Origin of the sequence: Streptomyces sp. NPDC047049 (assembly GCF_040643995.1) — a bacterium.
GTDB lineage: Bacteria > Actinomycetota > Actinomycetes > Streptomycetales > Streptomycetaceae > Streptomyces > Streptomyces mooreae.
Map to the genome: position 1 here is coordinate 114651 of NZ_JBEYVM010000006.1, position 112283 is coordinate 226933.

Consider the following 112283-nt stretch of genomic DNA (forward strand, 5'->3'; position numbering starts at 1 on the left):
TCGGGCAACCCCGACGCGGGCTTCGTGTCGGACGCGGTCATCGACCGCTTCTGCCTGCTCGGCCCGGCCGCCGCGCACATCGAGAAACTGCGGCAGCTCCAGGCCCTGGGCGTCGACCAGTTCGCGCTCTACGCCATGCACGACGCCAAGGAATCCACCATCGACGCCTACGGAGCGGAAATCCTTCCCGCGTTCGCCGACTGAACGGGCGCCGGCGGGGGGCGTGCACTCCGCCTCGGCCGAGGCGGCACCGGAGCGCCCGGCGAACGCTCGGGCCGGCCCCCCGCAGCGGCCGACGGCGGCCCACCCGCCGGCCGGGCGCCACGACCGACGCCATGCCGCGCCGCCCGGCCACCGGGCGGCCCGCACCCGGACGAAAGGCCCCGCATGCCCGCGACCCCCGCACCCCCGCCGCCGGACCTCCCCATAGCGCCCCAGGGCCAACTCACCGACCGGGGCGGCCGCGTCGAACCCGCCCCGGGAGCCATCCCCGCACACGGCCGGTACGTCAACGCCGACCTGCGCCCCGTCCCGCTCTCCGAACGCCGCTGGACCACCTACAACTTCACCGCCCTCTGGGTCGGCATGGCCCACAACATCCCCTCCTGGACCCTCGCCTCCGGCCTGGTCGCGCTCGGCATGGACTGGAAGCAGGCGGTCCTGACCATCGCGCTGGCGAACCTCGTCGTCCTCGCCCCGATGCTGCTCACCGGGCATGCGGGCCCGAAGTACGGCATCCCCTTCCCCGTCCTGGCGCGGGCGTCGTTCGGGCTGCGCGGCGCCAATCTGCCCGCGCTGGTGCGGGCCGCCGTGGCCTGCTGCTGGTTCGGCATCCAGACCTGGATCGGCGGCCAGGGCATCTACGTCCTGCTGGGCAAGATCTTCGGCGGTGACTGGGCCGGGGCGACGTCCGTCGGCGGCTACCCCTGGACCCTCTGGCTCTGCTTCCTGGTGTTCTGGGCCGTCGAACTCGCCATCATCCACCGCGGCATGGAGACCCTGCGCCGCTTCGAGAACTGGGCCGCACCCTTCGTCCTGGTCGGCGCCCTGGCACTGCTCGGATGGATGGCGGCCAAGGCGGGCGGCTTTGGCCCGCTCCTGGACCAGCCGAGCGCGCTGGGCTGGGGCGAGCACTTCTGGCCGGTCTTCTTCCCGTCCCTCATGGGAATGATCGGCTTCTGGGCGACCCTGTCCCTCAACATCCCCGACTTCACCCGCTTCGGAGCCGGACAGCGGGCCCAGGTCTGGGGCCAGTCCCTCGGGCTGCCGACCACGATGACGGCGTTCGCCCTGCTCTCCGTACTGGTCACCTCCGGCTCACAGGCGGTGTACGGGGCGCCGATCTGGGACCCGGTCGCGCTGGCCGGGAAGTCCGACAACGTCTTCGGCCTGCTCTTCGCCCTGGTCACGGTGCTGATCGCGACGATCTCCGTGAACATCGCCGCCAATGTCGTCTCTCCCGCCTACGACCTGGCCCACCTGGCGCCGAAGCTCATCACCTTCCGCACGGGCGCGCTGATCACCGGCGTGGTCGGCGTGATCATCCTGCCGTGGAAGCTCACCGCCACCCCCGAGCTGTACATCTTCACCTGGCTCGGTGTGGTCGGCGGGCTGCTCGGCACCGTCGCCGGCATCCTCATCGCCGACTACTGGATCATCCGCCGTACCGTCCTCGACCTCGCCGACCTCTACCGGCCCGGCGGCCGCTACTGGTACACCGCCGGCTGGAACTGGCGCGCCGTCCTCGCCTTCGCCGTCGGCGGCCTGCTGGCGGTGGGCGGCTCCTACTCCCAGCCCGGCAAGGGCCCGTTCCCCGCCCACGGTCTCCTCCCGTTCCTCAAACCCCTGGCCGACTACGGCTGGGCGGTGGGCCTGGCGAGTGCGCTGACGCTCTACACGTTGCTGATGGCCACGGCATCGGGATGGGCCACGCGGGCATCCGGAGGAGGCCCCCGGCCGGTCTGACGGCGGCCGCACGACGGCGCGGTCAGCCGCACCGCCATGAGGGCGCGGGCGGAGCGCGGACGGAGTTCCGCGTCAGCCCCGGCCGAGGACGCAGAATTCGTTCCCCGCCGGATCGGCCAGGACGACCCAGGAGACGTCACCCTGACCCACGTCGGCCCGTGTCGCGCCCAGGCCTTCGAGCCGGGCGACCTCCTTCGCCTGATCATCGACGGGGTCGGACATCACGTCGAGATGGATACGGGTCCATGCGACCTCGTCGTCGGGCGTGCGGCGGAACTCCAGGTACGGCCCGACGCCCTTGACGGAGCGCAGCAGGGCGCGGTCGTCGGTCAGCTCGTGGACGGTCCAGTCGATCGCCTCGCCCCAGAACCGGACCATGGCCCGCGGGTCGGCGCAGCCGACGACCACGGCGGCTACCGGCCCGGTGTCCCGGTAGAGCTCCCGGGGCTCCAGGACGCTGAACACGTTGCCTTCCGGGTCGGCCATCACCGTCCACGGCACGTCACCCTGCCCCATATCGGCGGGCGTGGCCCCGAGCTCCTTCAGACGTGCGACCAACTCCGCCTGATGGGCGTCTGAGGCGGAGGCGAGTTCGAGGTGCACGCGGCACTTCACCGTCTCCGGGTCCGGAACGCGGACGAGATCGATGCAGACGGCGGACGGGTCCGGCCAGTCGAAGCCCACCGGTACCAGGTTGGTGACGCCGGGCCCTTCGCTGGAAACCTCCCAGCCGAGCACCTCCGCCCAGAACCGGCCGAGCGCCGAGTCGTCCCGGGCCTTGAAGTTCACCTGAACAAGTTGCAGCGTCATGCCGCACACCCTAGGCGCCCCCCATCGGGCAGGCATGCGAATTCCAGAAGGAGATCATCCGCGACGCGTAGGCCACTTCGTGGCGAACGAGGGCGCACAGAGGCCCCCTCCTGGGAGTCCGGGAGGGGGCCTTCCGTGCTTCGGCGTACGCGCCTACACGGTGAAGTCCCCTGCCTGTATGCCTGTGACGAACGCTGACCATGCTGCCGGCTCGAACGTCAGGGCCGGGCCGTTGGGGTCCTTGCTGTCCCGGACGGGAACGGTGCCGTGGGCGCTCGCGTGCGTCGGGGACCACTCCACGCAGTCGCCACCGTCTTGGCTGCTGTAGCTGGACTTGACCCAGGGGTGAGTCAGGGGGGTCACTATGCCTCCAAAAGCTTGCGGATCATGCTGGCGGACGCGTCACGTGAGAGAGCTGAAGCGGTGAGTACATCGTAAGACCGTGCGAGGAGCCGCACCGTGGAGGGATCTTCGATGATCGTTCCCGATCTGATGCCCTCCGTGTAGATCACGGGCGGGCCTTCCGGGGTGGTCAGAACAGACATGGAGCCGTCCATGAGCCCGTGAGTCTCCGCACTTAACGGCATCACCTGCAGCACAGTGGTTCGCCGGGAACCGTGGACGAGTAATGCGGAGAGCTGTTCCCGCATCACGTCGGGGCCCCCGACGTTGCGCCGAAGCACGGACTCACAGATGACCACGGAGAAGTCCGGCGGGGAAGTGCCCTTCAGTACCTCCTGTCGCGCCATTCGCGCCCGGACCAGTGTGGCCACTTCATTGTCACTGGCCCGTGGGTCACCCTCCCGGAGAAGGGCCCGCGCGTACGACGCTGTCTGCAGGAGTCCAGGTACCACCGTGGGCGACCACGCCGAGATGCTGATCGCCTTTGGCTCCAGTTCAATACGTCGGCGGGAGTGCACCGGGAACGACTGGGCGGTGATCTCCTCATAGAGCCGCTTGAACAGGCCGTCTGTGGCAAAGATCTGGTCCAGCCGTGCAGGGAGGTCCGGCGGGATGGGGCCCAGGCACGTCTCCACCCGACTGATGGTGCTCTTTGATGTGCTAGCCAGCTTGGCCAGTTGAGTCTGATTCAGGGGCCCTTGCGGGTGCAGCTCCCGGTGGCTCCGACACTCTTCCGCGAACTGCCGGCGTGGGTCGTATGCGCCCTCGGCGGTCCCTGCGCTTCCTGTTTCGTCTCCGTTGGAGTCCATAAATCCCCCTGACCATTGACCTGGTCGCTGACGGTCCTGGCGGCGTTGAGGCCGGTCAACGGCATACGCATATGCCAGCGCGACCAACGCCCAGATCGGGCGCTGAATGGCTCCTCACAGTACCGATTTCTCCGCCACTCTTGTCACCAACTAGCCGCGGAGAGTGAGGGGTTCGGATGTCTGAGCGAACAGCTTCAGCGTCCAGCGGTGTGGCGGGCACGGGGACGGCCGCGGCACATGGCGGGACTGGAGCGGATGCGCGATGAATCGGAGTGAGAACGGCCCGGCGTTTGCCGGCTCGAAGCTGGAACCCGTCCCGGTCCCGGGATGCGACGTGTGCGAATCCTGCGGCCGGGGGCGGGAGGTGGCCCGCCGGGCGGGCCGGTCACTGGAGGTCCGGAGCCTGAACGGCGTGATCGCGGGCCACCCCCACGGAAGGGAGGCACGGGCGTGACCAGGACGGAGGAGCCGCCCGAGCGCCACGCGGCGCCCCAGCAGATCACGATGCGGGCACGGCTGCGAGGCATGTCGTGAGCTGCGCGAAGTGCGCCGATCTGGAGCGGGAGTTGAGGGCGGCCGAAAGGATCGGTGACCGGACCCGGGCCGTGGACTGCCGGGTCCTGCTCCGGCGCCATCCGCAACACGACGACGTGCCCGTGGAGGCCGGCACGCCTGCCCGGAAGGGAGGTGGCGGGAAATGAGCAGGCCGCTCGGTGCCCGTAAGCCGCGGGGCGACTTGAAGCCGACCAGCGCCGTGACGAAGGACAACCGGAACGCGGGCAAGCAACACGCGGAAAGGGCCGACCTGTTGGACCGGATGCGGGAGCGCATCCACGGCAAGCCGGACGCCGGGTAGTTCAGGAGATCCCGGACTCCACCCCCTTGTCGGATGCCCATTTCGGCGTCCCCCGCGTTGTTGAGTGATCCCGGCAGGGGGGCAAGGCCCCGGGCGACCGCCCACGGACGGCGGCAGTCGGCCGGTTGAACAATCACCGAGAGAGCACATGGAGGAGCAGTGATCGTGATCCTTGCGAATGACGGTGGCGACAAGGTCCCGGGGGAGCCGTGGCCCGGTCCGCAGACGCCCCCGACCCCGGATGGTGGTCCCGGTGTCCCCAACCCGCCCAAGGTGGCCTGACCCCGTGACCACCGACGCACCACAGGAGCGCCCCGGCCTTGACGGGCTGGGGCGTGCCCTCATGGCTTCAGGGGCCCTTTCCGCCGACTGGGCACCCTCGTACGCGGCCGTTCCCCGCTCCATCGTGCTGCCGGATCTCATGTGGCCGTTCGACATGGAAGTCGGCCGGAGCGTGGCCGTCTCCAAGGCGGACGACCCCGCAAGGTGGCAGGAGTTCGCGGACTCCGACGTGCCCATCGTGACGCAATGGGACGACGGGAAGCACACCGGCACCGAACCGGGTCACGTCCCGACCAGTTCCGCGTCCATGCCTTCGGTCGTCTTCCGGATGCTCCAGGACCTGGACCTCCGGCCCGGTCACAAGGCCCTGGAGATCGGCACCGCCACAGCCTGGAATGCCTTGCTCATGGCCCACCGTGCGGGGCCCGGGTACGTGACCACGGTGGAGGTGGACCGGGCGGTGGCCACGGCCGCCATGGCCACGGTGGAGCGCCTGGGAATCCCCCTCCACGTTGTCCACGGCGACGGGTTCCAGGGATACCCGGACGGCGCGCCGTATGACCGGGTCATCGCCACGTGTGGCCTGCGGTCCATCCCGCCCGCGTGGCTGGAGCAGTGCCGGCCGGGTGGCGTCATCGTGGCCCCATGGGGGACGGACTTCTCCCACGGCGACGCGGTGGCCCGCTTGGTGGTCGCGCCGGACGGGAAGTCCGCGGCCGGGAACTTCACGGGCCCCGTGGAGTTCATGAAGCTCCGTTCCCAGCGGCTCTCGCCGGTGGTCCACAAGGAGTACGTCCCGGGCAGCGTGGCGGATGGCGACGAGTCGTCCACGACGGTCACCGAAGCGGAGTTCGTCGGGGGCCAATTCGGCCCCGAGGGGTTCGCCCTGGGCCTCCGGGTCCCGCGGTGCCGGCAAGTCCTGGCGGCCAAGGACGACGGCGCGCGGCCGGTCTGGTTCTACGGCCTCGGTGACCGGTCCTGGGCCTGTTGCCTGTTCCGCGACGGGAAGTCGGCGCGCGTCTGGCAATCCGGCCCCCGCCGGTTGTGGGACGAAGCGGAGGCCGCGTTCGGGTGGTGGGAGGGCCATGGTCGCCCGGCACCCTCGCGGTTCGGTCTGACCGTGACCGCCGAGGGCGAAAGGGTGTGGCTGGACGATCCGGCCGACTCCTGGACGCTCTGAGAGAGACCGGCCCCGCCCGTGCGTGACCCTCGTTGCGCCGGGGCGGGGCCCTTGCCGCGACGGCCGGTCAGGGGACGCGTGCGGTCCACGCGGCGTCCTCGAATTTGGTGCGGACGAGCTCACGGGCGCGGGCCAGCTCGCCCTCGGTGATCTGCCCGCGGGTGAGGCCGTAGTGGGAGCGGAAGGAGTCGATCATCTTCTCGATGACGGCTTCGCGGGGCAGGCCGGTCTGCCGGCGCAGCGGGTCGACGCGTTTCCTGGCGCTCCTGGTGCCCTTGTCGGACAGCTTCTCCCTACCGATGCGCAGCACGTCGAGCATCTTGTCGGCGTCGATGTCGTAGGACATGGTCACGTGGTGCAGGACCGCACCGGGCCCGCCGCCCGGCCCGACCATGCGCTTCTGCGCGGCGCCCGCGACCTTGCCGATCTCGGTGGCGATGTCGTTGAGCGGCTGGTACCACGCCTTGATGCCCATATCGCCGAGTGCGGTGAGGACCCAGTCGTCGAGGTAGGCGTAGCTGTCGGCGAAGGACAGGCCGGACACCAGCGCCTCGGGGACGGCGAGGGAGTAGGTGATGGTGCTCTGCGGCTCCGCGAACATCGCGCCGCCACCGGAGATCCGGCGGACGACCGTGACGCCGTGGCGGGCGACGCCGTCGGGATCGACTTCATTGCGCAGGGACTGGAAGCTGCCGATGATGACGGCGGGGGAGTCCCACTCCCAGACCCGGAGGGTGGCCGGGCGCCGCCCGGCAGCCACCTCGGCCGTGATGACCTCGTCGAGCGCCATGTGGAGGGCCGGTGGCTGGGGCGCTTCGTGGATGAGCTGCCAGTCGTAGTCGCTCCAGCCCGTGGCCTGGGCCAGGGCACGGCGTACCGCGATGGCCACGCTTTCGCCGGTGAAGCCGAAGAGCACGGCCGTCGGCGGCAGCGCGGCGTTGATCCGGGCGGTGAGGCCGGCGGTGTCCGTGTCGGCCGGGGCGCCTTCCAGCGCGTCGTCGATCAGCAGGATGGCCTCGTCCGGTTCGAGGAAGAAGTCACCCGCGACCCGTACGTTCTTGAGCCGCCCCTCCTCGACGCAGAGGTCCACGACCACGAGCTTGCCCCCGGGGACCTTGTACTCACCGTGCACTGTGCTACCTCCGGGACCGGCAGACGGCTGAGGGTGCTCAGGATATGTTCAGGCTGTGGGGGGCACGGTCGGGCACCATGACAGCTGATATTCCTTGGGCCGTTGAGGCGCACGCGGCGTCCGGCCCCCTTTCCGCCCCCCTCGGCCGACGCCTCCGCTGGAACAAGGTTCCCGAAGTCACGGCGTACTTCTGGATCATCAAAGTCCTGTGCACCACGGTGGGCGAGACCGCGGCCGACCTGCTGAACGAGAAGCTCGGCCTGGGCCTGACCGGTGTGTCGCTGCTGATGAGCGTCCTGCTCGTCGCCGTCCTGGTGGCACAGTTCCGCACCCGCGCCTACCGGCCCGGTGTCTACTGGCCGGCCGTGGCGCTGATCAGCGTCGTGGGCACGCTGATCAGCGATAACCTCACCGACAACCTCGGGGTACCGCTGGAGACCAGCACCGTGGCTTTCGCGGCGGCCCTCGTCGTGGTGTTCGTGGCCTGGTACCGCAGCGAAAGGACGCTGTCCATCCACCATGTCGACACCACCCGACGCGAGGCTTTCTACTGGCTCGCCGTGCTGTTCACCTTCGCCCTGGGCACCGCGGCCGGTGACCTGGTCGCCGAACGCATGGACCTCGGGTACTGGGTCTCCGCCGGCCTGTTCGCCCTGGCGATCGCCGCCGTCGCGGTGGCGCACTTCGCCCTCGGTCTGGACGCAGTGTGGAGCTTCTGGATCGCCTACATCCTGACCCGGCCGCTGGGCGCGTCGATCGGCGACTACCTGTCACAGCCCACCTCGGGCGGCGGACTCGGGCTGGGCACAGTGATCACCAGCGTGCTGTTCCTGACCGTCATCCTCGTCCTGGTGGTGTTCTTGACCGTCACCCGGCGAGACGTTTCCGAGCCGGAACGGCTCACCTCCCGGGCGGGCTGAGCGCGGGCTCGTCCCGGACGGGTGAAACGGGCTCCCGGACTTCGGGCGCCCGCTTCACCCGGACGGGGCTGCTTCGCGGGTGCGGCCGGTGGCGTTCAGGATGCGTTCAGGTTGCGGCTGGGAGCGTGGGGCGGCGTGCGACGTCATCGCTGAGCGCGGTGTGCCTCGTACCCGCCAACAGCCGCCACTGTGCGCACTTCGCAAGACCCCACGGCACGAGGTGAGGCGATGCGCAGGCGCCACCCCAGGAGGGATCGACATTGCCTGAGGCCGAAGTCCTGACCGATATGGACGTCGCCGGCACCGACAGGTACGTGATGCGGAAGCTCCCGGAGGTCACCCTGGCGTTCTGGGTCATGAAGACCGCCGCGACGACCCTCGGCGAGACCGCCGGTGACCTCTTCGCCCAGACCCTCAAGCTCGGCTACTTCCTGACCACCATCGCGCTGTTCCTGATCTTCGTGGTCACGCTGGTCGTGCAGCTGAGGTCCCGGCGCTACAACCCCTTCTTCTACTGGACCGTCATCCTGTCCACGAGCATGGCGGGCACCACGATGTCCGACTTCATGAACCGGGACGCCAGCGCCAAGTTCCTCACCGGCGGCGCGACCTCGCTCGGCTGGGGGCCGCAAGGACTGGGGCTGGGATACCCCACCGGGGCCGCCATCCTGATCTCGCTGCTGCTCGTCATCTTCGCCGTCTGGAAGGCCACCGGGCTGACGTTCGCCATCCGGGACATCGTCACCTTCCGTGCGGAAGCCCTCTTCTGGGCGGCGATCCTGGTGTCGAACACGCTCGGCACGTCCATGGGGGACTTCCTCTCCGACAGCTCCGGACTCGGTTACGCGGGCGGTGCCCTGCTCGTCACCGGTGTACTCGCCGTACTCGTCGCCCTGATGCGGGTGCCGGCCGTGCCGAACGTGGTGCTGTTCTGGATCGCGTTCGTGCTCACCCGGCCCCTCGGGGCGACCGCCGGGGACTTCCTCACCAAGCCGGTCGCCAAGGGCGGCCTCGACCTCGGCACGGCGGGCTCGTCGGCGGTGCTCCTCGCGCTGCTGCTCGGCCTCATGGGCTACGCCCACGTGCAGGAGCGCAGGACCGCGGTCCCCCAGGACACGACTCTCACAGGCGTCTCTTGAGTACCACCGGCCTGTGCACCACCGGCACGGCGTCGGCCGCCGCCGTCCGGCCCGGGAGCGTCGGGCGGGGCCGGGTCACCCGGCGGGCAGGCTGACCACGAAGCGCGTGCCCGGGGTGTGCCCGGCGTCATGGGTCACCTCGCCGTCGGCGGAACGGGCCAGGCGTCGCGCGAGCGGCAGTCCCAGGCCCGCTCCGCCGTGTCCGTCCTCGGGATCGGCGCGCCGGCCCGGCTGGAAGAGGTGCGCGGCGAAGGCGGCGGGGACCCCGGGACCGTCGTCGACGACCGCTACGCGCATGCCGTCGGGCTCCGGCGCGACCCGCAGGGCGACCCGGGTGCGGGCGTAGCGCAGGGCATTGTCGAGGAGCGGGGCGACGATGCGCTCCAGCAGTGCGGCGGGCACCCCGGCGACCAGGGTGTCCGGGCCGGATACCGTGAGCGTGATCCTCCCCGGGGCATCGAGCCGGGCGGCGAGCCGGCGCAGCACGGCCATGGCGTCCGCCGTGCCGGGAACGGTGCGGGCGCCGGCCCGGGCGTCGTCGAGGACGGTCTCGCAGATGGTGCGCATCGAGGTGGCGGCATCGGCGATGGCGGTGTGGGTGGCGCGGGTTTCGGCTGCGGAGCGGGGGCGGGCCTGCCACCAGTCGAGTTCGGCGGTGATCCGCGCCAGGGGGTTGCGCAGCTCGTGGGAGAGCTCCCCGGTGAGCTGCTGTTCGTGGCGCAGCACGGCACGGATGCGGTCCAGGAGTTCGTCCAGCGAGACCCCGAGCCGGGCGAGTTCGACGGGGCGGTCCCCGGCGCCGAAGCGCTGTGCGGAGGCGACCACGCTCCACCGGGTGGCCTGCTCCGTCATCGCCCGCACGGGTCGCAGGGCGCGCCCCACCGCCAGCCGGGTCACGACATACGTGCAGGCCAGGACGCCGGCGTCCAGGGCGAGGGAGGCGATGAGCAGGGTGTCGGCCGAGGCGTGGTACGGCGTGAGGTCCATGGCGGTGACGACGACGGCGGCGGGCCCGGCACCCGGCCGGACCCCGGCCACGGGCTCGGCACACAGGCGTATCCGGTCGCCGGCCGTCATGGCGGCGCAGCGTTGGTCCCCGTGTGCGGCGAGACGGGCCGCGGTGGCGGTGACCGTATCGCCGGGCGGGGCGGAGGAGGGGTGCTCCAGCAGCCGGGTGCCCGCGTAGATCCACACGTTGGTGTCGAGGGCGGCGTCGCCCTGTGTCTCCAGGACACGTACCGGGTGGTGGCGGGTGTCGACGGTCGCGGCCACGGCGTCGGCCCGGGTGCGCAGTTCGTCGTCCGCCTGCTGCTGGAGGCGCTGGCGGACGATCGTATTGAACACGACGGTGAGCACCACCATCACCAGTGCGGCGGTGGTCAGCGCGATCAGGGACAGCCTGCCTCGCAGTGTGCGGGGGCGGCAACGGCGGGCCGACGTGGCGAGGAGGCCGGGGACGGCGCTCATGACAGCCGGTGTCCGATCCCCCGGAGGGTGCTGATGGTCAGTTCGCTGCCCGCCTCCCGGATCTTGCGGCGCAGCCGGCTCAGATACTGGTCGAGGGTGTTGTCACTGACCTGCGCGCCCTCCGGCCAGCCGGCCCGGACCAGATCCCTTCTGCTCACCACCGCCCCCAGGCCGGACATCAGCGCGGCCAGCAGGCGGAACTCCGTGGGCGTCAGGGCCACTTCGACGCCCCGTACGCACAGGCGGTGCTGCACGGGATCCAGGACCAGGTCCCCGGTGGCCGCGGGCGCGACGGGGCCGGACCGTTTGAGGGCGGCGCGCAACCTGGCGGCCAGCTCGGCGAGGTGGAACGGCTTGGGGAGGTAGTCGTCACCCCCGGCGGAGAACCCGCTGAGGCGGTCGTGGAGTTGGTGGTGCGCGGTCAGGAAGACGACCGGGGCGTAGAACCCCTGCGCCCGCATCGCCTGGCACACGTCCCGCCCGTCCGCGTCCGGCAGCCCGACGTCCAGTACCACCGCGTCCACGCCGTCGCCGGCCAGCCGCAGGGCAGTAGCGCCGTCCTGGGCGGCCAGCGTGCCGAAGCCCTCGTCACGCAGTCCGCGCACCAGCACGTCCCGCAGGGCGTGGTCGTCCTCGACGACCAGGATGGTGACAGGCAACGATGATCCTCACAGGCCGACGTCGTTGACTCGGGTACGACCGGGCTGCGGCGACCCGGAGTGTCTACAGACGGGTAGACGGTCTACTGCACTGTAGACGATGGCGGCGGGAGAGGATGTGGCCCAGGGCACAGCGCCTGCCCGGCGCCTCACGTGCCGGTCAGGGCGGATCGGCGCCGCCGGGTCCGCCGGCCGGTGCCGGGTCCCGGCCCGGCGGAAAGAACGGCACCGCGGCCGGCAGCCCGCCGCCTCAGGCGCACTCCTCCAGCCCCGCGAGGAGCCTCGGCAGTGCGCTGCCGATCGGTTCGCGGATCACCTCGGCGGCGAGGTCGTCGTACGGCGTCGGCTCGGCATTGACGATGATCAGACGCGCGCCGTGCTCCGCGGCCACCCCGGCGAGCGAGGCCGCCGGCTGTACCTGGAGCGTCGTCCCGACCGCGAAGAAGATCTGCGCCGCCTTCGCCACGCCCAGCGCCGTACCGAGCACCTGCGGGTCCAGCCGCTCCCCGAACATCACCGTCGCCGACTTCAGGATCCCGCCGCACACCAGACACGGCGGATCGGGCTCGCCCGCGGCCACCCGCGCCAGGGCTTCCCGCATCGGCGACCGGGCGTGACAGCGGGTGCAGGTCACGGTCCGTACGGTGCCGTGCAGTTCGAGCACCTTGCGCTCGGGCATCCCGGCGAGCTGATGCAGCCCGTCCACGTTCTGCGTGATCACACGTACCGGCGTCCCGGAGCGTTCCAGCCGGGTCACCGCCTCGTGCGCGGCATTCGGTTCGGCCCGGAACGCCGGGCTCTCCTGACGCATCCGCCACGACCGCCGCCGGATCTCCGGATCGGCCATGTACGTGTCGTACGTGACGAGCTTCTCCGCCTCCGGGTCCCGCCGCCACAGCCCGTTCGGCCCGCGGTAGTCGGGGATCCCGGAGTCGGTGGAGACGCCCGCCCCGGTGAGGATCGCGACGAGCGGGCGGCCGGTCGGCCGGTCGGGGGACACATCGGTGCCGGTCATGACGCGAGGGTACGCAGCGGGGGCGAGGAGAGCGAAGGAAATTCGGCGGTGCGATGCGGCGGCGCATACGCAGCGGCGCGGATGCGGGGGCCTCTTCCAGGGCAGCACCTTCCGGACAAGCTCCTTCCAGGGGGCACCTTCCGGGTGGCGCCTTCGAGGGCGGTGCCCGGCCGCTTCGTGAGCCGTCCGCAGGCCCCATGGAAACGCCCCCATGGACACGCCCCCGTGACACGCCCCATAGACACACGCACAGACACGCGCCCACAGAGGAGTCCCCGTGTTCACCACCCGCCCGACCCTCCAAGGCACCTTCGGCATGGCCTCCACCACGCACTGGCTGGCGTCCCAGTCCGCGATGGCCGTCCTGGAGGACGGGGGCAACGCCTATGACGCGGCGGTGGCCGCCGGGTTCGTGCTGCATGTGGTGGAGCCCCATCTGAACGGTCCGGCGGGCGAGGTGCCGGTCATCGTGGCGCCTGCCGGCGGGCCCGTGCGGGTGCTGTGCGGACAGGGGCCGGCGCCGGCCGGTGCGAGCGTGGCGCACTACACCTCGCTGGGCCTCGATCTGGTGCCGGGTACCGGGCCGCTGGCGGCCGCGGTCCCCGGGGCGTTCGACGCCTGGATGCTGCTGCTGCGCGATCACGGCAGCAAGCCCCTGGCCGAGGTGCTGCGGTACGCCATCGGCTACGCCGAGCACGGCCATCCTGCCGTCGAGCGGATCGGTGAGACCGTCGAGACGGTCCGGGCGCTCTTCGAGGCGGAGTGGACCTCGTCCGCGGAGATCTACCTCCCGGGCGGCCGGTCCGTCGCTCCCGGCGGGCTGCTCAGGAACCGGCCGTTGGCGGCCACCTGGCGCCGGCTGCTCGCGGAGGCGCAGGCCGCGTCGGCGCGCCGTGAGGCGCAGATCGAGGCCGCCCGCCGCATCTGGCGCGAGGGCTTCATCGGCGAGGCGCTGGCCGACTACGCGGCCCGTCCGGCCCTGGACACCTCCGGCGAACGCCACGCGGGCACCCTCAGCGGCGACGACCTGGCCGCTTTCTCCGCCACCTACGAGGAGCCCGTCACCCACGACTGGAACGGCTGGACCGTCGCCAAGGCGGGCGGCTGGTCCCAGGGCCCCGCCTTTCTCCAGCAACTCGCCCTGCTGCCGGACGAGTTGCCTGCGTACGGCAGCGCCGAGTACGTGCATCTGCTCGTCGAGGGCGGCAAACTGGCGATGGCGGACCGCGAGGCCTGGTACGGCGACGCCGACGAGGTGCCGCTCGACGCCCTGCTGGGCAACGGGTACAACGCCGCCCGCCGGGCCCTCGTCGGCGACCGCGCCTCGTACGAGCTGCGGCCCGGCAGCCCGGACGGCCGCACCCCGCGGCTGAGCAAGCACGCGGTGGCGGCAGCGGCGGGCATCGGCGATTTCGACGCGAAGGGTATCTCCGGCAGCGGTGCCGGCGAGCCCACCGTCGCGCGCGGCGCGGCGGCCCCGGCCGGCGGGGTACCGGCGGAGGTCGCCCCCGAGATCGGACGGAACGGCGCCACCCGGGGCGACACCTGCCATATCGATGTCGTCGACCGCTGGGGAAACCTGGTCTCCGCCACCCCGTCCGGCGGCTGGCTGCAGTCCAGCCCCGTCGTCCCGGCGCTGGGCTTCCCGCTCGGCACCCGGCTGCAGATGGCCTGGCTGGAGGAGGGGCTGCCCAACTCGCTCACCCCGGGGCGCCGCCCCCGCACCACCCTCTCCCCGTCCCTCGCGCTGCGTGACGGGGTGCCGGTGATGGCCTTCGGCACGCCGGGCGGCGATCAGCAGGACCAGTGGCAGGTCCACTTCTTCCTGGCCGTGGCGCTGCGCGGGGCGGTACGCGGCGGCCTCGATCTGCAGGGTGCGGTGGACGCCCCGAACTGGCACCACGACTCCTTCCCCGGCTCCTTCTACCCGCGCACGATGCGGCCGGGGAGCGTGACCGTGGAGTCCCGCATCGGCGACGGGGTCATCGACGGGCTGCGCCGGCGTGGGCATCTGGTCACGGTGGGTGAGGCCTGGTCCGAGGGGCGGCTGTGCGCGGTGGCGCGGGACCCGGGGACCGGGGTGCTGTCCGCGGCGGCGAATCCGCGGGGGATGCAGGGGTACGCGGTCGGGCGCTGAGGCGCTGAGGCGCTGAGGCGCTACGGGCTGAGGCGCTGCGGGGCGGAGGCACCCGGCCCGGCCCCCGGCCCCCGGCCGTGCCCGCCGTGGGCATCCGGAATTCACCTGGATTCCAGCCGTCGTGTCAGTGGCTCGTGGTTCGATGGACACATGATCGAAGCACTTCGTACCCACCATTCGGGAGATACCGCGATTACCCCGACCGACACCACCCCGCCCGCCGCGCCCCCGGCCACTGCCGAGGGCGAGCCGTCGCTCGACCTGTCGGCGCTGGACCTGGCCGCCGTCGAGGCCGCCATCCGCTGTGCCGCGGCCGACGAGATCATGCCCCGCTTCCGGCAGCTCGCCGCCGAGGACATCGTCGAGAAGAACGGCCCGCACGACCTCGTCACGGTCGCCGACCGGCTCGCCGAGGAGCACCTCACCGCCTCCCTCACGGCTCTGCTGCCCGGCTCCCTGGTGGTCGGCGAGGAGGCGGTGCACGCCGACCCGGGCGTGCTCGACGCGCTGCACGGCGACGCCCCCGTATGGATCGTCGACCCGGTCGACGGCACCCGCCAGTTCGTCCACGGCGACCCCGGCTTCGCCACACTCGTCGCGCTCGCCCACCGGGGCGAGGTGCTGGCCTCGTGGACGTACGCCCCCGCGCTCGGCCTGATGGCCGTCGCCCGCCGCGGCGCCGGCGCCCGGCTGAACGGCGTTCCGCTCCGGGCCGGCAGCCCCTCGTCCGGCGCCGTCCTCGATGTCGCCACGTCTCACTTCGACTTCACCACCGACGAGCAGAAGCGGGTGCTCGCCACCCTGGAGACCGGCGGTATCGCCCCGCGCCCCTGTGGCTCGGCGGGCCTGGAGTATCTGCACATAGCCCGTGGCGAGATCGACGCCACGGCCTTCAGCTGGGAAAATGCCTGGGACCACGCGGCCGGGCTGCTGCTGGTCCATGAGGCGGGCGGCGCGAGCGGCACGGTCGCCGGGCAGCCGTTCCGTATCGAAGGAGGCAATGCGCTGCCCTTCACCGCGGCGCGGGACACCGCAACGGCGCGGCGTATCCTCGGACTGCTGGCAGCCGCCAACTGACCCTCACCGACGAGGGTCGGACTTGAGGGGAGTGGCGCAGGTGCCGAGGATGCTCGATGCCGTGGTGATCGGGGCGGGGCCCAACGGCCTGACGGCGGCGGTCGAACTCGCCCGCCGCGGTATGTCCGTGGAGGTCTTCGAAGCCCGCGACACCATCGGCGGCGGCGCCCGCACCGAGGAGCTGACCCTCCCCGGGTTCCGCCACGACCCCTGCTCGGCGGTGCACCCCACCGGCGCCGGCTCGCCCGCCTTCCGCACCATGCCGCTGGACCGCCACGGCCTCGAATGGCTGCACGCCGACCTCCCCATGGCGCACCCCTTCCCGGACGGCACGGCCGCCGTGCTCGGCCACTCCGTCGGCGAGACCGCGATGTCCTTCGGACCGCGCGACGCCGGCACCTACCGCAGGCTCGTCGAACCCTTCACCGGCAAGTGGGAGTCGATGGCCCATGACTTCCTGCGTACCCAGTGGCTGGGGCTGCCGCAGGACCCGCTGACCTACGCCCGCTTCGGCCTGGTCGCGGCACAGCCGGTCACCCTCCTGACCCGCCGCTTCCGGGACGAGAAGGCCCGCGCCCTGATGGCCGGGCTCGCGGCGCACGCCAACGCCCCGCTCGGCGGCTTCGGGACCTCCGGCATGGCCCTGATGTTCGCGCTCGCCGCGCACGCCAAGGGCTGGCCGGTGGCGCGCGGCGGCTCCCAGGCCATCTCCGACGCGCTCGCCGGTCTGCTGCGCGCCCACGGCGGCGCGGTGCACACCGACTTCGAGGTCAAACGCCTCGACGATCTGCCGCCGGCCCGCGCCTACGTCTTCGACACCGCGCCGACCGCGCTCGCCCGGATCGCGGGCCTGGGCAACGCCTACCGCGACGTGAAGTACGGCCCCAGCGTCTTCAAGGTCGACTACGCCCTCTCGGGCCCGGTGCCGTGGACGGCCGAGGAGGCCCGCCGCGCCGGCACCGTCCACATCGGCCCCACCAGCGGCGAGATCTCCGCCGCGCTGAACGCCGCCACCGAGGGCCGGGCGCCCTCCGTCCCCTTCCTGATCACCGCTCAGCCCAGCCTGATCGACCCCACCCGCGCCCCCGAGGGCAAGCACACCTTCTGGGCGTACGGCCATGTCCCCCACGGCTGGGAGGGCGACGCCACCGACGTCGTCGAGCGGCAGATCGAGCGCTTCGCCCCCGGCTTCCGCGACCTCGTCCTGGCCCGTGCGGTCGCCGGCCCGCCCCAACTCGCCGCCCGCAACGCCAATTACGTCGGCGGCGACACCGCCACCGGCTCCGCGGCCGGCCTGCGGCTGCTGATCCGCCCCAAGCTCGCCCGCGTCCCCTACGAAACCGCCCACCCCGCCGTCTTCCTCTGCTCCCAGGCCACCCCGCCCGGCCCCGGCGTCCACGGCATGTCCGGCCACTACGCCGCCAAGGCGGTCTGGCGCCGCCTGCGCGCGCACCGCCGCTGAATCCAGGTGGCCATGGTGTCCGACCCTCCCTACGCTCGGACAGCATGAGCACTTCCCTCACCTTCGTCCAGGGCGACATCACCGAACAGACCGTGGACGCCGTGGTCAACGCCGCCAACTCCTCGCTGCTCGGCGGCGGGGGCGTGGACGGCGCGATCCACCGGCGCGGCGGCCCGGAGATCCTGGCCGAGTGCCGCGCGTTGCGCGACTCCCGCTACGGCCGTGGCCTGCCCACCGGCCAGGCCGTCGCCACCACCGCCGGCCGGCTGCCCGCCCGCTGGGTGATTCACACCGTCGGCCCCGTCCACTCCGACAGCGAGGACCGCAGCGATCTGCTCGCCTCCTGCTACCGCGAGGCGCTGCGGGTGGCCGACGAACTGGGCGCACGGACCGTCGCCCTCCCGGCCATCTCCACCGGCGTCTACCGCTGGCCCGTGGACGACGCCGCCCGGATCGCCGTCGAGACGGTGCGCGACGCGGACACCGCCGTCGAAGAGGTGCGCTTCGTCCTCTTCGACGACCGTGCGTATGCGGCCTTCGCCGCGCAGGGCGACTGACCGCGGACCGTACGGGCCAATGGCCATACGGGCCGACGACCGTACGGGCTGACCGGCGGCATACGTGCAAAGGGAGGTGCGAGGTCATGGACGGACGCTGGCTCGCCCGCCTGTCACTGGCGGCGGGGACGGTGGCGGTGCTGGTGCTGCTGCTGTTCGCCGGGCTGCGGAGCGTCGTCCTGGTGGGCGCGGGCGCGGCCGGTCTGGCCGTCACCGCGGCCGGCCTGTGGTGGGTGCTCGCGCACCGGGGCGTGGTGCGGGCGCTCGCTCTCGTATTGGTCGTGGCGGCGCCGCTCGCCGTCCTCGTGCTCTATGTCGCCGCCGGGCTGCTCTGGGTGGTGCTGGTCTCGCTCGGGCTGTGGGCGCTGGCCGTCTCCGCGGGCCGGGCCGCGCTGGTGGGGGAGACCGGCCCGGCGGCCCCGCGGGAGGCGCCGGCCGATCGCCCCGCCCGCCCCTTCCTGATCATGAATCCGCGCTCGGGCGGCGGGAAGGTCGGGAAGTTCCAGCTGGTGCACAAGGCCGAGGAACTGGGCGCCGAGGTCGTGGTGCTGGACCCCGCGCACCCGCAGGACGTGGCAGCCCTGGCCCGCCGCGCCGTCGACGAGGGCGCGGACCTGCTCGGCGTGGCCGGCGGTGACGGCACCCAGGCGCTGGTCGCGGGCGTGGCGGCGGAGCGCGGTCTCCCGTTCCTGGTGATCTCCGCGGGGACCCGCAACCACTTCGCCCTGGACCTCGGCCTCGACCGCGAGGACCCCTCGACCTGCCTGGAGGCCCTGACCGACGGCGTCGAGCTGCGGGTCGACCTCGGCTACGTCGGCGACCGCGTCTTCGTCAACAACGCCTCCTTCGGGGCCTATGCCGCGGTGGTGCAGAGCCCGGCGTACCGCGACGACAAGGCCCGTACGATCCTCGACCTGCTGCCGGACCTGCTGACCCGGCACAGCGGCCCGCGGCTGGCCGTCCGGGCCGGCACCACGGCCCTCGACGGGCCGCAGGCCGTACTGGTGAGCAACAACCCGTACCGCATGGGGGATCCGGCGGGCCTGGGACGCCGGGAGCGGCTGGACTCCGGCCTCCTGGGCGTACTGGGCGTGCATGTCGACAACGCGGCGCAGGCCGCCTGGATGCTGCGCGGCCGCCGCGGCTCCGGGCTGACCTCGCTCACCGCCACGGAAGTGGTCATCGACGCCGACGCGCCCGCCGTCCAGGCGGGCGTCGACGGCGAGGCCCTGACCCTGCCCACGCCGGTCCGCTGCCGGATCGCACCCGGCACCCTGCGCGTACGGGTGCCCCGCCACCGCCCCGGCGTGCCGCACAGCGCACCCACGATGAACTGGCGCCGGGTCCGCCGGCTGGCCGCGCGGATGGGGCGGACGGCACGGGGGCGCGCCGCCGGCTGAGCGCGGCCCGCCCGGTCCTGCCGAAGCTCCTCCGGCAGAGCGAAGCACGTCGGCCGGTGCGGCGGGTGCGCTCAGGCGGCGTGGCGGGTCTGGCGGCGGCGTATGGCGAGGGCGGTGCCGCCACTGGCGGCGATCAGCGTGGCGGCCACGCCGGCGATCACCGCGGTGCTGTCGTTCGTGCCGGTCTCGGCGAGGTCGGAGCCTTTGACCGCAGTCGACGGAGCGCTGTCGCTCTTCATCGTCTTGTCGATCCAGCCCGCGTAGGCGGGCGCGCTGGTGTAGAGGCCGGGGCCCTGCGAGCACGGCACTTTCGGGGCGCCGGGTCCCGAGGTGACGCCGATCAGCTCCCAGCGGCCGTTTCGGCCCTTTTGGACCTGCGGTCCGCCGGAGTCCCCGAAGCAGGCCATGGCCTTGGGCACGGTCGTGATCGTGCACAGCCGGGTCCGTTCCGCGTAGCCGGGCGCGCACTCGGACGCGGCGCCCCTGCGGGTGTTCAGCTCCTGCAGCCGGTCCGGGAAGGTGAACTCGGTGTCGACGGTGGTGCCGAAGCCCAGGAGCCGGGTCGGCGTGCCGGGCCGCCCCGCCTGCTCGGCGATCTTGATGGGTTGCTGGGCGACCGGGCGGTCCAGGCGTATCAGCGCGATGTCGTTCTTGTTGGCGGCCTTGTTGTCGCCGTTTGTATAGCCGGGGTGGACGAAGGTCCGGTCGATCTTCCGGACGGTGCCGCCGGACTTGCGGCGGTCGCTGCCGACCCGCACGATGCCGTCCAGCTCGAGCCCCTCGCCCTTTATGCAGTGAGCCGCCGTCAGCACCCACTGCTGATCGATCAGCGACGCCCCACAGTTCCCATCGATCAGACCCGGGGCGGACTCCGGGATGACCGCCATGAACGGGTACCTCTCGGTGGAGTCCGACCCGTTGACGATGGCTCCTGCGCTGCCGGCCATGACGGTGACGCAGGCCGCAGCGGCGAGAACGCCGACGGCAACGGTGCGGGCGGTACGGCGACGCAGCGGCGTGAAGCTGAACACAGAGGGTTCCCTTTTTGCTTGGTGGATCCGTATGCATTCAGCCTCGTTGTCCGATGCCTGCCGGACCACCCGGGCAGCGGGCCGGTCGATGGTAGGGCCAGCCCCCCTCCGCACTGGGGAAAACCCGGCGCCCGGAGGGCGGCTCGCCCGGCCCCTTTCGCCAGGAGCATCCCGAAGCTGTCCCAGCAAGAACCGCAGTGCTGTCCAAATCCGTGAACATCACCCGGCCGTGGATCGGGGTGCCTCCCGATCCCGTGAAAAACCGCTGTCACGACTGGTGTACTGAGCCACCCTCGGCTGAAACTCGGGAAGGGGAACCGAAGATGACGGAGCTCTATCCGGCCATCGAGCCGTACGCCACCGGGCTGCTGGACGTCGGCGACGCCAACCACGTGTACTGGGAGGTCTGCGGCAACCCCGAAGGGAAGCCCGCGCTGGTCGTCCACGGCGGGCCGGGGTCGGGATGCAGCACGCGCGCGCGGCGGTCCTTCGACCCGGACCGCTACCGCATCGTCCTCTTCGACCAGCGCGGCTGTGGACGCAGCACCCCGCACGCCAGTGACCCGGCCACCGACATGCGGTACAACACCACCGGCCATCTGCTCGCCGACATGGAGCAGTTGCGGGAGCACCTGGGCATCGACCGCTGGCTGCTGTGCGGTGGGTCGTGGGGCTCGACACTGATCCTGGCGTACGCGCAGCGGCACCCGGAGCGGGTGTCGGAGATCGTCATTCCCTGCGTCACCATGACCCGGCGTTCGGAGATCGAGTGGCTCTACCGGGGCGCCGGCCGGTTCTTCCCGGAGGCGTGGGAACGCTTCCTCGCCGGTGCTCCGGGAGTGGGGCCCGACGACGACATCGTCGGGGCGTACGCCCGCCTGATGGCGGACCCCGACCCCGCGGTGCGCGAGCGGGCCACCGCCGACTGGTGCGATTGGGAGGACGCGGTGCTCTCCCTGGAGTCGTACGGCGCTCCACGCCCTTACGGGGGCCGCCCCTCGGACGCCCGGGTGGCCCTGGTCCGGATCTGCTCGCACTACTTCTCGCACGGCGCCTGGCTGGAGGAGGGCGCCCTGCTGCGGGACGCCGGACGGCTGGCGGACATCCCGGGGGTGCTCATCCAGGGCCGCCAGGACATGGGAGGACCGCCGCACACCGCCTGGGAGCTGGCCCGCGCCTGGCCCGCCGCCCGGCTGACCCTCATCCCCGACGCGGGGCACAAGGGGAGCGAGGCGATGCGTGAGGCGGTGATCGGCGCGCTCGACCGGTTCGCCGGGAAGTGACTGCCGAAGGGGCGGGACGGGGGCTACGGGACGGCGGCCCGGTGACTTGCGCCGTCCCTGGTAGCCCGACGTTGATGTCGGATTCTCGCCAGCCGGACGGCGCCGACTGAGCAATCCTGAAGGCATGCACACCGACACCGAGCGCTGTCTGCGCGCCGTGCAGTCCAAGGATGCCCGCTTCGACGGCTGGTTCTACACCGCCGTGCTCACGACCCGTATCTACTGTCGCCCCAGCTGCCCCGTGGTGCCGCCCAAGCCGGAGAACATGCGGTTCTACCCGAGCGCGGCCGCCGCCCAGCAGGCCGGGTTCCGGGCCTGTAAACGGTGCCGCCCCGACGCCAGCCCGGGCTCTCCCGAGTGGAACGCGCGCGCCGACCTCGTCGCCCGCGCCATGCGGCTGATCGCCGACGGCATCGTCGACCGTGAGGGCGTCCCCGGCCTCGCGGCCCGGCTCGGCTACAGCACCCGGCAGACGGAGCGCCAGCTGCTTGCCGAGCTGGGCGCCGGGCCGCTCGCCCTGGCCCGCGCCCAGCGTGCCCAGACCGCCCGCCTCCTGGTGGAGACCACGGCGCTGCCGATGGCCGAGATCGCCTTCGCCGCCGGTTTCGCCAGCATCCGCACCTTCAACGAGACGGTACGGGAGGTCTTCGCGCTGTCCCCGACGGAGCTGCGGCGGCGCGCCAGGCCGGGGCCCCGTGCGGCGGTGCCCGGCGCGCTCGCGCTGCGGCTGCCCTTCCGGCAGCCGCTGAACCCCGACAACCTCTTCGGGCACCTCGCCGCCACCGCGGTCCCCGGCGTCGAGGAGTGGCGGGACGGCGCCTACCGCCGGACCCTGAACCTCCCCTACGGGCACGGCATCGTCGCCCTCGCACCCCGCCCCGACCACATCGACTGCCGCCTCTCCCTCACCGATCTGCGCGATCTGGCGGGCGCCATCGCCCGCTGCCGCCGGATGCTCGACCTCGACGCGGACCCGGAGGCCGTCGACGGGCTGCTCCGCGAGGACCCGCTGCTGGCGCCGCTCGTCGACAAGGCACCGGGACGACGGGTCCCGCGGACGGTCGACGCCGAGGAATTCGCGGTACGCGCCGTCCTCGGCCAGCAGGTGTCCACCGCGGCGGCCCGCACCCACGCCGGGCGGCTGGTCCGTGTGCACGGCGAACCCGTCGACGACCCGGACGGCGGCCTCAGCCACCTCTTCCCCACGTCCGCCGCGCTCGCCGAGCTGGACCCGGACGCGCTGGCGATGCCCCGCACCCGCCGCGCCACCCTCACCGGCGTCATCGCCGCCCTCGGCTCCGGCACGCTGCAACTGGGCGTCGGCAGCGACCGCGACGAGGCCCGCGAACGGCTCGCGGCGCTGCCGGGCATCGGCCCCTGGACCGTCGAATGCATCGCCATGCGCGCACTCGGCGACCCGGACGCCTTCACCCCGACCGACCTCGGGCTGCGCCGTGCGGCCGCCGGGCTCGGCCTGCCGCACACCCCGGCCGCCCTCACCCGGCACTCCGCGCACTGGCGCCCCTGGCGCGCCTACGCCGTCCAGTACCTCTGGGCGACCGACGACCACCCCATCAACCACCTCCCGACGAACTGAGGCCGCAGCCATGACGGTTCACCCACCCGCACCCGACGCGCCCCGCACCCACACCGTCCTGGACGGCACCCCGGTGGGGCCGCTCACCCTGGTCGCCGCCGGCCGGGCCCTCACCGGCCTGTACATGACCGACCAGCGCCACCGCCCGCCCCAGGAGACCTTCGGCGCTCCGGGGGACCCCGGCGAGCCGCCGTTCGCCGCGGCCATCGCCCAGCTCCGGGCCTATTTCCGTGGTGAGCTGACCACCTTCGACCTGCCGCTCGCGCTGCACGGCACGCCCTTCCAGCGCCGGGTCTGGGCGGCGCTGGGCACCATCCCGTACGGCGAGACCCTGTCGTACGGGCAGCTCGCCGAACGGCTCGGCGTCCCGACGGCGGCCCGCGCGGTCGGCCTGGCCAACGGGCGCAACCCGGTCGGCATCATCGTCCCCTGCCATCGCGTCGTCGGCGCCAACGGCAGTCTCACCGGCTACGGGGGCGGGCTCGACCGCAAGCGCCGCCTGCTCGCCTTCGAGCGGACGGCGGACGGGCTGTTCCCGGCGGAGGCGTGCGGGTGAGGAGCACGCGGGGTGCCCGCTCGCCGCTCATGGGTGGCGAGCGGGCACCGGTGTCATGCGCTGCGGTCCTTGAGGCTGCTGTGGTCCTTGAGACCGCGGTCCGTGAAGGGACGGTCCGTGAAGGGGCGCTCCGTGAAGGGGCCTTCGGCCCGGAAGGCCAGCTGGGTGAAGCGTTCGCCGATGCGGCGGTGGGTGGCGGCATCCGGGTGGAGCCCGTCGGGCAGCGGCAGTTCGGCGGCGTCGGCCTCGCCGTAGAGGTCACGGCCGTCGAGGTAGTGCAGGTTCGGGTCCTCGGCCGCTCGCTGCCGTACGATCCGGGCCAGCTCGTCCCGGATGACGCGCAGGGTCAGTTTGCCGTGGGCGCGCTCCGCGGGGTCGCCGGTGGCCAGGAACCGCAGTTGCCCGCTGCTGAGGGCACTGACGTCAGGCGCGCTGGGGCCGGGCGTGTCCTCGTGGATGGGGCACAGGAGGGGCGAGACGACCAGCAGCGGGGCGGCGGGGTGGCCTTCGCGGATGGTGTCGAGGAAGCCGTGGACGGCAGGGATGAAGGCGCGCAGGCGCATCAGATCGGCGTTCACCACATTGATGCCGATCTTGAGGCTGATGAGATCGGCGGGGGTGTCCCGCAGGGCGCGGGCGGTGAACGGGTCGAGCAGGGCGCCGCCGCCCATGCCCAGGTTGATCAGTTCCACACCGGCGCGGGTGGCGGCGAGTGCGGGCCACGTGGTGGTGGGACTGGCGGCGTTGGAGCCGTGGCTGATCGAACTGCCGTGATGCAGCCAGATTTTGCGGCCCCGGTCCGGCACGGGCTCGACGGGGGCGTCGGTGCGCAGGGCGACGAGTTCGGTGGTCTCGTCGTGCGGCAGCCAGATCTCTATGGTCTTGACGCCCTCGGGCAGGCCGGAGAACCGGAGGGTACCGGCCGGTCCCGGCTGCTGCTCGGCGGTTCCGGCGGCCATGTCGATGGTCAGGGTGTTGCCGCCGCTCACGCTTGCCCGGCCGGCCGGCCGGCCGTCGACCAGCAGGTCGTACACACCGTCCGGGCGGGCCGGGACACCCACGTAGACCCGCTTGGTGGGCAGCGCGTCCAGTTCGATGGCGGTGGCCCGCGTCCGGAAGACCAGCCGCACGCCGGAGGGCTGGGATTCCGCCATGGCGAGCTGCCCGTCCGTGTACTGGGCGCGGGCCCGGGCGGGCAGCCGGTGCGGCAGCACCCCGTGTGGGGTGTGCTCCAGGTCGAGGGCGCCGCGCAGGAGGTCCGCCGTGAGGGGCGTGGTGATCCAGTGGTGTTCGGTGTGCATCGTCCCAGCCTGGTGATCGAGATGCCGACGTGTGCGTTCAGATGTGGTGATGCGCTGACTGGCCTGTGGGCCTACGGTCCTACGGGCTGATCCGTGACGGCCGTGACAGCAGGTCTCAGGGCCCGGGCCAGTTCCGCAGGAGGGCGTCGAGGCGGTCCAGGATCCACGACCAGGTCTCCTGCGAGTCGGGAGCGCTGTGGCTGAAGCCGCCGGCCGACTCCAGGCTGATGTAGCCGTGGAAGACGCTGCCCAGCAGCCGGACGGCGTGTGTCTGGTCCGGCTCCGTCAGGTCGTAGCCGCGCAGGATCGCCCGCGTCATCTCTGCGTGTCTGGGCCCCGCGCTCGCCGCCGCCGTCTCCGGATCGAGCCGGAGACGTGCCGCGGTGTAGCGGCCGGGGTGCTCCCGGGCGTAGTCGCGGTAGACGTTGGCGAAGGCGGCCAGGGCGTCCTTGCCGGCCCGGCCGGCCAGGGCGGTGGCGACCCGGTCGGCAAGCTCCTCCAGCGCGAGCAGGGCGATCCCGGTCTTGAGGTCCTGGGAATTCTTGAGGTGCGAGTACAGACTCGCGGCCTTGACGTCGAACTGTCGCGCCAGCGCCGAGACGGTCACCTGATCGAAGCCGACCGTATCCGCCAGCTCCGCCCCCGCCTGGACCAGGCGTTCCGTGGTCAGTCCCGCGCGTGCCATGGCCTCCCCTTCAGTTGGCTATAGCGATTATGCATTTGCCTATAGGTTGTAGGCAACGCCAACTGGACGCCCGCACGTTTCGCACGTATCACCTGCCGTACGCCTCGCGCTCCGCACGCCTCGTGCCTCCACACACCGGACCGCCCCCCGGACTAGCGCTTGAGGAACTCCTCCATGTAGCGGCCGAATTCCTCGCTGCCCACGGATGACGCCTGCGCCCACGACTCGAAGTCGAGCGAGGTGGGGAAGTCGGACGTCGCAGCGATCCGCACCGACCGCTTGATGTCGGCATTGAGACTCTTGCTGCGCTGCGCGTACCGAGCGGCCAACTCCCTCGCCTTCGCCTCGGGATCCTCGGCCGGCAGATTGGCCAGGCCCCGTCGCACGGCCTCCTCGGCCTTGATGATGTCGCCCGACAGCAGCGCCGCGGTGGCATGGGCGGGACCCATGCGTTCGGTCAGCAGGAAGGAGCAACCACCCCCGGGGTGCAGGCCGATGTCGGCGAACGTCGGCCCGAAAGCGGCGCGCGGACCGGCGATGACGAGGTCGCAGGCCAGGGCGATATTGAGTCCGGCGCCCACGGCCGCGCCCTGGACGGCAGCGATCGTGGGGATGGTGAGTTCACGCAGGCCGAGGAAGGAGGCGTAGACCGATTTCAGATGCGCCCGGAGTTCGTGCACCGGCCTGGTGATGTCGCCGAACATGCTCTCCAGGTTCGCTCCGGCGCAGAAGGCCGGGCCGGCCCCGGCGACGATCAGGGCGCGAGCGTCCGCGTCGGCTGCGACGGCGGCGATGGCGGCCGCGAGTTCACCGAGCAGGTCGAGATCGAGGGCGTTGCGGCGTTCGGGCGCGTTGAGGCGGATGGTGCGGAGCGGGCCGTCACTTTCGAGCAGGACAAGGTCTGAGTTCATGGGACTCAGACTAAAACGGTGCCTTAAGGTCCTCGTCATGGTGCACAGAATCGAGCCCGCGGCAGAACCCCCGGTGACGCTCACCAGCCCGTACGAGCTGCTGACCGGCTACCTCGACTTCTACCGGGACGCCGTGCTGCGCAAGTTGCAGGGCATGTCCGACGAAGAGCTGAGAAACAGCCGTCTGCCCTCCGGCTGGGCCCCGTTGGGCTTGCTCAAGCACCTGGCGTGCGTGGAACTGCGCTGGCTGCAATGGGGGTTCAGCGGTGAGGATGTCGAAAATCCCTGGGGGGAATTTCGCGAGAGACCCGGACCGTGGCACGTGGACTCCGGCGAATCCTTCGCGGACGTCAAGGAGTTCTTCCAGGAACAGTGCGCCCGGTCCCGCGCCGTGGTTGCTGAAGCACGGCTGGAGGACCGGGCCGCCACCCTCGGCGGACACGTTCCGGCAGAGGAAGACCGGCCCACCCTGATCTGGATCCTCTTCCACCTGCTGCAGGAGTACGCCCGACACGCAGGGCACCTCGACGTCGCACGGGAATTGGCGGACGGAGCCATCGGCGAATAGACCGGCGGAAGTGCTCCCGCGAACTCCGCACCGGCCCGGAACGTCCGCTGCCCGATAGGGAGTTCGCGGGGCCGGGTCAGCCCATATTGGCCAGCGTCAGGTCGGCCACCACACACAGGCCGCCGACCTGAGCCACCAGCACACCGGCGGACACCGCCAGCGCCACGCCTGTGGTCAACCAGCGTCGTGCCACGACGTACGCAAGGCCGGTGACGACGAGAAGGAGAACGCAGAGCATCACTGCGAGGGTCATGCTGCTCCCAGGGGTCGGGGCCGGCGGGGAGCCGGCGCGAGAAGGTCTACCCGGTCCATGCCACACCTCCGGGTCGAGTGCCGCTCTCGAAGAGGCAGCGCGACGGCCTCCGGTTGCCTTGGCGCGTCCATGCCCGTTGCCCGTGTCCGCCCGGCCGCGCACGGACGCGCCGGCGGCCTCAGCCCTCGGCCACGCCGCCCCCGGACACGCCGACCACGCCCCGCACCTCGTCCACCAGCTCCGCCGCGGCCTCCAGCGAGCGCTTCAACTCCGTTCCCCCGTGCCCGATGCCGCCGAGCAGGGCGGAGGCCCGGTCACCGAAGCCGGGCGGTGTCTCCGGCATCGCCGAGGCCGCCGCGAGCGCGCCCTTCTCATTGAGACACCAGCGGCGGTGATGGGCGTGCAGCGCCTGGACGAGGTGACCGACGGCCCGGGACAGACACAGGGCCGCATGCAGCACGTCCCCGGCCGGGGACGACTTGCCCGCCATCGCCACCGAGAACCCTGCGTCCCAGACCCCGTCACGCGTCAGGGCCTTGCGCAGGGCCTCGGGGTAGGTCCGGGTCTCCTGGCGGAGGCGGTCCAGCTCCCCGCCGGTATCGGCGAGCACCCGGCCCAGCGCCACCTCGCCCGGGTAGGCGGGGGACCAGAAGCCGAGGGGGTGACCGGCCTGGACCCCGATCTCGAAGCGGCCCTCGCGGCACTCCTCCCACACCCGCCGCACCCGGTCGACATCCCGCAGTATCCAGTCCACCTTCCTCCCGTCGGGCAGCACCAGCCAGGCCCCGCCGTTGACCCATGCGCCCCAGGCACCCGGTCCGTACACCTCGACGGGGCCGCCGGTCACCTCCGCGGCCAGCGCCTGCAGCGCCGCCAGATCCGGCGCGCCGCGGTAGTAGACGCCCAGATCCCAGTCGGAGTCCGGCCGGTGGGTGCCCCGTGCCCGGCTTCCCCCGAGCATCACCCCGACAACTCCCGGCACCTGCGCGACCTTCGTGGCAATGTCATCCATCCCGCCACGCTAAAGGAGGCACCACAGCCACCGCCCGCCTTTATCCGGGCGTACCGTCAGCCCCGGCCGGCAGCACGCCGTCCTCCAGTTCCGCCGGGCCGCCGTCGTCCGCGAGGGTTTTCAGGGCGGCGCCGAGGCGCAGGGCCATCCCGCGGCTGACCAGGGTCTGGGCCTCGTCCCAGTGGACCATGCGCCAGGACAGCAGCTCGTCCTCCTGGACACGGATCGCGGACAGCTGCGCGGCGTCCAGCACGCCGCCATCGTAGAGGTAGAACACCAGCGGAGGCCGGTCCGTGCTGCGTACCCAGTCGACGGCGAGCAGCGGGCCCGGCTTGACGTCCAGGCCGATCTCCTCGGCGGTCTCACGGCGGGCCGCCTGCCGGGGCGACTCGCCGTGGTCCGACTCGACGGTGCCGCCCGGCAGGATCCAGGTGTCGCGGTAGTTGGGCTCCACGAGCAGAATGCGGCCCTCCGCGTCGCGGAAGAGGACGCCCGCGCCCGCGAGCACGCGGGGCAGACCGGCGAGGTAGGTGGCGTAGTCCATGGTGGTCACGGCGCGAGCCTAGACGGAACGGGTCCGGGGCCGGGCCGCTCTTGGAGATCTTCGCGGCGCACCCCGGGGGCGCTCGGCTGCACCGCGGAGCGAAGTGCCCTGGTCGCCGGACCCCTCGCCGGATAAGGTCACAGCGGCGCGACTGCCCGTACGGAAAGCAAGGGGAAACACGGTGGCGGACGCAGCAAGGACTTCTTCGGCGCAGGTGCTGATCGCCGCGGACAAATTCAAGGGCTCGCTCACGGCCGTCGAGGTCGCCGAGCATGTCACGGCCGGTCTGCGACGGGTGGTTCCCGGGCTGGACGTGGCGGCCGTGCCGGTCGCGGACGGCGGCGACGGAACGGTCGCGGCGGCACTCGCGGCCGGCTTCACCCGCCACGAGGCACGGGTCACCGGCCCGACCGGTGCGCCCGTGACGGCCACCTTCGCGCTGCGCGTGGGGGCATCCCCAGCGGGCGCCGGGGGAGGCACCGCGGTGGTGGAGATGGCGGAGGCCTCCGGGCTCCAGCACCTCCCCGCGGGTGTCTTCGCGCCCCTGACGGCGACCACGTACGGCACCGGCGAACTGCTGCGCGCGGCCCTCGACGCGGGCGCGACCTCGATCGTCTTCGGCGTCGGCGGCAGCGCCACGACCGACGGCGGTGCCGGCATGCTCGCGGCGCTGGGCGCCCGGTTCCTGGATGCGGACGGCGAGCCGGTCGCCCCCGGCGGCGGCCCGCTGCGCGACCTGGCCACGGCCGACCTGTCGGGGCTGGACCCCCGGCTGGCGGAGACCGGCATCGTGCTGGCCAGCGACGTCGACAACCCGCTCACGGGCCCCAAGGGCGCCCCGGCGGTCTACGGCCCGCAGAAGGGCGCGAGCGAGGAGGACGTGGCCACGCTGGACGCCGCGCTGGCGCACTACGCCGAGGTGCTGGGGCGTGCGGTGGGGCCGAAGGCCGCCAAAGCCGCGGCGGCACCCGGCGCGGGCGCCGCGGGCGGGATCGGCTACGGCGCGCTGGTCGGCCTGGGCGCGGAGTTCCGGCCCGGGATCGAGGTGATGCTCGACGTCCTGGGCTTCGCCCCGGCGCTGGCGAAGGCCACCTTCGTCATCACCGGTGAGGGCTCGCTCGACACCCAGACGCTGCACGGCAAGGCGCCGGCCGGGGTCGCCGCCGCGGCCCGCGCGGCCGGCGTGGACGTGGTCGCGGTCTGCGGCCGGCTCCAGCTGCCGCGGGAAGCGCTCGGCGCGGCCGGCATCCGGCGGGCCTACGCCCTGACGGATCTGGAGCCCGATCCGGCCCGCTGTATGGCCGAGGCGGGCCCGCTGCTGGAGCGGGCGGCGGAGCAGCTGGCGCGGGACTTTCTGGTCTGAGGCGCGGCGCGGGCCGCACCCACCACAACGCCGCGGGCCCCGGGCGAAAGAATTCGCTCGGGGCCCGCGGCGTTGTCCGCTTCGTGCGTCCGGGGGTACTAGGGGAGCTGTGCGGCGCGGGACTCGGCCCGCGACTCGCGGCGGTTGTCGCGGAAGGTGTTCACCCTCCGGGCCGTCGCGAACAGCGGGATCATCGCGCCCAGGACCACCTGCAGGGCGCAGCCGGTCTGCAGCAGCAGCTGGCCGCCGGGGGCGTCCAGCGCCCAGGCCGTCAGCATGCCCATGCTGAGCACGATCCAGCTGAGCATCGCCACCGCGAGCCGCCCCCGCGGCTTGGGGTACTCGACCCGGCTCACCATCAGCCAGGCCACCCCGACGATCGCCAGCAGCGTCGGCACGAACGGCAGCTCCAGCAGCACGATGGCGACGACGGTCAGGGCGCCGAACGGGCCGGGCATGCCCTGGAACATTCCGTCGCGCATCGGCACGCAGGAGAACCGCGCAAGCCGGAGCACCACCGCCAGCAGCACCACGACGGCCGCGACCACGGACACCCGCTGGTTCGCGTCGTGGGTGACCATGCCCCAGGTCACGACGAAGTACGCGGGCGCCAGGCCGAAGCTGATCAGGTCGGAGAGGTTGTCGAGCTCGGCCCCCATCGCCGAGGCCCGCAGCTTGCGCGCCACCATCCCGTCGAACAGGTCGAAGACCGACGCCAGCAGCATGAGGATCACGGCCATCGCCGCGCTGTGCCGGGCCATCCCGCCGTCATCCGTGCCCGTCAGATGCGGGATCAGCACGCCGGTGGTGGTGAAGTACACGGCCATGAAGCCGCAGATGGCGTTGCCGAGGGTGAGGGTGTCCGCTATCGACAGCCGCGTGGACAGCGGCATGTCGTCCTCGTCCTCGTCGGCCTCGGGCACCCAGCCCGCCTGTGTCTCCGGATCAATCACGGTCAAGACGAGTCACCCCCGCGGTGGTCGCCTGGCCGACCTCGACCGCCGCCTCGACGCCCTCCGGGAGGTAGACGTCGACGCGCGAGCCGAAGCGGATCAGTCCGATCCGCTCACCCTGCTCGACCTTGGTGCCCTGGGGCACGTAAGGAACGATGCGGCGGGCCACCGCGCCGGCGATCTGCACCATCTCGATGTCGCCGAGCTCGGTGTCGAAGTGCCAGACGACCCGCTCGTTGTTCTCGCTCTCCTTGTTGAACGCCGGGACGAACCCGCCGGGGATGTGCTCCACGGACGTCACCGTGCCGACCAGGGGCGCACGGTTGACGTGGACGTTCAGCGGGCTCATGAAGATCGCGACGCGGGTGCGCCCGTCCTTCCACGGCATGATGCTCTGCACCACGCCGTCAGCCGGAGAGATGACACGGCCCTGAGCGATCTCCCGCTCGGGGTCGCGGAAAAACCACAGCATGCCCGCCGCCAGCGCGGTGGTGGGCACGGCAACGGCGGCCCAGCGACCCGACCGGCGGGACCGGGCGAGGCTGACCGCTGCCGTGGCAACGGTCGGCAGGAGCCACGGCGACGCTCCGCGCGCGAGGCGGACGCTACCGCGTGGTGCAGAGGATTGGCTGTGGGGCATGGATGACCTTCGTAGCGGAGGATGCCGCGTATGGATACGGGGGACGGCGGCTTTCCGGGGATGCTATCGGTTACGAGCGGCAACTGGCCAAGAGCCAGAGCCAATCCGTGGCCGAAGAACGATGACGGGGTGTGATCTTCGTCTAGGACAAAGTGCCCCAAACGGGATGTTCACCCCTGGATCCGGTACTCCTCCAGTAGCCGTCGCCCAATGATCATTTTCTGGATCTCGGCGGTTCCTTCGCCGATCAGGAGCATCGGGGCCTCGCGGTAGAGCCGCTCGATCTCGTACTCCTTGGAGAAGCCGTAACCGCCGTGGATGCGGAAAGCGTCTTCCACGACCTCCTTGCAGTACTCGGAGGCCAGGTACTTCGCCATGCCCGCTTCGAGGTCGTTTCGCTGGCCCGAGTCCTTTTTGCGAGCGGCATTAACCATCATCGCATGCGCGGCTTCGACCTTTGTCGCCATTTCCGCCAGTTTGAACTGGATGGCCTGGTGCTGCGCGATCGGCTTGCCGAAGGTGTGCCGCTGCTGGGCGTACGAAACACCCAGCTCGAAGGCGCGCTGGGCGACACCGCAGCCGCGGGCGGCCACATTGACCCGGCCGACCTCGACGCCGTCCATCATGTGATAGAAGCCACGTCCGGTCTCGCCGCCGAGCACCCGATCGGCCGGGATCCGCAGCCCGTCCATGATCAGCTCGGTGGTGTCGACGCCCTTGTAGCCCATCTTGTCGATCTTGCCCGGAATGGTCAGGCCGGGGCGCACCTCGCCGAAGCCGGCCTCCTTCTCCACGAGGAAGGTCGTCATCGACTTGTGCGGGGCAGTGCCCTCCGGATGGCCCTCGTCCGTCCGGCACAGCACCGCGACGAGCGTCGACGAACCACCGTTGGTGAGCCACATCTTCTGCCCGTTGAGGACGTATTCGTCGCCCTCCCGCACGCCCTTGGACGAGATCGCCGAGACGTCCGAACCCAGCGCCGGTTCCGACATCGAGAAGGCGCCGCGGATCTCACCGGCCGCCATCTTCGGCAGGAAGTAGTCCTTCTGCTCCTGCGTGCCGTGCTGCTTGAGCATGTAGGCCACGATGAAGTGGGTGTTGATGATGCCCGACACGCTCATCCAGCCGCGGGCGATCTCCTCGACGGTCAGCGCGTAGGTGAGCAGGGACTCGCCCAGGCCGCCGTACTCCTCGGGAATCATCAGGCCGAACACGCCGAGTTCCTTCAGGCCCTCGACGATCTGCGACGGGTACTCGTCGCGGTGCTCCAGTCCGGTGGCGACCGGAATGATCTCCTTGTCCACGAAATCGCGGACGGTGGAGAGGATTTCCTGCTGGATGTCGGTCAGGCCCTCGGTCTGCGCGAGACGGGTCATGGCTACTTCTCCTTCTTGGCCGGAGGGGCCTGCAGCTCCGGGCGGCCGGGCTGCTCGCCGCCGCGCTCCTTGATGTAGGTGGCCGTGGGGACCATGACCTTGCGCCGGAAGACGCAGACCAGGGTGCCGTCCTGCTTGTAGCCCTTGGTCTCGACGTACACGATGCCGCGGTCCGTCTTGGAGCGCGAGGGCGTCTTGTCCAGCACGGTGGTCTCGCCGTAGATCGTGTCGCCGTGGAAGGTCGGCGCCACATGCTTCAGCGACTCGATCTCCAGGTTGGCGATGGCCTTTCCGGAGACGTCGGGCACCGACATGCCCAGCAGCAGCGAGTAGATGTAGTTGCCGACGACGACGTTCTTGCCGAAATCGGTGGTCTGCTCCGCGTAGTTGCTGTCCATGTGCAGCGGGTGATGGTTCATCGTGAGCAGACAGAAGAGGTGGTCGTCGTACTCGGTGACGGTCTTTCCAGGCCAGTGCTTGTACACATCGCCGACGGTGAACTCTTCATAGGTACGGCCGAACTGCATGGTGCTTATGCCTCCGGGGCCTCGAACTTGGATGTGCGGGTCATGCCGGCGGCCCGGCCCTTGCCGGCGACGACCAGTGCCATCTTCCGGCTCGCCTCGTCGATCATCTCGTCGCCGAGCATCGCGGAACCCTTGGCGCCGCCCGCCTCCGAGGTGTGCCACTCGTAGGCGTCCAGGATCAGCTCGGCGTGGTCGTAGTCCTCCTGGGAGGGGGAGAACACCTCGTTGGCGGCCTCGACCTGACCGGGGTGCAGTACCCACTTGCCGTCGAAGCCGAGGGCGGCGGCGCGGCCGGCGACCTCGCGGTAACCGTCAACGTTCTTGATCTGAAGGTACGGACCGTCGATCGCCTGCAGATCGTAGGTGCGGGCCGCCATCAGAATGCGCATCAGAATGTAGTGATAGGCATCCGCCCCATAGCCGGGCGGCTGCTCGCCGACCACCAGGGACTTCATGTTGATGGACGCCATGAAGTCGGCCGGGCCGAAGATGATGGTCTCCAGGCGCGGTGAGGCGCCGGCGATCGCATCGACGTTCACCAGGCCCTTGGCGTTCTCGATCTGCGCCTCGATGCCGATCCGGCCCACGTCGAAGCCCATGGTCTTCTCGATCTGCGTCAGCAGCAGGTCCAGCGCCACGACCTGCTGGGCGTCCTGGACCTTCGGCAGCATGATGCAGTCGAGGTTCTGCCCCGCGCCCTCGACGACCGTGATGACGTCCCGGTACGTCCAGTGCGTCGTCCAGTCGTTGACCCGTACGACCCGGGTCTTGCCCGTCCAGTCGCCCTGGTTCAGCGCCTCGACGATGTGGTGGCGGGCGCCCTCCTTGGCGAGCGGCGCGCAGGCGTCCTCCAGGTCCAGGAAGACCTGGTCGGCCGGGAGGCCCTGGGCCTTCTCCAGGAAGCGCGGGTTGCTGCCGGGGACCGCGAGACAGGAGCGGCGCGGGCGCAGCCGGGAGACCGGCGGTGCGGCCTGGGTCATGCGGGGACCTCCAGGGGGTCGAGCTGGTTCGCTTTCCGGATCTCGTCGACGATACGGCCGATGATCTCCGTAATACCGAAGTCCTTGGGGGTGAACACGGCCGCCACTCCGGCTTCCCGGAGCGCCGCCGCATCGGCGGAGGGAATGATGCCGCCGACGATGACGGGTATAGGAGGGCCGCCAGGCCCGGGAGTGGTGTCGACGCCGGTGCGCCGCAGGCGGGCCAGGACGTCCGGGACCAGCTCGGCGTGCGAGCCGGACAGGATCGACAGGCCCACGCAGTGCACGTCCTCGGCGACCGCGGCCGAGACGATCTGTTCCGGGGTCAGCCGGATGCCCTGGTAGATGACCTCGAAGCCGGCGTCACGGGCCCGTACGGCGATCTGCTCGGCGCCGTTGCTGTGCCCGTCCAGGCCGGGCTTGCCGACCAGCAGCCGCAGCTTTCCGCTGCCGAGTTCGGCGGCCGTCCTGTCGACCTTCTCGCGGACCGCGGCCAGCGGGCTGCCCTCCTCGGCGGCGACCGCCAGGGGAGCGCTGGAGACGCCCGTGGGGGCCCGGAACTCGCCGAAGACGTCCCGCAGCGCCCAGGCCCACTCGCCGGTCGTCACACCGGCGCGGGCGCACTCCAGGGTGGCCGCGAAGAGGTTGCCGTCACCGGCCGCCGTCTTCTTCAGCACCGACAGCGCGTCCTGCGCCCGGACCTCGTCGCGGTTGTCCCGCCACTCGTGCAGGGCCTGGACGACGCGTGCCTCGTTGGCCGGGTCGACGGTCATGATGGCGGTGTCGAGGTCCGCGGTGAGCGGGTTGGGCTCGGTGCCCTCGAAGCAGTTGACGCCGACGATCTTCTCCTCGCCGGCCTCGATCCGGGCCCGCCGCTCGGCGTGCGCGGTGACCAGCTGCGACTTGAGGTAGCCGGACTCCACCGCGGCCATCGCGCCGCCCATCTCCTGGATCCGCCCGATCTCCGCCAGGCAGTCCTCGACCAGGGCGTCCACCTTGGCCTCGATGACGTGCGAGCCGGCGAAGATGTCCTCGTATTCGAGCAGGTCGCTCTCGTGGGCGAGGACCTGCTGGATGCGCAGCGACCACTGCTGGTCCCAGGGCCGCGGCAGTCCCAGGGCCTCGTTCCAGGCCGGGAGCTGGACGGCGCGGGCGCGGGCGTCCTTGGAGAGCGTGACGGCCAGCATCTCCAGGACGATCCGCTGGACGTTGTTCTCCGGCTGCGCCTCGGTCAGGCCGAGCGAATTGACCTGGACGCCGTAGCGGAACCGGCGCTGCTTCTCGTTCTCGATGCCGTAGCGCTCGCGGGTGATCTTGTCCCAGATGCGCCCGAAGGCGCGCATCTTGCACATCTCCTCGACGAAGCGGACGCCGGCGTTCACGAAGAACGAGATACGGGCCACGACATCGCCGAACTTCTCCGGCGGTACCTGCCCGGAGTCCCGCACCGCGTCCAGCACCGCGATCGCGGTGGACATCGCGTACGCGATCTCCTGGACCGGCGTGGCGCCCGCCTCCTGCAGGTGGTAGCTGCAGATGTTGATCGGGTTCCACTTGGGGATGTGCGCCACCGTGTACGTGATCATGTCGGTGGTCAGCCGGAGCGAGGGTCCCGGCGGGAAGACGTGCGTCCCGCGCGAGAGGTACTCCTTGACGATGTCGTTCTGCGTCGTCCCCGACAGCTTGGAGATGTCGGCGCCCTGCTCCTCGGCGACCACCTCGTACAGCGCCAGCAGCCACATGGCCGTCGCGTTGATGGTCATCGAGGTGTTCATCTGGTCCAGGGGTATGTCCTGGAACAGCCGTCGCATGTCGCCGAGGTGGGACACCGGGACCCCGACCCGGCCGACCTCGCCGCGGGCGAGGATGTGGTCGGGGTCGTAACCGGTCTGCGTCGGGAGGTCGAACGCGACCGACAGACCCGTCTGGCCCTTGGCGAGATTACGCCGGTACAGCTCGTTGGACGCCTCGGCGGTGGAGTGGCCGGCGTAGGTCCGCATCAGCCACGGACGATCCTTCTGACGCTCAGTCATATCAGGCCCGTATCTTCGTGGTCCGGAGTCCGAGTTGCCTCAGACGTTCCGGAACCGGTTGATGGCGTCGAGGTGCTTGGCGCGCATTTCTTCGTCACGCACGCCCATCCCCTCCTCGGGGGCCAGTGCCAGCACGCCGACCTTGCCCTGGTGGAGGTTGCGGTGCACGTCGTACGCCGCCTGTCCGGTCTCCTCGAGGCTGTATGTCTTCGACAGCGTCGGGTGGATCTTGCCCTTGGCGATCAGGCGGTTGGCCTCCCACGCCTCGCGGTAGTTGGCGAAGTGCGAGCCGATGATCCGCTTCAGCGACATCCACAGGTAGCGGTTGTCGTACTCGTGCATGTAGCCCGAGGTCGAGGCGCAGGTGGTGATGGTGCCGCCCTTGCGGGTGACGAAGACGGACGCGCCGAAGGTCTCGCGGCCGGGGTGTTCGAAGACGATGTCGATGTCCTCGCCGCCGGTGAACTCGCGGATGCGCTTGCCGAAGCGCTTCCACTCCTTCGGGTCCTGGGTCCGCTCGTCCTTCCAGAACTTGTAGCCCTCGGCGTTGCGGTCGATGATCGCCTCGGCGCCCATCTTCCGGCAGATTTCCGCCTTCTGGTCGGAGGAGACCACACAGATCGGGTTGGCGCCGCCGGCCAGCGCGAACTGGGTGGCGTAGCTGCCGAGTCCGCCGCTGGCGCCCCAGATCAGGACGTTGTCGCCCTGCTTCATCGCCGCGCCGTTCTTGGAGACGAGCTGGCGGTAGGCGGTCGAGTTGACCAGACCGGGCGACGCCGCCTCCTCCCAGCTCAGGTGCTTCGGCTTCGGCATCAGCTGGTTGGACTTGACCAGCGCGATCTCGGCCAGGCCGCCGAAGTTGGTCTCGAAGCCCCAGATCCGCTGCTCGGGGTCGAGCATGGTGTCGTTGTGGCCGTCGGAGGACTCCAGCTCGACGGACAGGCAGTGCGCGACGACCTCGTCGCCGGGGCCCCAGGAGTTGACGCCCGGCCCGGTGCGCAGGACCACGCCCGCGAGGTCGGAGCCGATGACGTGGTACGGCAGGTCGTGCCGCTTGGTGAGCGGGGAGAGCTTGCCGTAGCGCTCCAGGAACCCGAACGTCGACATCGGCTCGAAGATCGAGGTCCAGACGGAGTTGTAGTTCACGGAGGAGGCCATCACGGCCACCAGCGCCTCGCCCGGGCCCAGCTCCGGCACCGGCACGTCGTCGACGTGCAGCGACTTGCGGGGGTCCTTCTCCTTGGTCTCCAGGCCGGTGAACATGTCGGCCTCGTCCTTGTGCACGGTCACCGCGCGGTAGGACTCGGGGATGGTCAGGCCGGCGAAGTCGGCGCTGGTGGTGTCAGGCGCGAGGATTGCGTCCAGGATTTCGTTCACGGGGTGCCTCCGGCGAAGCGCGTTGCGGAAACGGCTTGAGGGAACGTCGGGGTGGTGCGGGAGGTGGTGCCGTCGGTTCGGCCGGGGTCGGCGCCGTTGCCGTCGTCTCTGCGGGGGTCGCAGAACCGTCGGCCGCGGTGCCTGGCAGCGCTGGGTGAGCGCGTGCCCAGCGGCAGCTGGGAAGTGCCTGTGACGCAGGCATCCGGGCGGACAGCCCATAGGGCTGGTGGGACAGCCGGCGTGCGTGGATTCGCAGCACGCCGGCCGCCCGGACACCCTCAACGTATGACACCGCGTGCCAGTCGACAAGACACTGAGTGCCAAGAATTTCTCTCAGATGTCATCTGGTCGGCACGCATGAGCAAAAAAGGCCCGCTGAGGGGCCTGTCGATTACGCAAAGAAATGGAATATGTGCGCAGAGTGTGCAGGGGCGGCGTTACGCCATCCGTGTCGCGGCCCGGTCGGTCCAAGGGCACCGGGCCGCGTTCCCGTCGGGTTCCGGCGGAAGGCTGTTACTTGTGATCTTTTACTTGTGTTCTTTGATCGCCTTGCGGATGGTGCGCATGACCTCGTCCAGCGGGGCGTCCGTGCGGGCCACCGCGACCAGCACCTCGCCCTCCCGCGAGACGGCCGCCGGTGGGGTCTCCCCGCTGCCGGTGCGGCCCGCGCCGATGCCGGCGCCGAAGGTCTCCCGGACGATCTCGAAGGCGTGGTCGAGCTGGGCCTCGACATCGCCCTGGGCGTCGGCCCGCAGCCAGCGCCGCAGCACGTGATTGTGCGCGGTGACCACGGCGGACGCCGCGACCTCGGCGAGCAGCGGATCGTCGTCGCCCTCGCGGTGGGCGCCCTCGTCGAAGTGGCCCAGGAGATAGCGGGTGAACAGCCGCTCGTAGCGGGCCACCGAAGCGATCTCGGCCTCCCGCAGGGTGGGGACCTCGCGGGTCAGGCGGTAGCGGGCCACCGACACGGCCGGGGAGGCCGCGTACATCCGCATGACCTCCTTGATGCCGCGGCAGACCGTGTCCAGGGGGTTCTCGTGCGGCGGAGCGGCGTCCAGGACGGCCTCCGCGCGGACGAGGGTGTCGTCGTGGTCGGGGAAGATCGCCTCTTCCTTGGAACGGAAGTGGCGGAAGAAGGTACGCCGGGCGACGCCCGCGGCGGCCGCGATCTCATCGACCGTCGTCGCCTCGTAGCCCTTGGTCGCAAACAGCTCCATCGCCGCCGACGACAATTCACGGCGCATTTTGAGCCGTTGCGCGGCCGCCCGGCGGGTACCGGGAGTGGCGTTGTCGGGGGTGTCGGAGGGGTGCGTACGAGCGGGCTGGGACATGTGGGGACGGTACTGCATATTTACGCGACCTGCGGCATGAGGTACAGCCTGTGCCCCCGTGAGCGGGGGTGGACCGCCGTCGGGTTCCAGCAGTCCACCCCACCCTCCCCCGGCCGGGCCGGGGTGCCGCCACGCGTCAGCGCCGGGCGTACTCACGGAAGCCGCGGCCGGTCTTGCGGCCGAGGCAGCCCGCGGCGACGAGGTGCTCCAGCAGCGGCGACGGGGCCAGCCCGGGGTCGCGGAACTCCGCGTGCAGCACCTTCTCGATGGCCAGCGACACGTCCAGGCCGACCACGTCGAGGAGTTCGAACGGGCCCATCGGGTACCCGCCGCCGAGCTTCATGGCGGCGTCGATGTCGTCCAGCGTCGCGTAGTGCTCCTCGACCATCTTGATCGCGTTGTTCAGGTACGGGAACAGCAGCGCGTTCACGATGAACCCGGCCCGGTCGCCGCAGTCCACGGGGTGCTTGCGGACCTTGGCGCAGACCGCCCGCACGGTGGCGTGGACGTCGTCGGCCGTCAGGACCGTACGGACCACCTCGACCAGCTTCATGGCGGGCGCCGGGTTGAAGAAGTGCATCCCGATGACGTCCTGCGGGCGCGTGGTGGCGCGGGCGCAGGCCACGACCGGCAGCGAGGAGGTGGTGGTGGCCAGAACGGCGCCCGGCTTGCAGACCTTGTCCAGGGTCGTGAACAGCTCCTGCTTGACCGCCAGGTCCTCGGCCACCGCCTCGACCGCGAGGTCCACCTCCGCGAACGCGTCCAGCGACCCGGCCGGGGTGATCGCCGCCAGCGCGGCGTCCCGGGCCTCGGCGCTCATCCGGCCCTTGTCCACGGAGCGGCCCAGCGACTTGGCGATCCGGGCCTTGGCCTTCTCGGCCTTCTCCAGGCTGCGGGCGGCCAGCACGACCTTGTAGCCCGCCTTGGCGAAGACCTCGGCGATCCCGCTGGCCATCGTCCCGGAGCCGGCCACGCCGACGCCGGTGACGGTCCGCCCGCCGGCCGGCTCGTCGCCGTCCGCGGGGCTCTCCGCGTCCGGCACGACCGTGGCTCCCCCAGCTACCGCTGGGAGGTGCCCCCAGCCCGGCGCTTCGTACGTGTAGAAGCCGCGGCCCGCCTTGCGGCCGGTCAGCCCCGCCTCGGCGAGCTGGCCCAGGATCGGCGCGGGGGCGTGCAGCCGGTCCTGGGACTCGGCGTACATCGCCTCCAGGACGGTCCGCGCGGTGTCCACGCCGATCAGGTCGAGCAGCGCCAGCGGGCCCATGGGCAGGCCGCAGCCCAGCCGCATCGCGGCGTCGATGTCCTCGCGGGTGGCGTACTTGGACTCGTACATCGCCGCGGCCTGGTTCAGGTAGCCGAACAGCAGGCCGTCGGCGACGAAACCGGGGCGGTCACCCACCGCGATCGGGTCCTTGCCCAGGGCGTGCGCCAGCTCCGTGACGGCCGCGACCGCGGCCGGCGCGGTGAGCACGGAGGAGACCACCTCGACCAGCTTCATGGCCGGTGCGGGGTTGAAGAAGTGCACACCGAGCACCCGCTCGGGGCGCTGCGAATCGGCGGCCAGCCGGGTCACGGACAGCGCGTTGGTGCCGGTGGCCAGGATGGTGTCCGGGCGGACCACGGCGTCGAGCCCGGCGAAGACCTGCCGCTTGAGCTCGTAGTCCTCGGGCACGACCTCGATGACGAGATCGGCGTCCGCCGCGGCCTGCAGATCGGTGAAGGTGCGGAACCGGGCCAGGATGTCCTGCCGCTCCCGTTCCGTGATCCGCTCGCGCCGCACCGCGCGGGCGGTGGCGGCTTCCAGGGCCGTGACGGCGTGCCGGGCCGCGGCCTCGTCGGTGTCGATGCCGATGACCTCGCGGCCGGCCCGGGTCAGCACCTCGGCGATACCGGTACCCATGGTGCCCAGGCCGACGACGGCGACGGTGGAAAGGGACAGGGGGGAGGCTTCAGTTGAGAGATCAGGGGTGGACTGAGGGCCCATCGCGAGACTCCTGAGGGTGTTCCCCTGGCAACAGGGGAGAAGTGACGACTGAGGGGTATCCGCGCGGTGCGATACCTGCACTGCGCAGCGGCGGAAGGGCGGCGGTGAGCCGCGGAGCCGCAGCGCTGCGAGAGCACCGGCGGTGCGGGAGGTACGGCGGGCCCTGTCCCGGGGCCGTGCCGTGTTCTCCGTACTGATGTCGTGCTGTGCCGAACCGACTTCACTCTGTGGCGGCTGCGTCACCAGGCCGCCCGAGCAGTGGTGCTGCTCGTTCCAGCAGGTTAACCGGTGAGTAACCAGAGCGCCAGGGGTAGCGGGGGTCATTAGGCTGTGGTGCGGACCACGTCGCGGGAACCGGGGCGGCCCGGCGGGAGGGGATCTTCAAATGGAAGAGGAATTCCACGAGTTGACGGACCGGGTGCGGGCCGAACTCCGCTCCCCGCAGGATCTGGTCGCCTACGAACGGCTGCTGGGGCTGGCCCGCAAGAACACCCCGGCCGGGCGGGAGGAACTGGCCCGGATGCTGGTCGCCGTCGAACGCCCGCTGTGGGCCAGGGAGATCGCCGCCTTCATCCTGGGCTGCGCCGGCGACAAACGGGCCTTCGAGACGCTGGTGCTGCTGCTGAACTACCGCGACCCGGTGCGCTGCGCCACCGCCGCACACGCCCTGGCCCGCCTCGGCGACCCCCGCACCGCCCGCGCCGCCGCCGCGCTGGCCACCAACCCGCTGCGCACCGCCTACGCCCTGCACCCGGTCAGGCTGCTCGCCGAACTCCGCGCACCACAGTCCGTCCCCGCGCTGATCGCGACCCTGGAGCGGCTGCTGACCCCGCACAACCCCTACTGGCGGGTCGCGCTCGCCTGCGTCGAGGGCCTGGGCGCCCTGGGCGACCGCCGCGCGGTCCCCGCCCTCACCACGGCCGTCACCCACCCCCGACTGGCGGCCGCGGCAGCCGCCTCACTGGCGCGCCTGGGGGTACACGAGGACGCGCCGACCCCGGCCGGGCCGGGGGCGGCGGAGGGTCGCGCGGGGGAGGACGTGCCCGGTCAGGGGCCGGGGGAGCGGAGTGAGGGGTCCGCCGGCGGTTCCGCTCCGGACGTCAGCGGGCGCCGGTAGCGCGGCCCGGGGCGCTGTGGTCGCCCCCTCGTACGCCTTCTGTGGCCCGTCCGGCATAAAACCGGCCCATTCAGCGTCCTGGCGGTGGGCCGCCGTCCCGGTCCGCTGGCGGAGACTGCGGAAGGGGTCGCCGCCGGGCACGGTCAGACGTCCCTACGCCACAGACATCACCGCGGACGGCAGGGCGGCGCCATCCATGACACCGGCCCCATCAAGCCCATGCCGACGCCCCGTCCGCCGTGCCGGGACAATCCGTAACCGGCGTCTGCCACACTCGGTACGTCAATAGGAGGCCCCATGGCTGAGTTGATCCATAGCCGATACGCCGCCCTGGTGGCCGCCTACCGTGAGGCTCAGGAAGAGGAGCCGGAGGAGACAGTCCCCGTGCGGGGCTTCGTCTTTCCCGACGACGCCGAGAAGGCAGACGGATAGGCGCACTGAGGCACGAAACGCCCCCGGATCAGATCCGAGGGGCGCTTTTGCCGCGGCGAACGACACGGGACCGGTTCATATCAGGGTCAGCTGGGTCGGTTCCGCCGGTGAGCAGGGCTCGTCCTTCCCGGAGGCGTCGGCCGGACCTGGGGCGGCATCCGGCGAGGGGATCTTGCGGGCTGCGCCGGGACGGGCGGGGCCGATGCCGAACTCCGCGGCGAATTCGTGGACCTGGCGGGTGATCCGGCGCTGGTACCAGGTGGGGGCGTAGGCGCCGTCGCCGTACATCGTCCGGTAGCGGTGCACCAGATGCGGGTGGTGGTGCTCCAGCCACGACAGGAACCATTCACGGGCGCCGGGCCGCAGGTGGAGTACGAGCGGGGTGACCGAGCCGGCGCCGGCTTCTGCGACGGCGCGCACCGTGGCCCGCAGCTGTTCCGGTGCGTCCCCGAGGAACGGGATCACCGGCGCCATCAGGACACCGCACGGGATGCCGTGCGCGGTGAGGGTGCGCACCACGTCCAGCCGCCGTTCCGGGGCGGGGGTGCCGGGCTCGGCCGTGCGCCACAGCTCGCGGTCGAGGAAGCCGACGGAGACGGAGATGCCGACGTCGGTGACCTCGGCGGCCTGCTGCAGCAGTGCCAGATCCCGCAGGATGAGCGTGCCCTTGGTGAGGATCGAGAAGGGGTTGGCGTAATCGCGCAGCGCCGTGATGATGCCGGGCATCAGCTGGTAGCGGCCCTCGGCGCGCTGGTAGCAGTCGACGTTCGTGCCCATGGCGATGTGGTCACCGCGCCAGCGCCGCCCGGCCAGCTCTCGGCGCAGCAGCTCGGGGGCGTTGACCTTCACCACGATCTGCGAGTCGAAGTCCTGCCCGGTGTCCAAGTCGAGATAGCTGTGCGTCTTGCGCGCGAAGCAGTACACACAGGCGTGGCTGCAACCGCGGTACGGGTTCACGGTCCATTCGAACGGCATCCGGGAGGCGCCCGGGACCCGGTTCACGATCGAGCGGGCGCGCACTTCGTGGAAGGTGATCCCGCGGAATTCGGGGGTGTCGACGGTCCGGCTGACGATGTCCGTACCGAACAGCGCGGACGGGCTTTCGCCGAGATCACCGAGATTGTCCCAGCGCATCGGGCCTCCTTCTGGATCCAGTAGAGCCCCCCGCTGACAGAATAGAACACTTGTTCCCTTGCGGGTGGGCGGCCCTGAATTTGGGCGCGCCGCCGCGGGGTGGTTGGCTTGGCGGCGCACCGCAGGACCGGCAGCCGAGTACTGGAGGACACACACATGGGGCAGGTCGAGGCCATCACGCAGCGCGAGATCGCGGCGGACCCGGAGGACGTGTTCGACGCGCTCGCCGACTACGCCGGCACGCGCCGGCAGCTGCTGCCCGAGCACTTCAGCGAGTACGAGGTCCGCGAGGGCGGCGACGGTAAGGGCACCCTCGTCCACTGGAAGCTCCAGGCCACGAGCAAGCGGGTGCGCGACTGCCTGCTGGAGGTCGATGAGCCGACCGAAGGGCAGCTCGTGGAGAAGGACCGCAACTCCTCGATGGTGACCACCTGGGTCGTCACCCCGGCCGGTGAGAAGCGAGCCAAGGTCGTCGTCACCACCACCTGGCAGGGCGCCGGAGGTGTCGGCGGCTTCTTCGAGCGCACCTTTGCCCCCAAGGGGCTCGGCCGGATCTACGACGCCATCCTCGACAACCTCAGCGCTCACGTCACGAAGTGATCGGCCTTTCCCACCCGTCACCCTGAGCGCACGCCGTCACTCTCACCGGTTCGGGTGGTTTCCGGTGAACGGAAGCGGTCCGGCCCGCCGGACCGCTTCCGTACGGAAAGCCCTGATGGGAGCCCAATGAGCGCCCCGGGCAACGTACTTGACGTCCCTTCCCGCCCCGCCCGCACCCTTTCGCCGTGGTGGATCGGTGTTGTCGCCCAATGCGAGAAATTGGGCGGCAACAGGCGTGACGAGGGGAGCAGCACGTGGGCGGGACCACCCTGAGTGAGCGGGCCGGGCGGAGCGGTCCGCCCGTCTTCGGCATGACCACGGCCCCGGCCGCGCACGACAGCGCCACCGAAGAAACCGACCGGCTCGACAGGCCGGAGGAGCCCGCTCCCGGGGCGAGGGCACCGGCCGGCCCCCGCCGCGTCCGCCTGGTCGTCCTCGCCCTGCTGCCGGCGCTGCTGCTCGCGGCCCTCGGCCAGACCATCGTCGCCTCCGCGCTCCCGGAGATCGCCGGTGGTCTCGGGGAACCGCACGGCCCGGACACCATGTCCTGGGCGGTGACGTCCTACCTCCTCGCCGCGGCCCTCGGCCTGCCCCTCCACGGCAAGCTCGGTGACCTCTTCGGCCGCAAGCCCGTCCTCCTCTTCGCCCTCCTCGTCTTCACCGCCGGCTCGGCGCTGTCCGGCTGGTCGCGGACGATGGACGAACTGATCGCCTTCCGCGCTGTCCAGGGTGCCGGCGGCGGCGGGCTGCTCATCGGCGTACCGGCGGTCATCGCCGCTGTCGTACCGCCGCGGGCCCGCGGCCGCGCCATGGGCCTGACCGGTGCCGCCTACGGGCTCGCCTCCGTGGCCGGCCCGCTGATCGGCGGCCTCTGCACCGACCACGCCTCCTGGCGCTGGTGCTTCTTGCTCAACGTCCCCTTCGGTGTGCTGTCGCTCCTCGTCCTCGCCGTCGGCCTGAAGCTGCCGCGGCCGGTGCGCCGCGCCCGGCCGGACATCGCCGGAGCGCTGCTGCTCGCCGCGTTCGCCACCTGCCTGGTCCTGCTGAGCAGTTGGGGCGGTACGGAGTACGCCTGGAACTCGCGGGTCATCCTGGGGCTCGGTGCCGGTGCGCTCGGCTGCGCCGTGCTGTTCCTCGCCGTCGAGCACGTCGTCGCCGAACCGCTGGTCCCGCTGCGGCTGTTCCGCGACGCGGTCTTCCACGTCACCGGCCTGACCGGCGCCGTCATCGGCCTCGCGCTCTTCGGCGCGGTCGGCTATCTGCCGGCCTTCCTGCAGAGGGCCGGCGGGGTCACGTCCACCGAGTCCGGGCTGCTGATGCTGCCCGTGACGGGCGGCCTCGCCCTCAGCTGTCTCGTCTCCGGCCGGCTCATCAGCCGCACCGGCCACTTCAGAACGTTCCCCGTCCTGGGATGTGCGCTGGCCGGAGCGGGGATGTGGTTGCTGTCGCGGATGCCGCAGCACGCTCCGCGCGAGGTCTGCAGCCTCTGGGCGGGCCTCCTCGGACTCGGCATCGGCCTCGTGCTGCCGGTGCTGGCGCTCGCCGTGCGGAACTCCGTACGGGCCGCCGGCCCCGGCACCACGACCGGCGCCCCCCACTACTTCCGGCAACTCGGCGGCAGCATCGGAGCGGCCCTCTTCGGCGCCTTCTTGGCCGACCGGCTGGCCCGCCGGCTCGGCGACCGGCCGCCGACGCCGGCACGGCTGCCCGCCCCGGAGTCGGTCACCCCGCACCTGGTGCGCGCCCTGCCCGCCTCGCTGCGCGACAGCGCCGTCGCCGCGTATGCGCATGCCATGCCGGGGATCTTCTTCTCTCTCGTGCCGGTGCTCGTCCTGGGCCTTGTGCTCGCCTTCTTCCTGAAAGAGAAACCCCTGGTGTCCCACGCCTCTCCTGCCCCGCAGACCTCCCCGACCCCGCACGCCGCCCCGCACGCCCCGCATGCCTCGTACGGCGATCCGGCCGACCCCGCCGCCGTGCCCCCGGCCCGTTCCACGACCGACGCGGCAGCCCCCCACACCCCCGACGGCAGCACGACTTACCCCCGGACGCACGGCTACGGCAGCACCGGAGCGCCCCCCGTCACGGCCGGTGTCCCGGTGTGCGGCACGGTCCAGCACCACGACGGCAGCATCGTGCCGCGTGCCGCGCTCACCCTCATCGATGTCGCCGGCCGCCAGGTCGGCCGCGGTGCGACCGGCGACGACGGGCGGTACGCCCTGAGCACCCCGGGGGCCGGCTCGTATGTGCTGATCGCGGCGGCGGGCGGGCACCAGCCGCAGGCCGTCACCGTCACCGTCGGCGAGCGGCCGGTCGAACTGGACGTCGTGCTCGGCGGCGCGGGGCGCCTCGCGGGCACCGTCACCACCGCCGACGGCACACCCGTACGCGAGGCCATGGTCACCCTCACCGATGTCCGCGGCGAGGTCGTCGCCACCACCCGCAGTGGGCGCGAAGGCGGCTATGTCATCGGCGAGTTGGTGGCCGGCGAGTACACCCTCGCCTCCAGCGCGCCGGCGTTCCGCCCCGCCGCGCTGCCGGTGACCGTGCAGGCGTCGCGGGAGACCCGCCAGGACATCGAGCTGGCCGGCGGCGCGGTGCTGCGCGGGACCGTACGGGCCGGCGGCGGCCGCCCGGTCGAGGACGCCAGGGTCACCCTCCTGGACGCCGCCGGCAATGTCGTCGACACCGCGACCACCGGCTCCGACGGGCTGTTCCGCTTCGTGGATCTCTCGGCCGGCGAGTACACCGTCATCGCCGCCGGATACCCGCCGGTGGCCACCGTCCTGCGGATGGCGGGCGGCGGCCGCACCGAGCGCGACCTCCAACTGGGGCACGAGGACTGAGCGCTGCGCAACGGCCCGGCCCGAGGCGGACGACAAGGGGCGCACGGTCAGCCCGGCGGAGCCGTACGGGGATGGGGCAGCACCGGACGGGAATGCGGCAGCGCCGCAGCGGAACTCGGCAGCGCCGCACCGGAATTCGGCGCTGCCGCACCGGAACCCGGCGGCGCCGCACCGAAACGCAGCCGCGTGATCAGCGGGCGGTCCCCGCGCAGCAGGGGCACGGCCGCGGCGCGCGGCGCGAGATGGCCGAGGAACCCACGGCCGGCGGGCAGCGGGACGTCTGCCACTTCGCCGACGGCCGGGTGGGCGGCGCGCAGTTGGTCCCGTCCGGCCGCGTCCATGCCCCAGGGCATCGAGGGCAGACGATGGCCGCCGGGCCCCTTGGCACCGGCGCGGGTGTGGGCGCTGAAGCGCCGTGAGACGGTGTCGAACACCATCGCGCCACTGGGGAACGCCTCGGCGCAGTCGGCGATCAGCCGGGTCACCTCAGCGGGCCGCAGATACATCAGCACGCCCTGCGCGGTCACCAACACCCCGCGTGCGGCGTCGATCCCCGCCATCCACCGGCGCTCGCGGATGTCGCAGGCGACGAGCCGCTGCCGTGCTCCGTGCGGCAGTACGCTCCTGCGCAGCGCCAGCGGTTCGGGGAGGTCGACGGTCACCCAGCGGGCCCGGCCGTTGTCGACCCGCCAGAACTGGGTCTCCAGCCCCTCGCCGAGTGCGATCACGGTGCCCTCGGGGCGGGCGGCGAGGAAGGCACGCACGACGCCGTCGAATGCGAGGGCCCGGAGGGCGATGGCCTGCGCCAGCCACGGCCGGACGGTGCCCAGCCGCTCCGCGAAGGGGAAGCCGATTTCGGTGCGGAGTCGTACGGCGCGTGGATCGGGCAGCACCGTGTCCGGGCGGGCGGCCTCGGCAGCGCGGTGGTAGAGCGTCCACAACGCCGTTTCGGGAACTCCCCTGAGGTCTGCCGTGACACGGACTGGCACCGAGTTCCTCCCAGCGTGCGGTGTGGCGGCCATCCGGCGGCGCGACACCTCTCGGCCCACCGGACGCACTGCCCCGATGTGGCGTTGATACCGCCGCTGCCGCCCCCCAGGGGGCCGTTCGGGGGACCGGTCACTCCCGGGAGTGCTTAGTCGTACCGCGGAATGCGGCGGTGTTCCCCGGTGCCGGAGAGGAGTTGGCCGCCGGCCCGTGAAGACTCAGTGCGCCAGATCGCGGTGGATGACCCGGGCGGCGCCCTCGACGGTGTCCACCCCGTAGTCCATGGTGCGGCTTCCGGTGGAGAGGACGGCCATGCCGTAGTCGTGGCCGCCGCCGGTGAAGGAGCCGACGCTGTTGACCCGCCAGCCGCCGGTGTCGCGCGGCAGCCAGCCGTTCTTGACGTGGACGGAGGCCGTGGCGGGGGCGCCGGCGGGCACTCCCCAGCGCTGGTCGCGCTCGACCCGGTGCATCAGGTCGAGCGCATAGCCGCGGGAGGGCGGGGTGAGCACCGCGTTGTCCGTGGTGAGCAGCTGCATCAGGGTGAGCTGGTCGGCGGCGGTGACCTGGGTGAGGCCCCAGGCCTTGCCCGCGCCGGGGACGGTGTGCCCCATGCCGGCCAGGGACAGGAAGTGCTTGATACCGGCCGGGCCGATCTGGTGCCAGAGCGCCGAGGTCGCGGCGTTGTCCGACTTGGTGATCATGGCGGTGGTCTGCTTGACCTCGTGCGGGGTCAGCTTGCGGTGCGCCTCCTGGCTCTGTCGCAGCAGGGCACCGAGCACGGTGACCTTCACCACACTCGCCGAGTCGAAGTGGCTGCCGGCCTTGAACTCACAGCGGGTGCGGGTGGGCCGGTCGTAGATCGCCAGCGCCGAGGCGCCCTTGCGCCCGTTGAGGGCGTCGGCGATGTCCTGGGACAGGGCGGGCGCCAGGCCCGGCTTCTTGGAGGTACACACGACCCGGGAGTCGCCCACCGGCGTGCTGGAGGTGCTGGCCGAGGCCGAGGTCGCCGTGGTGAGCGCCGTGAGCAGCGCTCCGGCGGCCACGGCCGCGGCCAGCCCACGGCGCGTGCGGGTCGCTATGCGTGATCCGTGCTTCAAGGTGGTGTCCTGTCCCGCTGTGTATCGGAGGCCCGCTACCGGGTGGCCGGCCTCGGGTGACCGACGGTGCACCGGCCCGCTGCGGCCGCGCTGCGGCCGGGGTCCCGGTGGAGGAGTCACAGTGACGATACGTGGCGGGGGTCTGGACACCCTGGGGAAATGGGGTGGTATGTCCAAATTTGGCTTGCGCGTCGTGGTGTGATTTTCGACAAATCGGGCGGCGGGTCGGGGTGCGTGGGCTTGTGGGGTGGGTACCTCCTGGGTGCGTCCTGGGTGTGCGTCCCGGCCCTGTCCTGGGTTCCGGTGTCGGTGGGCGCGGGCGGGCTTCTAGGGGCGGGGCAGGGCCCTGCGGGGCTTGGCGGCGGCGCGTGGGCGGCGGGTGGCGGCCGCGCGCCGCCGTCGTACGCCGGACATCAGCTGGCGGCTGCGGAGCGCCATCTCGATCTCGAAGCGGGTCCGTGGGTCGCGAAGGCCGGCCCCGAACAGCTTCTCCAGCTGGCGCATCCGGTAGCGCACCGTCTGCGGGTGGATGCTGAGCGCCTTGGCCACCTCGGGAGCCCCCATGCCGCCGAGCCAGGCCAGCAGGGTGGCCTCCAGTCGCTCGCACCGCTCCGGCGTCAGTCCCGCCAGCGGGCTCAGATGGCGGGCGATCAGGGTGCGGGACAACGACTCGTCCTGGAGGAGCAGGAGGGACGAGAGGTGGTCGTCGACGAACACCACGCCGGCCTCGGGGCCGTCGTGCGGGGATGCCAGGTCCAGCAGCCGGGATGCGGAGCGTACGGACGCGGCGGCCTCGTGTGCCGGCACCGCATGGCCGACCACGGCGGCACGGTGCCGCAGTACGCCCTTCAGCCTCGCCCTGCCGCTCCTGCCGTCGGCGAGCTGGGCGGGGATCAGCAGGCCCGGCGCCTCCTTGGGCGCGCTGACCAGACAGTCGCCCAGTGCGGACGCCACGAGATGGATGTCGGTGTCGGTGCGCAGCATGACGGCGCGCACCTTGTCGGGCAGCGGCCGGCCGCGTCGTAGCACCTCCTCGATCAGACGGGTGACCTGCTGGTGACCGCCGCGCTCGATGAGTTCCCGGAAGCCAGGGTTGCGATCGCAAAGTGTTTGCGCGATCAGTTCGGTCAGGATCGCGAGTTGGTCGTCTTCGCTGTCGGCCCGGATGCCGCGTTGCGGTAAGGCGTCGTTGAGGGCTTCGCTCACCATTTTGCCTCTGTTTCATCGCGTTCGAAGCTGGTCCAGCCTGTTCTACCTCACCTGGCACGTGCCGTCGGCAGCTGACAGAACTCGTTCGGATGCCCTTTCGGAATCCGTCGGAAGCCCTTCCACTTTGCGACAGAAACTGCCTGAGATGCGGTGCCACAAGAGCGTACCCCCAGGTTCCGGTTGGAAGGAATCGTGGTGCAGCAGCGAAGAAAACGTGATGCTCACGCCAACGGGGCCGCACCGGCGGCTCCTGGACGGGGCGTCAGCCCGGAGGTCCTGGTTAGGCTGGGGGCGCTGTTCGGGCCCTCCGAACGTGCTGTGAACAAGTGATGTCGGGAATCCTGCGGACCGCCTCCTAGCTGCGATAGGACTGGTGCATGTGAAGATCCTCATCTCCGCGGACATGGAGGGCGCCACGGGCGTGACCTGGCCCGCCGATGTGCTGCCCGGCACTCCTCAATGGGAGCGCTGCCGCCATCTGTTCACGTCCGACGTGAATGCGGCGATCGCCGGATTCTTCGACGGCGGGGCCGATGACGTGCTGGTCAACGAGGCGCACTGGACCATGCGCAATCTGCTGCTGGAACAGCTCGACGAGCGGGCGCAGATGCTCACCGGGCGGCACAAATCGCTCAGCATGGTCGAAGGCGTGCAGCACGGCGACGTCGACGGCATCGCCTTCGTCGGCTACCACACCGGAGCGGGCACCGAAGGCGTCCTCGCGCACACCTACCTCGCCAACACCCTCACCGGCGTCTGGGTCGACGGCACCCGGGCGAGCGAGGGCTACCTGAACTCCCTTGTGGTCGCCGGGTACGGCGTGCCGGTGGTGCTGGTCACCGGCGACGACCGCACCTGCCAGGACGCGCTGGGCTACGCCCCGCAGGCGCCCGCCGTGGCGGTCAAGGACTATGTGTCGCGCTACGCGGCGGTGTGCCGGCCGCCGGCCCGCACGGCGGCCGAGATCCGGGCCGCGGCCCGCAAGGGAGCGGGGCTGGCGGTGCGTCACGAACCCTCCCGCCGCGGGCCGTTCCGGGTCGAGATGGAGTTCGACGCCGAGCATCTGGTGGGCGCGGCGACCTGCGTTCCCGGCGTGGAGCGAACGGGAGAGCGCCGCGTTGCGTATACCAGTGGGGACATGTACGAGGGGATCCGGTGCTTCAAGGCCGTGACCACCGTCGTGTCGTCCGCTGTGGAGGAGCAATATGGCTGAGCGGGAGAGGGCCGGGGAGCCGGCGGCCGGGCGGGCCGGCGGCGTCGGTCAGCAGGCGCTCGACGAGGTGGTGCGGTTCACCTCCGAGCTGATCCGGATCGATACCGGCAACGCCGGCGACGGCGCCTGCCGGGAGCGGCCGGCCGCCGAGTACGTCGCCGAGCGGCTGGCCGGGGCCGGGCTGACGCCGACACTGCTGGAGCGCCGCAAGGGCCGTACGAATGTGGTCGCCCGCATCGAGGGCACCGACCCCGGTGCCGACGCCCTGCTGGTGCACGGCCATCTGGACGTGGTCCCCGCCGAGCCTGCCGACTGGAGCGTGCACCCCTTTTCCGGGGAGGTCCGCGACGGTGTGGTCTGGGGCCGGGGCGCCATCGACATGAAGAACATGGACGCGATGGTGCTCGCCGTCGTACGGGAGTGGGCCCGCGGCGGAGTGCGGCCGCGGCGCGACATCGTGCTGGCCTTCACCGCCGACGAGGAGGCCAGCGCCGAGGACGGCTCCGGCTTCCTGGCCGACCGGCACGCCGGGCTTTTCGAGGGCTGCACCGAGGGCATCAGCGAGTCCGGGGCCTTCACCTTCCACGCGGACCACGGGATGCGGCTGTACCCGGTCGCGGCGGGGGAGCGCGGCACCGCCTGGCTGAAGCTGACCGCCCGGGGCCGGGCGGGGCACGGCTCCAAGGTCAACCGCGACAACGCGGTCAGCAGGCTGGCCGCCGCCGTGGCCCGGATCGGCGCGCACGAGTGGCCGGTCCGGCTCACCCCGACCGTGCGGGCCGCGCTCGGCAGGCTCGCCGAGCTGTACGCCCTCGACGTGGACATCGAAGCGCCGGACTTCGACGTCGATGCGCTGCTCGGCCGGCTCGGCGCGGCCGCCAAGCTGGTCGAGCCGACCGTCCGCAACAGCGCCAATCCGACGATGCTGTCCGCCGGTTACAAGGTCAATGTGATCCCGGGATCGGCCGTCGCCCACGTGGACGGCCGGGTGCTCCCCGGGGGAGAAGCGGAGTTCCAAGCGGCCCTGGACGAGCTCACGGGACCCGGGGTGAGCTGGGACTACGACCATCGCGAGGTCGCCCTGCAGGCCCCGGTCGACTCCCCGGCGTATGCCGCGATGCGGGCCGCGATCGAGCGCTTCGACCCGGGCGGCCATGTCGTGCCGTACTGCATGTCCGGCGGCACGGACGCCAAGCAGTTCTCCCGGCTGGGCATCACCGGCTATGGTTTCTCGCCGCTCAAACTGCCCGAGGGGTTCGACTACCAGGCGCTCTTCCACGGCGTGGACGAGCGGGTGCCGGTCGAGGGGCTGCACTTCGGCGTCCGGGTGCTCGATCACTTCCTGCGCACGGTCTGACCGGCCGGAGCACGCCCGGCCGGTGGAGGAGAGGAACTGCACATGGTGACCACGGCTCCGTACGGCGGCTGGACGTCCCCGATAGACGCCCGGGCGGTCGCCGCGCACGACGGCCGGCCCGCTTTCGTCGGCGTGGTCGGCGACGAGGTGTGGTGGACGGAGCCGCGGCCCGCGGAGGGCGGCCGGCGGGCGCTGGTCCGCCGGCGGCCGGACGGCACCGAGGAGTCGGTGCTGCCCGCGCCCTGGAACGTCCGCAGCCGGGTGCTGGAGTACGGCGGCCAGCCCTGGGCCGGCACGGTCACCGAGCACGGACCGCTCGTCGTCTTCAGCAACTTCGCCGACCAGCGGCTGTACGTCTGCACACCGGACGGCGGCGACGCCCCGCGCCCGCTCACCCCGCTCTCCGGCATCGGTGGCGGACTGCGCTGGGTCGATCCCGTGCTGCGCCCGGAGCTCGGCGAGGTGTGGTGCGTGCTGGAGGAGTTCACGGGCGACCGGCCGACCGAGGTGCGCCGGGTGATCGCGGCCGTGCCGCTCGATGGCTCCGCCGCCGAAAACCGCTCCCGGGTACGGGAGTTGAGCGATGACCGGCACCGCTTCGTGACCGGCCCGCGGATCTCCCCGGACGGGCGGCGGGCCGCATGGATCACCTGGGACCACCCCCTGATGCCCTGGGAGGGCACGCTGGTGAGGGTGGCCCGGGTCACCGGCAAGGGCGAGTTCGAGGACGTCCGGACGCTCGTCGGCGACCTCGGCACCGGCGCGCCGGGCGGCGGCGCGGCCGGGGAGTCCGTCGCGCAGATCGAGTGGGCGGCGGACGGCTCGCTGCTCTTCGTCTCGGACCGCAGCGGCTGGTGGGAGCTGCAGCGCATCGATCCCGGCGGCGGCGCGGAGCCTGGTGTGGGGCAGGAGGCGGGGACCGGGGAGGGCGACGGCGCGGTGGCCCTGTGCCCCTCCCGGCAGGAGGAGTTCGGCGGGCCGCTGTGGAATGTCGGGCAGCGCTGGTTCCTGCCCCTGGAGAACGGCACCGTCGCGGTGATCCACGGCCGCGGCTCCACCACCCTGGGCATCCTCGACCCGGTGACCGGCGAACTCGTCGACTCCGCAGGACCGTGGACGGAGTGGGCGCCCACCCTCGCCGTACAGGGCAGCCGCGTCCTCGGCATCGCCGCGGGCCCGCACAGCTCGTACGAGATCGTCGAGCTGGACACCTGCACCGGACACACCCGGGTGATCGCCTGCCGGCACGCCGACGTCCTGGACCCGGCCTACTACCCGCGGCCACGGAGCCGTACCTTCACCGGACCCGACGGCCGGGACATCCACGCCCACATCTATCCGCCGCACAACCCCGACCACCGGGCGCCCGACGGCGAGTTGCCGCCCTTCGTGGTGTGGGCACACGGCGGCCCCACCGGCCACGCCCCGATGGTGCTCGACCTGGAGATCGCCTACTTCACCTCCCGGGGCATCGGCATCGCCGAGGTCAACTACGGCGGGTCGACCGGCTACGGCCGGGAGTACCGCGAGCGGTTGCGCGGCCAGTGGGGCGTGGTGGACGTGGAGGACTGCGCCGCCGTCGCCCGGGCGCTCGCCGACGAGGGCACCGCCGACCGTGCGCGGCTGGCCATCCGCGGCGGCAGCGCCGGCGGCTGGACCGCCGCCGCCTCCCTGACCGCCACCGACCTCTACGCCTGCGGCACTATTAGCTATCCGATCCTGGACCTGACCGCCTGGGCCACCGACGAGACCCATGACTTCGAATCGCAGTATCTGGAGTCGCTGGTCGGTCCCCTCGCGGAGGTGCCCGACCGCTACCGCGACCGCTCGCCGCTGCACCGCGCGGACCGTATCGCCGCGCCGTTCCTGCTGCTCCAGGGCCTGGACGACGTGATCTGCCCGCCCGTGCAGTGCGAACGGTTCCTCGCCGCGGTCGCCGGGCGCGGTACCCCGCACGCCTATCTGGCCTTTGCCGGGGAGGGGCACGGCTTCCGCCGGGCGGAGACCATCGTGCGCGCGGTGGAGGCCGAACTCTCCCTGTACTCCCAGACCTTCGGCCTCGCCCGGAGCGATGTCCCGGTGCTGGAGCTGCGCGGATGACCGCGGCGGAGCGGGTACGTGCGCCACGGCTGCGGCCCGGCGACCGGGTGGCGGTGGTGGCACCCAGCGGCCCCCTCGCCCCGGAGCGGCTGGACCGCGGGCTGGACGTACTGCGGGGCTGGGACCTCGACCCGGTCGCGGCCCCCCACGCCAGGGACACCCATCCGACCCTGCGCTATCTGGCCGCGGCCGACGAGGAACGGGCCCGCGACCTGCAGGAGGCGTGGTGCGACCCCGGCGTCAAGGCCGTGTTCGCGGCGCGGGGCGGCTACGGCGCCCAGCGGATGGTCGATCTGCTGGACTGGGACGCCGTCCGGGCCGCGGCCCCCAAACCGCTGGTCGGCTTCAGCGATGTGACGGTGCTGCACGAGGCGTTCGCGGTGCGCGCCGGGGTGTCCACCCTGCACGGACCGGCCGTGGCCGGGGAGGTCTTCCTCAAGGACGACGCCACCCGCGAGCATCTGCGGCGCACGCTGTTCGCACCCGAGACCGTGCGGACCCTGGCGTCGCCGACCGCCCGGCCCCTGGTGCCCGGGCGGGCCCGCGGCGTCACCCTCGGCGGCTGCCTGACCATGCTCGCCACCGAGGTGGGCACCCCGTGGGCCAGGCGCGGCGCGGCGGGCGGCCTCCTGCTGCTGGAGGACATCGGGGAGCCGCCGTACCGCCTCGACCGGGCGCTCACCCAACTCCTGCGCGCCGGCTGGCTGGACGGCGTCGCCGGGATCGTGCTCGGGTCCTGGGCCGGCTGCGGTCCCTACGACCGGGTGCGGGAGGTGCTGAGGGACCGGCTGGGCGGCCTCGGGGTGCCGGTGGCCGAGGAGTTCGGCTTCGGGCACGGCGACAGTGCGCTGACCCTGCCCCTGGGTGTCCCCGCGGAGCTGGACGCGACGGCCGGCACGCTGGTCTTCGAGCGGCCGGCGACCGTCTGAACGGGCCTTTTGAGGCTGATGGATCGTCACGGCCGTTCGTTGCAGGGCGCGGGCGGCTGCCTGCCGCGTTGCCTCATATCGCCACCGCGCGGCCCGGCGGGGCGGTGCGACGGGGGCGTCGCAAGAGGTGTGACGTGAACTGACGTCCTAACGACGACGCACGCCAGGGCCGTTGATTCCCCCCTGCCCGTGAATCAGCATGAGCGCCCCACCACCGACTGGTTGGTACGACGTGTGTGGAGGTCCGCGTGCCCAGCGTGTCCCTAGGCAGGTTCCCCGGCATGTCCCGAGGCGTGTCCCGCCGCCCGCTGCTCCGCATGTCCCTCGCCCTGCTGGCCGGTTGCGCCCTCGTCACCCCGCTCGTCCTGACCGCCCCCGCACCCGCGGCGGCCGCCGCTGCCCCGTACACCGTCACCGCGCTGCAGGTCACCGTCCGGGCCGGGGACCGCAACTGCACCCTCGACACGGATGTCTACCGCCCGGCCGGTGCCGTCGCGGCCCGTCCGGTGCCCGCCGTGCTGACCACCAACGGCTTCGGCGGCGACAAGGCGGACGGCCCGACCGACGCCCTGGCCAAGGCCTTCGCCGCCCGCGGCTATGTGGCGCTGGCCTACTCCGGACTCGGCTTCGGCAAGACCGGCTGCCCGATCTCCCTGGACGACCCCCGGATCGACGGCCGGGCGGCAAGCGGGCTGGTCGACCTGCTGACCGGTGCCCGTACGGCCGACGACGGGACACGTATCGACTTTGTCGCCAAGGACGGGCCGGGCGATCCGCGGGTCGGCATGATCGGCGGGTCCTACGGCGGGGCGGTGCAACTGGCCACCGCCGCGGTCGACCACCGGGTCGACGCGCTGGTCCCCCTCATCACCTGGAACGACCTCTCCTACTCCCTCGACCCCAACAATGCCCGCCGTACGCCGGGCGCCGGCGGACCGCTGCCCGGTGCGTACAAGTGGCAGTGGACCAGCGGGTTCTTTCTGATCGGCGAGGCGCAGGGCCTGCTGCACCCGAACCTCGACCCGTCGCGGGCCGGCGGCGCAGGCTGTCTGCACTTCGTCGCCCAGGCCTGCGCGACCAAACGGCTGCTGGATTCCGGCCGCTATCCCGCCGGGCCGGCCCGGGCCGCGCTCGCTTATGCGCGCAGTGTCTCCCCGGTGTCGTATCTCGCCTCGGTCAAGGCGCCGACACTGCTGGTCCAGGGCCAGCGCGACAGCCTGTTCAACCTCAACGAGGCCACCGCCAGCTACCGGACGCTGGCCGCACAGGGCACCCCCGTCAAGATGATCTGGCAGGCCTGGGGTCACAGCGGCGGGATGCGGAAGCCGGCGCGGGGCGAACTCGACCTGGCGCGGGGCAATCTGGACACCAGCTACGCCGGGCGGCGGATCCTTGCGTGGTTCGACCGGTACCTGCGCCATCGGACGGCCACCGCCACCGGCCCGGCCTTCGCCTACCACCGGGACTGGGTGACCGGCGGGTCCGCCTACGCCACCTCGCCCGTCTTCCCGGCGGGCCGCAGCCGGCGGCTGTACCTCTCCGGGGACGGCACGCTCGTCGGGCGCCGCGGCGAGGTCGTGCGCGGCAACCGCGAGTACCGCAACCTGCCGACGGCCACCAGCCACTCGGAGAGTTCACTGGCCGGGCTGCTCGGCCTGCCCGACGTGGCGCCCTACGACGCCAGGGGCACCTACCTGGACTGGACGTCGCGGCCGGTGAGCGGCCGGCCGGTGGAGGTGGTGGGCGCGCCCCGAGTGACGCTGAAGGTCTCCTCGCCGCGGGCCGAGCGGGTGCAGAACTCCCCGGACGCGGCGGACAAGCTGGTGCTCTTCGTCAAGCTCTACGACATCGCGCCGCACGGCGGGAAGACGCTGGTGCACCGGTTGGTGGCCCCGGCCCGGGTGGGCGATGTGACCCGGAGGTTCACCGTGGAACTGCCGGGCATCGTGCACCGTTTCGAGCCGGGGCACCGGCTGCGCCTGGTCCTCGCCGCGAGCGACGACGCCTATGCGGGCAACCGGGGGATCAAGCCGGTGACGGTCAGCTCCGCACCCGAGGACACCGGGGTGCTCGAACTTCCCGTCACTCAAGGGGCCTTGCGGTAGCGGATGGGGTGGATGCCGTAGGGACAAGTTGGAGGGCGGAGGGTGCCGGGCGCGCCTCGGGCCGGGTGTCAGCCGGGAGCCGCGCGCGTCAGCCGGGCCGTCCGCGGGGGTGGTGGCTCAGTCGTCCGTGACCGCGATGGCCTGCACGGGGCAGGCGCGGGCGGCCTCGCGCACCAGCGGGTCGCCCGCGCCGTCCTCACGGCCGGGCAGCAGGGCGCTGAAACCGTCGTCGTCCTGGGTGAAGACTCCCGGAGCGGTCAGGGCGCACTGGCCGGCGCCGATACAGCGGTCGGTGTCGATGGTGATCCGCATTCCGGACCCCTTTCCTTCGTCTGCCGTCATGGCTGCTACCAGGCCAGCGGCAGTTCGATCATTCCTTGCAGGGTGTCGCCCGGCTTGAACGGAATCTCGGCGGCCGGCACGGCGAGGCGCAGGTCCGGGATCCTGGTGAACAGCGAGCGCAGCGCGATGTCCATCTCGGCGCGGGCGAGGTTCTGCCCCAGGCACTGGTGGATGCCGAAGCCGAACGCCACGTGGTGGCGGGCGGAGCGGTCGAGGTCCAGCTCGTCCGGCGACGGATAGGCGGTCTCGTCCCGGTTGATCAGTGAGGTGGGGAACAGGACACCGTCGTCGGCGCGGATGACCTGTCCGCCGATCTCGATGTCCTCCGTGGCCACCCGCAGCATGCCGTCCGCGATGGACAGGAACCGCAGCAGCTCCTCGACGGCCGCGGGCATCAGGCCCTCCTCGGCCTTCAGCTGCGCCAGCTGCTCGGGGTGTTCGAGAAGGGTGAAGGTGCCGAGCGAGATCATGTTGGCGGTGGTCTCATGGCCGGCCACCAGCAGGATCATGGCGAGCCGGACCAGCTCCTCGTGGGCGAGGTCGCCGGACCGCAGCCGTTCCTCGATCAGCTCGTCCAGCAGACCGTCGCCCGGGTTCTTCTCCTTGTGGGCGATCAGCTCGGTGAAGTACTCCTCCAGCTCGGTGCGGGCGGTCTCCGCCTCCTCGGCCGTAGGGCTGCGCAGCAGACGGCTGGACGCGTCCTCGAAGAACTCGTGGTCGGAGTACGGGACGCCGAGCAGCGAGCAGATCACCATCGAGGGGACCGGCAGCGCGAACGCGGAGACCAGCTCGGCGGGCGGGCCCTGGGCCAGCATCCGGTCGAGCAGTCCGTCGACGATCCGGTGGATGTCCGGCCGCAGCGCGGCGACCCGCTTCACGCTGAAGCTGGGGATCAGCATCCGGCGCTGGGTGTTGTGCTCGGGGTCGTCGACGCCGATCAGCGGGGTCCTGACCTGGCGGAGCGCCGCGAAGCGCGCGACCGGCATCGGGAAGGCAGGGTTCTGCCGGTCGGCGGAGAGCCGCTGGTCGGTCAGCAGCGCCCGTGCCTCGCTGTGGCCGGTTACCGCCCATATCGTGCGGCCGTCGTAGAGCGCGACATGCGTCAGCGGTCCACTCTCCCGCAGCGGCTGGTAGCCGGCGGGCGGGTGGTAGGGACAGGTGCGGTCCTGAAAGTAGGAGATGGCTTCGGTCACGGAATTCCTCCCGTACGAGGAGCTCAAGTGCATCGAGCTGCTCGGGTGTGAGATGTCAATGCTGAAGCGCGCCGTGTTGGTCGCGCTGATGTCACCTCATGCCTCGGATACCGGGCACGTCTACGCGCAGTTCGGCCATTTTCGTTCAGGTTCGCTCATTTTCGGAACCTTCACCTCCGTTCAGGGCCGTACGAGGGTTTCGATCACCCCGTCCAGATAGCGGTCGCGGGCGGCACCGTCCGGCAGGCTCTGTGGAACGGCGTGCCCGAGCTGGGTGTGCCCGAGGAAGGCGGTGTAGGCGAGCAGGCCGCGGTGCCGGGCCTCGTCCTCGGGAAAGCCCAGCTCCGTGAAGAGCGCGGCGACATAGCCGAGGCGCCGGGCGGTCACCCGGGCGAGCGCGGCGGCCACCCGCGGATGCGCGGCGCTCGCCAGCAGGGAGACCTCCCGCGGGTCCGCGGCGGACCGGTTCGCGGCCATCAGGAGCAGGCGCCGCAGCCGCCGGCCGGGGTCGGGCTCGGCCGCCACCTCGGTGATCACGGCCTCCGTGCCGATCTCTTCCCAGCGCTCCAGCGCGGCCTCGATCAGCGCGTCCCGGTTGCTGAAGTGCCAGTAGAAGCTGCCCTTGGTGGCCCCCAGCCGGGCGGCCAGCGGCTCCACGGCCACCGCGGCGAGCCCGCCCTCGCCCATGGCCGCGAGGGCGGCATCGGCCCAGTCCGCGGCGGTCAGCCGCTGCCGTGCGCCGCTGTCGCGGGGTGCCTTCGCTCGCTGTGCCGCCATATCCATACGGTACCGTACGGAGAAACATACGCCACCGTATGGAGGTGCCCCTGTGCGTACCGTCCGCAAGGTCCGTGCCCGTACCGCCCCCGCCCCCGCCACGACCGCCGGGACCTCGCCCGGCCGGTCCGCCCGCCTCCGCCCCTTCCACCGGCTGCTCGGCGACCGGCCCCGGGCCGTCCCCCTCCCCGCCACGGCCCGCCTGGCGCACGGCGCCTTCCCGCACCCGGACTTCCAGGACGCCTGGCAGCTGGACTTGCGCCCCGGCATGCCGCGGGAACCGGAGGCCTGGCAGGACATGCTGGGCCGGGCGGGCTTTTGTGTCCTCGGGCGCACGGAGCACGAGATCCTGCTCGGCGAGGACGCCCGCCACCTGGACTTCCGCGCCTCGATCCATCTCGCGGACGGCCACGTCACCCTCGGCACGGTGGTCCGTATCCACCGCCGGGCCGGCCGCCTCTACTTCGCCGTCGTCCGCCGTGTCCACCCGTTCGTGGTCCGCACGGTGCTGCGCCGTTTCCACCGCCGGCTGGCGCTCGCCGCACCGGGCGCGGGGGAGCGGCCGAGGGCGCGGGGGTGATCCGGGGCCCGTGCCAGACTGCCGCCATGGGGCGAGGACATGAGGGTGCGCGGCACAGCGGTACGGACCTGGCCTGGGCGGCCCTGGGCGGCGACCCGGCCCTGACGGAAGGGATCGCGTACGGCGGTCCCCCCGGCCTGCTGCCGGCCCGGCTGCCGGTCATGTCGCTGGCCCGGTCCACGGTCGCGGTCTGCGCGCTGGCCGCGGCCGAACTGGCAGCCCGGCGCAACGGCGGCCCGGTGCCCGCCGTACGGGTCGATGACGGCGCGGTGGCCACCGCCTTCCTCAGCGAACGCCATCTGCGGGTCGACGGCCGCGCCTGCTCGTCCTTCGCGCCGCTCTCCCGCTTCTGGCGCACCGCCGACGGCTGGGTACGCACCCACGCCAACTATCCGCACCACCGCGCCCGGTTGCTCCGCGCGCTGGGCCTCCCCGAGACCGCCGGGGGAGCGGACGTCGAGGCCGGACTGTCCGGCCGCCGGGCCGAGGAGATCGAGGAGACGGTCTGTGCCGCGGGCGGAATTGCCGTGGCCGTCCGCACCCCCGAGGCCTGGCGCGCCCACCCGCAGGGCACCGCCGTGGCCGCCCACCCGCTGCTGGCCCTCGCCCCCCTCGGCGACGCCCCGGCCCGTCCGCTGCCACCGCCCGCCGGCTCCCCGACGCTTCCGGCCGCCGGGATGCGGGTGCTCGATCTGACCCGGGTGATCGCCGGGCCGGTCGCCACCCGCACGCTGGCCCTGCTCGGCGCCGATGTCCTGCGGATCGACGCCCCGCAACTGCCGGAGAGCCAGGACGCCCACAGCGACACCGGCTTCGGCAAACGGTCCACCGCGCTCGACCTCGGTTCAGCCGCCGGCCGCGCCTCCTTCGAGGAACTGCTCTCCCGCGCCGACGTGGTGGTGACCGGCTACCGCCCGGGCGCACTCGACCGTTTCGGCCTCACCCCCGAGGCGCTGGCCGCACGCCGGCCGGGGCTGGTGGTGGCCCGGATCTCCGCCTGGGGCGACGACGGGCCGTGGGGCGGCCGACGCGGCTTCGACAGTGTGGTGCAGGTGGCCACCGGGATCGCCGCCGTCGAAGCGGACGCGGGCCCGGCATCCGCGGACGCAAAAGAGAGCAGCGGCGGAGCGCAGCGCCATGGCACCCCGGGCGCACTCCCCGCCCAGGCACTCGACCACGGAACCGGCTACCTGCTGGCCGCCGCCGTGCTCCGCGCACTGACCGAACAGTCCCGCACCGGAGGCTCGTTCCTCGCCACCCTCGCCCTGGCCCGCACCGCGCGGTGGCTGATGCACGACCTGGCGGACGACGCCGAGCCGCACCCCGGCCCCGGGGCCCCCGGACCGCAACCGGAGACGCCCGACGCCGGTGCCTACGACCCCGCGCACCACCTCCGCGACACCGACAGCCCCCTCGGCCGGCTCCGCCACGCCCTTTCACCCGTCTCCTTCGACGGCTCCCCGGCCACCTGGGCCACCCCGCCCGGCCACTGCGGCAGGGATGCCCCGGTGTGGCAGTAGGAGCGGGTGGCTGCGGAGGCGGGGGCAGCGAGGAGTCCGGATACCGGCCCGGATCCCGTCAAGGAGCGAGTTCGGCTTGGCGAAGGCTGCGGAACACCGCCGGGGTCGTCCATCCGCGCAACGTGGCGTGCATCGCCGATCGGAATGCGGCCTCAGCCGTGACGGCGTCGAGGGCCCCGGCCAGTTCGAGAGTCACGAGCCCGTGCAGGGTGGCCCAGACCGACAGGGCGATCGACGTGGCTTCGCCGTCGAGGACGGATGCCGCCAACGCGCGATCGATCGCCGCGAGGAGCGGACGGACCGGGTCACCGGCACCGACCTCCCCCGACGGATCGAAGGACTGCACACCACCGAACAGCACCGTGTACAGGTGGCTGTGTCCGCGCCCCCAGCGACGGTACGCGACGCCCAGCGCGTAGAGGTCGGTGAGGGGGTCCGCGGAGGTCTGCAGCGCCGACAGCTCCTGGAACAGGCCGGCGACGGCTCTGTCGCGCACCGCACCGATCAGCCTGTCCTTACCGCCGAACAAGGAGTACACCGCCGTCGTCGACGTCTCGGCAGCAGCGGCCACGGCGCGGACCGTGACCGACTCCCGTGGACGGGTGGCGAGCATCTCGGTCGCGCACACCACAAGCCGCTCTTTGACGGCCTCGTCGTTTGTTCTCGGCCTACCCACGACCAGCAGCCTACCCTCTCTGATAACGTCGTTTTGAAACAGCGTTCTGAAACTGGAGGTCCGCCGTGTCCGCATCCGCCATACGTCTCGTCCGCTGCGCCGGACGCTTACTGCCGGCCCTGGCCGCCATCGCGATGCTGGTCGTCGTCTTTCTCGCACTGATCGCCCTCACGGACGGGGCAGGCTCGGGGCTCGCCGCATGGTTGACGACCCTGGGAACCGGGGCTGTCCTCGCCCTGTGGCGGGGCCGGCGCCGCACTTGGCAGGCGCGGCTCGTGCCGTTCCTGCCAGTGGTTGTCGCGGCAGCATTGACGGCGGCGGTCTGCATCCCGACCGTGCCGACGGCCCGGCGGTACCCGCCCGCCCTGCCGTTCGTGACTACGCAGCACTGGAGCCTGACCACAGGCAGCCGGGTCGCGGTGTATCACTACCCGCCCGCGAACCCCGGCACCCGGCATCCCATCCCGTTCGTGTACCTCAATGGCGGACCCGTCCGTGGCATCTCGGTCCACGACCACCGGTTTCTGCAACTCCTGGCACGCCAGGGCTACGACGTCTACACCTACGAGCAGGCGGGTGGCGGACGAAGCGACCTGCTCCCCATGGGCCAGTACACGATCTCCAGGTCGGTCCGCGACCTCGCCGCCTTCATCGACCGCCTGAACAAGGGCAAGGTCGACATGCTCGGATTCTCCTCAGGCGGGGTCGTGCTCACCCGAGCCCTGGCCGACCCGGGCGTCGCCGCACGCTTGCACCGGGCGATCATCGCGGAGCCCGGCCCCATGGACGGTCCCACCGCACACATCACCGGGCACAAGGGCCGACAATCCGCACGGGGCCTCGCGCCGGCCATGACCGGACCGCGATCGACGCACGTCCCCCGGTACGCCGTGGCGTTCGGCCTCATGCGACTCGGACTTCTCAGCCCCGACACCGCACTGATCGGACAGGCCGAAGGCGACAACGCTTTCACCGCCGCAGACCTCGGCAGCGACACCGCATCGGCATACTGCGCGCGCGACGCGCACCGCATCCCGGCCGAGAACACCGCACAGAACTTCTCCTTCAGTCCTGCCGCCAGCCTTCGCGTCGAGCAGACGGTCAAGGACTCGCCCTCTCTTGCACCGCTACTGAGGCAGTCCCGGACCCCTGCGATGCTGATGATCGCCGAGTGCTCTTCCCAGATCCGTCAATGGGAGACCACCATCCTTGCCCATGACCCCGCCATCCAGCGCACGCAGTACATGCCCGGAGTCGGACACCACATGTGGAACGGCCTGGACGACAACAACGACCTAGCCGCCGCCGTCATCACCGGGTTCCTTCAGGGCAAGCCGGCTCCGCTGCCGAACTACCCGACCCGCGACGAGATCCCTGCCTTCCTGCGCGACCACAAATGACGACGTGGCAGACCGTCACCCGCGGCGGCACCACCGCAAACTGCTGGCCCACCGCCCTCCCCCTCCGTACGATCCTCCGGTGACGACCAACGACCGCTACCTCGCGCACGGCCCGCGGGTGGGCATCCGGCACTTCACCGCCGCCGACCGGGAGGAGTTCACCGCGCTGGCCCGGCAGAGCGCGGAACTGCACCGCCCCTGGCTCTTCCCGCCGGCCGAGCACGCCGCCTACGACGCCTATCTGCACCGGCTCCAGGAGCCGGCGCGCGAGGGCTTCTTGATCTGCGAGCTCGCCGACGGGCGGATCGCCGGCTATCTGACGGTCAACAACATCGTGTACGGCGCGTTCCGTTGCGGTGCGATCGGCTATGGCGCCTTTGCGCACGCCGCCGGGCGGGGGCTGATGAGCGAGGGTCTGCGGCTCGTCCTGCACCATGCCTTCGGGGAGATGGGGCTGCACCGGCTGGAGGTCAACGTCCAGCCCGCCAACGAGCGGTCGATCGCCCTGGTCAAGCGGGCCGGATTCCGGCTGGAGGGGTTCTCCCCGGACTTCCTCTTCATCGACGGCGCCTGGCGCGACCACGAGCGCTGGGCGATCACCGCCGAGATGGTCGCCGGGGAAGCCGTGTGATTCCGGACCGGCTGCGCTTCAACGAGCCGGGTCACCGCCGCGCAGCCGTCCGATGAGGCTTCCAGCAGCGGGACGTGCGCCTGATCTCCATGGCCGGCTGCGCACGATCCCACCCGTGCGGCGCTCCTCGCCGAAGCGGGCCTCTTGAGGTCCTTTTTGCGCAACCCTGACCGCACCCGGCCGCAAGGAGCCCTGTGCAGAGGGGCGGTCACGCGGTTCCATGGTCAACAGGAGGCCGCCACAGCCGGGGTGGCCCGGTCCAGCATTGCGAGGCAGCCGTGGCCACGAGAGTGCGACGCACCACCCTGACCCTCCCCGCAGCCCCCCTCGGCCCCGACAACCCCCTTCCCGCGCTGCGCGGCGGCCAGGACCCGCACCGCATCGAGACCCTGGACGCCCGCCTGCCCGCCGACATGGCGCGGCAGATCGACAGTGCGCCGCTGCGCTCGATCCTGCCGACGCGGATGCGTGACGGCTACGGCCGTACCCGCCGTCCCACCGGCCTCGACGCGCTGGTCATCGAGAACGACCGGCTGCGCGCCACCGTCCTGCCCGGCCTCGGCGGCCGGGTGTACTCCCTGCACCACAAGCCCACCGGCCGGGAACTGCTGTACCGCAACCCGGTGTGGCAGCCCGCGGCCTTCGCCCTCAACGGCGCCTGGTTCTCCGGCGGCATCGAATGGAACATCGGGGCCACCGGCCACACCACCCTCTCCTGTGCCCCGCTGCACGCCGCCCGTGTCCCGGCGCCGGACGGCGGGGAGATGCTGCGGCTGTGGGAGTGGGAGCGGCTGCGCGATCTGCCCTTCCAAGTCGACCTGTGGCTGCCCGACGGCTCCGACTTCCTCCACGTGGGCGTCCGGATCCGTAACCCGCACCACCACACGGTCCCCGTCTACTGGTGGTCCAACACCGCCGTCCCCGAAGGCGAGCGCACCCGTGTCCTGGCCCCCGCCGAGGAAGCCTGGCACTTCGGCTACGAGCGGTGCCTGCGCCGCGTTCCGGTCCCCGGCTCCGACGGCATCGACCGGACGTACCCGCTGCGCAGCGAGTTCCCCGCCGACTACTTCTACGAGGTGCCCGACGGCGCCCGCCCCTGGATCACCTCCCTCGACGCCGACGGCCGCGGCCTGGTGCAGACCTCCACCGACACCCTGCGCGGCCGCAAGCTCTTCCTGTGGGGCGCCGGCCGGGCCGGGCGGCGCTGGCAGCAGTGGCTCACCGAGCCGGGCACCGGCGGCTACGCCGAGATCCAGGCAGGCCTGGCCCGTACGCAACTGGAGCAGGTACCGCTCGACGCCGGTGGGGAGTTCGCCTGGCTGGAGGCCTACGGTCCGCTGGCGGCCGACGCCGCGACCGTGCACGGCACGGACTGGGACGCGGCCCGCCACGAGGTCGCGACCCGGCTGGCAGCCGCCCTGCCGCGCGCGGACGTCGATGCCGCCTACGCCGCCTGGCTGCCGTACGCCGACCAGGAACCGAAGGAATCGCTGGCCACCGGCTCCGGCTGGGGCGCACTGGAGGCCGTCCGCGCGGGTCTGGAGCTGCCGGGCACGCCGTTCGACGCGGCCGCGCTGGGCCCGGAGCAGGAGCCCTGGCTGACGCTGCTCAGGACCGGGGACCTGCCGGCCGGCCGCCCGGTGCCCGGACCGGCGCTGGTCGGGCCGGCCTGGCGCGATCTGCTGGAGTCCGCTCCCTCGGGCGCGGCCACCGAATATCACCTGGGGCTCGCCCAGTGGCACGCCGGTGACCGCGCCCAGGCCGTCCGCAGCTGGGAGCGTGCGCTCGGGCACGGCGCCGGCGCCCTGCCGCTGTACTGCCTGGCCGTTGCCGAAGCGGAGGCGGGCGAGACCGGGCGCGCCGCCGACCGCTCTCTGCAGGCCTGCGATGAAGCGGCGCGGGCGGCGGCGGAGCCGGGACCGGGCGCGCGGGACTGGCGGCCGGTGCGGTCGGCCCTCGTCCGGGAGGCGGTGCCCGTGCTGCTCGCGGCCGGCCGTACCGACGAGGCGGCGCGGCTGCTGGCGGACCTGCCGCGGCCCGACCCGGCCGACGGCCGCTTCCGGTTGCTGACCGCACAGGTGCTGCTCGCCCAGGGGCAGCCGGCCGCGGCCCGGGAGATCTTCGACGCCGGCTTCGAGATCGCCGCGCTGCGGGAGGGCGAGGAGGCGCCGGCCGATACCTGGTTCGCCATCGCCGAGCGGCTGGTCGCGGGCGGCGGGCCGGTCACCGAACAGGTCCGCGCCGAGGCCCGCTCCCGGCATCCGCTCCCGGAGCGGTACGAGTACCGGATGCGGCCGGTGGAGGGCGGGTCGTCGGGGTAGCCCCCTCAGTACCCTCAGCCTCTTCGGCCCCTCCGGCCCCTTCAGCTGGTCCAGCCCGGTGGCGGCGGTTCACCCGGGCCGGACGGTGCGCCCGTCCGGACGGTGCGCCCGGCGGGTGGCGGGTGGCGGGTGGCGCCACCGCGGACCGGCCGTCACCCCAGCGGCTTGTCGAGCACCGCCTTGCTGTGGCTGAAGGTGTCGAGGGAGTACTCGCCGTGGTAGCGCCCCATCCCGCTCTCGCCCACCCCGCCGAACGGCAGGTCGGGCGCGGTGAGATGGGCGACCGGCAGCCCGAAGGTGAGCGCGCCCGAGGAGGTCTCGGTCAGCAGCCGCTGCTTGGTGGCGTCGGACGCGGTGAACGCGTAGAGCGCCAGTGGTTTGTCGCGCTCGTTGATGAAGGCGATCGCCGCGTCCAGGTCGGGCACCGGCACGATCGGCAGGACCGGGCCGAAGATCTCCTCCCGCATCACCGGTGCGTCGGGGGCGACATCGGCGAGGACGGTGGGCGCGAGGTAACGCGTGGCGCGGTCGTGCGTGCCGCCGAGGACCGTGCGGCCGCTGTCGAGAAGGGCGGTCAGCCGGTCGAAGTGCCGCTCGTTGACGATCCGTCCGTACTCCTCGGCGCCGGCCGGATCGGCGCCGTAGACCTCGTGCACCGCCTCGGCGAGGTGCGGCTCGATGGCGCGGGCGGTGTCGCCGATCGCCAGGACGTAGTCGGGCGCCACACAGGTCTGGCCGGCGTTGAGGAACTTGCCGGTCACGATCCGCCGGGCCGCGGCGGCCAGATCCGTACCGGGGTCGAGGACGACCGGGCTCTTGCCGCCCAACTCCAGGGTGACCGGCGTCAGGTGCCGCGCCGCGGCCGTCATCACGATCCGGCCGACGGCGCCGTTGCCGGTGTAGAAGATGTGGTCGAAACGCTCGGCCAGCAGCGCGGTGGTCTCCGGCACCGCGCCCTCGACGACGGTCACCGCGTCGGAGTCCAGGTGGCGCGGCAGCAGCCGGGCCAGGGCGGCCGAGGTCGCGGGGGCGAGTTCGCTCGGCTTGACGACGGCGCAGTTGCCCGCGGCCAGCGCGCCGACGAGCGGGGCGAGCGCCAGTTGCAGGGGATAGTTCCAGGGCGCGATCACCAGGACGACGCCGAGCGGTTCGCGGACGACCCGGGCGGTCGCCGGGAGCAGCCGGTCGGGCAGCTCGGCGGGCCGGGGCGCCAGCCAGTCGTCGAGGTGGGCCAGGGTGTGGTCGATCTCGTGGAGGGTGAAGCCGATCTCGGTGCGGTAGGCCTCTTCGGGGCCCTTGCCGAGGTCGGTGGCGAGCGCGGCAAGCAGTTCGTCGCCGTGGTCGGTGAGCAGGGTGCGCAGGGCGGCGAGCTGGCCGCGCCGCCAGTCCGTGGCGACGGTACGGCCGGTGGCGAAGGTGCGGCGGAGCCGGCCGATGACAGCGGCGGCGTCCAGGTCGGTGGAGGGGGACTGCGATGACATGACCGCGAGGTTACAGGAAACGAAAACATTTCGTTTCGTAATGCGGTCGGTAGACTCCCGGTGTGACCGAACGCACCGAGAGCAGCCGGCCCGCATCCGCAGCGCGGCAGCCGTCCCGCGGCCGGCCGCGGGACGCCGGACGTGACCGGGCATTGCTGGAGGCCACCGTCGCGGTCCTCCAGGAAAGCGGCTACGGCCGCCTGACCACCGCGGCGGTCGCCAAGCGCGCCGGGGTGTCCACCGCGACCCTCTACCGCCGCTGGCGCTCCAAGGAGGATCTGGTCGTGGGCACCGCCGTCCGCTGGGCGAGCGACCTCGGACCCCAGCCGGACACCGGCAGCCTCGAAGGCGACCTCACCGCCCTGCTCAAGGACAAGGCGGAAACCCTGGAGGGCCCCGGCGGCCGGCTGCTGCACGTCCTGATCGGCGAGGCCGCGCACAACGAGGCGCTGGCCCGCGTCCTGGACACCGCGATCATCCAGCCGGTCCGCGACCGGGCCGCCGACGTGGTGCGCCGCGCGGTCGCCCGCGGCGACATCCCACCGCTCCAGGACGCGCATGTGCTGGCCGACCTGGTCGTCGGCTCGATGGTCAGCCGTCTCTTCCTGACCCCCGGCGCGGCCCGCCCCGGCACGGCGGACGGCCCTTCGTCCGGCGAGGCCGCGACCCGGGAACTCCTTCCGTTCCTGCTGCGCGCCGTGGGAGCGCAGCCCGGCTGACCCGGCCCCGGGCTGAGGGCCCGTCACCGCCGCCGCACCCCGGTCGCCGCACCCCACTCGCCGCACCCCGGCCGCCGCGCCTCGCCTACGCCGATTCGGTGACTTCCGCGACCCTGGAATGAACCCCGGCCGTCACGCGTTGTGACGGTCATGAAGGCAATCATCGCAAAGAGCTACGGCGGCCCCGAGGTCCTCGAATACACCGACCGTCCCGATCCGAAGGTGGGCCCGGACTCCTTCCTGATCCGGGTCAAGGCGGCCGGGGTCAACCCGGTGGACTGGAAGATCGTCGCCGGCTATCTGGACCCGATGATGGACGCGCACTTCCCGCTCACTCCCGGGTGGGACGTGGCGGGCGTGGTCGAGGCGGTGGGCGCGGACGCCACGGAGTACGCGGTCGGCGACGAGGTCATCGGCTATGTGCGCAAGGACGAGGTGCAGCACGGCACCTACGCCGAGTTGGTCGCCGCGCCGGTCAGGACGCTGGCGCGCAAGCCCGCCTCGCTCAGCTGGCAGCAGGCCGCCGGGCTTCCGCTCGCCGGGCTGACGGCCTATCAGTCGCTCAAGCGGGTCGGTGTGCGGGCGGGCGAGACGGTCCTGGTGCATGCCGCCGCGGGGGGTGTCGGCTCCCTCGCCGTCCAGATCGCGGTGGCGCAGGGCGCCCGTGTCATCGGCACGGCGAGCGAGCGCAACCACGACTTCCTGCGCTCCCTGGGCGCCGAGCCGGTCACCTACGGTGATGGCCTCGCCGACCGGGCGCGGGCCCTGGCGCCCGAAGGCGTCGACGCGGCCGTGGACTTCGTCGGCGGTGGCGTCGTGGAGGTCTCGCAGGAACTCCTCAAGGACCGCGGCCGGGTGGCGTCGATCGCCGACGGCGAGGTCAAGAACAAGGGCGGCCACATGGTGTGGGTGCGCCCGGACACCGCCGATCTGACCGCGCTCGGCGCACTCGCGGACGCGGGGAAGCTGAGCGTGCCGGTCGAGGCGATCCTCCCGCTGTCCGAGGCCGCCGAGGCGTTCCGGCGGAGCATGGCCGGGCGGGCCCGCGGCAAGATCGTCCTTGAGGTGTCCTGACCACGGCCGGTGCAGGCCGCCGACAGGCACAGCGGGGCCGCCGCCCCCGACGGAGGAGGCGGCCCGCACCGCTGTGATGACGGCACCTCAGGGGCGTGAGCGGGGGCGCGGTGGACGCGGTCAGTCGCCGCTGACCTCTCCGACGGCAAAGCGGCGGGCCTCGCGCCGGCCTGCGTAACGCTCCTTGCGGTTGCGCTGCCTGGCCATCTGCTGGCGCTCCTTGACGCAGCCGCGCACACTGCACCCCGAACAGCAGGTGCGGCGGAACAGCAGCGTGCCGGGGTGCTCCCACCGGCAGCGGGTGTCCGAGCCCTCGCGCGTCCCCATCGGGTCCGGCGGCAGGTCACAGGCACCGTAGCGGTGATCGTGGACCGGCCGGGGATCGTGCTCCGCGTAGCGCACCCACACCGGCTTCGTCCTGTCCGTACGGGACATCTCGTTCCTTCCGGAACCGCCGCCCGGGCTCCGGACCTTCCGGGCGGGCGGCTGGGTTCGCCACTTCACGGCGACACGCTCCTTCCTTCGTCTGCGGCACCGATCGGGCGCCTGGGGGCGCCATCCACCGGAGTGGAAAGCCTTCCAGGATATCGGCAACTCAGTTCGATTTCATGGGGTTTCAGGTTTGCCGGTCTTGGTCGTCCGGGGTGGAGGTGTTACGCCGCCAAGGGCGCCGTGCGGTCGAGGAATTCCCTCACCGCCGCGCCCAGTTCCGCCTGGTGCGTGAGGTAGAAGTCGTGATGCCCGTCGATCGTCACGACTTCCGTGCCGGGCCGGCGACGGACCATCTCCTCGGCGTGCCGGCGCGGCACGACCGCACTGCGTTCGCCCCGCACGACCATCAGCGGTTGCCCGACGGCGGTGAAGTCGTCCCACCAGTCGCCCCGGACGGCGACCTTGGCGGCCCGCACTTCCTCCGCCCGCCACAGGAACCGCCACCCCTCCGGTTCCTCCACCGCGCTCTCGGTGAAGTGCCGGGGCTCGTCCACGAACGCGAGTGCGTCCAGCATCGCCCGCATGCTCGGGAAGTGCGTCGGCAGTGCGAGCAGCTGATCGTCGCCGAGCGGCGCCCGGTACTCCGCCGGAAAGTCCACCACGACCACGGCCGAAGTCAATTCCGGTCGGTGTGCGGCCAGTTGATACGCGGTGATGCCGCCGAGCGAGTGTCCGACGACCGCAACGGGGCCGAGTCCGAGGTGTTCGACGAGCGCCGTCGCGTCGCGGATATAGGCCTCCCGCCCGTGGTCCTCGGGGTGGTCGGAGAGGCCGTGGCCGCGCTGGTCGAGCGCGATGAGCCGGTATCCGGGCCCGAGGTGGCCGGCGAGCCCGAGCAGGGAGCGGCCGCGCCCATAGGCGCCGTGCAGTGCGAGGACGGGGCGGCCGGTGCCGCCGAGGTCGAGGTAGGCGAGACGTATGCCGTCCGGGGTGCGGAAGTACTGCGTGGTTGCCGTCGTCATGGCTTGGACTCTAACAGGAGCATGCCTCTATTAGAGTCATCTCGATTCGAGGTATCTCTACTCGGGGTATCTCCCTTCGATGTGCCTCTACTAGAGGCATAGCCCCTGGCGTGGCTACTCTGGACGGCCACGACGACCGCGAAGCACGCACCTCGGAGGCCCGGTGCTCACCCTCTGCATCCTCGGATTCCTCGACGAGGAACCCCTGCACGCCTACGACCTGCGCGCCCGCATCTCCGGCCTCAGCGGCCATGTGCGCCCCGTGAGCGACGGCGCTCTCTACCCCGCCATCAAGCGTCTGGAGGCCGCCGGGCACCTCACCCGCCACACCGAGCCCGGTGAACGCGCCACACCCCGCCAGGTCCTCACCCTCACCGCATCCGGCCGAGCCGAATTCCTGCGCCGGCTGCGCGAACCCGCCGACCTCGAAATCACCGACCGCAACTCCTTCTTCATCCTCCTGGCCTTCCTCGGCCGGCTGCCCGACCCGGCCGACCAGGCCCGCGTACTTCGCCGCCGCCTCGCCTTCATGGACGAGCCCGGCAGCTACTTCTACGAGGACGGCCGGCCGCTGCGCGCCCGCGACATGACCGACCGCTTCCGGCGCGGCATGCTCCAACTCGCCCACGCCACCAGCAAGGCCGACCGCGCCTGGCTGGAACGCACCGTCGGAGAGCTGGCAGGGGGCGTCTCGCCGTGACGGCGGTCGGGGTCGCGGCGGCACTGCAGCAGTGGGATGCGGTGTGCACCGTCGCGACGGGCGGTGTGCTCGTCGCGCTCGGGGTGGGGGCGGCGGCGGAGACGGTCGTGGGGTAGAGGGGCGGGGCCCTCGGGCCCCTATGTGCCCCCAGGTACCTCTATGCCTCCGCCTCCTGCTTCCGGTCGACGTACTCGAAGATCGAACCGTCCGGGTGGCGGGCGACCAGATTGCGGCCGATCGGTGTCGGCAGCGGGCCGGCGACGATGTCCGCGCCGACGGCCGTCAGATCGGCCACCGCATCGTCCACATCCTTGACGGCGATGGTCGCTGTGATCTTCCGCAGCACCGACAACTCCGCTTCGGGGCCGCTCATCAGGAAGAAGCACCCGACGGCCGCGACCGCCACCCCGCCGCGCTGGAAGCGGACCGCTTCGGCGCCGGTCAGCCGTTCGTAGACGCCGACCGCCGCATCGAGATCGCCGACGCACACCCGCAATGAGGTCCCCAGAATGTCCATATGGGCAACCCTAGTTGGGTGGCCCGCGGGTACGCGATCACTTGGTCGTCATCGACCGCTCTCCGTCGGGTCTTGCGGGTCTTGTGACAAGGGTGTGCCCCGGACGACGGAGCCTGACGCCCCTGGCCCCGCCCCCGGGCCACCCGGTCGTCCCCGGTCCTCCCGTTCGTCAGACGCGGCAGAGGATCTCGCCGTGCAGGATGCCGAACCAGCCGTCCTCCTCGGCGCCCCACGCCCGCCAGGCCTGAGCGATCCGGTCCAGCTGCTCCGTGGTGGCGTGCCCGCCGTCCACCGCGATCCGCGCGTAGGAGGAGCCGACCGTACGTTCCGCCCACAGCTCGCTCCACCAGGAGCGCTCCTGTGGGGTGTGGTAGCACCAGGTACCGGTGGTGGCGGTGATCGCGTCCGGGGTGAAACCGGCCTGCCGTGCCCAGGCGTGCAGCCGGCGTCCGGCATCCGGTTCGCCCCCGTTGGCGCGGGCCACCCGCAGATACAGCCGCAGCCAGTCGGCCATCCCGTCGACCTCCGGGTACCAGGTCATGGCCGAGTAGTCCGAATCCCGGACGGCGACGATTCCGCCGGGCTTCGTGACCCGGCGCATCTCGCGCAGCGCCTGGACGGGGTCGCCCACGTGCTGCAGCACCTGATGGGCGTGCACCACACAGAAGGTGTCATCGGGGTAGTCCAGTGCGTGGACATCGCCGACCGCGAAGCGGACGTTCGTCAGGCCCCGGCCGGCGGCGGTGGCGCGTGCCTGGCGCAGGACGTCCGGTGCGTGCTCCAGGCCGGTGACCTGCCCGTCCGGCACCAGGGCCGCCAGGCCGGCGGTGATGGTGCCGGGGCCGCAGCCGACGTCCAGGATCTGCATGTGCGGCTGCAGCGCATCCCGCAGGTATCCGGCCGAATTGTCGACGGTGCGCCAGGTGTGGGAGCGCAGTACGGACTCGTGGTGGCCGTGGGTGTAGACGGCGGATTCCTGCGGCATGGCCGGCTCCTTCGCATACGGGGGAGCGGTGGCCGGGTGCGCACGGCATCCCGGCCACCGCCCGGCGGCCGCACGTAGCCGCGCGGCCGCTCTGCGGCGTGGTGATCACACCGTACGCCGCAATCTCGCATCATGAGAGTGGGGTCTCATTATTCGGGCAGCAGGCGATAGACCGTCAGCGCTTCGTTCTGCTTGTCCAGCGTCAACTCGGACGGGGCGGGGGCCACTTCGCCGTCGAAGGCCAGCGTCGTGCCCTCCGGGAGCCCGCTGATCCGCAGGCGCGACAGACGCGCCTCGCCGAGCACCGGAGAGCTGCGCGGGGTGCCCAGCAGAGCCGCGGTGAGCAGCCGGGTACGGGCCAGCCGGCCACCGTGCACCACCCGCACATCGAGCACCCCGTCCGCCAGGTCGTGGCGGCGCACCGGAGCGAACCCCAGCCCCCGGTACTGAGAGTTGCCGGCGAACAGCAGCCACACGGCCCGCCGCTCGCCATTGATCGTGAGGGTCAGCGGCTCGGCGGTGCGCAGCACCTCCCACGCCGCGAGCACCCCCGCGGGCCAGGCGCCGATCTTCCCGGCCCACCGCTCCCGGATCCGCACCAGCTCCGGATACGCGCCGATCGAGAAGGTGTTGAGGAAGTGCCGCGCCTCCGGATGCGGCCCGGCCCGGAAGCGCGCCACGTCCACCGCGACGGCCTCACCGGTCTCCACGGCGCGGGCCGCCGCCGCATAGGTTTCGATCCCGAGGTCGTACGCGAAGTGGTTCAGGGTGCCGCCGGGCAGCACCGCGAGCGGCAGCCCGTGCCGGAGCGCGACCTCCGCCGCGGCATTGACCGTGCCGTCCCCGCCGAGCACTCCCAGCGCACCGCCCAGCGCCTTGGCCCGCTCCGCGGCATCTTCCAGGGCCTTGTCCAGCGGCTCCCCGTCCGGCCCGCTGCACACCGTCACCTCGGCCTGCGGCAGTACTCCGTGCACCTCCTCGGCGCGGTCCGGTCCGGGGCCCGTGCGCTGCCCCGAGCCCTGGTTCGCCACCACGACCAGACCCCGGCCGCCCGGCAGCGCGGGCGCCTCGGCGCGCGGTCTGGCGGGCGGCGCCAGCTGGGCACGGGTCGGCGCGAAACCCCGGACCGCGAACGCCGCACCGGCCCCCAGCGCGGCGCCCGCCAGCACATCACCCGGATAGTGCACGCCCGTATAGACGCGGGAGAACGCCACCGAAGCGGCGACCGGCGCCAGTGCCAGGCCCCACCACTTGTTCTCGAAGGCGACACCGGTCGTGAAGGCCACCGCCGAGGCCGCGTGCCCGGACGGGAACGAGGAGGTGACGGGCTGACGGTGCAGCTGCCGTATGACCGGCACCGCGTCCAGCAGCGGTCGCTGGCGCCGGACCGAGCGCTTGCCGAGCGTATTCACCGTCGCCGACGCCACGGCCAGCGACGCCACCCCGCGCAGCGCCGCCCGGCGCATCGGCCGGCCGCCCAGTGCGGCCGCGCCGGCCGCGATGCCGAACCACAGCAGTCCGTGGTTGGCGCTGCGGGTCAGCCGGGGCAGGACCCGCTGTGCGCCCGGCCATTCGCGGGAGGCGATGAGGTGGAAGGTCCGCCGGTCGAGTTGGGGAAGTAGCGATCGCATGCGCCCTCTTGTACCCCAGACTCGCCGTAACAGGCAGGAAGGGGCTGCTGGGGGGCGGTGCGCGGCGTTGCGGGGCGGTGCGCGGCGTCGCGTGGGCGGTGCCGCACGCGGACCGGGCTGCCGCGCCCCGGCCGCCCCTGTCCCGGCCATCCATGTTTCGCTGTCGGGATGATCAGGAAACGGCGCGACACCGACCTCGACGCCTGTGTGGCGCTCCTGGCCGCGGTGCACACCCACAGCGGCTATCCACACCGCTGGCCGGACGACCCGGCGCGCTGGCTGGCCCCCGACGGACTGACCGCCGCCTGGGTCGCCGAGTCCGACGGTACGGTCGTCGGCCACGCGGCGCTGTGCGGTCACGAGGTCAGCCGGCTGAGTGTCGCACCCGCCGCCCGCGGCGCGGGCCTCGGCGGACGGCTGCTGCGCACCGCCGAGGCGGCGGCGGCCGCCCGTGGGCTGCGCCCCGTACTGGAGGTGAAGGCCACCGACACCGCGGCCATCGGCCTCTACGAGCGCCTGGGCTGGATTCGCCGCGCCACCGAGCGGCAGGAGTGGGACGGCGGGGAGGTGGTGACGGTGCATCGCTACGAGCCCGCCGCGGCGCGCCCGGCGCGTTGAGCGCGGGTACCACCCGCGCTGACGTGTCGCCCGGCCGCCACCCCCGTGATCTGCCAAGGTGGACGGGGCCGCCTCAGGGGATGTCCTGGGCGTTTCCCCAGGGCGAGGGGCCCACGGTCGACCCGCCGTCGTGGAGTGGAGGTACGGATGCAGCGGACCGCCCCGGATCCGCAGCGGGAGCCGGAGCCGGATCCGCCGGTGGGCCTGCCGGTCCTGCCGGAGCTCGCCGCGTACCTCTCCGCGGCGGCGGACCGCACCGAAGCCGAGCCGCCCGGCGGCAGCGCGCCACTACGCACCGCCGCCTGCGGCTACTGGGAACGCCGCAGCCTGGTCACCACCCCGGACCGGGTCCTCGCCGCCCCCGGGGCACCGGCCCTGCTCCTCGCGCTGTACGCCGCGACGGACGGGGCGGTGGTGCTGCCGCGGCCCTGCTCGGAGTGGTACGCGCCGCCCGCCCGGCAACTCGGGCGCCCGGTGCACCTCGCGCCCGTACCGGCGGAATCGGGCGGCGTGCCCGACCCGTTCGCGCTGCTGGAGACCGTCCGCCGGGCCCGGATGCACGGCGACAGCCCGCGCGTCCTGGTCCTGTCCGTCGCCGACGATCCGACCGGCACCTGCCCCGCGCCCGAGCAACTGCACGAGGTCTGCGAAGCGGCGGCGCAGGAAGGGCTGTGGATCATCAGCGACGAGACGCGCCGCGATCTGCTGCACGATCCGCATGACACCGTGCTGCTCAGCCCCGCCGAGATGCTGCCCGGCGAGGTCGTGGTGCTCACCGACCTGCGGGCCACGCTGGTGCCCGCCTCCTGGCCGGCCGCGCTGGCCCGTTTCCCCGGCACCGAGGGTGGAGCCGTCCTGCGGGCCGCCGCTCTGGACGCGCTCACCGCGGTCCCGGTGCCGATTCCGGGGCCGGTCGGCTGCGCCGTCACCCATGCGCTCGGCGAACCCGACGAGGTGCGCGCCCGTACGGCCACCGCCGCCCGGATGTACGGCATGCTCGCCGCGGCGCTGCACCACACCCTCACCGAGGCCGGCGCCCTCTGCCGCCCGCCGCACTCCGGCAGCCATCTCTACGCCGACCTCGAACCGCTGCGCCGGCCGATGGCGGCCCGCGGAACGGTGGAATCCCACGCACTGGAGCGGAAGTTGGCGCCCTGGGGGGCACGCGGCGGACACCGTTTCGGCGACGCGCCGGGCGCCCTGCGGGTACGCCTCGGCGCCGAGGCGCTGCTCGGCGCCGACCGGGAGCTGCGGCAACGCGTCCTGGCCGCGCCGGACCCGCTGGAACTCCCGCACGTCACCCAGGCGCTGACCGCCCTGTCACGGGCGCTGGCCGGACTCACGACGTCCGCGGACGGATGATCACCACCGCGCCCCGCCCGCCGGTGCCGTCCCCGCCCGCCGGTGCCGTCCCCGCCCGCGGGCCCCACCCCGCCTGCCGGCTCCCGTCCCCGCCCGCCCCGCTCCCGCCGCCGCGCGCGCCGGAGCCCACCAGATGGATGCGCCCCCGGACCCGGCTCGGTCCATAGCGGTCAGGCAGGTACGTTCACGGCACCAGTACGGGCGACCGGATGCAGCGCGGCGTACTCCAGGGGCGCCGACGGATCGACCGCGACATCCAGCGGGGCCGGTGCGGTGCCCGCCCGGACCAGCAGCTCCCCGATGGCGGCGATCATCGCGCCGTTGTCGGTGCACAGCCGCAGCGGCGGCACCCGCAGGGTGATCCCGGCGGCGGCGCAGCGCTCCTCCGCCAGGCTCCGGACCCGGGAGTTGGCGGCAACCCCGCCCACCACGACAAGGGTGCCGACGCCGTGGGCGGTGCAGGCGGCCACCGCCTTGCGGGTCAGGACATCGGCGACTGCCTCCTGCAGCCCGGCCGCGCCGTCCGCCACCGGCAGGGCCCGGCCGCGGTGCCGCTCCGCCCATCGTGCGGCGGCGGTCTTGAGCCCCGAGAACGAGAAGCCGTACGGATCATCACGCGGCCCGGTCAGCGGACGGGGGAACCGCACGGCGCCCGCGTCGCCCTCGCGCGCGGTCCGGTCGATGGCCGGCCCGCCGGGATAAGGGAGCCCGAAGACCCGGGCGACCTTGTCGAAGCACTCGCCGGCGGCGTCGTCCAAGGTGTCGCCGAGGTGCACGATCGGATCGCGGGCCAGGTCGCGGACGAGCAGCAGCGAGGTGTGGCCGCCGGAGACGATCAGCACCACACAGGGGTCGGGCAGCGGACCGTGCTCCAGGGTGTCGGCCGCTACATGGCCGGCCAGGTGGTGCACCCCGTACAGCGGCACGTCCAGCGCGTACGCCAGGCTCTTCGCCCCGGCCAGCCCGACCTGGAGCGCACCGGAAAGCCCCGGCCCGGTGGTCACCGCGACCGCCCCGACATCGGACATCCGCAGCCCGGCCTGCTCCAGCGCCCGGTGCACCACCGGGGCGAAGGAGTGGACATGGGCGCGGGCGGCGATCTCCGGCACCACGCCCCCGAACCGGGCGTGCTCGTCCATGCTCGACGCCACGGCGTGCCCCAGGAGCCGGCCGTCCCGCACCAGCCCGGCGCCCGTCTCGTCACAGGACGATTCGATGCCCAGCACGACGGGTGTCCCACGCATGCCGTTCTCCTCTCGCACACCGCGCCCGGGGTAGTGCCTGATGCCTAATTGCACAGTGTTAGTTATTGCAGATCCTACGCAATAAGTGGGCCTCCCCAGGGAATCCCGTAGTCCCCCCGCGAAACCGCAGATCTTTCACCGACAGGCCCCCGTGGCGGGAGTATTCACGGCGATTTTGAAGCGTGCCGCTGATCCGGTGACCATGTGCACCGGTCCGGCACACCGGACAGCCTGGCACGACGAGAGATGCGCCCCACATGCACCGCAGCCCTGCCGCTCAGACCCCCGAGACCGGCTCTGACCTGCACACGCAAGCCAAGTCACCGTTTCGGATGAGCTTGTTCACCGCCACCTGCCTGGTGATGGGGAACATCATCGGCGGCGGCATCTTTCTGCTGCCGGCTTCGGTCGCCCCGTTCGGTACCGTCAGCCTGGTCGCCTTCGGCGCACTGACCATCGGCGCCCTCGCGCTCGCCCTGGTCTTCGGGCGGCTCGCCGAGCGCCACCCGGACACCGGAGGCCCCTACGTCTACGCGCGCGAGGCGTTCGGCGACTTCGCCGGATTCCTCTCCGCCTGGTCGTACTGGACCATGACCTGGGTCAGCAACGCGGCGCTCGCGGTCGCCATCGTCGGCTACGTCCACGTCCTCCTCCCCGGCCACCCCTCCCGCGGCGCCGACCTCGCGATCGCACTCGGCGCGCTCTGGCTGCCGGCCCTCGCCAACTTCGCCGGCACCCGCTACGTCGGCCTGGTCCAGACGGTCTCCACCGTCCTCAAGTTCATCCCGCTCCTCTTCATCGCCGTCGTCGGCCTGTTCTTCTTCGACCCGGCAAACCTCGGCCCGTTCCACGAAGGCAGCGGCAGCGCGGCCGGCGGAATGTCCGCGGCCGCCGCGATCCTCCTCTACTCCTACGTCGGTGTGGAGTCCGCCGCGATGAGCGCGGGCGAGGTCCGCGACCCGGAGCGCAACGTCGGCCGGGCCACCGTGCTCGGCACCATCGGCTCCGCCGTCGTCTATCTCCTGGGCACCGTCGCCGTCTTCGGCACCGTCGCCCACGACAAGCTGGTGAAGTCCCAGGCGCCGTTCTCCGACGCGGTGAACGCCATGTTCGGCGGACACTGGGGCGGTACGGTCGTCGCGCTCGCCGCCGTCGTCTCGATCATCGGCGCCCTCAACGGCTGGACCCTGATGAGCGCCCAGTCCCCGTACGCCGCCGCCAAGGACGGGCTGTTCCCCGCGCCGTTCCTGACCAAGCGGCGCGGCGTCCCGACCTTCGGCGTCCTGGCCGCCGGTGTGCTGGCCAGCGCCCTCACGGTGATGAACTACCTCATCGGGTCCGGCGGCGTCTTCGAAATCCTCGTCCTGATCACCACCTTTTCGGCGACCGTCCCCTACCTCCTCGCCGCCGGCGCCCAGGTCTACTTCCTGCTCACCGGCCGCCGCGACCAGGTCCGCCCCGCCCGCTTCGCCCGTGATCTGACCCTCGCCCTGACTGCCTTCGGCTTCACCTTCTGGCTCGTCGCCGGCGCCGGCTACGCCGCGATCTACCAGGGTGTGCTCTTCCTGTTCGCCGGCATCCTGGTCTACGTCTTCATGGCGGCCCGGCGTACGGCACGCCAGGCGGAGACCGCGGCCACGACGGCCACGACTGCCACGACGGATGCGCCTACGCCCGCGGACTCCGAAGAGGTTCCCCCGCCCGCCGCAAGTGCCGCAGTGCCTCCGCGTACGACCTGATCAGCCCCGTCTCGTGGTACGGGACACCGATCTCGGCGCAGTAGGCGCGCACGATCTCCTGCGCACGGCGCAGATGCGGCGTCGGCATGCTGGGGAAGAGGTGGTGCTCGATCTGGTGATTGAGCCCGCCGAGAAGGAAGTCGGTCAGAACCCCGCCCCGGATATTGCGCGAGGTCAGCACCTGACGGCGCAGGAAGTCCGGCCGGGCGTCACCCGTCAGCGTCGGCATCCCCTTGTGATTGGGCGCAAAGGTGCACCCCAGATACACACCGAAGAGGGCCTGGTGAACGAGGAGGAAGGCCAGCGCCTTACCGGGTGACAGCACCAGGAACAGCGCGGCGAGATACAGGCCGATATGCGTCAGCAGCAGCGCCGCCTCGCAGCCCCAGTGCTTCATGGTGGGCGACCGCAGCGCGCGGATGCTCGACACCCGCAGATTGAACCCTTCCAGCGTCAGCAACGGGAAGAACAACTGCGCCTGATAACGGCCGATGAAACGGGGCAGCCCCGTGGCGGCCCGCGCCTGGTCCTGCGACCACACCAGGATGTCCGGCGCGACATCCGGGTCCAGCTCCTCATGGTTGGGGTTGGCGTGATGCCGGGTGTGCTTGTCCATCCACCAGCCGTACGACATCCCCACACCCAGGTTGCCGAACAGCCGCCCACCGACCTCACTGGGCCGACGCCGCCGGAACACCTGCATATGCGCCACATCATGGGTGACCAGCGCCATCTGCCCGAAGACGAACGCCAGGAACACGGCCACGGCCAGTTGCCACCAACTGTCGCCCAGTGCGAAGAACACCACCCAGCCCCCGGCGAACGCCGCGCTCACGGCCGACAGCCGCACCGCGTAGTACCCGGGCCGCCGCTTCAGCAGCCCGGCCGCGACGATGCGCCGCGACAGCCGCGCAAAGTCGCTGCCGACGGGCGCTGCCGCATCGGCGGGCCGGGAAGGGTTCTCAAGCCTCGTTGTCATGCGGACGAGTCTTCTGCCGCCGCGCCCGCCCGGACAGCCGGTCGGCCCCCGTCCGGACGGCTGGTTCGCCCCCGTCCGGATAGCTGGTCCGCCCCCGCTTCGACGGATGGTTCACCCCCGGACCGGGTGGGGGGTTACCACTACCGTTCCCGCCCCTCCCGCCTCAAGGCCGGTAGGCAGGAAGACCCTGAACCTACGTGATCGGCTTTCGTCCCACGCCCTGATCGAGTCCCAGTCGCACACTCAACTGACCGCCGATCTCTCTGCGTTGCGGAGCGGTCAGCACACACAGGTGCGCGGTCGACGCCGGCCACCTCCGATATCCCGCAGCAGCCACGACCTGTGGGCCGTCGCGCACCACGAACACCGGGGAGTCGAGCTCGTCGATGCCGCTCTCGGCCGCATCCTCCGGCCCCACCAACTCTGCCAACGAAGGCGAGTTGGAGCAGGGCAGGGTGATGCGTCCGGTGTCTGGTTCTGATCAGGCGGTTGAGCGGGCGTCGTCGAGGCCGGTGCGCAATGATCAGCCCATGACCGAGATCGTTTTGATGTCAGATCCGAAGATTGCAGCCATACCGGTGAAGGACTGCGACGAACCACTCCTTGATGTGCGACGCCAGGAGCCCTTCCCTGTAGACACGCGGGAGCAAGACGATGCCGGGGCCTTCGCGCACCTGCGAGAAGGCGTCTTGAACCGCCTTCTCGATGCCCGGGAGCTGCTGCCGGACGGTATCCGGTTGCTGTTCATCGAGGGGTACCGGCCACCTGCGGTGCAACGGTTCTACTTCGAGCGGTATGCCGAAAGGCTCCGGAACGACAACCCCGGCTGGTCTTCGGAGCAGGTGCGTGCTGCCGCAAGCCGGTTCGTGTCTCCCCCGGAGATCGCCCCGCACAGCGCCGGCGCTGCCGTCGACGTGACTCTCGTCGCCGCCGACGGCCGGGAACTCGACATGGGAACGCCGGTCGATGCCAGTCCGGAAGTGAGTGAGGGCGCCTGCTATACCGCCGCACACAACATCAGTGCGGAGGCGCGCGGCAACCGTCAGATCCTCACCGAGGCCCTGACCGCAGCGGGCATGGTCAACTACCCGACCGAGTGGTGGCACTGGTCCTACGGCGATCGCTACTGGGCACTCGCCACGGGTGCAGGCCACGCCCTCTACGGACCGCGGGAACTGGGCTGACGGGACCGCGGGAACTGGGCTGACGCCCCGGAGACCGGCACGCACGCGGGAGGATCCGTCCCATGCGGGGTTGCTTCGTCCGTGCGGACCTGGCCGGTGCTCAGTGCATCGCGAGGTCGAGGATGCGCTGGACCAGGCCGGGGTAGCTCCAGCCGGCCCCGGTCGCCGCGAGCGGCAGCAGACTCGTTGCCGTCAGGCCCGGGAGCGCGTTCACTTCGAGGCACATCGGCTCGCCACCGGTATCGCAGCGGAAGTCGGTGCGCGAGTAGGAACTACCGTCGAACCCCAACGCCTGGTGGGCGTCCAGGGCCAGCTCCTGCAGTCGGGAAGCGAAGGCCGCCGGGACCCGCGCGGGGCACACCTCGCTCACCGCTCCCGGCTGGTACTTGGCCGCGTAATCCCACACCGGAGTCGTCAGCTCGATCTCGACCACCGGGAGCACCTGCTCACCGACCACGGCGACAGTGAACTCGCGTCCCGGCAGGAACGGCTCCACCAGCATCTCGACCCCACGGGGGCGCATCTCGGCAGCAACCTGGCCCAGTTGCGACAGCGAGTCGACCCGGTACACCGACACACTTGACCCGTCCGCTGTCGGCTTTGCCACCACCGGACCCGCCGCAACCAGTCGTTCCACGTTCGCGGGCACGTCCCCGTCCCCGGGCCGCCACAGCGCCCGTTCGACGACCGGCAGTCCCGCCGCCCCGAGTACCGCCTGCGCCCGGCCCTTGTGCCAGGCCGCCGCACACGCCGCGCTGCCCGCACCGGTGAACGGGATGCCCGCCGTTTCCAGCAGCGACTGCACATGCCCGTCTTCACCCCAGCCACCGTGCAGCGCCAGGAAGACGGCCTCCGCTCCACGCAGGAGATCAAGGACCGGCCCGTCCGTCAGAGCCGCGTACATGCGCCGCCGCCACTGCTGCTGATCGGAGAGGGACGGTGGTTCCTTCGCGACGCTGAATCCGTCGATCGCATCACCGGGGTGCAGCGGTCCGGCCAGGACCGGCACCGCTGCGGCCGGATCGACCAGCACCACCTCATGACCCCGCTCAAGCAAGGCCTGGGCAACCGACCGGCCCGAGGCCAGCGAAACATCCCGCTCGGAGCTCTCTCCACCACATAAAACCACTACGCGCATAGCGCGATTCTGCCGCACACCGTCGCCCGCCCTCCCGCATGCGGCGAGCATGCGCCACTTCTCCGCCGGCAGGGCCGCGCCAAGACGGAGTGCTGCAGGAACTGGCGCTGCGCTCACCGACGAGCAGCCATACCCCGCGGTTGCGCGGCGGATGACGCGGGTTGTCCGGCCCGCGGCGGACCAGGCTCTCCGCCGCCCGTCGCCGCCTCCTTGGCCTTACGCAGCCTTACGCTCCCTCCATTCCCTCCGCACCGGCCTCTCCGGGCCGGCCGACCGCGTCATCGGCGTGCCGGCTGAAGACGGGCAGCGCCCGCACCAGGTCCGGGGGAAGGGCAAGGCCCTGCTCGGAAGACGGGTCGACCGCCATCCACAGGTCGTCCGCCGGCCAGTTCGCGGCCAGGTCGACGACGGGGATGCGGAGCGCGGTCTCCAGGTCGCCGCCGGCCGTCAGCAGCGCATTCTCGGTGGTGAAGACGGGGACGTATCGGTTGCCGTCCTGTTCGATCACCGGCAGGGAGACAGCGCCCTCGGGGCGCTCCTCCTCGCCCTCGGCCGGTGGCGCCTGCGGCAGCAGTGCCACGCTGGCCGCGAGCTCGACCAGGGCGGCCTGGGTGTCCGCCGCCTCCGCTGCGGACTGTGTGCCGTCGGTGGAAGGTTCTCCGGCCGGGGGCGCGTTTTCGTCTGGGGTCAGGGGGCTCATGGCTTGTCCTCTCGTCGGCGTTGCTCACCGGCCACCCGCTCGACACGGGTCGGCGCGGGTTGCCGCAGTCGCCGCCGGATGCCGCCCAGCGGCAGGGGGCCGGGGCAAGCGTGGCAATACCTCCAAGGCTAAGCCGCCCCACGTACTCCGCAACGTTCCCGGTCAAGGGACCGGCGACAACCACGTTCTTCCTGGTCAGGCGACCGGTCACCCGACTCCTCCCGAGTGCGGACGGACCGCCGAGTCGCATGGTGCGGCGCGTCGTAAACCCGGCCAGACCGCCCCAGGGCGGACGATCGGGGAGTTGACGACATCCGCACGGAGAGGGGCGCCCTGCAGTACCAGACGCCATCGCACACCAGGCGTCCTCGCACGCCAGCCGTCCTCGCACATCGGACGTCCTCGCACACCGGACGTCATGACAATCCGCGCGCCGTGGCACGCAGAGCGACATCCGGTCGACATCCGTACACGGGCGTCATCCACACCCACCGCGACATCCGTACACAGAAAGGGGTCACCATGGCCACCACACGTAACGCTCACACCGAGTGGGAGGGCGAGCTGTTCAAGGGCCTGGGGGAGGTCACGCTCGACTCCTCGGGAGTCGGTCACTTCCCCGTGACCTGGGCTTCCCGCGCCGAAGAGCCCAACGGGAAGACCAGTCCCGAGGAGCTGATCGCCGCCGCCCACTCCAGTTGCTTCTCCATGGCCCTGTCGAACACGCTCACCGGGGCCGGCAACCCACCGACGCGGCTCACGACGAACGCCGCCGTCACCTTCCAGCCCGGCACCGGCATCACCGGGATCCACCTCACCGTGGAGGGCCAGGTGCCCGGCATCGACGAGTCCGCCTTCAAGTCCGCGGCCGAGGACGCCAAGGTCAACTGCCCGGTGAGCCAGGCCCTCGCCGGCACCACGATCACCCTCACCGCCACCCTCTCCTGACCCCGCGAACGCGCCACACCACGCCCCCTCTCCGCTTCCGTCGGTACGAGGGGGCATTCGTCCACGCGAAGTGCTCCGCCGCGTGGCGCGCGGTGCCGCGTTCGGCCGCGGCGGCTTCGACACTTCCGGCATCCCCTCAGTCGCTCCGTGGACAGGCGGACCGTCCAGGTGGAAGACCAACTCCCCACGCTGACTGGCTCGGCGTGCCGCGGCATACGTTCGCTGCGATGTTCGGTGCGGCCATCGCGTTGGCCGGAGCACTTTGACGAGTCAGATCTGTACGCCGATGTACGGCCCGCCTTGGCGCGCTTGCGCGGTGATGGGCTGTGGCTCGGCATCGCGGGGAACCAAACCGTGCGGGCGGGCGGGATTCTCCGCAGTCTGTTCACCAACGATGTCGACTTGATCGGCACGTCGGATGACTGGGGAGCCAGCAAGCCCGATCGGCTCTTCTTCGAGCGGGTGACCGACCTTGTCCCCTTCGCGGACGATCAGATTCTGTATGTCGGGGACCGCGTGGACAACGATCTCCGCCCCGCGGTGGCCGCTGGTATGCACACTGCACTCGTTCACCGAGGTCCATGGGCGACGGTCCAGTGGAACACCGTGGAGGCGCGCGAGCTGCCCACGTTCCGTATCGAGTCGCTGATGGAACTGCCGGAAGCCATCTCGGAGTTCAACGGGCGAGAGCGCTGAATGACGTCGTCCGTCGGTATAGCCGGCCTGGCCCGCCCATTACCTCCTGCGTAATCGACCCCCACCCCACCACCCGGCAAGGTGAAGTCATCGGTTCACGGGCCGGCGCACTCCGGCCCGTGAAGCGGTGCCGGCGGCCGTGCTTGGTGCCGGTGCCGTTTGGATCTCACCAGGAGCGGGAGTACGTGATGACTCAGCAGGAGCAGCAGCAGGTTGGGCAGCAGGCGTCGGGCGCGGGCGAGTGGTACGCGGCGGCGGTGGCGCGGTACTTCGAGGCGTGGAATGCGACGGAGGAAGGGGCGCGGGGTAAGGCTGTCGCGGCGGCCTTCGGGGAGGACGCCACGTATACGGACCCGTTGGCCGATGTCGTGGGGCACGAGGGGCTGGCGGCGGCCATCGCGGGGGCGCATGCGCAGTTCCCCGGGTTTGTGTTCCGGCAGTTGGGGGGCGTGGACGGGCACCATGACATGGCGCGGTTCGGGTGGGAGCTGGTCAGTGTGGCGGATGGTTCGGCGCCGGTGGCCGGGTTCGATGTGGTGCGGCTGGGGGAGGATGGGCGGATTCGGTCCGTGTGCGGGTTTCTGGACCGGGTGCCGTCGGCAGGCTGAAGTGTCCGAGCCGTCGAGCCGTCGAGCCGTCGAGCCGCCGCGCGGCGGAGCCGCCGAGCCGGTTCCGTACGGTCCGAGCTCTTCCGTAAGTCCGAGCCCTCCCGTCCGGCCCGTGCCGTCCCCTCGGCCGAGCTCTCCGTAAGGCCCGTGCCCTCCCGTAAGGCCCGTGCCCTCCCGTACGGCCCGAGCCCTCCCGTAAGCCCGGGCAGCCGCCGTCCGTCCCCTACGGGCCCGTCTCCCGCAGGTACGCCGCGGTTTCCGGGTCGGCCGGCAGCAGGGTCTCCACTGCCAGCTCGGAGACGGTCACGTCCATCGGGGTGTTGAACGTGGCGATGGTTGAGATGAAGGAGAGCACGGCGTTGTGGTGTTCGAGCATCATGGGGAGGGCGAAGGGGGCGTGTTCGCCGAAGGCTGCCGTTTCGTGGCCGCCCGGGGGCAGGGGGTAGGCGACCACCTCGTCGTAGAGGGCGCGCAGGCGGGCGGAGCGCAGCAGGGCCAACTGGCGTTCCATCTGGGCGAGGAGGTGGCTGCGCCATTCCCGGTAGTTGCGGATGCGGGGGGCCAGGCCGTCGGGGTGCATGGTGAGGCGCATGGAGTTCAGCGGGGGCTGGAGGAGGGCAGGGGCGATGCCGTCCAGCAGCAGGGTGACACCGCGGTTTGCCGCCTGTACGTGGTAGGTCCCGTCGACCACCAGGGCGGGGAAGGGCTCGTAGCCGGTCAGGAGGCGTTCCATGCCGGAGCGCAGGGCGGCCATCGACGGGTCGTCCAGCGGTGTCTCAGGGAAGGTGGGGGCGTAGCCCGCTGCGATCAGCAGGGCGTTGCGCTCCCCTACGGGGACGTCGAGGTGTTCGGCGAGGCGGAGCACCATCTCCTGGCTGGGGCGGGAGCGGCCGGTCTCGATGAAGCTGATGTGGCGGGCGGAGGAGTCGGCGCGCAGGGCCAGTTCCAGTTGGCTGATCCGGCGCCGGTCGCGCCATTCGCGCAGCAGGGAGCCCACGCCCGTGGTCGTCTCCGGCGAGGATGCCGCAGCAGTTGTCATGGGAGGGACGGTAGCCGAGGGCCGGTGCGGGCGGGGTGTACGGGAGGAGCGCGCGCCGTGGGTGCGCGAAAGTGTCGTCGGCGTGCCACGCTGGAATGGTCGCGGGCGTCGTGGCAGTGGGCGGCGGCCGTCCGGGGCACCATAACCGTGCATATTCATTCGTATTCATGCGTATCGGGGCCGGCTCATCGGTGGCCGGCACACGGGGAGAGGCGAACGCCATGACCGCTCAGCTGGAACCGCTCAGCTTCAAGGAGATCGAGGACCGTCTCGCGGAGCTGCCCGGCTGGTCCGTCGAGGGCGGGATGCTGTGCCGTGGCTACGCCTTCCACGGGCACTTCCCGGCCGCCGCCATGGTCATCCATATCGCGCAGATCCAGGAGGAGTTGGGCCATCACGCCGAGCTGACGCTGGGGTACAACCGGCTCGCGGTCTCGGTGAACACCCACAGCCTCGGCGGACGGATCACCCATCTCGACTTCGGCCTGGCCCACCGGATCGAGGCGATCGCTCCGGGGCACGGAGCCCGTTGACCCGTCGCCTCGGGCCATGGAGTCCGCCGGCCCGTCACCTTGGGCCGTGGAGTCCGCTGGTCCGATTCGTCGCTCCGGGGGCGCGACACCGCCCCCGGAGTGCGGCTGGGCCGCGGTGGCCGGACCGAGCCCCCGCGGCCGCCCCGCCCCGCCCCGTGGCCGCTCAGCCCGCTCCACACCGTCCCGGCCCGCCCTCAGCTCCCCGAGCGCGGCCGGACCACGCGCCCCGCGCGCGCCAGTTCCACATTGAACTGGGCGCCGGACAGCAGTGACAGGTGGGAGAACCACAGCCAGATCAGGAACACCACCGGCCCCGCGAGCGAACCGTAGAGCCGGTTGAAGGTGCCGACGTACGAGGTGTAGGCGGCGAAGGCGCCGGAGGAGACCAGCCAGAGGAGCACGGCGACGACACCGCCGGGCGCCGCTCTGCGCACGCCGCGGGAGCTGGGCGGGCCGGAACGGAACAGCACCATCGCCAGCACCGTGGCCAGGAGCAGCAGCAGCGGCCACTTCAGCAGGTTCCAGGTCGCCTCGCCCGCCTCGCCCAGCCCGACGGCCCGGCCCAGTGCGGTCGCGATCGGCCCGCTCACCAGCAGGGCCACCGCGCTGCTGATCAGCAGGGCCATCAGCAGCAGCGCCGTCATCAGAATCCGCGGTGCCTTGCGCCACGGCGGACGGTCGTCCTTGGCGCGGTGCATGGCGTGCAGCGCGCGGCGGAAGACGGCCAGATAGCTGCAGGACGACCACAGGGCGCTGATCAGGGCGCCGCCCAGCACCACCCAGGCGGCGGTGCGCTGATGCGCCATGCCGACCAGCGCGCGGTGCACGGTCGGGCCCGACTGGGCCGGTGCGATCGACGTGATCTGGTTGATGAGCTGCTCGGTGGCCGCCGGATCGGCGAGACCGATCAGCGACACCGTGACGATCAGCGTCGGCAGCAGTGCCAGCACCGAGTAGTAGGTCAGGCTCGCGGCCCAGTCCGTCACATCGTCGTGCCACACCGACAACGGTGTACGGCGCAGTGCGGTACGGAACTGGGCCCACGTCGGCAGCGCGGCCGGCTGCCTCGGCCCCGCCGCCCCGAGTGCGCGGTCCAGCTGCGTCCGGTCCAGCCCGCGGCGCATACCGCTCCCGGCCATGTCGTATCCGTCCTCTCCGTCGCATCCGTCGTATCCGTCGTATCCGTCCTGCATCATCTCCTGGCACGGATGCCGCTCACGACACGGTGGCCGCCCGAGGGTCCCGGCCGCTCCGCTCCGGCCCCGCTACGCCACCCCGGCCCGCTACGCCAACCCGCCCCGGCTACGCCACCCCGGCCACCCTGGCTACTCCAGCCCGCGTGCCCGCTTGAACCGCGCCAGCCCGTCCGCCAGGTCCACCACGGGATCCGGATAGTCGTACGCCGCGCGCTCCGGCCCGGTCAGCTTCCACGGCTGGTGCACCGCGGCGCCCGCGAGACCGGCCAGCTCCGGCACCCAGCGCCGTACGTACTCGCCCCGCGGGTCGAACCGTCTGGCCTGGACCAGCGGATTCAGTACCCGGTTGGGGCGGGTGTCGGTGCCGGTCCCGGCCACCCACTGCCAGTTGAGCTGGTTGTTGGCCATATCGCCGTCCACCAGCCAGTCCAGGAAGTGCCGGGCGCCCACCCGCCAGTCCACATACAGCGTCTTGGTCAGAAAGCTCGCCACCAGCATCCGCGCCCGGTTGTGCAGCCACCCCTCGTGCAGCAGCTGCCGCATCCCCGCATCGACCACCGGATAGCCGGTACGGCCCTCCTTCCACGCCGTCACCTCGGCGTCGTCGTACCGCCAGCGGTCGCCCTTGGTGCGGTAGTCGGCGCTCGCCGCGCCGGGGCGGGCCGCCAGCACCTGGTGGTGGAAGTCCCGCCAGGCCAGCTGCCGTACGAACGCTTCGGCACCGGCGTCCGGGCGGGCCGACGCCTTGTGCACCAGCTCCACCGGCGAGAGGCAGCCGAAGTGCAGATACGGCGAGAGCCGTGACGTGGCATCGCCCGGCAGGTCGTCCTGCCGGTCCTGGTAGTCGGCCATGCCGGAGCGCTGCCAGGCCCCGAACCGGCGGCGCCCCGCCCGCTCGCCGCCCTCCGGCAGCGCGGGCGACGGTTTCCCGCCCGGGCACAGGTCAGCCGCCGACGGCAGGTCCTCGGACCGCACCCCGTCCGGGACGCGTACGGACCGGGGCGCGGGCAGCACCGACCGCAGCCCCGCGGCCTGCCAGCGCCGGCAGTACGGCGTGAAGACCGCGAAGTGGTCCTTGCCCGGACCGGAGGGCAGCACCGCGGCGGGCGGCAGCGCCGTGATGACGGCGTCGTGTACCACCAGCGCCCGCCCCGCCGCCGCCAGGCCGTCGGTCAACCGCCGCTCCCTGCGCAGCGCGTAGCCGCTCACCCCGGCCGCGAGATGCACCTCGCCGGCTCCGGTCTCCGCCGCCACCCGGCAGGCCTCGGCCACCACATCCCCCGTACGGATGACCAGCCGACCGCCGCAACCGCGCAACCCGGCATCGAGATCCGCCAGCGCGCCGGCCAGGAACGCCGCGCGGTTGGGCACCATGAACCCCGCGTCGGCGACCCCCGTGTCGACGACGAACAGCGGCACCACCCGCGCCGCGGAGCGCAGCGCGGCATGCAGCACCGGCTGATCGTGCAGCCGGAGGTCGGAGCTGAACAGGCAAACGGCTACATCCATGCCCTACGTCTACACCGAACCCGCGCCGCGCGACCGCCCGCCGGGGCGCGCCCCCGACCAGCGACGCACTCCCGGTCCTGTCCAGCGACGCACCCTGGCCAAGCGACGCGCCTCGTCCAGCGGCCCGGTCCCGTCCAGCGACGCACTCCGGTCAAGCGACGTGCCCTGCCCCCGTCCAGCGGCCCCGTCCCGGTCGAGCGACGCGCTCCCGGTCGAGCGACGCGCTCCCGTCAAGCGAACGGCAGCCCGCGCCACGGCGAGCCCGGGTCCTGGGTGAGGACCCGGTGCAGGTGCACGGCCTGCGCGTACTCCGGCCCGAACCAGCCGTTGTCGAACGCCAGCATCCGCCCCAGCGCATAGCCCGCGGCGAACTCCTCCCACGAGCCGTACACCTCCCTGGCCTTCGCGCCGGCCTGCGTCACGGCCTGTTCGGCCTGCTGCGGTGCGCACAGCCGGGCGCCCAGGCCCCAGCGGACGAGAGCGACGGCATGTGCGAGGTCCAGTGCGACGAGCGACACCACCCGGCCGTCCGCCGACGGCAGCAGGCCGTCGGCCCGGAACCGCTCTTCGTACCTGGTCACCAGCTCGGGGACGGCCGGCGTGGCGGCGGTGTCCGGGGAACCCGCCCCGGCCTCATCGGTCCGGCTCGCGTCCGTCGTGTCCGCCTCGTCCGCCGTGTCCGCAGCGCGCCCGGCGGTCCCGGTCCCGGCCCCGGCGCCGCTGCCGCCGGCCCGTGCCCGCAGCGCGGTCTCCGTCTCCGCCGGTACGAACTGTCCGCCGAGCAACTGGTCCAGGCGCTGCTGCCAGCCGGCGGGATCGGTCACCGACCACTGTTCGTGCAGCGTCTGCGCATCGGCGGCGTGATCGAGGAAGGCCGTACCGAGTTCGTTCCACGGCACGCTGTGGTGCACCGCGAGCGGCGCACCGCACGCCAGCCCCTGCGCCACCGGGCCGTGCAGCGGACCGCCGAAGTGCGTGACGAGCAGGCCGCCGGGCCGGGCCCCGACCTGAGCACGTCGCTGCAGCCAGCCCGCCCGGTGGGCCGGGGAGGCGGCCAGGTACGCGGCACACGGCGTCCCGGGGTTGACCGCGAGCCGCCATTTGCCGTTCGGCCAGTCCTGTGCCAGTTCCTCCAGCGAAACCCGGTCGAAGAACTGCTGCGGCTGCCACGGCGGCAGCATGCCGCGGGTCAGGACGGGAATGCACTTACCACCCGCCGCCGGGTCGTCGTAGACGGGCAGCGGGTCCTGGCCCTGCTGCGGTGCCGCCAGATACAGATCCTCACCGGCGATCGCCGCGATCTGACCGTCCCAGTCACCACGCACCGTCGCTTCGTACAGCCGCCGCTCGGTATCCGTCGGCGGCATCCATCCCGGAGTAGCCACGGGCCAGACCCTACGGTCGTGCCCTGCTCCGCCGGTATCCGGGGCTGCCGGAGCGGCAGCGCGGATTGCACGCCCACGACCGGTAACGGAGGCTCGATGTCATGAGCAACGACGAACGGCCCGCACCCGGGCGCGGCCCCCACGACACGGCGCAGATCGACTGGGAGGTGTTCGGCCCGCTCCTCGAACGGGGTGCCGAGCTGCACCTGCCGCTCTACGAGCAGGCCGCCGCCTGGCTGCGGCAGCTCCTCGCCGGGACGGCCGCAGCCGTCGGCCAGGGGGTGGAGCGGGTGCTCGACGTCGGCAGCGGGCCGGGCGTCGTCAGCTGTCTGCTGGCCCAGGCCTTCCCCGCCGCCGAAGTGGTCGCCGTGGACGCGAGCGCGGCACTTCTGGAGCGGGCACACGCCCGGGCCGGGCGCCTCGGCCTCGGCGACCGGGTCCGCACCCATCTCGCCGAACTCCCGGACGGGCTCGACGCCCTCGGCGGCGCCGACGTCATCTGGTCCGCCAGGACCCTGCACCACGTCGGCGACCAGCGTGCCGCGGTCGCCGCCCTCGGCGCTCATCTGCGGCCCGGCGGGCTGCTCGCCGTCTGCGAGGGCGGCCTCACCCCGCGCTTCCTGCCACGCGACATCGGCATCGGGCGCCCGGGGCTGCAGTCCCGGCTCGACGCGGCCTGCGAGGACTGGTTCGTGGAGATGCGCGCGGCGCTGCCCGGCGCCGTCGACGACACCGAGGACTGGCCCGCCTTCCTCGCCGACGCCGGCCTGCGCACCCCGCGCACCCGCAGTTTCCTGCTGGACCTGCCGGCCCCGCTGACCGAGGATGCGCGCGCCTACCTCCAGGACCACCTGACCCAGGGGCTCGACCTCTACGGCGACCGCCTGGACGAGGGCGACCGCACCACCCTCGCCCGTCTCGCCGACCCTGATGACGCCGCCGGTATCGTCCGCCGCCCCGACGCCTTCCTGCTGTCCGCGCAGACCTTCCACACGGCCCGCGCGCAGTAGGAGCGGTCAACGGTCCCTCAGTCTTGATGCATCGGCTTCGGGCTGATCACGGCGAATGTCGCGCCCTGCGGATCGGCCACCACGGCCATCCGGCCGGCGACCATGTCGAAGGGCTGCTGCAGCGCCGCACCGCCGGCCGCGGTGATCTTGTCGACCGTGCCATCGGTGTCCGTCACCGCGAAGTACACCAGCCAGTGCGAGGGAGTGCCGGACGGCATCTGTTCGGACATCGGCTGCATTCCGCCCACCGGCCGGTCGTTCACCGTAAGGGCGTAGTAGTTCTCGGCGCCCTCCATGGGGGCGCTGTCGATACCGAGGGCCGCCTTGTGGAACGTGGCGGCGGCGGACGGGTCGGTGGTGTTGAGCTCGTTCCAGATGAGTGCGCCCGGTTCGTTGACGATGCCGGCGCCGGGGAAGTCCCTGGGCTGCCAGATGCCGAACACCGCTCCGGTGGGCTCGGCCGCGATACACATCCGGCCGAGCGTCATTACGTCCGTGACCGGCATCAGGAGCGTGCCGCCGGCCTGGCTCACCGCTTCGGAGGCGGCGTCCGCGTCGGCGGCCGACAGGTAGGTGGTCCACACGGTCGGCGGCGCGGGCTGGCCGCCCATCGGGACGGCGGCCATGATTCCGGCCACCGGTTTGCCGTTCAGCGTGCAGACGGCATAGCCCCCGGTCTCCGCGGGCCCGATCTCTCCGGCCCACCCGAAGACCTCGGAGTAGAAGTCGATGGCGGCTTGCTGGTCAGGGGCCGCGAGATCGATCCAGCAGGGCGTTCCGGGCTGGTAGGGAGAGGTGACTTCAGGCATCGTGCCTCCTCGCTGGGGGCACCTCCCCTGCCAGGGCACGGGGGAGGCGCAGGGCAAAGCGAGGGGTACCGGCCCCGGTCGGCATGCCCCGGGGCCGCCCCACGCTCACCCACCACACTTCCTGCCGTCCGCCGGGCCCGCCACTCGGGTACGGCAACGGCGCCGCCCGGACGAGCCGGGCGGCGCCGTTGTGGAGCGCCTTACCGAGCGGCGGTCAGGCCATGTCGAAGGTGGCCGGGTCCGGGCCGATCCGCTTGCCGGTGTCCAGGCCGGCGAGGGTGGCGAGGTCCTTGTCGTCCAGCTCGAAGTCGAAGACGTCGATGTTCTCCGCGATGCGCGAAGGGGTGACGGACTTCGGGATGACGACATTGCCGAGCTGGAGGTGCCAGCGCAGGACCACCTGTGCGGGCGTCTTGCCGTGCTTGGCGGCGAGCGTGGCGAGCGTCGGGTCCTCCAGGAGGCCCTTGCCCTGGCCGAGCGGCGACCAGGCCTCGGTCACGATGTTGTGCCGGGCGTGGAAGGCGCGGGACTCGGCCTGCGGGAACTGCGGGTGCAGCTCGATCTGGTTGACGGCCGGGACGACGGAGGTCTCGCCCAGCAGCCGCTGAAGGTGCTCGGGCCGGAAGTTCGAGACACCGATGGCCTTGGCGCGGCCCTCCGCCTGAATCTTCTCCAGCGCCTGGTACGTCTCGACGTAGCGGTCCTTCGACGGGAGCGGCCAGTGGATCAGGTAGAGATCCACATACTCCAGGCCGAGCTTGGTGAGGGAGGCGTCGAAGGCGCGCAGCGTGGAGTCGTGGCCCTGGTCGGCGTTCCAGAGCTTGGTCGTGACGAACAGTTCGTCACGGGCGATCCCGGAAGCGGCGAGCGCCTTGCCCGTGCCCTCTTCGTTGCCGTAGACCGCCGCGGTGTCGATGCTGCGGTATCCGGCCTCCAGGGCCTGGCCGACGGCGGTGAACGCCTGGTCGTCCTCGATCTGCCAGACGCCGAAGCCGAGCTGCGGCATCGCTACGCCGTTGTTGAGCGTGATGGCGGGAACCTTGCTCACGGGGGAATCGATCCTTACGTCGTCTTTCTCGTTCACGGAGGTCAACGACCATCCGGAACGGCGCATTCCCGCACGGGCCGACGGGATGCGGGCAGAGGGCGGAGTAATCCTGCGAAGGCGCCGTGAGCGGGACCGGCCGGCGGCGCTGTGACGCCGGTCGTGGCCGCTGATACGGGGCATGCCACGGTGGTCGCGGCAGCGGGTTCGCCCAGAGTGAACGCACCGGTGCGGAGCACCTCACCAGCCGGGGCGCCCCTCGGGGGCCCCGGGGACGGTGCCCCGCCCCTCACGCCTGGTACAGCGCGTCCACCTCGACCTGGTACGTCGTCTCGATCGCCTTGCGCTTGAGCTTCAGCGACGGGGTCAGCAGCCCGTGCTCCTCGCTGAACTGGTTGGCCAGTATCCGGAACGTACGGATCGACTCGGCCTGCGAGACCAGTGTGTTGGCAGCGACCACGGCGCGCCGGATCTCGGTCTCCAGATCCGGGTCGCGCACCAGGTCGGTCGGCGGCATCTCCGGCTTCTCCCGCATGGCCAGCCAGTGCGCGACCGCCTCCGGGTCCAGGGTCACCAGGGCCGCGATGAACGGCCGGTCGTTGCCCACCACGATGCACTGGGCGACCAGCGGATGCGCCCGCACCCGCTCCTCCAGGCCCACCGGCGAGACGGTCTTGCCGCCGGAGGTGACCAGGATTTCCTTCTTGCGACCGGTGATCGTCAGATAGCCGTCCTCGTCCAGCGCGCCCAGGTCACCCGTGGAGAACCAGCCGTCGTGCAGCACGGCATCGGTCGCCTTGGGGTCGTTGTGGTAGCCGTGGAAGATCTGCCCGCCGTACAGCCAGATCTCGCCGTCCTCCGCGATGTGCACGGTGGTGCCGGGGACCGGGGTGCCGACGGTGCCGAAGCGGGTCCGCTCGGGCGGGTTGGCGGTGGCGGCCGCGGTGCTCTCCGTCAGGCCGTAGCCCTCGAAGATCCGCACGCCGGCGCCGTCGAAGAACAGCCCGAGCCGGCGCTCCATCGCGGAGCCGCCCGACATCGCATGCCGCACCCGGCCGCCCATCGCCGCCCGGACCTTGCTGTAGACCACCTTGTCGAAGAACTGATGCTGCATCCGCAGCGCGGCGCTGGGCCCCGACCCGGTGCCGAAGGCCTTGTGCTCCTGGGCCTCGGCGTAGCGGACGGCGATCTCGACGGCCTTGTCGAACGGTCCGGCCTTGCCGTCCGCCTCCGCCTTGCGCCGGGCCGCGGCGAAGACCTTCTCGAAGATGTAGGGCACCGCCAGGATGAAGGTCGGCCGGAACGTCTGCAGGTCCGGCAGGAGCGCACGGGCCGCCAGCTCGGGCTGGTGGCCCAGCTTGACCCTGCCACGCACCGCGGCGACCTGGACCATCCGCCCGAAGACATGCGCCAGCGGCAGGAACAGCAGGGTGGCGGCCTCGTCGTCGCCCTTGGAGGTGAAGACGGTCTCGTGGCGCAGCACGATGTTGTCGGCCTCGGCCATGAAGTTGGCGTGGGTGATCACGCAGCCCTTGGGGCGGCCGGTGGTGCCGGAGGTGTAGATGATCGTCGCGGTGGCGTCCGGGGTGACGGCCATCCGGTGGCGGTGGACGACGTCGTCGTCGATATGCGCACCCGCCGCGGTCAGTTCGGCCACCGGGTCGGCGTCCAGCTGCCACAGCTTGCGCAGCTGGGGGAGCCGGTCGATGACCGAGCCGATGGTCATCGCATGGTCCTCGTGCTCGACCAGGCAGGCCGAGACGCCCGCGTTGTGCAGCATCCAGAAGACCTGCTCCGCCGACGACGTCGGATACAGCGGTACGGACTGGACGCCGATCGACCACAGCGCGAAGTCGAACAGGGTCCACTCATAGCGCGTACGCGACATGATGCCGACGCGGTCGCCGAACCGGACGCCCTGCGCCAGCAGGCCCTTGGCCAGTGCGAGGACCTCGTCCCGGAATGTTCCGGCGGTGACGTTCTGCCAGTTGCCCGCGTCGTCCTTACGGGCGAAGGCGACACGCTCGGGGTCGGCGTCGGCGTACTCGTAGACAACGTCCGCCAGCCCGCCGACCCGGGGCGCGGTCGCCAAAGGCGGGACGGTGAACTCGCGCAATGACCCAGCTCCTCGTGGTGTTGCTCACAAGGCCGCGACCGTACCCCAACGTGACGGCATCCGGCAGAGCCGTACCACGTGGTGAATCCGGCGGCATGGGATCTGGCCAACCGTCGAAATCGGGTTACTTCGGAGAAGCCTGGACATGAGCCAGCCGGTTCAACGCCGGACGATCACGACGCCGGGACCATATCTGCACCAAATCTCTGCACCTGGCACCGGATCGGACATGCACCCGGCGCGGAGCCCCTGACCAGGGCTTGTCCCGTAGGCCGAGGGGGCGGGGGTCGGGGGCGGGCGGCCGGCTTGACCGCGCCCCGATCCGCGCGGGGATGCCGGGCGGAGAAGCCGGGTGGCGGCGCCTCCCGGGGCCCTGTGGACGGGCCTTGCGGAACCTTTGGTGGAGCCCTGGGGGAGCTGCAGCCGGTCGCCGCCGGCCAGGATCGCGTCCGCCGGCGCCTCTGCCGGGCCGCGTGCCGTGCGGCTGCGCTGCCCATGGAGCAGAACGAACTCCACTCCGCCGAGTTCCGGCAGTCCGGCACGTGGCTGAATCCGAACCAGACCTGGCGGGATCGTGCCTCTCGTATGTGCCATAACGCCCAGGCCTGCCCGGGTTGCGGCGATCAGTCCGTTGGGCTTCCGATGGTGCGGGCGATCCGCCATTCCCGGCCCGCGCGCTCCAGCGCCCAAGCGCGGGTCAGCGCGGGTGGCGGGCAGACGACCAGCGGGGCCGGGTGCTGCGGATCGAGGCGCAGCCCGGCGCCGACGCCGGCGGTCGCGGGAACCGGCAGGGGCGCCGCGGCCTGAGCGGAGCCGGCCGGCGATGCGGGGTCGTGGCCGGCGAGTCAGTGCCTCGCACCCCCGCGCACCCGGTCCAGCGGCAGCCCCATGACCAGCGGACCGCCCACCGGGGCGTTGGCGGTGCGTACGCGAGACAGTTCGGCGTCGGTCAGGGCTCGCCGGTAGACCCGTACCTCGTCCAGCGCACCCGTGAACTGGGCGCGGCTGTCGGGCCGCTGGCCCAGGTGCACACCGAAGACCGAGCCGCGGCTGACCGACCCCGGGACATCGGGGACGACGGTGGTCTCCCCGTCGTCCACGGTGAGCAGCAGCCGCCCACCCGTGCGGCGCAGGGCCAGATGGTGCCAGTTTCCGTCGTTGTACGCGTCGTGGGTCACGGCCTGGGCGGTGGCGGCCGGAGCGGGGCCGTCGACGGCGGTGACGCGGGCGACGATCCGGGCGTGGCCGGGGTCGCCCTCCACCGCGACCTGCGGGGACTTGCTGCCCACCCCGCCCATCCACAACAGCGGCTGTTCGCCGGCAGCGGCGTCATAACGGAGCCACAGGCTGCAGGTGAAGTCGTGGGTGCCGAGCGGGAGGGAGCCGCGGTAGGGGAGGCGTACCGCATCGTCGGCGCCGTCGAAGGCCAGCGCCTGCCCGAAGCGGCCGCCGGTGGTCCGGGCGCCGCCCAGGACGAAGGCCGGGCGGGCGCCCGGGGCGGCGTCACCCGTCGTGGGATCCGGGCCGCGGCGCGGACCGAGCCAGTCCTCGGTGAAGCGGGCGAAGCGGATCTCGTCCCGGGCGTCGACCGCGCCGCCCTCGTACATCAGGCCGGTGACGTCGTCGGAGACGGCGACCAGGTCCGAATAGCCGGACCAGTCGGTGGTCACCCGGGCCCCCCGGTCGACGCCCTCCCAGGTGCGGCCCTCGTCCCAGGAGGAGCGGATGGTCATGGTCCGGCGCCGGTCGGGGTCGGCGGGCGCCGCGAACAGGGTCCGGCTGCGGCCGGCGCGCGGGTGCGGCAGCCGGAGCGCCGAGCCCTGCACCATCGGGGTGTAGAGGCCGGGCAGGGCACGGAACGGGGCGGTGAAGGAGTTGCCGCCGTCACGGCTGACCGCAGCGGTGCGGTGGCCCAGGTCGGTGCCGTCCTGTTCCCGCCCGTTGACGTAGACCGAGCCGTCGGAGCGTTCCAGGAGCGCCATCTCCGAAGGCTTTTGACGGAATGTGCCGTCAGTGGCGACGGGCCAGGTGTCCAGCGCGCCGACCTTCCAGGTGGCGCCGCCGTCGTCGCTGTGGACGAGCGCGGCGTGGTTGGCGGTGACCCGGTCGTCCGCGTAGCTCTCGGAGTTGATGCCGAGCACCAGACGGCCCGCGTGCCGTCCCCGGGTGAGCTGGATGCCGTGCAGAGGCCCGGTGGCGTACCACGAGTTCCACTGCGGGGGACGGACGGCGGCGGTCAGGTCCCGGGGCGCGGACCAGCTGGCGCCTTCGTCGTCGCTGTACTGGAGGTGCGGGGTGCGGTCGCAGGGGACCGCGCAGCTGAGGCCGTCGGTGCGGCCCTTGTTGTAGGTCTCGGCGAGCACGATCCGGCCGGTGCGGCGGTCCACGACGGGCGCCGGGTTGCCGTGGGTGTCGCCGTTGCCGTGGTTGATCACCTGGAGCGGGCCCCAGGTACGGCCACCGTCGGTGGAGCGCTTGAGGACGAGGTCGATATCGCCCGCGTCACCGCAGTCGTGCCGCCGGCCCTCGGCGAACGCGAGGAGGGTGCCGCGCACGGACTTCACGACGGCCGGTATACGGAAGCAGAAGTAGCCCTGTTCCTGGGACGCTTTGAAGAGGATCTGCTGCTCGAAGCCGCCGGCAGGGGAGGGTGCCGAGGCGGTGGCACGAACGCTGTCCGATGCCCTGTCAGGCACGGCGCGTGCGGGGGCGGTCGGGAGGAGGGCGAGGGCGGTGGCGGTCAGCGCGGTCAGCGCGGTCAGCAGGGCCACGGCACGGCGCCGGGGTCTGCGGCGGGGGCTGGGGTGTGCGCGGAGAACTGACGTCATGGTCCGGCCTGCCCTTCGAGGCATCGGCGTCGGGTCATCAGGACATCCCACGTCCTATGTGCATCGCGACGGAAGCTACTGCCGCGTGCGGACCGCGACAAGGAGCGTGCGCGGGTTCTCCGCGCCGCGGCCGTAATTCACTCTCCTGATTCACTCTCCCGGCCCGCAGCTGCCGCGTCGCGCCCGCCCCGCCCACCTCGCCCGCCGTGCCTCACGGCCGCAGCACCACCTTCCCCAGGTTGGCCCTGGCCTCGATGATCTCGTGTGCCTTCGCGGCCTCTTCCAGGGGCAGTTCGGCATGGACCGCGACCCGCAGCCGGCCGGATCCGGCAAGCTCCCACAGCCGCGTCCGGTGCTGCTCGTACAGCTCCCGGTGGACGGTGGAGAAGCGGCGCATCGTCAGTCCCGTGATGGTCTTGGCGCCCGCCAGCAGCTCGTGCGCCGGAACCGTCCCGCCACCGGAGTTGAAGAAGATCAGCCGGCCGCCGGGAGCCAGCGCGGCCAGTGCGCGCGGCAGCAGCTCGCCGCCGACACCGTCCAGGACGATATCGACCGGCTCACCCCAGGACCCCTGGTCGTAGACCACCACCTCATCGGCCCCCAGCCCGTACAGGAACTCCGCCTTGGCGGGCGAGCCGACCGCGGCCACCACCCGTGGCACCCCCTGGAGCTTGGCCAGTTGGACGGCGAGGTGTCCGGTGCCGCTCGCCGCGCCGGTGATCAGTACGGACTCGGCGCCCTGCGGTGCCGCGGTGCTGAGCGCGGCGAGCGCGACCTGGCCGCTGCGCACCAGCGCCACCGCCTGCACGGCGTCCGCGTCGTCCGGTATCCGGCTCGCCAGGAAGGCGGGCGCGAGGGCGAGTTCGGTGTAGGAGCCGGTGAGGGTGAGCGAGGTGACGCGGTCGCCGGGGGCGAACCCGGTGACGTCCGGGCCGACGGCCACGACCGAACCGGCGATCTCGCCGCCGGGCATGGCGGGCAGCGGATCGCCGCCGCCCTTGCCGTCCCCGCGCACCCGTCGTACGCACGGCAGCGTGACGCCGATCGCCTCCGTGCGCACCAGCAGTTCACCGGGACCGGGCACCGGTGCCCCGGCCTCCTCGACCCGCAGGACCTCGGGGCCGCCGTAGGTATGGAATCGGACACGGCGCATGGCCAGGCACCTCCGGGATCGTCGCTCGGCGCGCGGGGCGGCCAGGCAGCCGGACAGCTGCCCGGTCGCCGGACGGCACGCACCGGCCGGTTTCATTGGGTTCCCCAACGATATCCCGCAGCCATTGGTTCCGCCAATAGTTTTTCGTTGGGCTCGCCAAGGGAGTGCTCGGTACGGTGGCCCCATGGCCGACACCCCCTACGCCCCCCGCCACATCCGCGCGCTCCCCAGCTGGCTGCTGGGCCGCGCCGCCGCCCGCGGGCACCGCCTCGTCGCCGAGGCCCTGGCCGGCGAGGGCATGCGGATGATGCACCACGCCGTCCTGTCGGCGGTCGAGGAAATCGGTCCGGTCTCGCAGGCGGAGCTCGGCCGGACGCTGCATATCGACCCCAAGGACATGGTCGCGATCGTCAACGAGCTGCAGCGGGACGGGCTGGTGACCCGCAGCCCCGATCCCCGGGACCGGCGCAAGAACGCCATCGAGATCTCCGCCGACGGCCGACGGCGGCTGCGGCGCACCCGGCAGCTCGGTGACGAGGCCAACGCGGCGCTGACCGAGGATCTGACCCCGGCCGAACGAGAGCAGTTGGTCGCCCTGCTGACCCGGATCGCGCTGCCGGGGGAGTGAACCATGAGGCCGGGCGGCGCGGGGGCGGCGCGATCGGCACCTTCGGGGGCGCCTCGCCCGTCGGCCCGCCCGGTGTGGCGGCCCGTACGCCGCGGTGCCGGTGTGGCGGGCCCGCGCCCTCAGTCCGCAGGCGTGGCGGCCCCCGCGGGCAGGGCGATGCGGTGCTCACCCGCGTAGACGTTCATGGAGGAGCCGCGCAGAAAGCCGACCAGGGTCAGCCCGGTCTCGGCGGCCAGATCGACGGCGAGCGAGGAGGGCGCCGAGACCGCGGCCAGCACCGGAATGCCCGCCATCACGGCCTTCTGCGCCAGCTCGAACGATGCCCGGCCGGAAACCATCAGCACACTCGACGACAGCGGCAGCTGCCCCTGCTGCAGCGCCCGCCCCACGATCTTGTCGACGGCGTTGTGCCGCCCCACGTCCTCCCGGATGTCGAGCAGCTCTCCGTCCGTCGTGAACAGCGCCGCGGCGTGCAGGCCCCCGGTCCGCTCGAACACCCGCTGAGCGGCCCGCAGCCGGTCGGGGAGGGCGGCGAGGGTCGCCGGGTCGATACGGATCCGATCGATACGGAGCGGGTCGATACCGTCCGAGGCGGCGGGCGAGGAGGCCAGGGGCCAGCGCGTGGTGGTGCGCACCGCGTCCAGGCTGGCCTTGCCGCACAGCCCGCACGACGACGTCGTATAGACATTGCGCTCCAGGGTGATCTCCGGGACCGGGACGCCGTCCGCGAGCCGGACGTCCACGACGTTGTACGTGTTCTCCCCGTCCGCCGTCGCCCCCGCGCAGTAGACGATGTTCGCCAGCTCGTCGGCGCTCGCCAGCACGCCCTCGCTGACGAGGAATCCGGCGGCGAGCGCGAAGTCGTCGCCCGGTGTGCGCATCGTGATCGCCAGCGGCTTGCCACCGAGCCGTATCTCCAGCGGTTCCTCGGCGACGAGGGTGTCCGGACGGGTGCTCACGGCACCGTCGCGGATGCGGATGACGCGGCGTCGCTCGGTGACCCGTCCCATGTCTGATCAGTCCCGTCCTCACCGGTCCGGAGCGGCGCCGGTGGTGTCTGTATGGAGAGCCGAAGCGGCCCTTGGTGCGGCTTGATGTTGCTCGGCGCTGCCCGGTGCAGTGGTTGCCGCCGTGGCCACCGGAGCCGTGCGCGGCAAGGGGACCTCGACGTTCCCATTCTCCTGCACGGAAGTGCGGTGCGACGGCCGGCGTCGGCACCACGCACCACAGGCCCGGCCGGTCAGCCGGCCTACGGTACGTGGTGCGTGGTGCCCGGACAGGAGCGTCAGCTCTTCAGCTCACGCCCGCCGAATGCGCCCGAGCCGTCGGCCGCGGCCCAGGCGGCCTCCAGACCGGCCTGGTCCAAGGTCCGCCAGTCCGGGGTGGCCTGGACCAGGGTCCGCCCCAGCCGGCGCCCGAGCTCGACCATCGACCGGCCGGTCGCGCCGCGCTCGGCCCCGTATGCCGCGAGCGCGTCGGGCCGCTCCGGTACGGCGCGCAGCGCGGTCTCCAGAGCGGCGGCGTCCTGCAGCGCCTTGACCGCACCGGCGCCGGTGTGCGGGCGGGCGACGGTGGCCGCATCGCCCGCGAGCAGCAGCCGACCTGCGGTGTAGCGCGCCGCGGTGAAGTCGTACATCGGCTGGATGAACACCTCTTGACGCGGCGTCAGTCGCATCAGCCCGCCCCAGTAGGGCGGCAGCAACTCGTCCGTGACGTAGGTGAAATGGGCGTACAGGGCGTCGGTGAGGGTGCCGGGCGGCAGGCTGGTGGGGGTGTCGAGCCCCAGGTCGAGGCCGGCGGGCGGGGCGGTGTACAGGACCCAGTTCGCGCGCTGACCCCCTTGGCCGTCCGGGATGCGGTAGATGATGACGTGGCCGCCGGGGAAGACGCCGTAGATGCAGTCCTCTTCCGCCCAGGGGTCGGCCGGCAGGCCGGGGAAGTGGAGCTCCGTCAGCCGGTCGGCCGGCACCGCGCCACGCCAGGCGAGGTACCCGGCATAACCGGGCCGCACGCCGGGGAACGCGGTCTCGCGGACCACCGAACGGTAGCCGTCCGCGCCGATGACCAGGTCGAAGCGCTCCGTACGGCGGCTGCTGCCGTCGGCGCCGCGCTGTTCGCCGCTGCCCGCACCGCCCTCGCCCGCTCTGCTTCCTTCGCCGCCGCCGAGATGGACGCCGGCGCCGTCCGCCGCGTCGCTGACCGCGTCCACCCGTACCCCCGACCGGAAGACGGTGTCCTCCGGCAGCCGCCGCCGTAACTCCTGCCAGAGCGGACCCCAGCAGTACGAGCGGAACGGGAAGGGCAGCGCGCCGATCTGACGGCCGAGCGGCCCGGCGCCGTCGCGCACGTACCAGCGACGGGTGGCCAGCTGGACCCATGCCATGGCGGTGTCCAGATAACCGGCGGCGGCGAGCTCGGCATACCGGGCGTTGTGCACCGCGAGGCCGACACCGCGGTCCGCGAGCCGGCCGGCGGTGCGTTCGTACACGGTGACCCGGCCGGCGCCGGCCCGGTGCGCGGCCAGTGCCGTGGCACAACCGGCGATGCTGCCGCCCACGACGGCGACGTCGGCCCCGGCGATCCTGATGCGGTCCCTGCTCATACGCGGATACCCCCTGCGTTGTCCGGCGCCGATGGTCGGTCGGCTGCCTGGTGTGACCGGGCACATCCTCGCAGCGCGCGTCCGTCCCGGCGCGCCGAAACCGCCCCCAGCACCGCCCCTGCGCCGCCGCCCGTCCGTCCCCTCCCCTCAATCCCCCTGAAGTCTTCTGAAGTCTCGTGAAGGAGGGGTGGCCGGGCGGTGACCTGGGTAGGTGCCTGAATCGGGACCCGGCAGCGCCGCGGACCCGGGGCCGGCCGAGCGCCGCGCCCCATGAAGAGCGGCCCGGTGGCGGGTTCTGTGGGGGATCCCGCCACCGGGCGCCCGCTGACGCGGGGACCGCTCGGTCACCGCTTCGGCGAACGAGCCCCTCGCTCTGCGTATCTCTTACGGGGCGAGGGCTTCGCACCAGTCCTCGACGGTGAGGACATCCGCCCACTGCGGGAACAGTTTCCCGGTGAGGACCCGGTGCACCTCGGGGTCGGCGTCGAGGCAGGCATCCGCCAGGACGGTGAGGCCGAAGTCCAGGTCGTTGGCTTGGCACAGGGTGTGCAGCACCACACCGCTGGTGGCGATGCCGGTGAGAACAAGGCTGTCGATACCGCGAGTCCTGAGCACCAGATCGAGGTCGCTGCCCGAGAACGCGCTCCCCCGCCTTTTGGTGACCACGATCTCGCCGTGCCGGGGCGTGACGTCGGGGTGGATCCCGGTACCGGGGCTGCCTTCGGCGAACAGACCTTCCCGCACGGCGGCGGTGAGCACCTTGTTCCGCGGGCTGACGTCCGGCTGGTCCGGGCGCAACCCGACGACCACGTAGATCACGGGGATGTCCGCCGCCCGGGCACCGTCGATCGCCTTGCGCAGGCGCGGCAGATATCCGGAGCCGTCGTCGACGATATTCACGATGTCCCGTTGGACGTCCATCACGAGGAGGGCACTGTTCGGCATGCTTGCGGTCCTTTCTTCACGGGGGACACGGGGGACACGGGGGGCTTCGGGGGAGCGCGGGGGACAGGAGCAAGTCTCGGGGATGTGGCCGGTCGAGCCGCGGTGGGCACATGCAAGGTCCTGACCGTCCGGACCGTGGGTCCGTGCCGAAAGTTCCGTGAAGCCCCTGGTCAGCGGCGAGAACGGCGGATAACGGCGGATCATATCGGTCAATGCGGCAGCCCCAACACGCCCTCAAGAGCGCCTGATCGACGCCCCTCCTGCCACGCAACACGGCCGCTCGTTGACCTTGCCCCTGGGAGAAGCCACAGCATCAGTGGGCCGGTTGACGTGTCCGGCGCGAGGAGGAGCGAGGATGAACATCGAGATCCATCAGCTGCGTCACCGGGAATTGCTGCGCGAGGCCGACCACTGCCGTCTCGTCCGCGAGGCCAGGAAGACCGACCCGCCGGCGCCCGCCCGGGTTGTACGCCTACGAAACCCCGGGCCCGTGCGTCACACCGACGACGATCAGCGGCCTCACCTTCGACACCTCGCCGGCCACTCCGGCCGGAACGGGTTCCCTCCGGTCCGATCCGCGAGACCGGCCCGGCCGCCGGCCACCGGCCGGGTAATGTGCACCCGATCAAGACATCAGGGATCAGCAGCACGACACCGCACCAGGTACCCGACCGATCACGAATGGCGAGACGCACATGAGCGAGGGGACAGCACCGGCGGCCGGCGAAGCGGCCGTCGTCGCCGACGAGGCGGCCCGTGAACGGCTGAGCTATCTGCGCGGCAGCATCGACAACCTCGACGCCGCCCTGGTGCATCTGCTCGCCGAGCGCTTCAAGTGCACCCAGCAGGTCGGCGAGCTCAAGGCCCGGCACAGCCTGCCGCCCGCCGACCCGGCCCGCGAGGCCGCGCAGATCGAGCGGCTGCGCCGACTGGCCGAGGACGCCAAGCTCGATCCGGCATTCGCCGAGAAGTTCCTCAACTTCATCATCGGGGAGGTCGTCCGCCACCACCGGGCGATCGCCGACCGTACGCAGGAGGGGGCCGGGGAGCCGGCCGAGCCCGCGGCCGGCTGAGCCCGTACGCACGAAACCGACGAGGGTGGGCGGTGCCGTGAGGCCACCGCCCACCCTCCTCGCATACACCGGGCCGGTCTCGCACCGCCCCAGCGAACGGTGGCCGGAACTGTGCGCCCACCACGCCGTGTTGGGCAGGCCGCCCGCCGCGCCCGCGGCCCGTGGGGGCCCCTGCCGCCGGCCAGGGCCACGCGGTCGCCTCACCCCGCTGGCCGCGTCGCCCGCGCCGAGTGACACTCGCCATACCTGACGCCGGACCGTCCCGCGGTGCCACCCTGCCCACTACCGTCCAGTAACACGGTTCCTCCGGGAGCCGCCCGAGCGCCATGACCCTGCCCCTCCGGCCGTGCACCGAGAGCGGAGACATCCGATGGCCCCCAGCACCGAATCCACCTCGAACCCGCAGCACAACGAGCACCCCGCGCCCGCCCCGACGCTGCTCCTCAAGCCCGGAACGTCCTGGCAGGACGCCTGGCAGCGCAGCCTGGCCGCCGCCCCCGAAGCCTTCCGCGACGACCAGGCCCTCAACCTCTGGGCCGCCGCCTGGCACCCGGACGGTGACCCGCTGCCCGCCACCAGCCCCATCGACAACACCCCCATCGCCGGCCCGCCCCGCCTCGATGCGGACGCCGCGCTGCACGCCGTACGCGCCTGCCTCGACCAGCACCGGGCCTGGCGCCACGTCCCGTTGACCGAACGCAAGGCCCGGATCTCCGCCACCCTCGACGCGCTGACCGAGCACCGCGAACTGCTCGCGCTGCTGCTCGTCTGGGAGATCGGCAAGCCCTGGAAGCTCGCGCAGGCGGATGTCGACCGCGCCATCGACGGCGTCCGCTGGTACGTCGGTGAGATCGAGCGAATGCTCGCCGACCGCACGCCGCTGCCCGGCCCGGTCAGCAACATCGCCAGCTGGAACTACCCGATGTCGGTGCTGATCCACGCGATGCTCGTCCAGGCGCTGGCCGGCAATGCGGTGATCGCCAAGACCCCCACCGACGGCGGGCTGGTCTGCCTCACCCTCGCCTGCGCCCTGGCCGCCCGCGAGGGGATCCCGGTCACCCTCGTCAGCGGCAGCGGCAAGGAACTCTCGCCCGCCCTCGTCCGCTCGCCGGAGATCGGCTGTGTCTCCTTCGTCGGCGGCCGGGACACCGGTGCCCGCGTCGCCACCGCCGTCGCCGACCTGGGCAAACGCCATATCCTCGAACAGGAGGGCCTGAACACCTGGGGCATCTGGAACTACACCGACTGGCAGTCCCTGACCCCCTTGGTGCGCAAGACCTTCGACTACGCCAAACAGCGCTGCACCGCCTACCCCCGCTTCGTCGTCCAGCGCGAGGCCTTCGCCGACTTCCTCGCCGCGTACCTCCCGGCCGTACGCAGCGTCCACTTCGGCCACCCGCTGGCCGTCGCCGACCCCGCCGACCCCCTTCCCGAGCTCGACTTCGGCCCGCTGATCAACGCCGCCAAGGCCAAGGAGCTCGCCGACCTCACCACCGAGGCGATCTCCCGGGGCGCCGTTCCCCTGCACCGCGGCAGCCTCGCCGACGGTCACTTCCTCCCCTCCCAGGACACCTCGGCGTACCTTCCGCCCACCACCCTCCTGGCCCCGCCCTCCTCCTCCCCGCTCCACCACGCCGAGCCCTTCGGCCCCGTCGACACCCTCGTACTCGTCGACACCGAGGCCGAACTCCTCGCCGCCATGAACGCCAGCAACGGCGCCCTGGTCGCCAGCCTGTCCTGCGACGACAAGGACACCTACGACCGTCTCGCCCCACAGATCCGGGCATTCAAGGTCGGCCACGGCAAGCCCCGGTCCCGCGGCGACCGCGACGAGCTCTTCGGCGGCTTCGGCAACTCCTGGAGCGGCGCCTTCGTCGGCGGCGAACTCCTGGTCCGCGCAGTGACCGAGGGCCCCGCGTCCGAGCGGCTGCCGGGCAATTTCCCCGACTACCACCTGATGCCGTAGCTGCAGGGCTGCAGGGCTTATCGGTCCCATCGGACGAACTGCCGGTCCGCGGCCGTCGGCACCGCACGCTCCACTGCCTGCAACAGGGAGCGTGCGGTGCCGCAGCAGCGGCGCCGGCGTGAACCAGACGTGTCCCGCAGCTGCTCCCGCAGCGGCGAGAGCACCCGTGGCCTGCGGGGCCACCGATATGCGCGGCATGTCCCTCATTACCCATAAATCGGGGTTATGTGTCGGGCGGATACGCAGGTGAAAGGCACTCCGAAACCTTGGTATTGTTGTCCATGTCGCCGCGGGGAACGCCCCGCGAAGATCACACCTAGTCCGGGTGGCGGAATGGCAGACGCGCTAGCTTGAGGTGCTAGTGCCCTTTATCGGGCGTGGGGGTTCAAGTCCCCCCTCGGACACCAGTAGAGACCCCAGTTGATCTGGGGTTTTTCTGTTTCTCGGGCTGTGGCGTGACCAACCACGTGACCAACAGCCTGGAGACTTCCCAGGTGGGCCTTGACCCCTGATCCTGGACACCGGCCGCGGGGACGCCGGGCGGAGGTGCAGACCGAGCCACCGACGCCGTTGGAGGCGGAGAACGCGGCCCTGCGCAAGAAGGTCCGCGATCTGGAGGAGGAACGCGAGATCCTGCGCAAGGCGGCGAAGTATTTCGCCGGGGAGACGCGCTGGTGAACCGCTTCCAGTTCGTCGCCGACCACCACCGCTGCTACGGCGTGAAGCGGCTGTGCACCACCCGGGGCATCGCCCGCTCCAGCTTCTGCTACTGGCGTCGGACGGCCGCGGACCGGGCCGTCCGCCAGGCGACCGACCTCCGCCTGGCCGCCCGGATAAGTGCCGTGCACTCGGCGACATTACCTATCTTCCGCTGGACAGCGGGAAGTTCCTGTATGTGGCCACCGTCATCGACCTCGCCTCACGCCGCCTGGCCGGCTGGGCGATCGCGGACCACATGCGCACCGACCTGGTCACCGACGCCCTGGCCGCCGCCGAACGGACCCGCGGCAGCCTCGCCGGGGCGGTCATGCACACCGACCTGGGGACCCAGTACACCAGCCGGGCCTTCGCCGAAGCCTGCCGCAAGGCCGGTGTCCGCGAACGCGAGGCCCGCCTCGACGCGTTCCGCTGGCTCAACCGCTACAACACCCGACGCCGTCACTCCCGCCTCGGACAACGCAGCCCGATCGCCTACGAGTCAGCGTCCAAAACGACATCAACTACGCTGACACCCGCCGCATAACCCGTGTCCAGGATTCAGGGTCAAGGCCCGTCCGCAGCCAGGAACTTTTGTGGGACAGCTCTTAGTTTTTGCTTCCGCTGACTCCTGAACTCGCCGGTGCGGTCGGGCAGGCCTGCCATAAAACGCCACTAAAGCCTCTCTGAAGTAGCGACGGGAGAAGGCGGGTTCCGGTTCGGGAGGCAGCGAATTAATTTGCTTTAATTTTGGTTACCGGCCGGTATTTGATCGTGCGCCCGCCTGCCTTCCAGGTGCTGACCTATGAAGCATCGAGTAGCGGTAACCGGCAGTTACGGGTGAGGGGATACATGTCCGTATATGGGAGATTTTAGCGTGCTTGATGTAAGCGCATTATATCTGAGCCTCTTTGTGCTCATGTGAACGTGATGCGGGCAATAGGCTTGACGTCCCCCGAGGCTTCGCTCATCATATTCAGGAATTCGCCTTCGGTGTAATGCGGCGGTAAATGGGAAGGGTTTCGGGAGTCGAATGATCGGGGGGTAAATGAGATTTCGGATTCTTGGCCCATTAGAGGTGGCAACGGACCGTGATGAGGGAGTAACGCCACAGGCGCTCAAGCTACGGTCGCTCCTGGCCGCTCTGTGTGTTCATGCTGACCGGGTCGTACCCACGCAGCGTCTCATCAGCGCTCTCTGGGCGGGGGCGCCTCCGCGTACGGCTTCCACCGCCCTCCAGGTATACATTTCGAAACTGCGGAGACACTTCGGAAACCTGGGCGCCGGTTCCTCGATAATCGTCACCCAGTCGCCAGGGTATGTACTCCGGCTCAAGCATCATTCGCTGGACTTGAGGCATTTTGATTCCATGGTCCTTCAGGCGCGTGAGGCTCTGAGTGCCGGCCTTCCGCGTGAAGCAGCGCAGCTGCTCTCCGAGGCGACCCAGCTGTGGAACGGCCCGGCGCTCGCGGACGTCAGGGCCACTCCCACCCTTAACGGTTATGCGCGGCAATTAGAAGAGAGGCGCAACGCCACGTACGAGCGGCGTCTGGAGCTGGAACTCGGACTCGGTCGGCACAGCGAACTGATTGGCGAGTTATACGGACTCGTGCACGATCACCCGATGTGGGAGAATCTTCACGCTTACCTTATGATCGCTCTTTATCGAAGTGGGCGGATTCGAGAATGCCTGAAGACTTACAGCAACATCAGAGAGGCTCTCGTCGAGGAAATAGGAGTGGAACCGTGTGCCCTGCTGCGGAACCTGCACCGTGCAGTCCTCAGCAGAGAAGCCCGGCTCGACGACCTCGGCCAAGGCCTGCTGATCTCCTCCCC

Annotated in this window: 98 protein-coding genes, 1 tRNA gene and 4 pseudogenes (2 of these 103 cut by a window edge); 48 read left to right on the forward strand and 55 right to left on the reverse strand. The window is 71.8% G+C overall.

Annotation, left to right across the window (positions count from 1 at the left end):
* Together ABZ851_RS16895 and ABZ851_RS16900 are read left to right on the forward strand one after the other, a co-directional pair.
* Positions 1–204, forward strand: partial view of a TIGR03842 family LLM class F420-dependent oxidoreductase gene (locus tag ABZ851_RS16895; protein WP_361127653.1) — the final stretch only. Its footprint begins 798 nt before the window's first position; the window shows 204 of its 1002 coding nt (coding positions 799–1002); the start codon falls outside the window, past its left edge; the stop codon is at positions 202–204.
* 183 nt (positions 205–387) lie between these two features.
* Positions 388–1965 (forward strand): NCS1 family nucleobase:cation symporter-1, encoded by a 1578-nt coding sequence (locus ABZ851_RS16900; protein WP_361127656.1) that lies wholly within the window; start codon positions 388–390, stop codon positions 1963–1965.
* A gap of 72 nt (positions 1966–2037) precedes the next feature.
* Here the strand turns inward: ABZ851_RS16900 and ABZ851_RS16905 are convergent, their stop codons facing one another.
* The 3 genes from ABZ851_RS16905 to ABZ851_RS16915 form a co-directional block, all read right to left on the reverse strand.
* Positions 2038–2775, reverse strand: coding sequence for a VOC family protein (locus ABZ851_RS16905; RefSeq protein ID WP_361127659.1), 738 nt, complete (start codon positions 2773–2775; stop codon positions 2038–2040).
* Positions 2776–2928: 153 nt separating this feature from the next.
* Positions 2929–3138 (reverse strand): DUF397 domain-containing protein, encoded by a 210-nt coding sequence (locus ABZ851_RS16910; RefSeq protein WP_361127662.1) that lies wholly within the window; start codon positions 3136–3138, stop codon positions 2929–2931.
* On the reverse strand, positions 3138–3986 hold the full coding sequence (locus ABZ851_RS16915) for a DUF5753 domain-containing protein (protein WP_361127665.1): 849 nt from the start codon (positions 3984–3986) through the stop codon (positions 3138–3140). The genes ABZ851_RS16910 and ABZ851_RS16915 overlap by 1 nt, the downstream gene beginning before the upstream one ends.
* A gap of 697 nt (positions 3987–4683) precedes the next feature.
* Between ABZ851_RS16915 and ABZ851_RS16920 the strand changes: the two genes are divergently transcribed.
* Complete coding sequence (locus tag ABZ851_RS16920; RefSeq protein WP_176963788.1) at positions 4684–4842, forward strand: hypothetical protein; 159 nt, start codon at positions 4684–4686, stop codon at positions 4840–4842.
* A gap of 286 nt (positions 4843–5128) precedes the next feature.
* Positions 5129–6304, forward strand: a complete 1176-nt coding sequence (locus ABZ851_RS16925) for a protein-L-isoaspartate(D-aspartate) O-methyltransferase (RefSeq protein ID WP_361127669.1) — start codon at positions 5129–5131, stop codon at positions 6302–6304.
* 67 nt (positions 6305–6371) lie between these two features.
* Here ABZ851_RS16925 and ABZ851_RS16930 read toward each other — a convergent pair whose 3' ends face one another.
* Positions 6372–7436, reverse strand: coding sequence for a biotin/lipoate A/B protein ligase family protein (locus ABZ851_RS16930; RefSeq protein WP_361127672.1), 1065 nt, complete (start codon positions 7434–7436; stop codon positions 6372–6374).
* A gap of 77 nt (positions 7437–7513) precedes the next feature.
* Between ABZ851_RS16930 and ABZ851_RS16935 the strand changes: the two genes are divergently transcribed.
* Positions 7514–8356 (forward strand): hypothetical protein, encoded by an 843-nt coding sequence (locus ABZ851_RS16935; RefSeq protein WP_361127675.1) that lies wholly within the window; start codon positions 7514–7516, stop codon positions 8354–8356.
* Positions 8357–8616: 260 nt separating this feature from the next.
* The gene (locus ABZ851_RS16940) at positions 8617–9495 is read left to right on the forward strand and encodes a hypothetical protein (RefSeq protein WP_361127678.1); all 879 of its coding nucleotides are present in this window, start codon (positions 8617–8619) and stop codon (positions 9493–9495) included.
* Between the two features lie 75 nt (positions 9496–9570).
* Here the strand turns inward: ABZ851_RS16940 and ABZ851_RS16945 are convergent, their stop codons facing one another.
* From ABZ851_RS16945 to ABZ851_RS16955, 3 genes are all read right to left on the reverse strand, one after another.
* Positions 9571–10962: a HAMP domain-containing sensor histidine kinase gene (locus tag ABZ851_RS16945; RefSeq protein WP_361127681.1), complete on the reverse strand. Its 1392-nt coding sequence runs from the start codon at positions 10960–10962 to the stop codon at positions 9571–9573.
* On the reverse strand, positions 10959–11621 hold the full coding sequence (locus ABZ851_RS16950; RefSeq protein ID WP_361127684.1) for a response regulator transcription factor: 663 nt from the start codon (positions 11619–11621) through the stop codon (positions 10959–10961). The genes ABZ851_RS16945 and ABZ851_RS16950 overlap by 4 nt, the downstream gene beginning before the upstream one ends.
* Before the next feature lie 250 nt (positions 11622–11871).
* Positions 11872–12636, reverse strand: coding sequence for a Sir2 family NAD-dependent protein deacetylase (locus ABZ851_RS16955; RefSeq protein ID WP_361127687.1), 765 nt, complete (start codon positions 12634–12636; stop codon positions 11872–11874).
* A gap of 277 nt (positions 12637–12913) precedes the next feature.
* On the opposite strand from ABZ851_RS16955, the gene ABZ851_RS16960 reads away from it, so the two are divergent.
* The 5 genes from ABZ851_RS16960 (at position 12914) to ABZ851_RS16980 (ending at position 19269) form a co-directional block, all read left to right on the forward strand.
* A complete protein-coding gene (locus ABZ851_RS16960; protein ID WP_361127690.1) occupies positions 12914–14773 on the forward strand; it encodes a gamma-glutamyltransferase in 1860 nt (619 codons plus the stop codon).
* A 150-nt stretch (positions 14774–14923) separates the two neighbouring features.
* Positions 14924–15850 carry an inositol monophosphatase family protein gene (locus ABZ851_RS16965; protein ID WP_361127693.1) on the forward strand — a complete coding sequence of 309 codons (927 nt, stop codon included), beginning with the start codon at positions 14924–14926 and terminating at the stop codon, positions 15848–15850.
* Between the two features lie 49 nt (positions 15851–15899).
* Positions 15900–17312, forward strand: a complete 1413-nt coding sequence (locus ABZ851_RS16970; RefSeq protein WP_361127696.1) for an NAD(P)/FAD-dependent oxidoreductase — start codon at positions 15900–15902, stop codon at positions 17310–17312.
* Positions 17313–17356: 44 nt separating this feature from the next.
* Complete coding sequence (locus ABZ851_RS16975; RefSeq protein WP_088800920.1) at positions 17357–17869, forward strand: O-acetyl-ADP-ribose deacetylase; 513 nt, start codon at positions 17357–17359, stop codon at positions 17867–17869.
* A gap of 86 nt (positions 17870–17955) precedes the next feature.
* Complete coding sequence (locus ABZ851_RS16980; RefSeq protein ID WP_361127700.1) at positions 17956–19269, forward strand: diacylglycerol kinase family protein; 1314 nt, start codon at positions 17956–17958, stop codon at positions 19267–19269.
* A gap of 71 nt (positions 19270–19340) precedes the next feature.
* Here ABZ851_RS16980 and ABZ851_RS16985 read toward each other — a convergent pair whose 3' ends face one another.
* Both ABZ851_RS16985 and ABZ851_RS16990 read right to left on the reverse strand, forming a co-directional pair.
* Entirely contained in the window at positions 19341–19508 is a 168-nt protein-coding gene (locus ABZ851_RS16985; protein ID WP_361128224.1) for an LAETG motif-containing sortase-dependent surface protein, read from the reverse strand.
* Positions 19506–20300: pseudogene (locus ABZ851_RS16990) on the reverse strand (serine protease); the annotation flags it as partial. The pseudogene ABZ851_RS16990 and the gene ABZ851_RS16985, both read right to left, overlap by 3 nt.
* A gap of 323 nt (positions 20301–20623) precedes the next feature.
* Here ABZ851_RS16990 and pip point away from each other — a divergent pair.
* The 3 genes from pip (at position 20624) to ABZ851_RS17005 (ending at position 23736) form a co-directional block, all read left to right on the forward strand.
* A complete protein-coding gene (pip, locus tag ABZ851_RS16995) occupies positions 20624–21583 on the forward strand; it encodes a prolyl aminopeptidase (protein ID WP_361127704.1) in 960 nt (319 codons plus the stop codon).
* A 124-nt stretch (positions 21584–21707) separates the two neighbouring features.
* Positions 21708–23180: an AlkA N-terminal domain-containing protein gene (locus ABZ851_RS17000; RefSeq protein ID WP_361127708.1), complete on the forward strand. Its 1473-nt coding sequence runs from the start codon at positions 21708–21710 to the stop codon at positions 23178–23180.
* 10 nt (positions 23181–23190) lie between these two features.
* On the forward strand, positions 23191–23736 hold the full coding sequence (locus tag ABZ851_RS17005; protein WP_361127711.1) for a methylated-DNA--[protein]-cysteine S-methyltransferase: 546 nt from the start codon (positions 23191–23193) through the stop codon (positions 23734–23736).
* Between the two features lie 53 nt (positions 23737–23789).
* Here ABZ851_RS17005 and ABZ851_RS17010 read toward each other — a convergent pair whose 3' ends face one another.
* The 3 genes from ABZ851_RS17010 to ABZ851_RS17020 form a co-directional block, all read right to left on the reverse strand.
* Positions 23790–25037, reverse strand: a complete 1248-nt coding sequence (locus tag ABZ851_RS17010) for a GDSL-type esterase/lipase family protein (RefSeq protein WP_361127714.1) — start codon at positions 25035–25037, stop codon at positions 23790–23792.
* 115 nt (positions 25038–25152) lie between these two features.
* Positions 25153–25722, reverse strand: coding sequence for a TetR/AcrR family transcriptional regulator (locus ABZ851_RS17015; protein WP_361127717.1), 570 nt, complete (start codon positions 25720–25722; stop codon positions 25153–25155).
* Positions 25723–25874: 152 nt separating this feature from the next.
* A complete protein-coding gene (locus ABZ851_RS17020; RefSeq protein ID WP_361127720.1) occupies positions 25875–26633 on the reverse strand; it encodes an enoyl-CoA hydratase in 759 nt (252 codons plus the stop codon).
* Positions 26634–26670: 37 nt separating this feature from the next.
* On the opposite strand from ABZ851_RS17020, the gene ABZ851_RS17025 reads away from it, so the two are divergent.
* A complete protein-coding gene (locus ABZ851_RS17025; RefSeq protein ID WP_361127723.1) occupies positions 26671–27201 on the forward strand; it encodes a DinB family protein in 531 nt (176 codons plus the stop codon).
* 76 nt (positions 27202–27277) lie between these two features.
* Here the strand turns inward: ABZ851_RS17025 and ABZ851_RS17030 are convergent, their stop codons facing one another.
* The 3 genes from ABZ851_RS17030 to ABZ851_RS17040 form a co-directional block, all read right to left on the reverse strand.
* The gene (locus ABZ851_RS17030; RefSeq protein ID WP_361127726.1) at positions 27278–27454 is read right to left on the reverse strand and encodes a hypothetical protein; all 177 of its coding nucleotides are present in this window, start codon (positions 27452–27454) and stop codon (positions 27278–27280) included.
* Positions 27455–27632: 178 nt separating this feature from the next.
* The gene (locus ABZ851_RS17035; RefSeq protein ID WP_361127729.1) at positions 27633–28466 is read right to left on the reverse strand and encodes a DUF4037 domain-containing protein; all 834 of its coding nucleotides are present in this window, start codon (positions 28464–28466) and stop codon (positions 27633–27635) included.
* Between the two features lie 40 nt (positions 28467–28506).
* On the reverse strand, positions 28507–29010 hold the full coding sequence (locus ABZ851_RS17040) for an NUDIX hydrolase (RefSeq protein ID WP_361128227.1): 504 nt from the start codon (positions 29008–29010) through the stop codon (positions 28507–28509).
* A 214-nt stretch (positions 29011–29224) separates the two neighbouring features.
* Here ABZ851_RS17040 and ABZ851_RS17045 point away from each other — a divergent pair, with 214 nt between their 5' ends.
* Complete coding sequence (locus ABZ851_RS17045) at positions 29225–30373, forward strand: glycerate kinase (RefSeq protein WP_361128230.1); 1149 nt, start codon at positions 29225–29227, stop codon at positions 30371–30373.
* A 98-nt stretch (positions 30374–30471) separates the two neighbouring features.
* On the opposite strand, the gene pssA is transcribed toward ABZ851_RS17045, so the two are convergent.
* The 9 genes from pssA to ABZ851_RS17090 all read right to left on the reverse strand — a co-directional run bounded on the left by pssA (position 30472) and on the right by ABZ851_RS17090 (position 41574).
* Positions 30472–31332 (reverse strand): CDP-diacylglycerol--serine O-phosphatidyltransferase, encoded by an 861-nt coding sequence (gene pssA / locus ABZ851_RS17050; RefSeq protein WP_256331206.1) that lies wholly within the window; start codon positions 31330–31332, stop codon positions 30472–30474.
* The gene (locus tag ABZ851_RS17055) at positions 31319–31966 is read right to left on the reverse strand and encodes a phosphatidylserine decarboxylase (protein ID WP_361127734.1); all 648 of its coding nucleotides are present in this window, start codon (positions 31964–31966) and stop codon (positions 31319–31321) included. Before ABZ851_RS17055 ends, pssA begins: the two co-directional genes overlap by 14 nt.
* A 170-nt stretch (positions 31967–32136) precedes the next feature.
* Entirely contained in the window at positions 32137–33342 is a 1206-nt protein-coding gene (locus tag ABZ851_RS17060; protein WP_361127737.1) for an acyl-CoA dehydrogenase family protein, read from the reverse strand.
* Between the two features lie 2 nt (positions 33343–33344).
* Complete coding sequence (locus ABZ851_RS17065) at positions 33345–33869, reverse strand: MaoC family dehydratase (protein ID WP_093491317.1); 525 nt, start codon at positions 33867–33869, stop codon at positions 33345–33347.
* Positions 33870–33874: 5 nt separating this feature from the next.
* Positions 33875–34849 (reverse strand): CoA ester lyase, encoded by a 975-nt coding sequence (locus ABZ851_RS17070; RefSeq protein WP_088800936.1) that lies wholly within the window; start codon positions 34847–34849, stop codon positions 33875–33877.
* Positions 34846–36882, reverse strand: coding sequence for a methylmalonyl-CoA mutase family protein (locus ABZ851_RS17075; protein ID WP_361127741.1), 2037 nt, complete (start codon positions 36880–36882; stop codon positions 34846–34848). Before ABZ851_RS17075 ends, ABZ851_RS17070 begins: the two co-directional genes overlap by 4 nt.
* 39 nt (positions 36883–36921) lie before the next feature.
* Entirely contained in the window at positions 36922–38259 is a 1338-nt protein-coding gene (gene ccrA / locus ABZ851_RS17080; RefSeq protein ID WP_361127744.1) for a crotonyl-CoA carboxylase/reductase, read from the reverse strand.
* A gap of 527 nt (positions 38260–38786) precedes the next feature.
* The gene (locus ABZ851_RS17085; protein ID WP_336047988.1) at positions 38787–39590 is read right to left on the reverse strand and encodes a TetR family transcriptional regulator; all 804 of its coding nucleotides are present in this window, start codon (positions 39588–39590) and stop codon (positions 38787–38789) included.
* A gap of 136 nt (positions 39591–39726) precedes the next feature.
* On the reverse strand, positions 39727–41574 hold the full coding sequence (locus ABZ851_RS17090) for a 3-hydroxybutyryl-CoA dehydrogenase (RefSeq protein WP_361127748.1): 1848 nt from the start codon (positions 41572–41574) through the stop codon (positions 39727–39729).
* A gap of 385 nt (positions 41575–41959) precedes the next feature.
* Here ABZ851_RS17090 and ABZ851_RS17095 point away from each other — a divergent pair, with 385 nt between their 5' ends.
* On the forward strand, positions 41960–42691 hold the full coding sequence (locus ABZ851_RS17095; protein WP_361127751.1) for a HEAT repeat domain-containing protein: 732 nt from the start codon (positions 41960–41962) through the stop codon (positions 42689–42691).
* Positions 42692–42988: 297 nt separating this feature from the next.
* Entirely contained in the window at positions 42989–43123 is a 135-nt protein-coding gene (locus ABZ851_RS17100) for a hypothetical protein (RefSeq protein WP_361127754.1), read from the forward strand.
* A 75-nt stretch (positions 43124–43198) separates the two neighbouring features.
* On the opposite strand, the gene ABZ851_RS17105 is transcribed toward ABZ851_RS17100, so the two are convergent.
* Positions 43199–44257: an Rv2578c family radical SAM protein gene (locus ABZ851_RS17105; protein ID WP_361127757.1), complete on the reverse strand. Its 1059-nt coding sequence runs from the start codon at positions 44255–44257 to the stop codon at positions 43199–43201.
* Positions 44258–44413: 156 nt separating this feature from the next.
* On the opposite strand from ABZ851_RS17105, the gene ABZ851_RS17110 reads away from it, so the two are divergent.
* Both ABZ851_RS17110 and ABZ851_RS17115 read left to right on the forward strand, forming a co-directional pair.
* Positions 44414–44857: an SRPBCC family protein gene (locus ABZ851_RS17110; protein WP_361127760.1), complete on the forward strand. Its 444-nt coding sequence runs from the start codon at positions 44414–44416 to the stop codon at positions 44855–44857.
* Between the two features lie 254 nt (positions 44858–45111).
* On the forward strand, positions 45112–47700 hold the full coding sequence (locus ABZ851_RS17115) for an MFS transporter (RefSeq protein ID WP_361127763.1): 2589 nt from the start codon (positions 45112–45114) through the stop codon (positions 47698–47700).
* 47 nt (positions 47701–47747) lie between these two features.
* Here ABZ851_RS17115 and ABZ851_RS17120 read toward each other — a convergent pair whose 3' ends face one another.
* From ABZ851_RS17120 to ABZ851_RS17130, 3 genes are all read right to left on the reverse strand, one after another.
* Positions 47748–48689, reverse strand: coding sequence for a class I SAM-dependent methyltransferase (locus tag ABZ851_RS17120; RefSeq protein ID WP_361127766.1), 942 nt, complete (start codon positions 48687–48689; stop codon positions 47748–47750).
* A 216-nt stretch (positions 48690–48905) separates the two neighbouring features.
* The gene (locus ABZ851_RS17125) at positions 48906–49784 is read right to left on the reverse strand and encodes a serine hydrolase (RefSeq protein ID WP_361127769.1); all 879 of its coding nucleotides are present in this window, start codon (positions 49782–49784) and stop codon (positions 48906–48908) included.
* A 327-nt stretch (positions 49785–50111) separates the two neighbouring features.
* Positions 50112–50993 (reverse strand): helix-turn-helix domain-containing protein, encoded by an 882-nt coding sequence (locus ABZ851_RS17130; RefSeq protein ID WP_361127772.1) that lies wholly within the window; start codon positions 50991–50993, stop codon positions 50112–50114.
* Positions 50994–51372: 379 nt separating this feature from the next.
* Between ABZ851_RS17130 and ABZ851_RS17135 the strand changes: the two genes are divergently transcribed.
* From ABZ851_RS17135 to ABZ851_RS17155, 5 genes are all read left to right on the forward strand, one after another.
* Complete coding sequence (locus ABZ851_RS17135) at positions 51373–52206, forward strand: M55 family metallopeptidase (protein WP_361128233.1); 834 nt, start codon at positions 51373–51375, stop codon at positions 52204–52206.
* Complete coding sequence (locus tag ABZ851_RS17140; protein WP_361127775.1) at positions 52199–53563, forward strand: M20/M25/M40 family metallo-hydrolase; 1365 nt, start codon at positions 52199–52201, stop codon at positions 53561–53563. The genes ABZ851_RS17135 and ABZ851_RS17140 overlap by 8 nt, the downstream gene beginning before the upstream one ends.
* 42 nt (positions 53564–53605) lie before the next feature.
* Positions 53606–55663, forward strand: coding sequence for a prolyl oligopeptidase family serine peptidase (locus tag ABZ851_RS17145; protein ID WP_361127778.1), 2058 nt, complete (start codon positions 53606–53608; stop codon positions 55661–55663).
* The gene (locus ABZ851_RS17150; RefSeq protein ID WP_361127781.1) at positions 55660–56592 is read left to right on the forward strand and encodes an LD-carboxypeptidase; all 933 of its coding nucleotides are present in this window, start codon (positions 55660–55662) and stop codon (positions 56590–56592) included. Before ABZ851_RS17145 ends, ABZ851_RS17150 begins: the two co-directional genes overlap by 4 nt.
* Before the next feature lie 281 nt (positions 56593–56873).
* Positions 56874–58697, forward strand: a complete 1824-nt coding sequence (locus ABZ851_RS17155) for a CocE/NonD family hydrolase (protein WP_361127784.1) — start codon at positions 56874–56876, stop codon at positions 58695–58697.
* Positions 58698–58814: 117 nt separating this feature from the next.
* Here the strand turns inward: ABZ851_RS17155 and ABZ851_RS17160 are convergent, their stop codons facing one another.
* The 3 genes from ABZ851_RS17160 to ABZ851_RS17170 form a co-directional block, all read right to left on the reverse strand.
* Entirely contained in the window at positions 58815–59009 is a 195-nt protein-coding gene (locus ABZ851_RS17160) for a ferredoxin (protein ID WP_336047968.1), read from the reverse strand.
* A gap of 35 nt (positions 59010–59044) precedes the next feature.
* Positions 59045–60232: a cytochrome P450 gene (locus ABZ851_RS17165; protein ID WP_361127788.1), complete on the reverse strand. Its 1188-nt coding sequence runs from the start codon at positions 60230–60232 to the stop codon at positions 59045–59047.
* A 180-nt stretch (positions 60233–60412) separates the two neighbouring features.
* Positions 60413–61015, reverse strand: coding sequence for a TetR/AcrR family transcriptional regulator (locus tag ABZ851_RS17170; RefSeq protein WP_361127791.1), 603 nt, complete (start codon positions 61013–61015; stop codon positions 60413–60415).
* Between the two features lie 46 nt (positions 61016–61061).
* On the opposite strand from ABZ851_RS17170, the gene ABZ851_RS17175 reads away from it, so the two are divergent.
* Positions 61062–61589 (forward strand): DUF2867 domain-containing protein, encoded by a 528-nt coding sequence (locus ABZ851_RS17175; RefSeq protein WP_361127794.1) that lies wholly within the window; start codon positions 61062–61064, stop codon positions 61587–61589.
* A gap of 26 nt (positions 61590–61615) precedes the next feature.
* The gene (locus ABZ851_RS17180; RefSeq protein ID WP_361127797.1) at positions 61616–63109 is read left to right on the forward strand and encodes a CoA transferase; all 1494 of its coding nucleotides are present in this window, start codon (positions 61616–61618) and stop codon (positions 63107–63109) included.
* Between the two features lie 58 nt (positions 63110–63167).
* On the opposite strand, the gene ABZ851_RS17185 is transcribed toward ABZ851_RS17180, so the two are convergent.
* Positions 63168–63785, reverse strand: a complete 618-nt coding sequence (locus ABZ851_RS17185; protein WP_361127800.1) for a TetR-like C-terminal domain-containing protein — start codon at positions 63783–63785, stop codon at positions 63168–63170.
* Between the two features lie 134 nt (positions 63786–63919).
* Between ABZ851_RS17185 and ABZ851_RS17190 the strand changes: the two genes are divergently transcribed.
* The 3 genes from ABZ851_RS17190 (at position 63920) to ABZ851_RS17200 (ending at position 68137) form a co-directional block, all read left to right on the forward strand.
* On the forward strand, positions 63920–65185 hold the full coding sequence (locus ABZ851_RS17190) for an alpha/beta hydrolase (RefSeq protein ID WP_361127804.1): 1266 nt from the start codon (positions 63920–63922) through the stop codon (positions 65183–65185).
* Between the two features lie 79 nt (positions 65186–65264).
* Positions 65265–65816, forward strand: a complete 552-nt coding sequence (locus ABZ851_RS17195; protein WP_361127807.1) for a GNAT family protein — start codon at positions 65265–65267, stop codon at positions 65814–65816.
* A 278-nt stretch (positions 65817–66094) separates the two neighbouring features.
* On the forward strand, positions 66095–68137 hold the full coding sequence (locus ABZ851_RS17200) for a DUF5107 domain-containing protein (RefSeq protein ID WP_361127810.1): 2043 nt from the start codon (positions 66095–66097) through the stop codon (positions 68135–68137).
* Positions 68138–68289: 152 nt separating this feature from the next.
* Here ABZ851_RS17200 and ABZ851_RS17205 read toward each other — a convergent pair whose 3' ends face one another.
* A complete protein-coding gene (locus ABZ851_RS17205; protein ID WP_361127813.1) occupies positions 68290–69618 on the reverse strand; it encodes an aldehyde dehydrogenase family protein in 1329 nt (442 codons plus the stop codon).
* 62 nt (positions 69619–69680) lie between these two features.
* Here ABZ851_RS17205 and ABZ851_RS17210 point away from each other — a divergent pair, with 62 nt between their 5' ends.
* The gene (locus tag ABZ851_RS17210) at positions 69681–70337 is read left to right on the forward strand and encodes a TetR/AcrR family transcriptional regulator (protein ID WP_361127816.1); all 657 of its coding nucleotides are present in this window, start codon (positions 69681–69683) and stop codon (positions 70335–70337) included.
* Positions 70338–70487: 150 nt separating this feature from the next.
* Positions 70488–71411, forward strand: coding sequence for an NADP-dependent oxidoreductase (locus ABZ851_RS17215; protein ID WP_361127819.1), 924 nt, complete (start codon positions 70488–70490; stop codon positions 71409–71411).
* Between the two features lie 120 nt (positions 71412–71531).
* On the opposite strand, the gene ABZ851_RS17220 is transcribed toward ABZ851_RS17215, so the two are convergent.
* Both ABZ851_RS17220 and ABZ851_RS17225 read right to left on the reverse strand, forming a co-directional pair.
* Positions 71532–71846 carry a hypothetical protein gene (locus tag ABZ851_RS17220; protein WP_361127822.1) on the reverse strand — a complete coding sequence of 105 codons (315 nt, stop codon included), beginning with the start codon at positions 71844–71846 and terminating at the stop codon, positions 71532–71534.
* Positions 71847–72064: 218 nt separating this feature from the next.
* Positions 72065–72865, reverse strand: a complete 801-nt coding sequence (locus tag ABZ851_RS17225) for an alpha/beta hydrolase (RefSeq protein WP_361127826.1) — start codon at positions 72863–72865, stop codon at positions 72065–72067.
* Positions 72866–73028: 163 nt separating this feature from the next.
* On the opposite strand from ABZ851_RS17225, the gene ABZ851_RS17230 reads away from it, so the two are divergent.
* Positions 73029–73565, forward strand: a complete 537-nt coding sequence (locus ABZ851_RS17230; protein ID WP_361127829.1) for a PadR family transcriptional regulator — start codon at positions 73029–73031, stop codon at positions 73563–73565.
* Between the two features lie 157 nt (positions 73566–73722).
* Here the strand turns inward: ABZ851_RS17230 and ABZ851_RS17235 are convergent, their stop codons facing one another.
* The 3 genes from ABZ851_RS17235 to ABZ851_RS17245 all read right to left on the reverse strand — a co-directional run bounded on the left by ABZ851_RS17235 (position 73723) and on the right by ABZ851_RS17245 (position 76698).
* Positions 73723–74082 (reverse strand): VOC family protein, encoded by a 360-nt coding sequence (locus ABZ851_RS17235; protein WP_311621736.1) that lies wholly within the window; start codon positions 74080–74082, stop codon positions 73723–73725.
* Between the two features lie 169 nt (positions 74083–74251).
* Complete coding sequence (locus ABZ851_RS17240) at positions 74252–75067, reverse strand: methyltransferase domain-containing protein (protein WP_361127833.1); 816 nt, start codon at positions 75065–75067, stop codon at positions 74252–74254.
* Between the two features lie 149 nt (positions 75068–75216).
* Entirely contained in the window at positions 75217–76698 is a 1482-nt protein-coding gene (locus tag ABZ851_RS17245) for a phosphatase PAP2 family protein (RefSeq protein WP_361127836.1), read from the reverse strand.
* A 168-nt stretch (positions 76699–76866) separates the two neighbouring features.
* Here ABZ851_RS17245 and ABZ851_RS17250 point away from each other — a divergent pair, with 168 nt between their 5' ends.
* Positions 76867–77316 carry a GNAT family N-acetyltransferase gene (locus ABZ851_RS17250; protein ID WP_361127840.1) on the forward strand — a complete coding sequence of 150 codons (450 nt, stop codon included), beginning with the start codon at positions 76867–76869 and terminating at the stop codon, positions 77314–77316.
* A 147-nt stretch (positions 77317–77463) separates the two neighbouring features.
* Positions 77464–78678, forward strand: coding sequence for an aminotransferase class I/II-fold pyridoxal phosphate-dependent enzyme (locus tag ABZ851_RS17255; protein WP_361127842.1), 1215 nt, complete (start codon positions 77464–77466; stop codon positions 78676–78678).
* 170 nt (positions 78679–78848) lie between these two features.
* Here ABZ851_RS17255 and tsaD read toward each other — a convergent pair whose 3' ends face one another.
* Positions 78849–79922, reverse strand: coding sequence for a tRNA (adenosine(37)-N6)-threonylcarbamoyltransferase complex transferase subunit TsaD (gene tsaD / locus ABZ851_RS17260; protein ID WP_361127844.1), 1074 nt, complete (start codon positions 79920–79922; stop codon positions 78849–78851).
* A gap of 332 nt (positions 79923–80254) precedes the next feature.
* On the opposite strand from tsaD, the gene ABZ851_RS17265 reads away from it, so the two are divergent.
* Positions 80255–81661, forward strand: a complete 1407-nt coding sequence (locus ABZ851_RS17265) for an amino acid permease (RefSeq protein ID WP_361127847.1) — start codon at positions 80255–80257, stop codon at positions 81659–81661.
* Here ABZ851_RS17265 and ABZ851_RS17270 read toward each other — a convergent pair.
* Positions 81591–82640, reverse strand: a complete 1050-nt coding sequence (locus ABZ851_RS17270) for an acyl-CoA desaturase (protein WP_361127850.1) — start codon at positions 82638–82640, stop codon at positions 81591–81593. The genes ABZ851_RS17265 and ABZ851_RS17270 overlap by 71 nt on opposite strands.
* 530 nt (positions 82641–83170) lie before the next feature.
* On the opposite strand from ABZ851_RS17270, the gene ABZ851_RS17275 reads away from it, so the two are divergent.
* Positions 83171–83824: a M15 family metallopeptidase gene (locus tag ABZ851_RS17275; protein WP_361127853.1), complete on the forward strand. Its 654-nt coding sequence runs from the start codon at positions 83171–83173 to the stop codon at positions 83822–83824.
* A 100-nt stretch (positions 83825–83924) separates the two neighbouring features.
* On the opposite strand, the gene ABZ851_RS17280 is transcribed toward ABZ851_RS17275, so the two are convergent.
* The gene (locus tag ABZ851_RS17280; RefSeq protein WP_361127856.1) at positions 83925–85013 is read right to left on the reverse strand and encodes a D-alanine--D-alanine ligase; all 1089 of its coding nucleotides are present in this window, start codon (positions 85011–85013) and stop codon (positions 83925–83927) included.
* Between the two features lie 175 nt (positions 85014–85188).
* Positions 85189–85662 (reverse strand): SseB family protein, encoded by a 474-nt coding sequence (locus ABZ851_RS17285; protein WP_361127859.1) that lies wholly within the window; start codon positions 85660–85662, stop codon positions 85189–85191.
* A gap of 522 nt (positions 85663–86184) precedes the next feature.
* Between ABZ851_RS17285 and ABZ851_RS17290 the strand changes: the two genes are divergently transcribed.
* The 3 genes and pseudogenes from ABZ851_RS17290 to ABZ851_RS17300 all read left to right on the forward strand — a co-directional run bounded on the left by ABZ851_RS17290 (position 86185) and on the right by ABZ851_RS17300 (position 87914).
* Positions 86185–86610, forward strand: coding sequence for an OsmC family peroxiredoxin (locus tag ABZ851_RS17290; protein WP_361127862.1), 426 nt, complete (start codon positions 86185–86187; stop codon positions 86608–86610).
* A 188-nt stretch (positions 86611–86798) separates the two neighbouring features.
* Positions 86799–87306 (forward strand): annotated as a pseudogene (locus ABZ851_RS17295) (HAD family hydrolase); the annotation flags it as partial.
* Positions 87307–87494: 188 nt separating this feature from the next.
* Positions 87495–87914, forward strand: a complete 420-nt coding sequence (locus tag ABZ851_RS17300; RefSeq protein WP_361127865.1) for a nuclear transport factor 2 family protein — start codon at positions 87495–87497, stop codon at positions 87912–87914.
* Between the two features lie 223 nt (positions 87915–88137).
* Here ABZ851_RS17300 and ABZ851_RS17305 read toward each other — a convergent pair whose 3' ends face one another.
* Positions 88138–88953, reverse strand: a complete 816-nt coding sequence (locus tag ABZ851_RS17305; protein ID WP_361127867.1) for a helix-turn-helix transcriptional regulator — start codon at positions 88951–88953, stop codon at positions 88138–88140.
* A 221-nt stretch (positions 88954–89174) separates the two neighbouring features.
* Here ABZ851_RS17305 and ABZ851_RS17310 point away from each other — a divergent pair, with 221 nt between their 5' ends.
* Positions 89175–89486: a 4a-hydroxytetrahydrobiopterin dehydratase gene (locus ABZ851_RS17310; RefSeq protein ID WP_361127870.1), complete on the forward strand. Its 312-nt coding sequence runs from the start codon at positions 89175–89177 to the stop codon at positions 89484–89486.
* Between the two features lie 194 nt (positions 89487–89680).
* Here the strand turns inward: ABZ851_RS17310 and ABZ851_RS17315 are convergent, their stop codons facing one another.
* The 3 genes from ABZ851_RS17315 to ABZ851_RS17325 all read right to left on the reverse strand — a co-directional run bounded on the left by ABZ851_RS17315 (position 89681) and on the right by ABZ851_RS17325 (position 93576).
* Entirely contained in the window at positions 89681–90625 is a 945-nt protein-coding gene (locus ABZ851_RS17315) for a YihY/virulence factor BrkB family protein (protein WP_361128236.1), read from the reverse strand.
* Positions 90626–90811: 186 nt separating this feature from the next.
* Complete coding sequence (locus ABZ851_RS17320) at positions 90812–92191, reverse strand: deoxyribodipyrimidine photo-lyase (RefSeq protein ID WP_361127873.1); 1380 nt, start codon at positions 92189–92191, stop codon at positions 90812–90814.
* Between the two features lie 230 nt (positions 92192–92421).
* A complete protein-coding gene (locus tag ABZ851_RS17325; protein WP_361127876.1) occupies positions 92422–93576 on the reverse strand; it encodes a DUF1266 domain-containing protein in 1155 nt (384 codons plus the stop codon).
* 101 nt (positions 93577–93677) lie between these two features.
* On the opposite strand from ABZ851_RS17325, the gene ABZ851_RS17330 reads away from it, so the two are divergent.
* Complete coding sequence (locus ABZ851_RS17330; RefSeq protein WP_361127879.1) at positions 93678–94586, forward strand: methyltransferase; 909 nt, start codon at positions 93678–93680, stop codon at positions 94584–94586.
* 17 nt (positions 94587–94603) lie between these two features.
* Here ABZ851_RS17330 and ABZ851_RS17335 read toward each other — a convergent pair whose 3' ends face one another.
* The 6 genes and pseudogenes from ABZ851_RS17335 to ABZ851_RS17360 form a co-directional block, all read right to left on the reverse strand.
* Positions 94604–95395, reverse strand: a complete 792-nt coding sequence (locus tag ABZ851_RS17335; protein WP_361127882.1) for a VOC family protein — start codon at positions 95393–95395, stop codon at positions 94604–94606.
* A gap of 214 nt (positions 95396–95609) precedes the next feature.
* Entirely contained in the window at positions 95610–96443 is an 834-nt protein-coding gene (locus ABZ851_RS17340) for an aldo/keto reductase (RefSeq protein WP_361127885.1), read from the reverse strand.
* Between the two features lie 286 nt (positions 96444–96729).
* Entirely contained in the window at positions 96730–98556 is a 1827-nt protein-coding gene (locus tag ABZ851_RS17345) for an AMP-binding protein (RefSeq protein ID WP_336047921.1), read from the reverse strand.
* Positions 98557–98976: 420 nt separating this feature from the next.
* Positions 98977–99323 (reverse strand): annotated as a pseudogene (locus tag ABZ851_RS17350) (LysR family transcriptional regulator); the annotation flags it as partial.
* A gap of 78 nt (positions 99324–99401) precedes the next feature.
* Positions 99402–101384, reverse strand: a complete 1983-nt coding sequence (locus ABZ851_RS17355) for an exo-alpha-sialidase (protein WP_361127889.1) — start codon at positions 101382–101384, stop codon at positions 99402–99404.
* A 211-nt stretch (positions 101385–101595) separates the two neighbouring features.
* Entirely contained in the window at positions 101596–102537 is a 942-nt protein-coding gene (locus ABZ851_RS17360) for a zinc-binding dehydrogenase (protein ID WP_361127892.1), read from the reverse strand.
* Between the two features lie 184 nt (positions 102538–102721).
* Here ABZ851_RS17360 and ABZ851_RS17365 point away from each other — a divergent pair, with 184 nt between their 5' ends.
* The gene (locus ABZ851_RS17365; RefSeq protein ID WP_336047918.1) at positions 102722–103165 is read left to right on the forward strand and encodes a MarR family transcriptional regulator; all 444 of its coding nucleotides are present in this window, start codon (positions 102722–102724) and stop codon (positions 103163–103165) included.
* A 119-nt stretch (positions 103166–103284) separates the two neighbouring features.
* Here ABZ851_RS17365 and fdhD read toward each other — a convergent pair whose 3' ends face one another.
* The 3 genes from fdhD to ABZ851_RS17380 all read right to left on the reverse strand — a co-directional run bounded on the left by fdhD (position 103285) and on the right by ABZ851_RS17380 (position 106712).
* Entirely contained in the window at positions 103285–104175 is an 891-nt protein-coding gene (gene fdhD, locus ABZ851_RS17370) for a formate dehydrogenase accessory sulfurtransferase FdhD (protein WP_361127896.1), read from the reverse strand.
* A gap of 275 nt (positions 104176–104450) precedes the next feature.
* Positions 104451–105767: an FAD-dependent monooxygenase gene (locus tag ABZ851_RS17375; RefSeq protein ID WP_361127900.1), complete on the reverse strand. Its 1317-nt coding sequence runs from the start codon at positions 105765–105767 to the stop codon at positions 104451–104453.
* A gap of 384 nt (positions 105768–106151) precedes the next feature.
* Complete coding sequence (locus ABZ851_RS17380; protein ID WP_361127903.1) at positions 106152–106712, reverse strand: isochorismatase family cysteine hydrolase; 561 nt, start codon at positions 106710–106712, stop codon at positions 106152–106154.
* Positions 106713–107407: 695 nt separating this feature from the next.
* Between ABZ851_RS17380 and ABZ851_RS17385 the strand changes: the two genes are divergently transcribed.
* The 5 genes and pseudogenes from ABZ851_RS17385 to ABZ851_RS17405 form a co-directional block, all read left to right on the forward strand.
* Positions 107408–107785: a chorismate mutase gene (locus tag ABZ851_RS17385; RefSeq protein WP_336047914.1), complete on the forward strand. Its 378-nt coding sequence runs from the start codon at positions 107408–107410 to the stop codon at positions 107783–107785.
* A 370-nt stretch (positions 107786–108155) separates the two neighbouring features.
* Complete coding sequence (locus ABZ851_RS17390) at positions 108156–109751, forward strand: aldehyde dehydrogenase family protein (protein ID WP_361127907.1); 1596 nt, start codon at positions 108156–108158, stop codon at positions 109749–109751.
* A gap of 319 nt (positions 109752–110070) precedes the next feature.
* A tRNA-Leu gene (locus tag ABZ851_RS17395) sits at positions 110071–110158 on the forward strand.
* 163 nt (positions 110159–110321) lie between these two features.
* Positions 110322–110994: pseudogene (locus tag ABZ851_RS17400) on the forward strand (DDE-type integrase/transposase/recombinase); the annotation flags it as partial.
* A 501-nt stretch (positions 110995–111495) separates the two neighbouring features.
* Positions 111496–112283, forward strand: partial view of an AfsR/SARP family transcriptional regulator gene (locus ABZ851_RS17405; RefSeq protein WP_361127910.1) — the 5' portion only. The gene runs 7 nt beyond the window's last position; the window shows 788 of its 795 coding nt (coding positions 1–788); it begins with the start codon at positions 111496–111498; the stop codon falls past the right edge of the window.

Excerpts from the sequence above, each read along its gene's own strand:
- ABZ851_RS17375 (WP_361127900.1), bottom strand. The coding sequence starts at position 105,767 with ATGAGCAGGGACCGCATCAGGATCGCCGGGGCCGACGTCGCCGTCGTG.
- ABZ851_RS17310 (WP_361127870.1), top strand. The coding sequence starts at position 89,175 with ATGACCGCTCAGCTGGAACCGCTCAGCTTCAAGGAGATCGAGGACCGT.
- ABZ851_RS17065 (WP_093491317.1), bottom strand. The coding sequence starts at position 33,869 with ATGCAGTTCGGCCGTACCTATGAAGAGTTCACCGTCGGCGATGTGTAC.
- ABZ851_RS17025 (WP_361127723.1), top strand. The coding sequence starts at position 26,671 with ATGGTGCACAGAATCGAGCCCGCGGCAGAACCCCCGGTGACGCTCACC.
- ABZ851_RS16985 (WP_361128224.1), bottom strand. The coding sequence starts at position 19,508 with ATGAAGAGCGACAGCGCTCCGTCGACTGCGGTCAAAGGCTCCGACCTC.
- ABZ851_RS17275 (WP_361127853.1), top strand. The coding sequence starts at position 83,171 with ATGACCGAGATCGTTTTGATGTCAGATCCGAAGATTGCAGCCATACCG.
- ABZ851_RS17085 (WP_336047988.1), bottom strand. The coding sequence starts at position 39,590 with ATGTCCCAGCCCGCTCGTACGCACCCCTCCGACACCCCCGACAACGCC.
- ABZ851_RS16970 (WP_361127696.1), top strand. The coding sequence starts at position 15,900 with ATGCTCGATGCCGTGGTGATCGGGGCGGGGCCCAACGGCCTGACGGCG.
- ABZ851_RS17150 (WP_361127781.1), top strand. The coding sequence starts at position 55,660 with ATGACCGCGGCGGAGCGGGTACGTGCGCCACGGCTGCGGCCCGGCGAC.
- ABZ851_RS17390 (WP_361127907.1), top strand. The coding sequence starts at position 108,156 with ATGGCCCCCAGCACCGAATCCACCTCGAACCCGCAGCACAACGAGCAC.
- ABZ851_RS17385 (WP_336047914.1), top strand. The coding sequence starts at position 107,408 with ATGAGCGAGGGGACAGCACCGGCGGCCGGCGAAGCGGCCGTCGTCGCC.
- fdhD (WP_361127896.1), bottom strand. The coding sequence starts at position 104,175 with ATGGGACGGGTCACCGAGCGACGCCGCGTCATCCGCATCCGCGACGGT.
- ABZ851_RS17285 (WP_361127859.1), bottom strand. The coding sequence starts at position 85,662 with ATGAGCCCCCTGACCCCAGACGAAAACGCGCCCCCGGCCGGAGAACCT.
- ABZ851_RS17235 (WP_311621736.1), bottom strand. The coding sequence starts at position 74,082 with ATGGACATTCTGGGGACCTCATTGCGGGTGTGCGTCGGCGATCTCGAT.
- ABZ851_RS17140 (WP_361127775.1), top strand. The coding sequence starts at position 52,199 with ATGGCTGAGCGGGAGAGGGCCGGGGAGCCGGCGGCCGGGCGGGCCGGC.
- ABZ851_RS16980 (WP_361127700.1), top strand. The coding sequence starts at position 17,956 with ATGGACGGACGCTGGCTCGCCCGCCTGTCACTGGCGGCGGGGACGGTG.
- ABZ851_RS16955 (WP_361127687.1), bottom strand. The coding sequence starts at position 12,636 with ATGACCGGCACCGATGTGTCCCCCGACCGGCCGACCGGCCGCCCGCTC.
- ABZ851_RS17090 (WP_361127748.1), bottom strand. The coding sequence starts at position 41,574 with ATGGGCCCTCAGTCCACCCCTGATCTCTCAACTGAAGCCTCCCCCCTG.
- ABZ851_RS17380 (WP_361127903.1), bottom strand. The coding sequence starts at position 106,712 with ATGCCGAACAGTGCCCTCCTCGTGATGGACGTCCAACGGGACATCGTG.
- ABZ851_RS17000 (WP_361127708.1), top strand. The coding sequence starts at position 21,708 with ATGCACACCGACACCGAGCGCTGTCTGCGCGCCGTGCAGTCCAAGGAT.
- ABZ851_RS17030 (WP_361127726.1), bottom strand. The coding sequence starts at position 27,454 with ATGACCCTCGCAGTGATGCTCTGCGTTCTCCTTCTCGTCGTCACCGGC.
- ABZ851_RS17170 (WP_361127791.1), bottom strand. The coding sequence starts at position 61,015 with ATGGATATGGCGGCACAGCGAGCGAAGGCACCCCGCGACAGCGGCGCA.
- ABZ851_RS17250 (WP_361127840.1), top strand. The coding sequence starts at position 76,867 with ATGATCAGGAAACGGCGCGACACCGACCTCGACGCCTGTGTGGCGCTC.
- ABZ851_RS17130 (WP_361127772.1), bottom strand. The coding sequence starts at position 50,993 with ATGGTGAGCGAAGCCCTCAACGACGCCTTACCGCAACGCGGCATCCGG.
- ABZ851_RS17100 (WP_361127754.1), top strand. The coding sequence starts at position 42,989 with ATGGCTGAGTTGATCCATAGCCGATACGCCGCCCTGGTGGCCGCCTAC.
- ABZ851_RS16975 (WP_088800920.1), top strand. The coding sequence starts at position 17,357 with ATGAGCACTTCCCTCACCTTCGTCCAGGGCGACATCACCGAACAGACC.
- ABZ851_RS17255 (WP_361127842.1), top strand. The coding sequence starts at position 77,464 with ATGCAGCGGACCGCCCCGGATCCGCAGCGGGAGCCGGAGCCGGATCCG.
- ABZ851_RS16920 (WP_176963788.1), top strand. The coding sequence starts at position 4,684 with ATGAGCAGGCCGCTCGGTGCCCGTAAGCCGCGGGGCGACTTGAAGCCG.
- ABZ851_RS17330 (WP_361127879.1), top strand. The coding sequence starts at position 93,678 with ATGAGCAACGACGAACGGCCCGCACCCGGGCGCGGCCCCCACGACACG.
- ABZ851_RS16915 (WP_361127665.1), bottom strand. The coding sequence starts at position 3,986 with ATGGACTCCAACGGAGACGAAACAGGAAGCGCAGGGACCGCCGAGGGC.
- ABZ851_RS17010 (WP_361127714.1), bottom strand. The coding sequence starts at position 25,037 with ATGCACACCGAACACCACTGGATCACCACGCCCCTCACGGCGGACCTC.
- ABZ851_RS17320 (WP_361127873.1), bottom strand. The coding sequence starts at position 92,191 with ATGGATGTAGCCGTTTGCCTGTTCAGCTCCGACCTCCGGCTGCACGAT.
- ABZ851_RS17015 (WP_361127717.1), bottom strand. The coding sequence starts at position 25,722 with ATGGCACGCGCGGGACTGACCACGGAACGCCTGGTCCAGGCGGGGGCG.
- ABZ851_RS17060 (WP_361127737.1), bottom strand. The coding sequence starts at position 33,342 with ATGACCCGTCTCGCGCAGACCGAGGGCCTGACCGACATCCAGCAGGAA.
- ABZ851_RS17220 (WP_361127822.1), bottom strand. The coding sequence starts at position 71,846 with ATGTCCCGTACGGACAGGACGAAGCCGGTGTGGGTGCGCTACGCGGAG.
- ABZ851_RS17070 (WP_088800936.1), bottom strand. The coding sequence starts at position 34,849 with ATGACCCAGGCCGCACCGCCGGTCTCCCGGCTGCGCCCGCGCCGCTCC.
- ABZ851_RS17245 (WP_361127836.1), bottom strand. The coding sequence starts at position 76,698 with ATGCGATCGCTACTTCCCCAACTCGACCGGCGGACCTTCCACCTCATC.
- ABZ851_RS17020 (WP_361127720.1), bottom strand. The coding sequence starts at position 26,633 with ATGAACTCAGACCTTGTCCTGCTCGAAAGTGACGGCCCGCTCCGCACC.
- ABZ851_RS17105 (WP_361127757.1), bottom strand. The coding sequence starts at position 44,257 with ATGCGCTGGGACAATCTCGGTGATCTCGGCGAAAGCCCGTCCGCGCTG.
- tsaD (WP_361127844.1), bottom strand. The coding sequence starts at position 79,922 with ATGCGTGGGACACCCGTCGTGCTGGGCATCGAATCGTCCTGTGACGAG.
- ABZ851_RS17160 (WP_336047968.1), bottom strand. The coding sequence starts at position 59,009 with ATGCGGATCACCATCGACACCGACCGCTGTATCGGCGCCGGCCAGTGC.
- ABZ851_RS17075 (WP_361127741.1), bottom strand. The coding sequence starts at position 36,882 with ATGACTGAGCGTCAGAAGGATCGTCCGTGGCTGATGCGGACCTACGCC.
- ABZ851_RS17180 (WP_361127797.1), top strand. The coding sequence starts at position 61,616 with ATGGGGCGAGGACATGAGGGTGCGCGGCACAGCGGTACGGACCTGGCC.
- ABZ851_RS17110 (WP_361127760.1), top strand. The coding sequence starts at position 44,414 with ATGGGGCAGGTCGAGGCCATCACGCAGCGCGAGATCGCGGCGGACCCG.
- ABZ851_RS17155 (WP_361127784.1), top strand. The coding sequence starts at position 56,874 with ATGTCCCGAGGCGTGTCCCGCCGCCCGCTGCTCCGCATGTCCCTCGCC.
- ABZ851_RS17095 (WP_361127751.1), top strand. The coding sequence starts at position 41,960 with ATGGAAGAGGAATTCCACGAGTTGACGGACCGGGTGCGGGCCGAACTC.
- pip (WP_361127704.1), top strand. The coding sequence starts at position 20,624 with ATGACGGAGCTCTATCCGGCCATCGAGCCGTACGCCACCGGGCTGCTG.
- ABZ851_RS17205 (WP_361127813.1), bottom strand. The coding sequence starts at position 69,618 with ATGTCATCGCAGTCCCCCTCCACCGACCTGGACGCCGCCGCTGTCATC.
- ABZ851_RS17280 (WP_361127856.1), bottom strand. The coding sequence starts at position 85,013 with ATGCTCGCCGCATGCGGGAGGGCGGGCGACGGTGTGCGGCAGAATCGC.
- ABZ851_RS17365 (WP_336047918.1), top strand. The coding sequence starts at position 102,722 with ATGGCCGACACCCCCTACGCCCCCCGCCACATCCGCGCGCTCCCCAGC.
- ABZ851_RS17145 (WP_361127778.1), top strand. The coding sequence starts at position 53,606 with ATGGTGACCACGGCTCCGTACGGCGGCTGGACGTCCCCGATAGACGCC.
- ABZ851_RS17300 (WP_361127865.1), top strand. The coding sequence starts at position 87,495 with ATGACTCAGCAGGAGCAGCAGCAGGTTGGGCAGCAGGCGTCGGGCGCG.
- ABZ851_RS17035 (WP_361127729.1), bottom strand. The coding sequence starts at position 28,466 with ATGGATGACATTGCCACGAAGGTCGCGCAGGTGCCGGGAGTTGTCGGG.
- ABZ851_RS16900 (WP_361127656.1), top strand. The coding sequence starts at position 388 with ATGCCCGCGACCCCCGCACCCCCGCCGCCGGACCTCCCCATAGCGCCC.
- ABZ851_RS17265 (WP_361127847.1), top strand. The coding sequence starts at position 80,255 with ATGAGCTTGTTCACCGCCACCTGCCTGGTGATGGGGAACATCATCGGC.
- ABZ851_RS17270 (WP_361127850.1), bottom strand. The coding sequence starts at position 82,640 with ATGACAACGAGGCTTGAGAACCCTTCCCGGCCCGCCGATGCGGCAGCG.
- ABZ851_RS17005 (WP_361127711.1), top strand. The coding sequence starts at position 23,191 with ATGACGGTTCACCCACCCGCACCCGACGCGCCCCGCACCCACACCGTC.
- ABZ851_RS16935 (WP_361127675.1), top strand. The coding sequence starts at position 7,514 with ATGACAGCTGATATTCCTTGGGCCGTTGAGGCGCACGCGGCGTCCGGC.
- ABZ851_RS16945 (WP_361127681.1), bottom strand. The coding sequence starts at position 10,962 with ATGAGCGCCGTCCCCGGCCTCCTCGCCACGTCGGCCCGCCGTTGCCGC.
- ABZ851_RS16905 (WP_361127659.1), bottom strand. The coding sequence starts at position 2,775 with ATGACGCTGCAACTTGTTCAGGTGAACTTCAAGGCCCGGGACGACTCG.
- ABZ851_RS17355 (WP_361127889.1), bottom strand. The coding sequence starts at position 101,384 with ATGACGTCAGTTCTCCGCGCACACCCCAGCCCCCGCCGCAGACCCCGG.
- ABZ851_RS17240 (WP_361127833.1), bottom strand. The coding sequence starts at position 75,067 with ATGCCGCAGGAATCCGCCGTCTACACCCACGGCCACCACGAGTCCGTA.
- ABZ851_RS16965 (WP_361127693.1), top strand. The coding sequence starts at position 14,924 with ATGATCGAAGCACTTCGTACCCACCATTCGGGAGATACCGCGATTACC.
- ABZ851_RS17305 (WP_361127867.1), bottom strand. The coding sequence starts at position 88,953 with ATGACAACTGCTGCGGCATCCTCGCCGGAGACGACCACGGGCGTGGGC.
- ABZ851_RS17225 (WP_361127826.1), bottom strand. The coding sequence starts at position 72,865 with ATGACGACGGCAACCACGCAGTACTTCCGCACCCCGGACGGCATACGT.
- ABZ851_RS17055 (WP_361127734.1), bottom strand. The coding sequence starts at position 31,966 with ATGCCCCACAGCCAATCCTCTGCACCACGCGGTAGCGTCCGCCTCGCG.
- ABZ851_RS17190 (WP_361127804.1), top strand. The coding sequence starts at position 63,920 with ATGCTGGTCGTCGTCTTTCTCGCACTGATCGCCCTCACGGACGGGGCA.
- ABZ851_RS17215 (WP_361127819.1), top strand. The coding sequence starts at position 70,488 with ATGAAGGCAATCATCGCAAAGAGCTACGGCGGCCCCGAGGTCCTCGAA.
- ABZ851_RS17315 (WP_361128236.1), bottom strand. The coding sequence starts at position 90,625 with ATGGCCGGGAGCGGTATGCGCCGCGGGCTGGACCGGACGCAGCTGGAC.
- ABZ851_RS17335 (WP_361127882.1), bottom strand. The coding sequence starts at position 95,395 with ATGCCTGAAGTCACCTCTCCCTACCAGCCCGGAACGCCCTGCTGGATC.
- ABZ851_RS17290 (WP_361127862.1), top strand. The coding sequence starts at position 86,185 with ATGGCCACCACACGTAACGCTCACACCGAGTGGGAGGGCGAGCTGTTC.
- ABZ851_RS17040 (WP_361128227.1), bottom strand. The coding sequence starts at position 29,010 with ATGGACTACGCCACCTACCTCGCCGGTCTGCCCCGCGTGCTCGCGGGC.
- ABZ851_RS17360 (WP_361127892.1), bottom strand. The coding sequence starts at position 102,537 with ATGCGCCGTGTCCGATTCCATACCTACGGCGGCCCCGAGGTCCTGCGG.